This window comes from Campylobacter concisus, from assembly GCF_002165775.1.
In the GTDB taxonomy this organism is placed as follows: domain Bacteria; phylum Campylobacterota; class Campylobacteria; order Campylobacterales; family Campylobacteraceae; genus Campylobacter_A; species Campylobacter_A concisus_E.
Map to the genome: position 1 here is coordinate 346,030 of NZ_NDYP01000002.1, position 109,419 is coordinate 455,448.

104 protein-coding genes, 5 tRNA genes and 2 pseudogenes (1 of these 111 only partly in view) are annotated in these 109,419 nt (G+C 37.6%); 77 read left to right on the plus strand and 34 right to left on the minus strand.

Going from position 1 to position 109,419, the window contains the following annotated elements:
* From B9N66_RS02745 to B9N66_RS02755, 3 genes are all read left to right on the plus strand, one after another.
* Positions 1-193, plus strand: partial view of a multiheme c-type cytochrome gene (locus tag B9N66_RS02745; protein ID WP_087579792.1) — the 3' portion only. It extends 1,175 nt beyond the left edge of the window; 193 of the gene's 1,368 nt are visible here — the last part of the coding sequence; its start codon lies beyond the left edge, outside the window; its stop codon occupies positions 191-193.
* A gap of 220 nt (positions 194-413) precedes the next feature.
* Positions 414-1,526: a metallophosphoesterase gene (locus tag B9N66_RS02750; protein ID WP_087579793.1), complete on the plus strand. Its 1,113-nt coding sequence runs from the start codon at positions 414-416 to the stop codon at positions 1,524-1,526.
* Position 1,527: 1 nt separating this feature from the next.
* Positions 1,528-2,322 carry a phosphatidylserine decarboxylase gene (locus tag B9N66_RS02755; RefSeq protein ID WP_087579794.1) on the plus strand — a complete coding sequence of 265 codons (795 nt, stop codon included), beginning with the start codon at positions 1,528-1,530 and terminating at the stop codon, positions 2,320-2,322.
* A 449-nt stretch (positions 2,323-2,771) separates the two neighbouring features.
* Here B9N66_RS02755 and ychF read toward each other — a convergent pair whose 3' ends face one another.
* From ychF to rpiB, 6 genes are read right to left on the minus strand one after another with little or no spacing between them, the layout of a single operon-like run.
* Positions 2,772-3,875 (minus strand): redox-regulated ATPase YchF, encoded by a 1,104-nt coding sequence (ychF, locus tag B9N66_RS02760; protein WP_087579795.1) that lies wholly within the window; start codon positions 3,873-3,875, stop codon positions 2,772-2,774.
* On the minus strand, positions 3,875-5,326 hold the full coding sequence (locus B9N66_RS02765; protein ID WP_087579796.1) for a leucyl aminopeptidase: 1,452 nt from the start codon (positions 5,324-5,326) through the stop codon (positions 3,875-3,877). The genes ychF and B9N66_RS02765 overlap by 1 nt, the downstream gene beginning before the upstream one ends.
* A complete protein-coding gene (locus B9N66_RS02770) occupies positions 5,307-5,912 on the minus strand; it encodes a DedA family protein (protein WP_021083652.1) in 606 nt (201 codons plus the stop codon). Before B9N66_RS02770 ends, B9N66_RS02765 begins: the two co-directional genes overlap by 20 nt.
* 1 nt (position 5,913) lies before the next feature.
* Complete coding sequence (apt, locus tag B9N66_RS02775; protein ID WP_002939787.1) at positions 5,914-6,462, minus strand: adenine phosphoribosyltransferase; 549 nt, start codon at positions 6,460-6,462, stop codon at positions 5,914-5,916.
* 20 nt (positions 6,463-6,482) lie between these two features.
* Positions 6,483-6,815 (minus strand): hypothetical protein, encoded by a 333-nt coding sequence (locus tag B9N66_RS02780; RefSeq protein WP_002939538.1) that lies wholly within the window; start codon positions 6,813-6,815, stop codon positions 6,483-6,485.
* Positions 6,812-7,255, minus strand: a complete 444-nt coding sequence (rpiB, locus tag B9N66_RS02785; protein ID WP_087579797.1) for a ribose 5-phosphate isomerase B — start codon at positions 7,253-7,255, stop codon at positions 6,812-6,814. Before rpiB ends, B9N66_RS02780 begins: the two co-directional genes overlap by 4 nt.
* Positions 7,256-7,365: 110 nt before the next feature.
* On the opposite strand from rpiB, the gene B9N66_RS02790 reads away from it, so the two are divergent.
* Together B9N66_RS02790 and B9N66_RS09645 are read left to right on the plus strand one after the other, a co-directional pair.
* Positions 7,366-8,520, plus strand: coding sequence for a hypothetical protein (locus B9N66_RS02790; RefSeq protein WP_180382052.1), 1,155 nt, complete (start codon positions 7,366-7,368; stop codon positions 8,518-8,520).
* Positions 8,521-8,537: 17 nt separating this feature from the next.
* Positions 8,538-8,750 (plus strand): DUF4139 domain-containing protein, encoded by a 213-nt coding sequence (locus tag B9N66_RS09645; protein WP_257639762.1) that lies wholly within the window; start codon positions 8,538-8,540, stop codon positions 8,748-8,750.
* Between the two features lie 18 nt (positions 8,751-8,768).
* Here B9N66_RS09645 and B9N66_RS02795 read toward each other — a convergent pair whose 3' ends face one another.
* The 3 genes from B9N66_RS02795 to folD are packed head-to-tail and all read right to left on the minus strand — an operon-like array spanning position 8,769 to position 11,180.
* Positions 8,769-9,425, minus strand: a complete 657-nt coding sequence (locus B9N66_RS02795; protein ID WP_087579798.1) for a site-2 protease family protein — start codon at positions 9,423-9,425, stop codon at positions 8,769-8,771.
* On the minus strand, positions 9,412-10,317 hold the full coding sequence (lepB, locus tag B9N66_RS02800) for a signal peptidase I (protein WP_087579799.1): 906 nt from the start codon (positions 10,315-10,317) through the stop codon (positions 9,412-9,414). Before lepB ends, B9N66_RS02795 begins: the two co-directional genes overlap by 14 nt.
* Positions 10,318-10,319: 2 nt before the next feature.
* Complete coding sequence (gene folD / locus B9N66_RS02805) at positions 10,320-11,180, minus strand: bifunctional methylenetetrahydrofolate dehydrogenase/methenyltetrahydrofolate cyclohydrolase FolD (RefSeq protein ID WP_087579800.1); 861 nt, start codon at positions 11,178-11,180, stop codon at positions 10,320-10,322.
* Positions 11,181-11,263: 83 nt separating this feature from the next.
* Between folD and B9N66_RS10055 the strand changes: the two genes are divergently transcribed.
* From B9N66_RS10055 to B9N66_RS02850, 9 genes are all read left to right on the plus strand, one after another.
* Positions 11,264-11,869, plus strand: coding sequence for a c-type cytochrome (locus tag B9N66_RS10055; RefSeq protein WP_087579801.1), 606 nt, complete (start codon positions 11,264-11,266; stop codon positions 11,867-11,869).
* Positions 11,866-13,149, plus strand: a complete 1,284-nt coding sequence (gene hemL / locus B9N66_RS02815) for a glutamate-1-semialdehyde 2,1-aminomutase (RefSeq protein WP_087579802.1) — start codon at positions 11,866-11,868, stop codon at positions 13,147-13,149. Before B9N66_RS10055 ends, hemL begins: the two co-directional genes overlap by 4 nt.
* Positions 13,149-13,427 (plus strand): AtpZ/AtpI family protein, encoded by a 279-nt coding sequence (locus tag B9N66_RS02820; RefSeq protein WP_084108504.1) that lies wholly within the window; start codon positions 13,149-13,151, stop codon positions 13,425-13,427. The genes hemL and B9N66_RS02820 overlap by 1 nt, the downstream gene beginning before the upstream one ends.
* A complete protein-coding gene (locus tag B9N66_RS02825) occupies positions 13,378-13,935 on the plus strand; it encodes a hypothetical protein (RefSeq protein WP_257639755.1) in 558 nt (185 codons plus the stop codon). Before B9N66_RS02820 ends, B9N66_RS02825 begins: the two co-directional genes overlap by 50 nt.
* The gene (locus B9N66_RS02830; protein ID WP_087579804.1) at positions 13,925-15,169 is read left to right on the plus strand and encodes an MFS transporter; all 1,245 of its coding nucleotides are present in this window, start codon (positions 13,925-13,927) and stop codon (positions 15,167-15,169) included. Before B9N66_RS02825 ends, B9N66_RS02830 begins: the two co-directional genes overlap by 11 nt.
* A 21-nt stretch (positions 15,170-15,190) precedes the next feature.
* Positions 15,191-16,822: a flagellar hook-length control protein FliK gene (gene fliK / locus B9N66_RS02835; RefSeq protein ID WP_180382053.1), complete on the plus strand. Its 1,632-nt coding sequence runs from the start codon at positions 15,191-15,193 to the stop codon at positions 16,820-16,822.
* Positions 16,822-17,082 carry a FlhB-like flagellar biosynthesis protein gene (locus tag B9N66_RS02840; RefSeq protein WP_087579806.1) on the plus strand — a complete coding sequence of 87 codons (261 nt, stop codon included), beginning with the start codon at positions 16,822-16,824 and terminating at the stop codon, positions 17,080-17,082. The genes fliK and B9N66_RS02840 overlap by 1 nt, the downstream gene beginning before the upstream one ends.
* A gap of 112 nt (positions 17,083-17,194) precedes the next feature.
* The gene (locus B9N66_RS02845) at positions 17,195-17,764 is read left to right on the plus strand and encodes a CheB methylesterase domain-containing protein (protein ID WP_021090732.1); all 570 of its coding nucleotides are present in this window, start codon (positions 17,195-17,197) and stop codon (positions 17,762-17,764) included.
* A complete protein-coding gene (locus B9N66_RS02850) occupies positions 17,751-18,575 on the plus strand; it encodes a CheR family methyltransferase (RefSeq protein ID WP_021090925.1) in 825 nt (274 codons plus the stop codon). The genes B9N66_RS02845 and B9N66_RS02850 overlap by 14 nt, the downstream gene beginning before the upstream one ends.
* Before the next feature lie 48 nt (positions 18,576-18,623).
* On the opposite strand, the gene B9N66_RS02855 is transcribed toward B9N66_RS02850, so the two are convergent.
* The 3 genes from B9N66_RS02855 to B9N66_RS02865 are packed head-to-tail and all read right to left on the minus strand — an operon-like array spanning position 18,624 to position 21,501.
* Complete coding sequence (locus B9N66_RS02855; RefSeq protein ID WP_087579807.1) at positions 18,624-19,820, minus strand: MFS transporter; 1,197 nt, start codon at positions 19,818-19,820, stop codon at positions 18,624-18,626.
* A gap of 1 nt (position 19,821) precedes the next feature.
* Positions 19,822-21,024, minus strand: coding sequence for a copper resistance protein NlpE (locus B9N66_RS02860; RefSeq protein ID WP_087579808.1), 1,203 nt, complete (start codon positions 21,022-21,024; stop codon positions 19,822-19,824).
* A gap of 48 nt (positions 21,025-21,072) precedes the next feature.
* Positions 21,073-21,501: a copper resistance protein NlpE gene (locus B9N66_RS02865; RefSeq protein ID WP_087579809.1), complete on the minus strand. Its 429-nt coding sequence runs from the start codon at positions 21,499-21,501 to the stop codon at positions 21,073-21,075.
* An 80-nt stretch (positions 21,502-21,581) separates the two neighbouring features.
* Between B9N66_RS02865 and B9N66_RS02870 the strand changes: the two genes are divergently transcribed.
* Together B9N66_RS02870 and B9N66_RS02875 are read left to right on the plus strand one after the other, a co-directional pair.
* The gene (locus tag B9N66_RS02870) at positions 21,582-22,496 is read left to right on the plus strand and encodes an SPFH domain-containing protein (protein ID WP_054196349.1); all 915 of its coding nucleotides are present in this window, start codon (positions 21,582-21,584) and stop codon (positions 22,494-22,496) included.
* Entirely contained in the window at positions 22,493-22,885 is a 393-nt protein-coding gene (locus B9N66_RS02875; RefSeq protein ID WP_087579810.1) for an NfeD family protein, read from the plus strand. The genes B9N66_RS02870 and B9N66_RS02875 overlap by 4 nt, the downstream gene beginning before the upstream one ends.
* A 22-nt stretch (positions 22,886-22,907) precedes the next feature.
* Here the strand turns inward: B9N66_RS02875 and B9N66_RS02880 are convergent, their stop codons facing one another.
* A complete protein-coding gene (locus B9N66_RS02880) occupies positions 22,908-23,120 on the minus strand; it encodes a hypothetical protein (RefSeq protein ID WP_087579811.1) in 213 nt (70 codons plus the stop codon).
* Between the two features lie 131 nt (positions 23,121-23,251).
* Between B9N66_RS02880 and B9N66_RS02885 the strand changes: the two genes are divergently transcribed.
* The 3 genes from B9N66_RS02885 to recG are packed head-to-tail and all read left to right on the plus strand — an operon-like array spanning position 23,252 to position 27,332.
* Positions 23,252-24,298, plus strand: coding sequence for a dehypoxanthine futalosine cyclase (locus tag B9N66_RS02885; protein ID WP_087579812.1), 1,047 nt, complete (start codon positions 23,252-23,254; stop codon positions 24,296-24,298).
* On the plus strand, positions 24,299-25,528 hold the full coding sequence (locus B9N66_RS02890) for a M16 family metallopeptidase (RefSeq protein ID WP_087579813.1): 1,230 nt from the start codon (positions 24,299-24,301) through the stop codon (positions 25,526-25,528).
* Positions 25,518-27,332, plus strand: a complete 1,815-nt coding sequence (gene recG / locus B9N66_RS02895; protein WP_087579814.1) for an ATP-dependent DNA helicase RecG — start codon at positions 25,518-25,520, stop codon at positions 27,330-27,332. The genes B9N66_RS02890 and recG overlap by 11 nt, the downstream gene beginning before the upstream one ends.
* A 120-nt stretch (positions 27,333-27,452) precedes the next feature.
* Here the strand turns inward: recG and B9N66_RS02900 are convergent, their stop codons facing one another.
* From B9N66_RS02900 to B9N66_RS02915, 4 genes are all read right to left on the minus strand, one after another.
* Positions 27,453-27,659, minus strand: a complete 207-nt coding sequence (locus B9N66_RS02900) for an excalibur calcium-binding domain-containing protein (RefSeq protein WP_072594813.1) — start codon at positions 27,657-27,659, stop codon at positions 27,453-27,455.
* 81 nt (positions 27,660-27,740) lie between these two features.
* Positions 27,741-28,514: an ABC transporter ATP-binding protein gene (locus B9N66_RS02905; protein ID WP_054196354.1), complete on the minus strand. Its 774-nt coding sequence runs from the start codon at positions 28,512-28,514 to the stop codon at positions 27,741-27,743.
* Positions 28,514-29,521, minus strand: coding sequence for a FecCD family ABC transporter permease (locus tag B9N66_RS02910; protein WP_087579815.1), 1,008 nt, complete (start codon positions 29,519-29,521; stop codon positions 28,514-28,516). Before B9N66_RS02910 ends, B9N66_RS02905 begins: the two co-directional genes overlap by 1 nt.
* A 3-nt stretch (positions 29,522-29,524) precedes the next feature.
* Positions 29,525-30,580, minus strand: a complete 1,056-nt coding sequence (locus B9N66_RS02915) for an ABC transporter substrate-binding protein (RefSeq protein WP_087579816.1) — start codon at positions 30,578-30,580, stop codon at positions 29,525-29,527.
* A 217-nt stretch (positions 30,581-30,797) separates the two neighbouring features.
* On the opposite strand from B9N66_RS02915, the gene B9N66_RS02920 reads away from it, so the two are divergent.
* Both B9N66_RS02920 and B9N66_RS02925 read left to right on the plus strand, forming a co-directional pair.
* Positions 30,798-33,029, plus strand: a complete 2,232-nt coding sequence (locus tag B9N66_RS02920; RefSeq protein WP_087579817.1) for a nitric-oxide reductase large subunit — start codon at positions 30,798-30,800, stop codon at positions 33,027-33,029.
* 71 nt (positions 33,030-33,100) lie between these two features.
* Positions 33,101-33,643, plus strand: a complete 543-nt coding sequence (locus B9N66_RS02925) for a DUF1523 family protein (protein ID WP_021090645.1) — start codon at positions 33,101-33,103, stop codon at positions 33,641-33,643.
* Positions 33,644-34,101: 458 nt separating this feature from the next.
* Here the strand turns inward: B9N66_RS02925 and hpf are convergent, their stop codons facing one another.
* The 6 genes from hpf to fliW form a co-directional block, all read right to left on the minus strand.
* Positions 34,102-34,629 carry a ribosome hibernation-promoting factor, HPF/YfiA family gene (hpf, locus tag B9N66_RS02930; protein WP_087579818.1) on the minus strand — a complete coding sequence of 176 codons (528 nt, stop codon included), beginning with the start codon at positions 34,627-34,629 and terminating at the stop codon, positions 34,102-34,104.
* An 80-nt stretch (positions 34,630-34,709) separates the two neighbouring features.
* Positions 34,710-35,132: a hypothetical protein gene (locus tag B9N66_RS02935; protein ID WP_087579819.1), complete on the minus strand. Its 423-nt coding sequence runs from the start codon at positions 35,130-35,132 to the stop codon at positions 34,710-34,712.
* A complete protein-coding gene (locus B9N66_RS02940) occupies positions 35,132-36,148 on the minus strand; it encodes a type II secretion system protein (RefSeq protein WP_257639756.1) in 1,017 nt (338 codons plus the stop codon). The genes B9N66_RS02935 and B9N66_RS02940 overlap by 1 nt, the downstream gene beginning before the upstream one ends.
* Complete coding sequence (locus tag B9N66_RS02945; RefSeq protein WP_180382054.1) at positions 36,145-36,837, minus strand: type II secretion system protein; 693 nt, start codon at positions 36,835-36,837, stop codon at positions 36,145-36,147. Before B9N66_RS02945 ends, B9N66_RS02940 begins: the two co-directional genes overlap by 4 nt.
* The gene (locus B9N66_RS02950; RefSeq protein ID WP_087579822.1) at positions 36,834-41,051 is read right to left on the minus strand and encodes a hypothetical protein; all 4,218 of its coding nucleotides are present in this window, start codon (positions 41,049-41,051) and stop codon (positions 36,834-36,836) included. The genes B9N66_RS02945 and B9N66_RS02950 overlap by 4 nt, the downstream gene beginning before the upstream one ends.
* A 60-nt stretch (positions 41,052-41,111) precedes the next feature.
* Positions 41,112-41,495: a flagellar assembly protein FliW gene (fliW, locus tag B9N66_RS02955; RefSeq protein WP_054196362.1), complete on the minus strand. Its 384-nt coding sequence runs from the start codon at positions 41,493-41,495 to the stop codon at positions 41,112-41,114.
* 112 nt (positions 41,496-41,607) lie between these two features.
* Here fliW and B9N66_RS02960 point away from each other — a divergent pair, with 112 nt between their 5' ends.
* On the plus strand, positions 41,608-42,255 hold the full coding sequence (locus B9N66_RS02960; protein WP_087579823.1) for an outer membrane protein assembly factor BamD: 648 nt from the start codon (positions 41,608-41,610) through the stop codon (positions 42,253-42,255).
* Positions 42,256-42,263: 8 nt separating this feature from the next.
* Positions 42,264-44,681: an endopeptidase La gene (gene lon, locus B9N66_RS02965; RefSeq protein WP_087579824.1), complete on the plus strand. Its 2,418-nt coding sequence runs from the start codon at positions 42,264-42,266 to the stop codon at positions 44,679-44,681.
* A gap of 242 nt (positions 44,682-44,923) precedes the next feature.
* Here lon and B9N66_RS02970 read toward each other — a convergent pair whose 3' ends face one another.
* Entirely contained in the window at positions 44,924-45,382 is a 459-nt protein-coding gene (locus B9N66_RS02970) for a methylated-DNA--[protein]-cysteine S-methyltransferase (protein WP_087579878.1), read from the minus strand.
* 128 nt (positions 45,383-45,510) lie between these two features.
* Here B9N66_RS02970 and B9N66_RS02975 point away from each other — a divergent pair, with 128 nt between their 5' ends.
* Genes B9N66_RS02975 through ilvA form a run of 6 tightly spaced genes read left to right on the plus strand, consistent with a single transcriptional unit; the run spans position 45,511 to position 54,143 of the window.
* The gene (locus B9N66_RS02975; RefSeq protein ID WP_087579825.1) at positions 45,511-48,096 is read left to right on the plus strand and encodes a bifunctional aconitate hydratase 2/2-methylisocitrate dehydratase; all 2,586 of its coding nucleotides are present in this window, start codon (positions 45,511-45,513) and stop codon (positions 48,094-48,096) included.
* 36 nt (positions 48,097-48,132) lie between these two features.
* The gene (locus B9N66_RS02980; RefSeq protein ID WP_087579826.1) at positions 48,133-49,344 is read left to right on the plus strand and encodes an ankyrin repeat domain-containing protein; all 1,212 of its coding nucleotides are present in this window, start codon (positions 48,133-48,135) and stop codon (positions 49,342-49,344) included.
* Positions 49,345-49,352: 8 nt separating this feature from the next.
* On the plus strand, positions 49,353-50,099 hold the full coding sequence (locus B9N66_RS02985; protein ID WP_021086957.1) for an SDR family NAD(P)-dependent oxidoreductase: 747 nt from the start codon (positions 49,353-49,355) through the stop codon (positions 50,097-50,099).
* A gap of 9 nt (positions 50,100-50,108) precedes the next feature.
* Positions 50,109-51,803 (plus strand): Na+/H+ antiporter NhaC family protein, encoded by a 1,695-nt coding sequence (locus tag B9N66_RS02990; RefSeq protein ID WP_087579827.1) that lies wholly within the window; start codon positions 50,109-50,111, stop codon positions 51,801-51,803.
* A 2-nt stretch (positions 51,804-51,805) separates the two neighbouring features.
* Positions 51,806-52,909, plus strand: coding sequence for a tRNA (uridine(54)-C5)-methyltransferase TrmA (gene trmA, locus B9N66_RS02995; protein WP_087579828.1), 1,104 nt, complete (start codon positions 51,806-51,808; stop codon positions 52,907-52,909).
* Positions 52,910-52,931: 22 nt separating this feature from the next.
* Positions 52,932-54,143 carry a threonine ammonia-lyase gene (ilvA, locus tag B9N66_RS03000; RefSeq protein ID WP_087579829.1) on the plus strand — a complete coding sequence of 404 codons (1,212 nt, stop codon included), beginning with the start codon at positions 52,932-52,934 and terminating at the stop codon, positions 54,141-54,143.
* A gap of 45 nt (positions 54,144-54,188) precedes the next feature.
* Here the strand turns inward: ilvA and B9N66_RS03005 are convergent, their stop codons facing one another.
* Complete coding sequence (locus B9N66_RS03005) at positions 54,189-57,380, minus strand: S8 family serine peptidase (RefSeq protein ID WP_087579830.1); 3,192 nt, start codon at positions 57,378-57,380, stop codon at positions 54,189-54,191.
* A 280-nt stretch (positions 57,381-57,660) separates the two neighbouring features.
* Between B9N66_RS03005 and B9N66_RS03010 the strand changes: the two genes are divergently transcribed.
* From B9N66_RS03010 to B9N66_RS03080, 17 genes and pseudogenes are all read left to right on the plus strand, one after another.
* Positions 57,661-58,356: a DUF4230 domain-containing protein gene (locus B9N66_RS03010; protein ID WP_087579831.1), complete on the plus strand. Its 696-nt coding sequence runs from the start codon at positions 57,661-57,663 to the stop codon at positions 58,354-58,356.
* A gap of 20 nt (positions 58,357-58,376) precedes the next feature.
* Positions 58,377-59,300 carry a Dyp-type peroxidase gene (locus B9N66_RS03015; RefSeq protein WP_087579832.1) on the plus strand — a complete coding sequence of 308 codons (924 nt, stop codon included), beginning with the start codon at positions 58,377-58,379 and terminating at the stop codon, positions 59,298-59,300.
* Positions 59,301-59,345: 45 nt separating this feature from the next.
* Positions 59,346-59,768 carry an EamA family transporter gene (locus B9N66_RS03020; RefSeq protein ID WP_087579833.1) on the plus strand — a complete coding sequence of 141 codons (423 nt, stop codon included), beginning with the start codon at positions 59,346-59,348 and terminating at the stop codon, positions 59,766-59,768.
* Positions 59,769-59,866: 98 nt separating this feature from the next.
* Positions 59,867-60,442, plus strand: coding sequence for a cytochrome C (locus tag B9N66_RS03025; RefSeq protein ID WP_087579834.1), 576 nt, complete (start codon positions 59,867-59,869; stop codon positions 60,440-60,442).
* 83 nt (positions 60,443-60,525) lie between these two features.
* The gene (locus tag B9N66_RS03030; RefSeq protein ID WP_087579835.1) at positions 60,526-63,093 is read left to right on the plus strand and encodes a molybdopterin-dependent oxidoreductase; all 2,568 of its coding nucleotides are present in this window, start codon (positions 60,526-60,528) and stop codon (positions 63,091-63,093) included.
* Positions 63,094-63,276: 183 nt separating this feature from the next.
* Positions 63,277-63,438 carry an EamA family transporter gene (locus B9N66_RS03035; RefSeq protein ID WP_087579879.1) on the plus strand — a complete coding sequence of 54 codons (162 nt, stop codon included), beginning with the start codon at positions 63,277-63,279 and terminating at the stop codon, positions 63,436-63,438.
* A 235-nt stretch (positions 63,439-63,673) separates the two neighbouring features.
* A pseudogene (locus B9N66_RS10060) lies at positions 63,674-64,378 on the plus strand (cache domain-containing protein); the annotation flags it as partial.
* 795 nt (positions 64,379-65,173) lie between these two features.
* Positions 65,174-65,614: a methyl-accepting chemotaxis protein gene (locus B9N66_RS10065; protein ID WP_374057417.1), complete on the plus strand. Its 441-nt coding sequence runs from the start codon at positions 65,174-65,176 to the stop codon at positions 65,612-65,614.
* Between the two features lie 225 nt (positions 65,615-65,839).
* Positions 65,840-66,580: pseudogene (locus B9N66_RS10070) on the plus strand (cache domain-containing protein); the annotation flags it as partial.
* A 657-nt stretch (positions 66,581-67,237) separates the two neighbouring features.
* Positions 67,238-67,762 (plus strand): methyl-accepting chemotaxis protein, encoded by a 525-nt coding sequence (locus B9N66_RS10075; RefSeq protein ID WP_159070040.1) that lies wholly within the window; start codon positions 67,238-67,240, stop codon positions 67,760-67,762.
* 539 nt (positions 67,763-68,301) lie between these two features.
* Positions 68,302-71,082 carry a nitrate reductase catalytic subunit NapA gene (gene napA, locus B9N66_RS03050; protein ID WP_087579838.1) on the plus strand — a complete coding sequence of 927 codons (2,781 nt, stop codon included), beginning with the start codon at positions 68,302-68,304 and terminating at the stop codon, positions 71,080-71,082.
* 9 nt (positions 71,083-71,091) lie between these two features.
* Positions 71,092-71,850, plus strand: coding sequence for a ferredoxin-type protein NapG (gene napG / locus B9N66_RS03055; RefSeq protein WP_021090635.1), 759 nt, complete (start codon positions 71,092-71,094; stop codon positions 71,848-71,850).
* Positions 71,847-72,638, plus strand: coding sequence for a quinol dehydrogenase ferredoxin subunit NapH (gene napH / locus B9N66_RS03060; RefSeq protein ID WP_087579839.1), 792 nt, complete (start codon positions 71,847-71,849; stop codon positions 72,636-72,638). Before napG ends, napH begins: the two co-directional genes overlap by 4 nt.
* A complete protein-coding gene (locus B9N66_RS03065) occupies positions 72,635-73,162 on the plus strand; it encodes a nitrate reductase cytochrome c-type subunit (protein WP_072594841.1) in 528 nt (175 codons plus the stop codon). The genes napH and B9N66_RS03065 overlap by 4 nt, the downstream gene beginning before the upstream one ends.
* Positions 73,162-73,629: a 4Fe-4S ferredoxin gene (locus B9N66_RS03070; RefSeq protein ID WP_085657577.1), complete on the plus strand. Its 468-nt coding sequence runs from the start codon at positions 73,162-73,164 to the stop codon at positions 73,627-73,629. Before B9N66_RS03065 ends, B9N66_RS03070 begins: the two co-directional genes overlap by 1 nt.
* Positions 73,626-74,561: a WD40 repeat domain-containing protein gene (locus B9N66_RS03075; protein WP_087579840.1), complete on the plus strand. Its 936-nt coding sequence runs from the start codon at positions 73,626-73,628 to the stop codon at positions 74,559-74,561. Before B9N66_RS03070 ends, B9N66_RS03075 begins: the two co-directional genes overlap by 4 nt.
* On the plus strand, positions 74,558-74,899 hold the full coding sequence (locus B9N66_RS03080; protein ID WP_072594844.1) for a chaperone NapD: 342 nt from the start codon (positions 74,558-74,560) through the stop codon (positions 74,897-74,899). Before B9N66_RS03075 ends, B9N66_RS03080 begins: the two co-directional genes overlap by 4 nt.
* 300 nt (positions 74,900-75,199) lie before the next feature.
* Here B9N66_RS03080 and B9N66_RS03085 read toward each other — a convergent pair whose 3' ends face one another.
* From B9N66_RS03085 to B9N66_RS03095, 3 genes are read right to left on the minus strand one after another with little or no spacing between them, the layout of a single operon-like run.
* Positions 75,200-75,742, minus strand: a complete 543-nt coding sequence (locus B9N66_RS03085; protein WP_054196383.1) for an SCO family protein — start codon at positions 75,740-75,742, stop codon at positions 75,200-75,202.
* Between the two features lie 9 nt (positions 75,743-75,751).
* Positions 75,752-76,219, minus strand: a complete 468-nt coding sequence (locus B9N66_RS03090) for a hypothetical protein (RefSeq protein ID WP_087579841.1) — start codon at positions 76,217-76,219, stop codon at positions 75,752-75,754.
* Complete coding sequence (locus tag B9N66_RS03095; RefSeq protein ID WP_087579842.1) at positions 76,219-76,641, minus strand: copper chaperone PCu(A)C; 423 nt, start codon at positions 76,639-76,641, stop codon at positions 76,219-76,221. Before B9N66_RS03095 ends, B9N66_RS03090 begins: the two co-directional genes overlap by 1 nt.
* A 137-nt stretch (positions 76,642-76,778) precedes the next feature.
* Here B9N66_RS03095 and B9N66_RS03100 point away from each other — a divergent pair, with 137 nt between their 5' ends.
* The 5 genes from B9N66_RS03100 to B9N66_RS03120 are packed head-to-tail and all read left to right on the plus strand — an operon-like array spanning position 76,779 to position 79,825.
* Positions 76,779-77,744, plus strand: a complete 966-nt coding sequence (locus B9N66_RS03100; RefSeq protein WP_021090919.1) for a L,D-transpeptidase family protein — start codon at positions 76,779-76,781, stop codon at positions 77,742-77,744.
* A 2-nt stretch (positions 77,745-77,746) separates the two neighbouring features.
* Complete coding sequence (cmeU, locus tag B9N66_RS03105) at positions 77,747-77,986, plus strand: CmeU family protein (RefSeq protein WP_021091016.1); 240 nt, start codon at positions 77,747-77,749, stop codon at positions 77,984-77,986.
* Positions 77,979-78,992 (plus strand): alanine racemase, encoded by a 1,014-nt coding sequence (locus B9N66_RS03110; protein ID WP_087579843.1) that lies wholly within the window; start codon positions 77,979-77,981, stop codon positions 78,990-78,992. Before cmeU ends, B9N66_RS03110 begins: the two co-directional genes overlap by 8 nt.
* A gap of 9 nt (positions 78,993-79,001) precedes the next feature.
* Positions 79,002-79,433 (plus strand): hypothetical protein, encoded by a 432-nt coding sequence (locus B9N66_RS03115; RefSeq protein ID WP_054196386.1) that lies wholly within the window; start codon positions 79,002-79,004, stop codon positions 79,431-79,433.
* 50 nt (positions 79,434-79,483) lie between these two features.
* Positions 79,484-79,825 (plus strand): hypothetical protein, encoded by a 342-nt coding sequence (locus B9N66_RS03120; protein ID WP_180382055.1) that lies wholly within the window; start codon positions 79,484-79,486, stop codon positions 79,823-79,825.
* Between the two features lie 240 nt (positions 79,826-80,065).
* On the opposite strand, the gene htpX is transcribed toward B9N66_RS03120, so the two are convergent.
* Genes htpX through ribA form a run of 5 tightly spaced genes read right to left on the minus strand, consistent with a single transcriptional unit; the run spans position 80,066 to position 82,626 of the window.
* Positions 80,066-80,935 (minus strand): zinc metalloprotease HtpX, encoded by an 870-nt coding sequence (gene htpX / locus B9N66_RS03125; RefSeq protein WP_087579845.1) that lies wholly within the window; start codon positions 80,933-80,935, stop codon positions 80,066-80,068.
* A gap of 8 nt (positions 80,936-80,943) precedes the next feature.
* Positions 80,944-81,309 carry a hypothetical protein gene (locus tag B9N66_RS03130; RefSeq protein ID WP_087579846.1) on the minus strand — a complete coding sequence of 122 codons (366 nt, stop codon included), beginning with the start codon at positions 81,307-81,309 and terminating at the stop codon, positions 80,944-80,946.
* Positions 81,306-81,500: a hypothetical protein gene (locus B9N66_RS03135; RefSeq protein WP_084108385.1), complete on the minus strand. Its 195-nt coding sequence runs from the start codon at positions 81,498-81,500 to the stop codon at positions 81,306-81,308. The genes B9N66_RS03130 and B9N66_RS03135 overlap by 4 nt, the downstream gene beginning before the upstream one ends.
* Positions 81,497-82,063, minus strand: coding sequence for a 16S rRNA (guanine(527)-N(7))-methyltransferase RsmG (rsmG, locus tag B9N66_RS03140; RefSeq protein WP_087579847.1), 567 nt, complete (start codon positions 82,061-82,063; stop codon positions 81,497-81,499). Before rsmG ends, B9N66_RS03135 begins: the two co-directional genes overlap by 4 nt.
* Entirely contained in the window at positions 82,063-82,626 is a 564-nt protein-coding gene (ribA, locus tag B9N66_RS03145; RefSeq protein WP_087579848.1) for a GTP cyclohydrolase II, read from the minus strand. Before ribA ends, rsmG begins: the two co-directional genes overlap by 1 nt.
* 68 nt (positions 82,627-82,694) lie before the next feature.
* Between ribA and hemB the strand changes: the two genes are divergently transcribed.
* The 11 genes from hemB (at position 82,695) to B9N66_RS03200 (ending at position 95,590) form a co-directional block, all read left to right on the plus strand.
* The gene (gene hemB, locus B9N66_RS03150; protein WP_087579849.1) at positions 82,695-83,666 is read left to right on the plus strand and encodes a porphobilinogen synthase; all 972 of its coding nucleotides are present in this window, start codon (positions 82,695-82,697) and stop codon (positions 83,664-83,666) included.
* 1 nt (position 83,667) lies between these two features.
* Positions 83,668-84,585 (plus strand): ornithine carbamoyltransferase, encoded by a 918-nt coding sequence (gene argF / locus B9N66_RS03155; protein WP_087579850.1) that lies wholly within the window; start codon positions 83,668-83,670, stop codon positions 84,583-84,585.
* Positions 84,582-85,067 (plus strand): DUF2603 domain-containing protein, encoded by a 486-nt coding sequence (locus B9N66_RS03160; RefSeq protein WP_087579851.1) that lies wholly within the window; start codon positions 84,582-84,584, stop codon positions 85,065-85,067. Before argF ends, B9N66_RS03160 begins: the two co-directional genes overlap by 4 nt.
* Positions 85,060-86,421: an oxygen-independent coproporphyrinogen III oxidase gene (hemN, locus tag B9N66_RS03165; protein WP_087579852.1), complete on the plus strand. Its 1,362-nt coding sequence runs from the start codon at positions 85,060-85,062 to the stop codon at positions 86,419-86,421. The genes B9N66_RS03160 and hemN overlap by 8 nt, the downstream gene beginning before the upstream one ends.
* Before the next feature lie 116 nt (positions 86,422-86,537).
* The gene (locus B9N66_RS03170; protein WP_087579853.1) at positions 86,538-88,208 is read left to right on the plus strand and encodes a TolC family protein; all 1,671 of its coding nucleotides are present in this window, start codon (positions 86,538-86,540) and stop codon (positions 88,206-88,208) included.
* A 20-nt stretch (positions 88,209-88,228) separates the two neighbouring features.
* Positions 88,229-88,885 (plus strand): transglutaminase-like cysteine peptidase, encoded by a 657-nt coding sequence (locus B9N66_RS03175; protein ID WP_141083430.1) that lies wholly within the window; start codon positions 88,229-88,231, stop codon positions 88,883-88,885.
* A complete protein-coding gene (locus tag B9N66_RS03180; RefSeq protein ID WP_087579854.1) occupies positions 88,882-90,831 on the plus strand; it encodes a bifunctional diguanylate cyclase/phosphodiesterase in 1,950 nt (649 codons plus the stop codon). Before B9N66_RS03175 ends, B9N66_RS03180 begins: the two co-directional genes overlap by 4 nt.
* Positions 90,832-90,834: 3 nt before the next feature.
* Positions 90,835-92,973, plus strand: a complete 2,139-nt coding sequence (locus tag B9N66_RS03185) for a type I secretion system permease/ATPase (protein WP_087579855.1) — start codon at positions 90,835-90,837, stop codon at positions 92,971-92,973.
* Positions 92,974-92,975: 2 nt separating this feature from the next.
* Positions 92,976-94,442, plus strand: coding sequence for an HlyD family type I secretion periplasmic adaptor subunit (locus B9N66_RS03190; RefSeq protein WP_087579856.1), 1,467 nt, complete (start codon positions 92,976-92,978; stop codon positions 94,440-94,442).
* Positions 94,442-94,933 carry a DUF5416 family protein gene (locus tag B9N66_RS03195; RefSeq protein ID WP_087579857.1) on the plus strand — a complete coding sequence of 164 codons (492 nt, stop codon included), beginning with the start codon at positions 94,442-94,444 and terminating at the stop codon, positions 94,931-94,933. Before B9N66_RS03190 ends, B9N66_RS03195 begins: the two co-directional genes overlap by 1 nt.
* A gap of 18 nt (positions 94,934-94,951) precedes the next feature.
* The gene (locus B9N66_RS03200; RefSeq protein WP_087579858.1) at positions 94,952-95,590 is read left to right on the plus strand and encodes a response regulator transcription factor; all 639 of its coding nucleotides are present in this window, start codon (positions 94,952-94,954) and stop codon (positions 95,588-95,590) included.
* A gap of 166 nt (positions 95,591-95,756) precedes the next feature.
* Here B9N66_RS03200 and B9N66_RS03205 read toward each other — a convergent pair whose 3' ends face one another.
* Entirely contained in the window at positions 95,757-96,005 is a 249-nt protein-coding gene (locus B9N66_RS03205; protein ID WP_021090800.1) for a hypothetical protein, read from the minus strand.
* 236 nt (positions 96,006-96,241) lie between these two features.
* On the opposite strand from B9N66_RS03205, the gene B9N66_RS03210 reads away from it, so the two are divergent.
* From B9N66_RS03210 to rpoC, 15 genes are all read left to right on the plus strand, one after another.
* Positions 96,242-96,317: transfer RNA gene (locus B9N66_RS03210), tRNA-Thr, on the plus strand.
* A gap of 53 nt (positions 96,318-96,370) precedes the next feature.
* Positions 96,371-96,455 (plus strand) — tRNA-Tyr (locus B9N66_RS03215).
* A gap of 7 nt (positions 96,456-96,462) precedes the next feature.
* Positions 96,463-96,539: transfer RNA gene (locus B9N66_RS03220), tRNA-Gly, on the plus strand.
* Between the two features lie 126 nt (positions 96,540-96,665).
* A tRNA-Thr gene (locus B9N66_RS03225) sits at positions 96,666-96,740 on the plus strand.
* Between the two features lie 74 nt (positions 96,741-96,814).
* The gene (gene tuf, locus B9N66_RS03230; RefSeq protein WP_087579859.1) at positions 96,815-98,014 is read left to right on the plus strand and encodes an elongation factor Tu; all 1,200 of its coding nucleotides are present in this window, start codon (positions 96,815-96,817) and stop codon (positions 98,012-98,014) included.
* Between the two features lie 57 nt (positions 98,015-98,071).
* Positions 98,072-98,230, plus strand: coding sequence for a 50S ribosomal protein L33 (rpmG, locus tag B9N66_RS03235; protein WP_035167196.1), 159 nt, complete (start codon positions 98,072-98,074; stop codon positions 98,228-98,230).
* Between the two features lie 13 nt (positions 98,231-98,243).
* Positions 98,244-98,319: transfer RNA gene (locus B9N66_RS03240), tRNA-Trp, on the plus strand.
* A gap of 17 nt (positions 98,320-98,336) precedes the next feature.
* Complete coding sequence (gene secE, locus B9N66_RS03245; protein WP_072594862.1) at positions 98,337-98,516, plus strand: preprotein translocase subunit SecE; 180 nt, start codon at positions 98,337-98,339, stop codon at positions 98,514-98,516.
* A 14-nt stretch (positions 98,517-98,530) separates the two neighbouring features.
* Positions 98,531-99,061: a transcription termination/antitermination protein NusG gene (nusG, locus tag B9N66_RS03250; RefSeq protein ID WP_054196403.1), complete on the plus strand. Its 531-nt coding sequence runs from the start codon at positions 98,531-98,533 to the stop codon at positions 99,059-99,061.
* Between the two features lie 10 nt (positions 99,062-99,071).
* Positions 99,072-99,497: a 50S ribosomal protein L11 gene (gene rplK / locus B9N66_RS03255; RefSeq protein ID WP_084040690.1), complete on the plus strand. Its 426-nt coding sequence runs from the start codon at positions 99,072-99,074 to the stop codon at positions 99,495-99,497.
* Between the two features lie 59 nt (positions 99,498-99,556).
* The gene (gene rplA / locus B9N66_RS03260) at positions 99,557-100,258 is read left to right on the plus strand and encodes a 50S ribosomal protein L1 (protein ID WP_087576838.1); all 702 of its coding nucleotides are present in this window, start codon (positions 99,557-99,559) and stop codon (positions 100,256-100,258) included.
* 105 nt (positions 100,259-100,363) lie between these two features.
* A complete protein-coding gene (gene rplJ / locus B9N66_RS03265) occupies positions 100,364-100,849 on the plus strand; it encodes a 50S ribosomal protein L10 (protein WP_072594865.1) in 486 nt (161 codons plus the stop codon).
* Positions 100,850-100,880: 31 nt separating this feature from the next.
* Positions 100,881-101,261 carry a 50S ribosomal protein L7/L12 gene (gene rplL / locus B9N66_RS03270; RefSeq protein ID WP_021090592.1) on the plus strand — a complete coding sequence of 127 codons (381 nt, stop codon included), beginning with the start codon at positions 100,881-100,883 and terminating at the stop codon, positions 101,259-101,261.
* A 118-nt stretch (positions 101,262-101,379) separates the two neighbouring features.
* On the plus strand, positions 101,380-105,525 hold the full coding sequence (rpoB, locus tag B9N66_RS03275; RefSeq protein ID WP_087579860.1) for a DNA-directed RNA polymerase subunit beta: 4,146 nt from the start codon (positions 101,380-101,382) through the stop codon (positions 105,523-105,525).
* The coding region (rpoC, locus tag B9N66_RS03280) for a DNA-directed RNA polymerase subunit beta' (protein WP_087579861.1) at positions 105,512-109,419 on the plus strand (3,908 nt) is incomplete at its 3' end. The genes rpoB and rpoC, both read left to right, overlap by 14 nt.

Below are 109,419 nucleotides of genomic sequence, written 5' to 3' on the forward strand. Positions count from 1 at the left end.
AGATGCTTGGGAAGATGAATTCCAAGATATCTACTATCATATGTGGCACCATGAAGGCCGTCGTATGAGACAAGGCGCTCTAATGGGTGGCCCTGACTATTCACACTGGCATGGTGTATTCGAAGTTAAGAACGACATTAGAAAACTTCGCAAAATCTATAAAGAAAGAATTGAGTCTGGCAAAGTCCAGTAATTCTTTTTAAGGTGGGAGTTTTCCCACCTTTTTATTTTTAAATTCTAAAATTTTATCTTTTAGTTATTATCCTAAAGCAAATACCTTTTAACAATTATTTTTGTAAATTTAAATTATAAAATCATACGGCTTAGCACTACAAATTGTTCTAAATAATTAATAAAATCTATAATGTAAATTTAAAAATATAAAATATAATCTTTGTTTTCAAGGAGATATTTTGGGACTTTTTCGGATCATTATTGGGGCATTTATCTTTAGTGCTCTTACAAATTTATACTCATATAAACGTTTTATAAAAAAGGTATCTTTTTTTACTCCACATCTTAAAAAAATTCGCATATTCTTCTACATTATTAGTGTGCTTGAGTTTGTATTTGTTCTTCAACTAAGATTTTCTTTTTTAAATATAGAGCTATATTTGATAGCAGGAACTCTCATTGGTTTTTCACTATTTTTGTTTGGTGTTAGTTTATTTTATGATGTTGTTAGATGCATTTGTTCAAAAGCTCATTTTAATCCCACAAGACGAAAATTTATTAAATTTTGCTTTGATATAACATTTGTTGTTTTTATAGTTGCTTGCTTTTTAAAAGGAATTTTTAACGCACTTACTCCGCCAAAAATTAGACAAATTAGTATAAAAATAAAAAATTTACAAAGTGATCTAAAAATAGCCATGATAACCGACGTGCATATTGGCGAGTTTTTGCAAAAGGATTTTGTGGCTGAGCTTGTAAAAGAGATAAATTTAGCTAGACCAGACCTAGTGGTGATAGTTGGCGACTTGGTTGATATGAGAGCTGAGCTTATAGGCGATTTTTTGGATCCATTAAAAAACCTGAAAAGTACCTATGGCACCTTTTATGTCCCTGGCAATCACGAATACTACCACGGAGTTGATGGGATATTAGAAAAAATTCGCGCTCTAGGCATTAGGGTGCTTGGCAATAAAAATGAAAAAATAGCTGGCATAAATTTAGCAGGGGTCTATGATCTAGCTGGCATAAGGTTTAAAAATTTAGAGCCAAATTTAGACGAAGCACTAGCTGGACGCGACCCAAATTTGCCGACCATCCTACTCTCTCATCAGCCAAAATTTATAAAAACTATGCAAAAAGATGTCGATCTAGTCCTTTGCGGTCACACGCATGCTGGGCAAATTTTTCCTTTTAGTATTCTAGTTTTGCTGGATCAGGGTTTTTTACATGGGCTTTATAAGATTAATGATAAAATGCAAGCTTATGTTAGTAGTGGCGCAGGATTTTGGGGGCCTCCAGTTAGGATCTTTGCCCCAAGTGAGATCGCTATTTTAAATTTAAGCAAGGACTAAAATGAACAAGGACAATCTCTTTTCTCAAATTTTTGGCAAGGTTGCTAAATTAAACTTTTTCAAGCCGCTTCAAGAGCTTATCAACTCCTTTTATGTAAAGCTATTTAAGATCGATATGAGCGAGTTTAAGCCAGCAAGTGATTATAAAAATTTAAACGAACTTTTCACTAGAAAGCTCATAAAGCCAAGAGAATTTGACGCAGCAGATGAGATATTTATAAGTCCTGTTGATGGTACCTGCCTTAGTTTTGGCACCACGAAAGAGCTAGAAGCTTTTAGTATAAAAGGCATGAGCTATGGGCTAAAGGAGCTTTTGGGGCAGGGCGAGCTTGAGGGCGAATATGACTTTGCAAATATCTATCTTAGCCCAAAAGATTATCATCATTATCATGCGCCTTGCGATATTGCCATTAAAAAAGCCATATATATTCCGGGTAAACTTTACAGCGTGGCTGCAAAATGGCTTGCAAAAGTAGACAGCCTTTATACAAAGAACGAACGCGTAGCACTATCTTGTGAGATGAAAAATGGTAAAAAACTTTGGCTTGTTTTTGTAGGTGCGCTAAATGTCGGAAAGATGAAATTTTGTTTTGATGAGCGCATACAGACAAATGCGATGGCAAATTTTACACAAATTTACGAGTATGAAAATTTACATATCAAAAAGGGCGAGTGCCTCGGAAATTTCGAGCTTGGCTCAACTATTGTGATACTTAGCGAAAAAGATGTAATCGAATACAATCTCTTTGAAAATAAAGAGCTTAAATTTGCTGAGACCATTGGACTGATAAAATAAATACGCTAGGCATATAAGTAAAATTTTCATATCTTACTTGGCCGGTATCCTATTTGCTCAGATTTTGGTGGTTTTTTCATATATCCATATATAATATGAGCTTAAAATAGTATTAGGTATGAAAGCTTGTAAAATATAATGAGTGCATTATTTTATCTATCGAAATCTTTCTTGCTTTAATTGTGTTCTTCATTGAGCCATCAACCTCTGCAACTAAGCTATTATCTTTACTTATAAAACCCATATTGATATCACAGAGCTGATAGCATTTACATCATTGCTTGTATAGAGAAGCTTATGTATCAATAAAAATTATTAATAAGACATAAGATAACTTAGTATATTTTTCAAAAGAATTTTTATCAACTATAATAAGGAAGTTTTAATTCACCTTATACAGCCAAAGGATTAAATATTTTTTGACTATTTAGCCCAAAAGAGGGCTAAATTTAAACATTAAACCTAAAGTGCATTACATCGCCATCTTGTACGATGTATTCTTTGCCCTCAAGTCTCATTTTACCAGCCTCTTTGGCTCCGTTTTCACCGCCATGTGCGATGTAGTCCTCGTAGCCTATCACTTCAGCCCTGATGAAGCCCCTCTCAAAGTCATTGTGGATGACGCTTGCTGCTTTTGGTGCTTTCCAGCCTTTTGTGATCGTCCAAGCCCTTACTTCAACGACGCCAGCGGTGAAATAACTTATCAAATTTAGCTTTGCAAAAGACGTTCTTATGATCTTTTCAAGACCGCTTTCGCTCGTGCCAAGAGAGGCTAAAAATTCGTGTGCCTCTTCGTCGCTTAGGCCTATTAGCTCCTCTTCTACTTTGGCGCAAAGCTTGATAACCTCGTGATCTGAGGCTTTTGCGTACTCTTTTAGCGCTTTTACAAATTTATTATCTTCACTAAGCCCTTCTTCATCGACATTCGCACCATAAACTACCTCTTTTGCACTTAAAAGTCTTAGCTCTTTGTTAAGTGCCAAAAATGCCTCGCTATCTCTTTGCTCAAAGCTACTTGCACTTTTGCCTTCATTTAGGTGAGCAAGGAGTAAATTTGCTATCTCAAGCGCTTCTTTTGCGCCTTTTGCGTTTGCTTTAGCCTCTCTTGTGAGCTTTTCTATCTTTTTGTTTAGCTGCTCGATGTCAGCTAGTATCAGCTCAGTTTGGATGATCTCGATGTCTCTTACTGGATCGACGCTGCCCTCGACATGGGTGATGTTTTCATCCTCAAAGCAGCGAACTATGTGTAAAATAAGCTCGGTCTCCCTAATGTTTGATAAAAATTTATTGCCAAGTCCCTCACCAGAGCTCGCCCCTTTTACAAGGCCAGCGATATCTACGAATTCGATGGTTGAATATTGAATTTTATTAGGATTAACTATCTTTGCAAGCTCATTTAGGCGTTTATCAGGTACTGGTACGATGGCTTTATTTGGCTCGATAGTGCAAAACGGATAGTTTGCACTCTCGGCATTTTGCGCCTTTGTAAGTGCATTAAATGTCGTTGATTTGCCCACATTTGGTAGGCCTACGATTCCAACTGAAAGTCCCATCAATTCTCCTTGCTAAGTGCTTGTAAAAAGTATAAATTCATCCTAACGCCAGCTCCACTCGCACCTGCTTGGTTATATCCCCAAGCCTTTTCGCGGTACGCTGGACCTGCGATATCAAGGTGTAGCCACTTATCTTTATACTCATCTTTGATAAATTTGGCCAAAAACATGCCAGCTGTGATCGCGCCGCCATATCTGCTTGAGGCGCAGTTGCTAACGTCTGCGATCTGGCTTTTAATAAGTTCGCTAAGATAAGGGTTAAAATCAAGCGTAGTCGCTAGTTCGCCGCTATCTTCTATATTGTTTTTAAACTCGCTTTTTAGGCTCTCGCTGTTGCCCATGATGCCTGTTGTGTACTCGCCAAGCCCCACGACGCAAGCGCCAGTTAGGGTTGCCATGTCGATTAGGATGTCTGGCTTAAAGTCTTGTGCGTAGCTTAGGCAATCAGCCAAGACCAAACGTCCCTCTGCATCGGTGTTTCTTACCTCTATGCTAACGCCACTTCTTGAAATAAGCACGTCATCAGGCTTGTAGGCGTTGCCTCCGATCATATTTTCAGTGGCGCCCAAAATGGCGTGAATTTCAAATGGTAAATTTAGCTCTGCTGCGCCTTTTATGATGCCAAGTGCTGCTGCTGCGCCGCTTTTGTCTGATTTCATAGTAAGCATATAATCAGCCGGTTTCAAGCTAAGGCCACCGCTATCGTATGTTAGGCCTTTGCCGACAAAGATGATGCGTTTTTTAGATTTTTTAGGCTTGTATGTTAGATGGATGAGCCTTGGTTTATGCACACTTGCGCGATTTACCGCCAAAAATGCGTTCATATTCTCTTTTGCTAGAAATTTCTCGTCATAGACCTCGCACTTTATGCTTGTGATGCTTTTGGCTAAATTTTGCGCATCCTCGGCCATCTTTTGTGGTGTATAAATTTCTGGGATTTCATTTACGATATCTTTTGCAAAATTTGTAGCATTTGCTACTATCTCTGCCTCTTTAAAGCCCTCATTTGCAGCTTTTAGATCGACCTTTTTGCCAGCAAATTCTTCAGTAGAAAAGATGACCTCTTTAAGGGTGTATTTCTCTTTTTTCTCTTTATATTTGTTAAATTCATAGCTTCCAAGCAAAAAACCCTCAGCTAGCGCTTCAAAGCTTAGTTTTTGGCACTCCGCTACGTAAGAAGCTAGCTTTATACTCTTGATGTTTAGCGATTTTAGCGCGTTATAAGCTTTAGCGGCTGCAACTCTAAGCTCGTCAAGATCAAGCTTAGAAAGTGGCACGTAAGCTCTTTTTGCCTCGCTTAGGATGAGGACGCTATCGCCTTTGTAATTGTTAAATTTAATAGCCTCTTTATCGCCTATAAATTTATGTTTTAAGTCCTTATCTACTACGAAAATTAGTTCAATATCAGCTTTTATATCTTTTAATTTTTTATCAACTATTTGAAACTGCATGTCTTCTGTCTCTCCTTTCGTTTAAAATTTTATTTTCGATGCGCTTAAATGTGTAGATCAAAAGCCCCATAAATATGGCAACCACTGGGATAGCGACATACCAGTGCTCTTTTGCTTTTTGAAGTAGCACTAATATATGCTCGCCAAGTATCCAAGCAGGTATGGTGGTGATCGCCGCCCAGCACCAAGCGCTGATCAAATTTATAAAGGCATATTTTTTGGCGTCATAGCCGGTAAGTCCTATGCAAAGCGGTATGATGACACGAAAGCCATACATATAGCGTTGCAAAAAGATGATCGGCCAGCCGTATTTTTTCAGCATTATGTGCGCCACTGCAAATTTTCTCCGCTGCGTGTGAAGCCTTTTTGCGATGTATTTTTTATTGTAACGGCCAAGGTAGAAGTAAATTTGATCTCCCACAAAGCCTCCAAGTCCAGCAACAAAGATAGCAAGAGCGATATGCATGTGCGTGGTGTGAGCGAGAATTCCAGCCATTATTAAGGCCATCTCGCCCTCCATGATACACCAGACAAAAAGTATGATGTAGCCGTACTCTTTAAGCAGTTCTATAAAAAACTCTTCCATTCTAAACCTCTAAAACGCTGTAAATTTTAGTAAGCGACTTTAGCTTTTCGCTACCTTTTAGATCGACTAGATCTATGAGAAAGCACGCCTCTACGCAGGTTGCGTTAGTTTGATTGATAAGCTCAACTGAAGCCTTTGCAGTGCCTCCAGTGGCTATGAGATCGTCCATCAAAAGCACTCTAGCGCCCGCTTTTTCTCCAAAGGCGTCGATATGAATTTGCACTTCATCTACGCCGTATTCTAGGCTATATTTTTGAGAAAGCGTGATAAAAGGCAGTTTTTTTGGCTTGCGAATAGGCACAAAAGGTAGCCTTAGTCTTGCCGCAAGCGCCGCGCCAAAGATAAAGCCTCGTGACTCGATACCAGCGATATAGTCGATATTTGCATCCTCATATCTAGCCACCAAATGATCTATCAAAAAGTTAAATGCCTCTTTGTTATTTAGTAGCGTCGTGATGTCGCGAAAGACTATGCCAGGCTTTGGAAAATCGTTTATGCAGCGAATAGAGTTTAGTAAAAATTCTTTGCCTTTTTGATCTAAAATTTTCATAAATTTCCTTAAATTTGAGGTTATAGTAGCGCTTCGATCTTGCCTTCAAGCTCACGAATGCGCTGTCTTAGCTTGTCGTTTTCTAGGCGGTACTGGGAATTTCTTGTGCGAAGTGAGGTCACGTCGTTTTTAGTTTTGTTTAGCTCGTCTGTTAAGATGTCGATGTTGCCGAGGCTTCGTTGAAGTTGGATCTGAAATTTTCTTATGACGACCTCGGTGTCTTGGAGGTTATTTTTCATAAAATCTTTTGTCGCACGCTCTTTTTTAAGAAGCGTTTTAAAGTAAAAAACCATGACGGTTAGGTAGATCGCAGCACAAACAAGAGCAGTAAAAACGATCCACTCGCCTATCATTTGGCTTCCTTAAGCTCTATTTTTTTGATTCTTCTTTCATGTCTGCCGCCTGCAAACTCTGTCTTTAAAAATGTTTCAAGTGCTGCTGTAGCCACGCCAGCTCCAATAACCCTTGCTCCAAAAGCGATAACGTTTGCATCGTTATGTTCTCTTGCAAGTCTAGCGGTAAATTCGTCGTGACAAAGGGCACACCTTACGTTTTCATGCCTGTTTGCAGCGATTGATATGCCAATACCTGTGCCACAAATGAGCACGCCGTAGCAGTTAGGCTCAAGCTTGCTTGCTAGCAAATGCGCATAATCAGGGTAATCAACGCTATTTTTGTCATTCGTACCAAGGTTAATGACTTCGTGCCCAAGCCTTTTTATGACCTCTTTTAGCTCTGCTTTTAACTCTATACCGGCGTGATCGCAAGCGATAAAAATTTTATCTATTTTCATGAAAAATCCAATAAATTTTTTGCAGATTATAGTCAAAGTTGCATTAAAATAAAATTTTGCTTGCATGTGAGAAAAGGCTATAATTTGTGAAATTTTTAAAAGGGAAAAATATGAAAAAGACGCTCTTTTTAATGGCTTCAGTGCTAGCCTTAGCAAATGAAAATTTGATAGAGATCTACACAGATCAAACCATCGTCACTCAAAAATTTAGTGACGCAAATAGCTCTTTTAGCGCCTTTGTGCCAGAGGGTGTGGAGAGTGAGAGCATCACTATAAATGGGGATTGTGATGCGAATGCTAATCTAAAAAAGATAAGCGAAGAAAATAGCCCAAGTTACATAAAATGGAAGCAAGAAGTTATAAGCTTAAACAACAAACTTGAGGCGCTAAATGCAAGAGGCAGGTTTATAGAACAAGCTTTGGTAGGAGAAGATAAAAGTAACGACGTGACAAAAAGAGCTGATGAGTTTTATAAATTTAGCCTAGAAAATATCGAGAAAATTTCAGCTGCTAAAAGCGAGCTTGAAGCGCTTAAAGAAAATGAGCCAAAAAGCGAGATGGCTGGATTTTTGCAGCTTGATATGAAATTTGCTTGCAGTCCAAAAGAGGCGACGCTTTCATATATGGATGATGAGGCCCCAAAGACGCTAAATGAAATTTATGCAGATATGAAAAACAAAAATATCTTGATAAAACAAGAAATTTTGCTCACCAACCCTTTTGCAAGCGATGTTAAAAATTTAAAGCTCGCTATCTATCCAACCAGATATCAAAAGGCGCTTGCTCCAAGCAAGTTTTACCCTTGGTATGAGGAGAGCGAGGCAGAGGCTGATGGTTACGGCGCTTCAAAAAATATGCTAAGAGCCGCAAAAGTCACCGCTGAGGTCGCTGATATGCATGTGCAAAGAGACGAGAATGAGTTTGCCAAAATTTGGAAGATAGATGGGATAAATTTAGCAAAAGGCGAGAGCAAATATATAACTTATGACACGCAAAAAATGGACGCAAATTTTAGCGTTTTTGCTGATTTTTACGGCTCACTAAAGGCATATAACGTAGCTAGCTTTAAGCTAAATGACGATCTAACGCCAGCTAAAACGCAGTTTTATGTTAATGGCATGAGTGTCGGTAGTCCAAGCGAATTTGAGATGAAAGCTAAAGATGAGCCCTCTGAGCTATTTTTAGGACAAAACGAGCTAATCGAGCTTAAAAAAGAGCGATTAAATAAATTTAAAAAAGCTCGCTTCTTGGCAAAGACCGCATAAGCGAAGAGAACTATGAGATAAGTGTCAAAAATAACTCAAGCAAAAGTGTCGATGTCACCTTGGTCGATCGCGTGCCAGTATCTGCTGACGAGGCGGTAAAGGTCGAGATAAAGGGCTTTAATAAAAAAGATATCAGCAAAGATGGCAAGGTGGAGCTTAAATTTAGCCTTGCGCCAAAAGAGGAATTTAAAAAAGAGTACTCTTATAAGATCAAAAAGCCAAAAATTTAGAGCAAATTTGCTCTAAATTTAGCTATTTATAAAGGCGCTTGCGATATCTAAAACGTATCTTGTCGGATAAAAGATAGTGTCTTTTAAAGGCGAGACGAGGATGATGATAAGGATGACAAAGCCGTATCGCGAGATGCCCTCAAGCTTCTCTGCCAGTGCGTGAAAGCCAAAATTTCTAAGCGCATACTCGAGTGCGTGAAAGCCGTCAAGTGGCGGGATCGGATAGAGGTTGAAGATGGCTAACATCAAATTTAAAAGCGCAAGTGTAAATAAAAACTGAAGTAAAATTTCAAAGGTTTCTATGTTTAATAAAGCCTTTAGCACAAAAAGCGACAAGACGCCTAGGATGATGTTGTAGCAAATGCCAACTAGACTTACGTAAATAGCTGCCTTGTAGCCGCCATTTCGCACGACTGTGTAGGTATTTACAGGCACTGGTTTTGCCCAGCCAAACATCATGCCAGTGCTTAGATAAAGCACCAGTGGCACGATGATGGTGCCAACTGGGTCAATATGTTTTATAGGATTTATGCTAAGTCTGCCAAGGTTTTTTGCGGTGTTATCGCCAAATTTATATGCTACATAGCCGTGAGCTATTTCGTGGCCGACGATAGCGATTATTAAAGAGATGACGATAGTGGCGACTTTTATGGGGTCAAAATTAGTGAAGTCCATCAACTTCTCCCTCTTTTAGAGCTTGTTTTGTAAAAAACTCATCGTTTTCTATCGTATCTACAAAGCGTCCGATACGCTCCCAACGCACATTGTAGTTGCTGTCCCAGCTAAAATATATAAACCAAGGCTCTCCGACTATGTCCTTGTAAGCCACGCTTCCCCAAAAACGGCTATCATTTGAGTGATCGCGGTTGTCGCCTATCATGAAGTATTCATCTTTTGGTACTTTGACGTAAAATGCATTAAAGTTAAAATTTGGATTTTGCGGTAGTGAGCTAATGAGCGCTGGCTTCATAAAGATGTTTGATTTGTTTGTATTTAGCATGAAAACCATCTGCTCAAATAAATTTACATTTTCGTCGTAGTGGATGCCGCTAAATCTATATGGCTCTTTTATGAAAAGCTTACCATCAAGCTCGGTTATATCGCTACATGGGTAGCCAAATTTACTCTCTTTACCATTTAAATTTTCACGGCAGTTTGCCTTTATAAAATCATCTCCCTCTTTTGGACGCAAATACAAGGCTTTTTCGGTAAATACTATCTCATCTTCGCTTGTGGCAAAGCAGCGTTTTACAAAGTGGGTCTTTTCATCTTTTGGATAACGAAAGACGACTATATCGCCTCTTGCTGGACCATCACCTGTGATAAGATGCCCATTGTCATTTAGCTCGGGTAAAATTTTTATCTCAAGCCACGGAATTCTTGGCGTTGGTATACCATAAACAAATTTTTTTGCAAATAAAAAATCACCAACCAAAAGTGTATTTTTCATCGAACCAGACGGGATCACAAAGGCTTGAGCCACAAAGAAAATGACAAGCAAAACAATGATAACCGTGCCAGTCCAGCTCGAGCAAAAGTCATAAAATTTAGTAAAAAATTTTTTCATTATTACGCTCTTTTTTGGCTAGCTATCTTTGCTTGTGCTGCAAGGATTGTGTTATTTAAAAGCATAGCTATTGTCATCGGACCCACGCCACCAGGAACCGGCGTGATGTATGAGCATTTTGGTGCAACCTCGTCAAAATCCACATCACCTACAAGCCTACCATCATTAAGTCTATTTATGCCTACATCAACGACTACTGCGCCATCTTTTACCATGTCAGCCTTTAAGAAAAATGGCTTGCCAATGGCTGCGACAATGAGGTCAGCATTTTTGCAAATTTCTTTTAAATTTTTAGTCTTGCTGTGAGTGATCGTAACGGTTGCTGAAGCGTTTAAAAGCAAGTTTGCCATAGGCTTTCCAACAATATTGCTTCTACCTATAACAACCGCGTTTAGCCCAGCCACGTCAATACCATACGCTTTTAAAATTTCCATAACTCCAAGCGGTGTGCAAGGCACAAAGCCATCAAGGCCGCTAACAAGTTTGCCAACATTTACAGCGTGAAAACCATCTACGTCTTTTGCTGGATCAATCGTTGCTAAAACGGTGTTTGTATCTATATGTTTTGGAAGTGGCAACTGCACCAAGATGCCGTGGATACTATCGTCTAAATTTAGCACATTTATAAGTGCTAGAAGCTCTGCTTGGGTTGTATTTTCACTTAGGCGGTGAGCTACGCTTTTTATGCCGTATTCGTTGCAGGCTTTCTCTTTGGCTCTAACGTATGTTTGAGATGCTTTATCTTCGCCCACTAGGATAACAGCTAATGTAGGCGCTACGCCAAATTTTTTTAGTTCTTCAGCTCTTACTTTTACGCTTTCTTTGACCTTTAAAGATACGGCTTTGCCGTCTAAAATTTTCATACTTGATCCTTATTTAAAAGCTTTTTTAATCACAAGGGTGGTATCATACCTAAAATTAAATTAAATTTTTAAAAGAGAGGTTTATGCGGTCTGTTTTTTTGATTTTGCTTTTTTGTGTAGCGATTTTTGGTACTGATTTTATCACAAAGACCGAGTACGCCAAGATGCTATACCTAAATCCACGTGGCATAGGATGTGACAAATGTCACGGTGCAAAGGGCGAGGGTAGTCTCATATCTAAATACAAACACTTTGACAAAAAAGTAAACAAAACGGTTGACGATGAGCTTAGAGCACCAAAGATAAATGATATAGATTTTGAAAGCTTTAAAGCCGCTTTAACTAAGCCAAAAGGTGTCATGCCAAGCTATTTTTTGACAGACGAGGAGACTACGATTCTTTATGAATACATTACGAATAAGATAAATACTCCTTCAAAAGCAGCAAAAGCGCAAAATTTAAGTAAGCCAGTTTCCACTGATACGACACAAAAACAGCCAGAGCAATCTGCCAAAGCCGCCCCTGCTACAAAACCAGCAGAGCCAGCTAAAACTGCACCAACTAAGCCAGCTGAGTCAGCAAAAACTGCCACTACGCAAGCACCAAAGTCGACAGTGAAACCAGTAACAAATCAAAAAGATAATCAAAAGACAAATTTAAAAACACAAAATCAAAAGGATAAAAAATGACAAATAAAGAAGCATTTAGCGAAGCCAAAAAATACATCCCAGGTGGTGTAAATTCACCAGTGCGTGCATTTGGCAGTGTTGGTGGTGAGCCTGTAATGATCGATCACGCTAGGGGTGCTTATATCTATGATGTCGAGGGCAAAAAGTATCTTGACTTTATCCAAAGCTGGGGACCGCTCATATTTGGCCACTGCGACAAAGATATCGAAGAAGCGATCATCTCTGCTGTAAAACAAGGCGTATCTTACGGTGCGCCATCTCCAAAAGAGACAGCTCTAGCAAAGCTTATCTGCGATGAATTTAAGCAAATAGATAAAATTCGCTTCGTTAGCTCTGGCACAGAGGCCACTATGAGCGCTATTAGAGTGGCTAGAGGATATGCTAAAAAAGATGGACTAATAAAATTTGAAGGCTGCTATCACGGACACAGCGATGCACTTCTTATAAAAGCAGGAAGTGGCGCTACGACATACGGCAACGCTTCAAGCAGCGGTGTGCCACAAGATGTTGTGAAAAACACTTATCTAGCAGTTTATAACGATATCGAGAGCGTAAAAGCCATCTTTGAAAATAATAAAGACAAAATCGGTGTCGTCATAATCGAGCCTATCGCAGGAAATATGGGGCTTGTACCAGCTGATAAGAAATTTTTAGAGGAGCTTAGAGCGCTTTGCGATAAATTTGGCGCTGTGCTTATCCTTGATGAGGTTATGAGCGGTTTTAGAGCTTCTCGCCTTGGCTCATATCCATTTCACGAGGTGGACGCTGATCTCATCACATTTGGCAAGGTTATAGGCGGAGGCATGAACGTCGCTGCATTTGGTGGCAAGGCTGAGATAATGGACTGCTTAAGCCCAGATGGCGCTGTCTATCAAGCAGGCACGCTAAGTGGCAATCCAGTGGCGATGAGTGCCGGCATAGCAGCTATTTCAAAGATAAATAGTGATCTAAATTTATACGCTAGGCTTGAAAAGCTTGCTATAAAACTAATGGACGGCTTTAAAGAAGCTGCAAAAAGCGCTGGCATCACTATCCAAACTGATGTTCGTGGCTCGATGTTTGGCTACTTTTTTACAGATCACGTGGTAAAAAACTACGATGATGCGCTAAAGAGCGACACAAAGCTCTTTGCTAAATTTCACCAAGCGATGCTTAAGCGTGGAATTTATCTAGCACCAAGCCAGTTTGAGACTGGATTTATCTGCGATGCGATGAGTGAAGCCGACATTGATCTAGCGGTAAGCGCAGCTAAAGAGGCGTTTTTGGAGATAAAAGCCTAATGGCAAAATTTAAGATAAAAGATATCGTAGCGGGTGCTGAGCAGCTAAGCCTTGGCGTTTCAATCGTAGTCGCGATCTTGCTTGGCACCGGACTTGGGTATTTTGTAAAAAAGGCTACAAATTTCACGCCAGCTCTTTGGATAGGCTTTGCTATTGGCATCGCAGCTGCTATTTTAAACGTCTATAAAGCTTACAAAGCACAGATAAAAAGCTTAGATGAGCTAAAAGATGAAAGCAGATACAAAGGCTACACAAAAGACGATGATGAGGATGATTAGTAGGCTTTTGATTTGCTATTTTGCGCTTTGGCTAGCTCTTAGTGTGATTGGCAAATTTATATCAAATCAATTTTTCATAAGCTCGCAAATTTCATTTTTTGCCTCGCTTATCATCTTAACGGCTAGCTTTTTTGCCTATAAAAACCGCATAAATTCTCGGCTAGAAAATGCAAGAGATGAAATTTTAGCCAAGATAGAAGAAGAGGACGATGAAGATGATGAAAATTTGGTGCAAAATAAGACAAAAGAATTTAGCCTAAAAGAAGAAAAAGCAAGGCTAAAAAAGCAGAAATTTTCATTTAAAGATAAAAGTTTCGCAGCAGCCTTTATGCCTTACCGCTTGGTGGCTTATGCGATACTTTTTTTTGGATTTATTTTTTTAAAAAATGAAAATTTACTAAATGTGTCTGGCTTTTTAGTTGGGCTTGCTCCGATGCCTATTGGCGCATTTATTTTTGGGCTTATAGAGAATAAGTTTAATACCACAAAGGATACTGATGGCAAGTAGCTTTAGGATCATCCGCTCGATGGGACCGCTATTTTTGGGCATGAGTTTGCTTTTTATCGGAAATGGCCTAGTCATCGCATCTTGTAGCGCACTTCTTAAGCAAAACGGAGTGGGTGAGCTAGAGATCGGATTAATTAACACGGGCTTTTTTGTGGGTGCGTTAATTAGCACCATTACAGCTCACAGAGTCATCTCAACTACTGGCCACATCAGAGCATTTGCCATCTTTTCAGCCATTTTTGCAGTCTCAGCTATGCTTCATGCGGTAAATCAAAATTTAGTATTCTGGGCGATATTGCGTGCATTTTTGGGATATTGCTATTACGCACTTTTGATGGTTATAGAAAGCTGGCTAAATGCAAAAATTCCAAATAAAATAAGATCTCGTGTGATAGCCTTTTATGAAGGCGTTTTTTACACAAGTTTTGGACTTGGCATTTTGATCTTGGCGCTTGATCTTAATACCTTTGAAATTTTTATTATAAGTGCAGCTTTTATCATGCTCTCAAGCATTCCATTAAATTTGATCCGTATAAATCAGCCTCAAATCCCAGAGCGTCAGCCCATAAACATCCCAAAAATTTTTGGTATCGTCCCGCTCGCTCTTGTTGGTGCGCTCATTGCAGGCTTAGCAATAAACGGCTTTTTTTCGATGGCAAGCCTTTTTGTCTTGCTTCAAGGATACGGCACAAAAGAGGCGTCATTTTTTATGACGGTTGCGATGATCGGAGGCTTTTTAGCTCAAGTTTTTATCGGTAGTTTCTCTGATAGATATGGCAGAAGGCCAGCTATTTTGCTTTGTAGTAGTGTGGCTTTAATAAGTGCGGTTTTGTTTTTACTAAATGGCAAAAATTTAACGATTGAATATCTGCTTTCATTCTTTTTCGGGGCTGGAATTTTTTGCACATATGGACTTTCGCTCGCTAGGGCAAATGACGAGATCACAGACAAGACAAAGAGCGTGCAAGTCGCACGTGCCTTGCTATTTAGCTACTCTTTGGCTTCGCTTTTCTCACCGCTTCTTATGAGCTATGCGATGAAAATTTTTGGAGCATTTGGTTTTATCTATGTTTATTTGGTGCTTTTTGCTGGACTTATTTTATTTGCACTAACGCAAAAGACAATACCACAGCACATGAGAAAAGAGTATAACGATAGGCTCGTTGCAAGGACGGCTGGCATAGCTACTATTGAGCAAAATGGAAAATTTGCCGATAGAAAAAATAAAAAGTAAAAAATGGACGTAGGAAATTCTTTGAATATATCAAATACCTCGGTTCAAACCGGACAAAATACTACTCAAAATGTGCCAGTTCGTAAAAATGAAGGCTCGCTTTTTAAAAAACAGCCAAGCGTACAAACGCCTAATGAGCAGAGCATTTCAGAGACACTTGATAATGTTGGAAAACTCGTTGCAAGAGTGCTTGATGATCTAAAAAGTGCTTCAAGTCTTAGCAAGGCTGAACAAATTTTATCTCAGGCAAAAGATACGAAAATCGCTCCAAATTTAGCCAGCGAGCTATCAGACCTTGCAAAAAGTTTAGAAGCAGAAGCAACGCAAAATGAAAGCCCTGAGATAAAGAACCTTGCACTAAAGCTAAAAGAATTTCTAAAACCAATAGCTGATTTAAAAGCCGGCTCACTAAATGATCAGATCAAAAACTCAGGCGTAATGCTTGAAGCAAATTTAAAAGACGCACTTAGCCCAGAAAAGCTTCCAAGCTCGGTTCAGAAGCTGCTAAGCGATATAAAAAATCTCTCAAGCGGGAATTTGCTAAATCAAATTTTAACCCTAAATGATGAAAAATTAGACAATCAAAACTCTTTTTCAAAACTTGCTTCTATACTTGAAAAAGCGAGCAATGACGCAAAAAATATCCTTGATAACTCAAGCATAAAAACCCTTTTAAAAGATGTTGATAAACTTGATAGTGTGGTTAAATTTTTAGATAAAAATTTTTCAAAAGATCAAAATGGCGAGCTAGTAAAAAATCAAATAGGCAAAATGCAAAATTTCATCTCAAATTTAAGCGAGAAAGTCGCAAGCCTAGCAAATGAAAAGCTAAATCAAAATTTTGGTTTTAGCCAAAATCACAAAGAACTAAAAACTATCCTTGATAGCATAAAAAACGATCTAAAAACGCTAAATAATATAGGCGATGAAGCAGGGCTTGTAAAAGCGTTTAATGAGATGAGCGATGTTTCAAAGGATGGTAGCTTGCAAGATAAGCTCCAAAGTGCGGCGAGGCGTCTTGCTCATAGCCTAAGTCTTGCTGATGCTAAGGCAAGTTTGGCTAAAAATGAGCTAAGTGAGAGCAAGGCGCTTTTAAAGCAGTTAAATCTCGCCACAAACGATATAAATAACATTACGACTAAAAATAGCAGCGAAATTTCAAAAGTGCTAAGCCAAGATATAAAAAGCACGCTTTTAAATATCAGTGAAAAGAGTCAAAACCCGCAAAGCGTAAATGCCGCAAATAAGATGATTTCACAGATTGAGATGCATCAAATGATATCAAGCCTTCAAGGCGGGATTCAAACTTATATGCCTTATATTTGGGACGGCGTTGAGGGTGGAAATATCGCATTTAAGCAAGGCAAAAAGGATAAATTTTACGCTCAGATCGATCTAAATTTTAAGAAATTTGGACAGATAAATGTGATGGTTGGACTTATTGATAAAAGATACATCGATCTCTCGGTAGCTACGCAAACAAATGAGTTTAAGGAGCTAATCCTTTCAAACTCTAGTGAATTAAAACAAGCAATATCAAAGCTTGGGCTTATAGTTTCAAACTTTAATATCAAAACTTTGTCAAAAGTAAAGCTAAATGATAGATTTAAAAAATTTGGTGGCCTTGATGTGGGCTTTGATAAGAAAATTTAATGCAAGTAAATAAGAAAAAAGCAGTAGCTCTTGGCTACAACAGGTCTAAAGACAATGCTCCAAGAGTGCTGGCTAGTGGCGCTGGCGAGATAGCAAATAGAATAATTGATCTAGCAAAAAAACATGATATACCGATCAAAGAGGATCCTGATCTTATTGAAATTTTAAGCAAGGTTGAAGTTGATCAAGAAATTCCACCAAATTTATATAAAGCTGTCGCTGAAATTTTTAGCTTTTTATATAAGATCACAAAGAAATGATCTATAAATTTGCTTAAAAGTTAGCAAGGCATATAAAGAGTGGCAAGGATATTGACGATATACAAAAAAGTGGCGTAAGCTAAATATTAAATTAAAATTTTAAAGGCTATTTGTGGCACAAAAATTAATATTAATAGGGGCGTCTACTGGCGGGCCTGGGCATTTAAAAAAGTTATTAAAAAACGTAAAACTAAATGGAGCTATCATCGTGATAGCCCAGCACATGAATAAAATGTTTATAAACTCTTTTGCTATGCAAATCGGAAAAGAGTGTGGCTTGGATGTTGAAATTTTAAATGAGAGGAAAATTTTAAAAGAAAATACCGTATATGTCTGCGAACAAAATGTAGTGGTATCACCAAATTTACCAATCAGTGCAAAGCCAAATACAGAAGAAAAGACTATATATACGCCAAATGTTGATGTGTTGTTTAAATCTGGAGTCGGGATTTGCAAAAGCGCAAATGTCTTAGCTATCTTACTAACTGGTATCGGAGATGATGGTGCATCTGGGCTTGATAAGCTTTATAAGGCTGGAGCAAAATGTATAGCTGAAAATGAAGAGAGCGCGATAGTTTATGGTATGCCAAAACGTGCAAAAGAGCTAAATCAAAGCTTAAAATCATTAAATCTAACTATGATAAAAAAAGAGCTGGAGGATTTTTTAAATGCTATTAACTAATGACGCGAAAGATACAAAAACAATGCAAACAAATACTTCACAAGATATGGATAGTTTTAATGAATTTATGAATGTTATCAAAACTCTTTGCGGAGTTGATCTGGAGCCAAAAAGAGATATTACGTTGCAGCGAATTACCATTTTTATTAGGGATCGCCAGATAAAAAGCTTTAAAGATCTTGTTTCAATGATAAGATATAACTCAAGCTTACGACAAGACATTTTAAATCTAGTAACTGTAAATGAGACTTATTTTTATAGAGAGTTACCTCAACTTAAAGATGTGATCTATTACGCAAAGGAGCTTGGAGGAGCTAGAATTTTATGTGCTCCTTGCTCTACTGGAGATGAGTCATATTCGCTCGCGATGCTTGCTTATGAGATGGGATTTAAACAGCATGAAATTTCAATCGTAGGTATAGATATAAACTCAGAAGCCATAGCAAGCTGTCAAAATGGTATTTTTAGTGAGAGGAGCTTGCATAGGTTAAGCGATTTTCAAAAAGAGAGATTTTTTACAAAAGTCGATGATAAATTTAAGATAAAAAAAGAAATTTTACCAAGGTGTGAGTTTAAAATTTTAAATGTTTTTGATGATGCTATTTTTAATCTAGGAAAATTTGATATCGTGCTTTCAAGAAATATGATGATCTATTTTGATGATGATTTTAGATTAAAATGTGTTGAGAGGCTTCATAAATTGCTTAAGCCAGATGGTAGGCTTTATGCTGGGCACGCCGATCTTGTGCCTTACACTCCAGCTTATGAAAAGCGCTTTTCAAATGGAACTACCTACTATTTGAAAAAATAAAAATTTGCCAAGTCGCCTTTTAACTTGGGCGACTTAATTTAAAATCAATCACCTTATTTTGTAGCTTTTTAATACGATGTGATAGTAAAAAGCCCCTACAAAAAAGAGGCTTCCCATAAAACTTGCAATCATCTCAACGCTAAGTCCAATATCATAAAGCAGTCCAATGACAAATGAAATGAGAGCGCTAAAGCCAAGAAAAACCATATCGTTATATGCAATCACTCGGCCATAAAATTCTTTTTTACAGTTTTGCTGAAGCATTGTATAGGTGTAGCTCCAAAGACTTGATGTGAAAAACCCAGCAAATATAATGCCAATAAGCGATAGATAAAAATTCCAAAGCGATAAAGCCCAAATGATGATACCAAGGCCTTGACCGATATATACGAAAATAAGCGTATTTTTATTTATAAATTTACTAAGTATGGCTGGAGCAAACATAAGCGAAATGGATCTTGAGGTATTTAATAGTCCTATAATTAATGATGTCGAGAGTAAATTTGCATATTTGTAATCAGCCAAAAGTGCGATCAATGCGTCATAAGCGGTAATGCCAACAAAGGCGTGCAAAAATATAAGACGCACGATGAGTCTATTTTCTTTTAAATACACAAGGCCATTTTTTAGCATTTTTAGAGGCTTTTCTATAAATTCTGGCTTTAGACCTTGCAAATTTAAAAAATATAAAAATCCAAAGCTAAGAATGTATAGTATGCCATCAAGCAAAAAGGCGCTTTTTATCCCAAAAAAGTGTATATAAACTCCAGCAAGCCCCATGCCAGCGGTGTATGAGACTGCCCAGATGATAGAGTGGATCTCGTTTGCGAGTTTGAGATTTTCTTTGCTTAAAATTTTTGGCAGTACGCTCATTTCCACTTGAAAATACATTCCGCCAGTGCCATTTCTAACAAAAATGATGAGTAAAAGTAGCCATAAAAAATCAAGTGAGTCTATAAAAAGAAGCATAAAAACGCTTATCGTCTCAACTGCCATCATGATGACAAGCATTGGTTTTGGGCTAAATTTATCAACTAAAATTCCACTAAACGGAGCTATGACAACACCTGGGATAAATGCCATCGCTGCACTTAGCGTGATCGCCCAAACAGGAGCGTCAAGCTTGATAAGAAGGGTAAAAATACCTGTGTGCGAAAACCATACGCCAAAATAGCATATAAGCTGAATGATGCTTAAGAGGCGAAAATTTCTCTCTTCTTTTAAAAGTTTAAGATATTCTTTCAACTTATTGATTCCACATTAGCGTTATTTGCTCTATCTTTGTTTCATCTGGGATATCGTTTAGACTTGTTACCTCTTTGACAAGTGGATTTTTTAGTGTGATTAGCATATCGTGGCTATCTATTTTTAGATAGATATTGTTTTTGTCACTACTAAATTTAGAAATAACAAGAGAATTTTTTATATCTTTGAAATTTGATTTAAGGCTGATATTTCCTGGAGTTTTAAACTCGTTTGAGTAAATTTCAATGCTTGTGATAATGCCATTTAGCAAGGTGTATTCAAAAATTCTTTCACTTTTACTTGTTACGATGTAGCTGTTTTCTTTTTTTGTGTTATCTCGTTTTATGTTTTTTGAGCCATAAATTTTTATCACATCTCTATTTGCTGATTCGTTTGTCAGCTCTGCAAAAAAGCCTTTGCCAAAGAGATTTTTTTGATCTTTATCTTTTTTATATCGTCCGCTTATGTGAGCATTTTTACAAATTTTATCGTTTGCTACTAGAAAAATTGCATTATTTATCCTGTGTATGCTTAGAGCAATTCCTTTTTCATCTAAAAGGTAAAAAATTCCTTTGTCGTAAAGTAGCTCAGAGCTAAACTCGCAAAGTGGCGAGCCATTTTTTAACGATGAATAAAAACTTATTTTTGCGCCATTTTTACTTGGCACGATTACAATGTCTAAAAAGTTATCTTTGTTTTTAAATTTATAAAATTTAGCAAAAAAACTATCTTTGTAAGCTTTATTTACCGGTTCAAAATTATAAATTTGAGCTAGCACGCCAACTCGCTTATTTTTCTTGTCATCAAGTTGAAGAAGTGAGTTTTTATTTGGTGCGAAGTAGCTAAGATTGCCATTTTCATCTTTTAAAATGATAGCACTATCATCAACATCAAATGTGCCATTTTTTTCAACTAAGCTTACTTCTTTATCCATAGTAAGCATTGTTTTTGTGTAGGTTTTATCTTTATTTAGCGTAATGATAGTTTTTATGCCTTCGCAGTTTGGGCAAGGCAAAATAGTGTGAAAACTACTATAAATTGAGTTTGGAAGTATTAGCTTTTCTGGCTTTTTGGGTGTATTTGCCTGAACTAGCGGTTTATCTTCTTTTACTGTATTTTGTATGTTTTGTTGTGGCTCTAAATTTTCATTTTTTGCGCAGCCAAGGATGAAAAATGAGATAAGTATGGCAAAAAGATATTTCATTTGCAACTCCTTAAAAATTGCAAAATTATATCATTTTGCCTTTAAAATTTATTTTACGCGTTTAAAGATGTATTTATCTTTTAGCTCGCCAGTGACCTCTTTTTGATCCATATCTAGCATTTTTAGGTTCTCGCCTTCTATTTTATAAAAGCTTTTTTCTTTATACTCATCAATCGTTGTTATCACACCATTTTTGACTGAGTATTTGCCCTTGCTAACGGCTTTGTAGTTGTCTTTTGACTTGTAGTTCATCACACTTTCAAATGTGCCGTCTTTTTTTAGTGTAAGGGTTGAGTCTATGCCCATGCAGCTAGCGCAAGGTAAAAATGCCTTGTAAGTGCCCTCGATGCTGTTTACTGGAGCCATGCAGCTACCTTTTACTTCACATTTGCCTTGTGGGACATTTGCGTTTTGGCTAGATGAGGCACAACCTGCCAAAAGTAGGGCCGCACTTAGTGCAAATATAAAATTTTTCATGCTAATCCTTTTTGAAAATAAAATTTAAAATGTATTATAATACTTAAGAAAATAACAAATTATAAATTAAAGGAGTAAAAATGCAAATCGAAGCATTTGGCGTTTTAGTCGTAGTTCTGGTTATCTTTGCGTTCTTGTTTTTAAAGGCTGGCATCAAGATCGTCTCACAAGCTGATAATCTACTCATCGAGCGACTTGGTAAATTCCACAAAGTGCTTGATGGCGGATTTCACATAATCATCCCATTTGTCGATCAAATAAGAGCGATCATTACCGTAAAAGAGCAGCTTGTAGACATCACAAAACAGCAAGTCATCACAAAAGATAACGTAAATATAAGCGTCGATGGTATCGTCTTTTTAAAGGTGTTTGACGCAAAAATGGCGGTTTATAACGTAGATAACTATAAGCGTGCCATTGCAAATTTAGCCATGACTACGCTTCGTGGCGAGATAGGTGCTATGAATCTTGATGACACGCTAAGCTCACGTGACCGCCTAAATGCCGCACTTCAAGTAGCTCTTGGCGATGCAGCTGGCAACTGGGGTGTAAAGATCATGCGTGTAGAAATTTCTGAAATTTCTGTTCCACTTGGCATCGAAGAGGCGATGAATATGCAGATGAAAGCTGAGCGTGAAAAACGTGCGATCGAGCTAAAAGCCTTGGCTGAAAAAGAGGCACTAATACGCAACGCAGAGGCGCTAAAACAAGAAAAAGTACTTCAAGCAGAGGCTATAGAGCGTATGGCTGATGCGAAAAAATACGAGCAAATCGCCATAGCAACGGCTCAAAAAGAGGCTATGGATATGATAAATGATAGTATGAGCAAAAACGCAAATGCAGCAGAATTTTTGCTCGCGCGCGATAGAGTCGGGGCATTTAGCGAGCTAGCTAAAAATAGCTCAAAAGATAAAATTTTAGTCCCTTATGAAGCGACTGAACTAATTGGCTCTCTTAGCGTTTTGAAAAATTTTCTAGCTAAGGATAAGGCGTGATCAGCCCTTTTATAATGATAGCAATCGGTGTAGTTTTATGCATCACCGAGTTTATCTTTTTCTCATTTTATTTGCTATTTTTTGGCATAGCTTTTATCGTAGTTGGAGCTATAAATTTTGGTTTTAGTTTTGCTTGGAGCTATCAAATTTTAATTACAGCAGCGATTGCGATCGTGCTCCTTGTGCTTTTAAAAGCGCCGTTAAAGAGTAAATTTATGTCCAGAAAAGAGAGTTTTAACGAGGAATTTTTAGACGAAGCCGGAGTTGGTGAGATCAGAGAAAATATGGTCTATTTTAAAGGCACTCTTTGGAAATATGACGGAAATTTAGCTAACGGAGAGAAGGTGACGGTTCTTGGCGCCAAAGGTGACAAGGTGATATTAAAATAAAAGTGCCATTTGGCACTTTATACTATTTTGCGTGGGCTGGGCAGCCTGCTGGCATTTGCTCATGCATCGCCCCTTGCATGCCATGATGTGGGCAGCTTGGCATATTTTCTTGCATCATTTTTTGATGATGAGCACATCCGCAACTTGCACCTTGAGGCCCTGCTGGCTTTGGCTCATTTTTGGCACAACCAACTAAAAATAGGCCTATAACTGCGGCTAAAACTATCTTTTTCATATTTGCTCCTTAAAAAAGTTTGCATATTCTATCTGCTAAAGTTAAAAATTTGGTAACGACATGATTTATCATATTTAAAAGCATTTTTGGCTAAACTTTCGCCCAAAAATAAGCAAAATAAAAGGTTAAATTTGAAAAGACTTAGTGTAAATGAAGCCATCGATCTTATAGAAAATGCACCGCTTCACGAGCTTGGCAAGATGGCGCTAGCTAGAAAAAAAGAGCTTCATCCAGAAGGCATTACGACCTTCATCGTAGATCGCAACATCAACTATACAAACGTCTGCTGGGTGGATTGTAAATTTTGCGCATTTTACCGCCACGCAAAAGAAGAGGACGCTTATGTGCTAAGTTTTGAGGAGATCGGCAAGAAGATCGAGGAGCTTATCGCCATTGGCGGCACGCAAATTTTATTTCAAGGTGGCGTTCATCCAAAGCTAAAGATCGAGTGGTACGAGGAGCTTGTCGGCTACATCAGCAAGCACTATCCAAGCATCACGATACATGGCTTCTCAGCCGTTGAGATCGACTACATCGCAAGAGTTTCAAAAATTTCTACAAAAGAGGTCTTAAGACGCCTAAACGAAAAGGGCCTATACTCGATGCCAGGGGCTGGAGCGGAAATTTTAAGCGACCGCGTGCGTGACATCATCGCCCCTAAAAAATGCGACACCGCAGACTGGCTTCGCATACACAAAGAGGCGCACGAGCTTGGCATGAAGACGACTGCGACGATGATGTTTGGCACGGTTGAGAGCACTCGTGAGATCGTAGAGCACTGGGAGCACATCAGAAATTTACAAGATGAAACGGCTGGGTTTAGGGCATTTATACTTTGGAGTTTTCAAGGGCTAAATACAAAGCTTATGCAAGAATTTCCAGAGATCAAAAAGCAAAGCTCAAATGTCTATCTAAGACTTCTTGCGGTTTCAAGGCTCTTTTTGGATAACTTTAAAAATATCCAAAGCAGCTGGGTCACGCAGGGCAGCTACGTTGGTCAGCTAGCGCTTCTTTTTGGCGCAAACGACCTTGGCTCGACCATGATGGAAGAAAATGTCGTAAAGGCCGCAGGGGCTAGCTTTAGGATGAATCAAGACCAGATGATCGAGCTTATAAAAGATGTCGGAGAAATTCCAGCCAAGCGTAACACAAACTACGATATTTTGGAGAAATTTTAGATGAAAATTTTAGATATCAATGTAAAAAATGTAAAAATTCCAGTCGTTTTTGAAAGCTCAAAAGCGATGCCAGTAGTGAGCCTAAAACTAGTTTTTAAAGCAGCTGGTAGCTCGCAAAATGGCAAGCTAGCAGGCCTTGCAAGGCTAAGTGCAAATTTACTAAACGAGGGCGATATGAAGCTAGGCTCGGCCAAATTTGCTAAAGAGCTTGAAGTGCGGGCGATCAGCCTAAATGCAAGCTGCGGCTTTGAGATATTTTGCATCGAACTAAACTGCCTAAAAGAGCACTTTGCCTTTGCGTGCGGCAAACTAAAAGAGCTTATAAGCGCTCCAAATTTAACTGATGAAATTTTAAATAGGTGCAAAACCGTCACACTTGGCGAGATCGCAGCAAACGAAAACGACTTTGACTACTTAGCAAGGCAAGGACTCTTTGAGCTTTTATACCCAAAAAGCGTGCTCTCTCTGCCAAGTATCGGCACGAAAAAGAGCATTAAAGCTATAACGCTTGAAGATGTGAGGAAATTTTTAAACGAGCATTTAGACCTTTCAAATTTACTTTGCGTGCTAGGCGGTGACATCGATGAGAAGCAGACAAAAGAGCTAGCTGGAGTTTTAGAAATACTAAAACCTGGCAAGGTGCGAAATCTAGAGCGCTTTAGTCCAAGCGACAAGTGCGAAAGTAGCGAGATCATCAGGCAAAGCGAGCAGGCATACATCTACTTTGGCGCGCCATTTAACGTAAGACCTGAGGAGAAATACAAAGCCGCAGTGGCGACATTTATCCTAGGCGAGGGTGGCTTTGGCTCAAGGCTCATGGAGGAGATCCGCGTGAAAAGAGGGCTTGCATATAGCGCCTACGCTAGAAATTTGCTAAATCTCTCTTACAGTCAGCTATACGGCTACATGCAGACAAAAAATGAGAAAAAAGATGAAGCTATCGCCGTTATAAAAGAGGAAATTTTAAAATTTAGTAAAAAAGGCGTTAGCAAGGCCGAGCTTGAGCAGGCGAAGAAATTTTTACTTGGCTCGTTGCCGCTTAGACTTGAAACGCTATTTAAGCGCCTTGACATCGCGCAGGGCGAGTTTTATGAGCATGGTGAGCTTGGGGCATTTTTAAAGGACCTTGATAAAATTTCAGCCCTTTCGCTAAGCGAGCTAAATAGCTTCATAAAAGCCCACGCAGAGATCAATCAGCTAAGTTTTTGCGTCTTAAAAAATGAAATTTGAAGCAAGCGATAGAGCAAAACTTCTAAAAATAGGCGTGCTTAGCCTGCTTGACCTTGCTCTCGTGCTACCAAAGGGCTTTGAGGATACGACGATCGCTAAGAGCCCAAGAGAAGGGCAGGTCTGCATAAATGTAAAGATCACTTCGCTCGCCTCGCGCCCTGGAATGCTAACGGCGCTTGCCTTTTGCGAGCAGTGGCAAAGCAGCGTAAAGATCGTCATTTTTAACGCAAAGTCCTGGCACTACGGCGCTTTTAAAATGGGCAAAGAGATGGCGATATATGGGCTTTGCTCCTACGCCTTTGGCTCGTGGCAGATCGTAAATCCAAAAATCACCACAAAAATAGGCCAGATCGTGCCTAAATTTAAGACCGAGCTAAAAGATGATGAAGTCAAAAAGCTTATTTTAAAATATATAAATTTACAAAATTTATTAGCCGAGGGCTTAAGTGAGCGAGAGGCTAAATTTCTAGCTAACCTGCAAAGGCTAGATGAGCAAAGCGTGCAAATTTTATACCACCTAAAAAATGATGGCGAGGGCGTGCAAATATTAAAATTTGTAGAAATTTTTAACTACATAAAAAAGCTAAGTGCTAAAAAAACCTACTTTAAAAGCCCAAAAATAAAGCTTTTTGATATAAACTCTTGGCTTAAGAGTTTGCCATTTACGCCGACAAATGACCAGCTAAACGCGATAAATGATATCAGAGACGACCTTAGCGCTGTGCAGGCAAAAAGGCGCGTCATAATGGGCGACGTGGGAAGTGGCAAGACATTAGTGATCCTAGCAGCTGCTCTTAGCGTATATCCTCAAAGTGCTATTTTGATGGCGCCAACAAGTATCTTAAGCGAGCAAATTTTTAACGAAGCAAAGAGGCTATTGCCGCCATTTATGAATGTGATGTTGGTTCAAAGTGGAGAGAAAAAGATAGACTTTGGTGGGGCAAATTTGATTATTGGTACGCATGCGCTACTCTTTCACGAGCTGCCAAACTCACCGCTAGTCATGGTAGATGAGCAGCACCGCTTTGGCTCAAACCAGCGCAAAAAGATAGAGGAGCTGGCCTCAAACGAGGACGAGCGAGCAAATTTCGTTCAGTTTTCAGCTACTCCCATACCAAGGACGCTAAGTTTGATCCGGTCTGAGATCGTTAATTTTAGCTTTTTAAAGCAGATGCCGTTTAAGAAAAATATAACGAGCCAAATTTTAGGTGCTAGCGAGTTTGGCTACCTGCTCACTCACATCAAAAAACAGCTTGCGGGCGGCTTTCAAGTAGCCATCATCTATCCGCTAGTTGAGAGCAGCGAGAGCTCAAACTACCAAAGCCTAAATGAGGCGCAGGGCTTTTGGCTAAAGAATTTCAAAAATGTCTTTGTCACGCACGGCAAGGATAAAGAAAAAGAGGAAATTTTAAGGCGCTTTAGGGAAGAGGGTGAAATTTTGCTTTCAACCACTGTTATTGAGGTCGGGATTTCGCTGCCAAGGCTAAATACGATAGTGATCGTAGGGGCTGAGCGGCTGGGGCTTGCCACGCTTCATCAGCTGCGCGGTAGAGTAGGGCGAAACGGCGGCGATGGATACTGCTTTTTATTTACCAAGCTAAAAGAGGCGCCAGCTAGACTAAAAGAATTTTGCGCGACAAATGACGGCTTTAAGGTGGCTGAGCTTGATCTGAAAAACCGACAAAGCGGCGATATACTAAACGGCTTTTTTCAGCACGGGGCGACCTTTAACTTCTACGACTACGAGGATGATATCACACAGGCTGCAAAGATGAGAGTGGCGGAATTTAAAAATAACGTTTAGTGGCTATTTTAGTCTAAAATTTTGATTTTCTTTTACTGGCTCTTTTGACTTGTTTAAATTTTTTATAATTTATCGAATTTGAAATGAGTGGCAAGGCTAAGCTTTGTAAAATTTATAAAATTATTTTTCTACTCTACGCTCTTTGCATACATTTTCGCATGGTATGCCGTCACGATCACGATCAAACCCACTGCGTCCGCATTTTCTTAGATAGTGATATGCCTCTTCGCAACTTTTCATCTCTTTGCAGTAGCGTTTAGAACAATCAAATTTATCCGCCGCGTTTGCCATCAATGCAAAAAATAAAATCAAAACTACTTTTTTCATTTTTACTCCAAAGGCAGTATTAAATAAGAAAAATAATACAAAAAGCGCTCTCAAAAGAATTTCTCTTTTGAGAGTATAAATTTAAAGAGGATATGTTAAACAGCACTCTCTTTTTACTTCGTCGATGTAGCTCACGTTTAAATTTAGTCCGTAAAGCTTGCTTAAATTTTCGCTTCTGATGATCTCATCAACCGTGCCAAATCCAACCTCGCCATCACCCTTTACAAGTGCTACATATCCGCCAAGAAGTACGGCAAAGTCAGGGTTGTGAGTGGTTAGCACGACTGAGTAGCCAATCTCTTTTAGCCACTTGAGTGTGCGTAAAAATTTATACTGGTTGCCGTAGTCAAGCGCGCTCGTTGGCTCGTCAAATATGATCATTTTTGGTTGCGCAGCCATCGCACGAGCGATCATACACATCTGCTTTTGACCGCCACTCATTTGAGTGATAAATTTCTCTTCAAGGTGCTCGATCTCAAGCTTTTTGGTGTAAATTCTAGCGATCTCCTCATCCTCTTTGCTAGGTCTTGCAAAGATGCCAAGGTGCGCCGCGCGTCCCATTGTTATAAATTCGAGTCCAGTGTAGTCATACTCGGTAACCTCGCTTTGAGCGACATACGCCATGATCTTAGCGCGCTCTTTGTTGCTTAGGCTATCAACGTTTTTGCCATCAAGGAAAATTTCTCCAGAAACTGGCTTTAGCGAGCCACTTATCAAGCCTAGGGTTGTTGATTTGCCAGCTCCATTTCGACCAAGAATGGTTAAAATCTCACCTGCACCTATCTTTAAATTTACATTTTCTAGTTTGCCAGCCCCATTTGGGTAGCTAAAGTTTAAATTTCTAACTTCAAGCATCACGCAACCTTTTTATTTCGCCATAAAACCCAGACGAAAAATACTGTGCCGATAAAGCCGGTAAGTACGCCAAGAGGCACTTCGCTCACGCTTATGCTACGAGCTAATGTATCTACAAATAGTAAAAACATCGCACCCATAAATATGCTTGCTGGCATGCTTTTTATGTTGTTTGCACCAACTAGCATACGCGCTAAGTGAGGCATGAGAAGTCCCACCCAAGCGACTATACCGCTTATGCAGACGCTGCAGGCTGTAAGAAGCGTAGCGCAGATGATGATGACAGCGCGCTCAAAAGCCACATTTACGCCTAGTCTTGCCGCACTCTCGTCGCCAAGAGAGAGCAAATTTATACGCCAGCTCATGGCTATTAGCAAAACGGCGCAGATGATCATCACTGGGGCGATGTATATTAAGTTATCGCTATCAAGCTTAGCAAGGCTACCAAGCTGCCAGTAGACTATGTCAGGTAGCTTTGTTTCAGGATCAGCGACATATTTTAAAAAGCCGATTATTGAACCCATGAGGCCACTTACGATGATACCAGAAAGAACCAGCATAAGCGTGCTCGTGCGCCCCATCATCTTAGGTATGGCTAGAGTGATAGCAACGGCTGCTAGGCCAAAGCCAAATGCAAAAGCCTGCACCCAAAATAGCGATAGATCAAAGATGATCGCAGTGGCAGCTCCCACGCAAGCACCAGCCGAGACGCCTAGAAGATCAGGGCTAACTAACTGGTTTTTAAAGACGCCTTGATAGGCCGCACCACTCACGCTAAGAGCGGCACCGACTAAGATAGCTGCGATGATGCGAGGTATGCGCAAATTTTCTATCACATTTGTGATGTTGCTAGCTGCGCCATCGCCAAAGCCAAAGCCGTGAGCAAGCACGCTAAAGACATCGCTAAATGGTATGTAAAATCTACCAATACCAAGGGCTACAAAGGCGCAAACAATGGTGAGCAGGGCTAAAAATATAGCAACTAGCGAAAAATTTGCGTTTTTCATATTTTACTTGCTGCTACCGTCTGGATTTAGAGCTTTTAAGATGTAGTCATACTCTTTGTCACTAAGATCGTGATTTAAAAACTCTTTATAAAACTCTTTTGTTTTTACTTTTATATCGACATCTTTAAATAGATCTGGTTGGATAGTTTTTGCTGCCCATAAAATTTGAAGTACGTTTTCAGCACCATATCTATCCCAGCTAAATACACCTTTTGGGTTGCCGTAAATTTTGCCGTTTTTAACAGCGTTTGAGCCAGAGAATGCAGGGTGCTCTTTTATCTTTTTGATCTGTGCGTCTGTGTCATTGCCGCCAACGATGATGATATCAGGGTTTGCATTAATGATCTCTTCAGCGCTAACTTCGATCATTGAACCCTCAGTATTGATAGCATTTACACCGCCACCTAGCTTGATCCAAGTGTTTTGGATGGTGTTTGTACCATCAACTTTTAGCAAATTTGCACCACCAAGAAGGTGAAGTACTTTTGGACGTTTAGCATCAGGGATGCTTTTTGTTCTTGCTGTTACAAACTCAGAGTTATCGTGGATTTTATTAGCAAGTTTTTCAGCTTTTTTTCTAGCATCATCAGTGCCTATGACTTCAGCTGTTGCATAGATGCTTTTCTCCATATCTGGATAGTCTCTAAAGATCAAATTTACCGCGCTAAAGCCATTCTTGATAAGTTCATCTTGAAAATTTTTGTTATACACTATGATAACGTCAGGTGCAAGTTTAACAAGCTCTTCGATCTGAAGGTCTTTGCCATTTAGTGCGGCTGGTAAATTTTTAAGTTTTGGATAGACGTGCTCAAACCACTTGTTGTTTTTGATCAGATCGGTTGTGGCTACAACCTTATCCATACCGCCAAGTGCTAGGATGATCTCGTTGTTTGCATTCCACAGTGCAGCGATCTTCTCAACTTTTTCTGGGACGCTTACTTTTACGCCTTGCATATCGGTTATGCTTCTTGCAGACTCAGCTGCGTTTAGGCTAAGAGTCATAAATAGTGAAGCAACAAGGCTAAATTTGGTTACTTTATGCATAAAATTTGTTTGCATATTTTTTCCTTTATTTTTGAAGTATAAACATGTATGTTAATAATATTTATATTAATTCTATGTAAATTTTGCATATACATTATGAAGAATTTGCATATATTGTAAATTCTTATAAAACTAATGGGATAAATTCTCTCCTTTTATTGACATATGTCATTATTTGATTTTTTAAAATGAGCTAAACTTCACCTCAAAATTTTTAAAAAAAGGAGAATCAATGCGTGAATACAAAAAGTATTGGCTAGCACTTGTTGCAGTACTAGTAATTTGCTTTAGTATTTTAGGCTACTATGGCGTTGAGGTTTATAGAAGCTCGCCACCAGTTGTAAATTTTACAGATGAAAATGGCAATGTCGTTATCGACAAAGAGAGTATCTATAAAGGTCAAGAGGCCTGGCAAAGCATAGGAGGTATGCAAGTTGGCTCTGTTTGGGGACACGGCGCATATCAAGCACCTGATTGGAGTGCGGACTGGCTTCATAAAGAGTTAGTTATATTTTTAGAGTTAAAAGCAGATGAAATTTATCACTCAAAATATGCTGACTTAAATGATGAGCAAAAGGCAAATCTAAAAGTTCTACTTAAAAAAGAGTACCGAGAAAATGGCGTAAAAGACGATAAAATCGTACTTAGCAGCGATAGATTAAAGGCTATGAAACAAGTAAGCCAAGAGTATTCATCACTTTTTGGAAATGACCCTAAGTTTAAATCTTTAAGAGAAGCTTATGCGATGAAAGAAAATACTCTTCCAAGTGCTTCTGATAGAGATGATCTTAATAACTTTTTCTTCTGGTCAGCCTGGGCAACCGCAGCAAACAGACCTAATAGCGATGCTACATACACAAACAACTGGCCACATGAGCCACTAATCGATAATGTACCAACAAGCGAAAATATCTTTTGGTCAATCGCAAGCGTTGTAATACTTATTGCTGGTATTGGATTTCTTGTTTGGTTTAGCTCTTTTTATGGTAAAAAAGATGATGAAAAGTTGGAAGCTATTAGCGAAGATCCACTTAGTAAATTAAGCCTAACTCCATCTCAAAAAGCTCTTAAAAAATATCTTTTTGTAACTTTGGCTCTTTTTGCATTCCAAATTTTAATAGGTGGCTTTACGGCTCACTATACAGTCGAAGGACAAGAATTTTACGGTATAAATTTATCAGCTTATATCCCTTATTCACTTGCTAGAACATGGCACATTCAGGCTAGTATCTTCTGGATTGCGACAGGATTTTTAGCAGGCGGTCTTTTCCTAGCACCTATTATAAATGGCGGTAAAGATCCAAAATTCCAAAAGCTTGGCGTAGATTTATTATTTTACGCATTACTAATCCTTGTGGTTGGCAGTTTTGCTGGTGAGTATTTAGCGATCGCAAATATTATGCCTATAAATTTAAGCTTCTGGTTTGGACACCAAGGATACGAATATATCGAGCTTGGACGTGTTTGGCAAATTATTTTATTTGTTGGTCTTGTCATTTGGATGCTACTTTTACTTCGCGGATTTATCGGCGGATTTAAGAACAAAGGTGATAAAAATTTACTTGCTATCTTTGCAGCTTCAGCTGTTGCAGTTGGATTATTTTACGGAGCAGGATTATTTTACGGCCAAAGAAGCCCACTTCCAGTAATGGAATACTGGCGCTGGTGGGTTGTACACCTTTGGGTTGAAGGCTTTTTTGAGGTCTTTGCTACCGCTTCACTTGCTTTTGTGTTTGTTAGTCTTGGTCTTGTTTCAAAGAGATTTGCTACGTTTTCAACGCTTGCAAGTGCATCACTTTTCCTAGTAGGCGGAATTCCAGGAACTTTCCACCACTTATATTTTGCGGGTACTACAACACCTATAATGGCAGTTGGCGCTAGCTTCTCAGCACTTGAGGTAGTTCCTCTTGTATTGCTTGGTGCTGAAGCTTATGAGCATTACAGACTTCAGTTTGCTCAAAATTGGGCTAAGACATTAAAATGGCCACTTTACTGCTTTATCGCAGTTGCTTTCTGGAATATGCTAGGTGCTGGCGTGTTTGGATTTTTGATAAATCCTCCGATTTCACTATTTTATATCCAAGGCCTAAATACGACTCCAGTTCACGGACATGCTGCGCTATTTGGTGTTTATGGATTTTTGGCACTTGGATTTGTTTGGCTAGTAGCTACTTATCTATTCAAAGGTCAAGAATTTGACGAGAAGCTTATGAAAGTAGGCTTTTGGGGCTTAAATATAGGCCTTATGCTAATGATCGTGCTTTCACTACTTCCAATAGGAATTTATCAAGCATTTGCAAGCCTAGAGCATGGTATGTGGTATGCAAGAAGCGCTGAGCTTTTACAACAATCACACTTGCAAAATTTAAGATGGGTAAGAATGATTGGCGATACGATTTTAATAATCGGTGGAATCAGCTTCCTTGCACAACTTCTAAAATTTATGCTTAATAAAAAATCTTAAAACTAAAGGGGTACTTTGCCCCTTTATTAAGCTATCTTTTCATAAAATAACGCAAATTTAAAAGGAAAGAAATGATTACATTTTTTAAAAGAATTTGCGTTATTTTTATCGTACTCTTACACTCTTTTTTAGCTCTTGTAGTTGATTATTCATTTCCACACTATGCAAATGTACAAATCACAGGTGGCGATGTCAAACGTATGGACAAAGATGGTATCATCGACGCTAAAAATCCGGCAGATGGCCCTACCAGAGATGTTTATTTTATCTACACTAAAGATTCTAATAATTCAAATAAAGTCATGGCTTATAGAAATGAAGATACTGCATGGGGATTTCCGTTTTATTTTAAATTTAACTCAGCTGATGTACAAGCCAAAGCTCAAGGCTTTGCAAATAGCGATAAAAACGTAACTGTGAAATATTATGGATATAGAATTTCTATGCTTCAAGAGTTTAGAAATGTCATCTCACTAAAAGAAAGCGGCACTGATACTAGTTGGCCGGTAGCTAGCTATGTATTTTACTTTATCTTGTTTATCTCGCTAATCATTTGGATAAGAAAGATAAATAAGGCCTTTAGACCAAAAACTAGTGAAAATTTAGAGAAATAGATAGCATTTGTTTTAGCTATTTGATATTTTAAAAATCAAAAAGGGAGCTTTGTCTCTCTTTTATCTTTAAAAATTTCTAATGCTATCAAGTATATTTTTAGCTTGTTTGCTCTGCTATGCCATTTGTTATATTTATCTACACTTTCTCAGTCTATAAAATAAAATTCTACATCTAGATTATTTTTAAGAAAATCTCCCGCTTTTTTATGGCATGTAATTCTTTGCCTTGCCATTTATCAGTTGTGACCTAGTTTAGTTTGCCAAGATATTCTTAAAATAGCTTACAGGGAAGCTTTCTTGTATCTACGTCTATCTTAGGCAAGGATATCTCTATTCTATTTTTGAAAATTTAAAGCTATTTCCTGGTGTAGTAGTTTTTTGTAACGGAATTTCTTAGATTTCAGAAAGAAGATTTATAGTGAATCAGCATAAATTTTAGGGGCAAGCTGCCCCTATTTTTAGTAAAGACCGAAAGTTCCGTCTGTTCTTTTGTAGATTACACGCATTTTTGCGTCAACATCGTTAAATACGTAAAATTGTTTATCGCTTGATTTTAGTTTATCAAGTGCTTCTTCAACTTCAAGTGGTTTATAAATTTCAAGCTCCATAGGCACAATTTCTTCAACACCTTCGATCTTTTCTTCGCCTATTCTTGAGCGGAATTCTTTGTCGTCAGCCTTGCCTTTTACGGTAAATTTCTTATCATGCTCTCTTCTTAAAACTTTTGATGCTTTTTCGATAGCAAGATCGATCGCAGCGTAAAGATCTTTATCTTTTTGGCGAACGACTATGGTGTCTTTATGAGCCATATTTAGAGAAAATTCTGCATTAAAGCCTTTTTTTCCTTGTTTTTCATCGGCTGCTACAACACATCTTGCTGAGATAATGTCGAGATTGTATTTGCCAAGTGTATCAAAAGCGTCTTGGATATAGTTTTTGATTGGCTCTGTTAGCTCAAATTGTTTTCCTACAATGCTTATGTTCATCGTAATCTCCTTTATAGAAAGTAAGATGATTATAACACGCTAAAACTAAAAACAAATTAAACTAAAATCTTTATAAAATTTTAAAGTTTCTGAAGGGTTCGTTTGTGAAAATTTATAGGATTTGGCGTTTTTTTATCTTTTGATGTTACAAAAACATCAAAGATCATATTGCCAGTACTTGCGACTCCGTTTGTTCCTGGCATGATGGTCGGTGGAGTGCATATACCGATGTCGCCAAAGTAAGTTATTATTACTTTAAAGTCGAACATATCGTTAAATTCTCCATTTACTTTATCTAGGCATTTATTTGAGAAATCAGTTCTAAAAATTTCAAACATCGCATACTCTGCTGCTGCTTGAGCAACGAGTTGTGCTTGCTCTCTTAGATAAATTTCACTGCTTTGTCTAGCTGATGTGCTAGCTATCGAAAGAGCAAGAGTGCTGATAGAAGCTGCTACAACTAGAAAAAATATCGCTGCTATTAACGTAAATCCTTTTCTCATTAATAAACCGCCTTTGACTTGCAAATGGTTATTTCTGATTTTTCTGCTTTAAGGCAGAGCTTTAGCGCGATGACTCCATTTTTTTCTGTAAAGACAAATCTTGTTACATGTTTAGCTAGTGTCGCACTTTCGGCTTTGATAGCCTTTGTAGATGTTGAGCTAAATTTTTTAAAGCTTTCATTTAGCCATGGCCTATAATTGTAGTAAATTTTAAGGTCAAAAGAGCCATTTTGTATATCCTCGGCACTTTGCTCAGCTGGCGCTATGGCAATAGCTGTGTAAGCTAGCTTATACTGCTCTGAAATTTTTTTATTTTTAAAATCACTTGAAATCTTAAGCGTGTCGATTGATTGTATGCCAACTTTTGCGATATCTAAGTGTCTTTGGTCTAAATTTTCTTGATAGCCAAAGCTACTACCAACTCTATAAAGTATGCTAGAAAATATCGCCACTAAACCACCATTTTCATTATCGGCGTTTATACACCTAGAGCCACTATTTACATCTTCTTCATTGCTATCATTTTCGCAGGTCAAGTCCATTACGCCGTTTCTAAAAGCGTCATTAAATTTGCTTCCAGGGCTTTTTAATCCATTTGCAACAGAGCTATTTGCAAGATCTACATATCCGCTATATATGCCTTCTTCGATGATAGGATCTCCGTTAGTATCATCTCCTTTATATTCGTTTATGCCATCAAATAGCTCATAAGCGGCTGGGATAAATTCTAAAATTTCAAAGTCACTACTTAAATTTACGCCACTATCATTTAGAGCTAGATAATCTCCATTTTTTTTCCTAGCGATAACGCTTTGTTTGATTCTGTGGCTAAGCAGCATTGAAATTTGCTCTAGAGCGATTTCGCTTTGTGTTTCTAGTTCGTTTATTACTTTGCTTTGAAAATAGTTTTGATATAAATTCATAAGCGTATTAAAGCTCATAAGTGAGATAACGCCAAGTACGGTGATGACTATTATTAACTCAATTAATGTAAAAGCTTTTTTTGTTTTTTTCATTTCCATTCTTTTACACTTAGAGTGCTGCTTTCACCTATATTAAAGGCATATCCATAAAGTACGCTTTTGCTCTCTTTTGTAGTTTTCATAGTCGTATCTAGCTTTATCTGTAAAACATCGTTATCGTTTAAAGGAGTGCTAACTACAAATTTATCAGCTCCATTTGTTATGGTTGGAGTCGTCTCTGTATCTATGATAAAGTCGCGTTTAGTGGTACTGGCAGTTGGTGAGATGGATTTTTGAGTATTGAAATTTTTGATAGATTTTACTTTAAAATTTACGCTTTTGATTGATTCTGGAAGCTTTGAATCATTGGGCCTTGTGGCACATGCAGATGAATTTTGTACCGGATACGCAAGTATCCTATGTCCTTCTCCTTTTACACCGCTTTTTTCATAAAAATCCGGATTTGCCCCTTGTTCACAGATAATAAGAGGAAAAATTATAGCCTCTTGAGTGGTTATAGATGATGGCATGGTATTTTTACCGGCTATTAAGACTTGATCACTAAATGGTGCTTTTAATATTAATGACATATAAGTTTTAGCATTCATTAGTCCTTCTTGCATTAAGGATTGCTCGCTTAAATTTGAAGTAGTTCTTACTGCTAGTGGCAAGCTTGCACTTACTATAGCTACTACAAGCACTGATAAGATAAGCTCTATCAATGAAAAGCCACCCCTTTTCACCACTCTATTCTCCTGTTTGTCTTGTCGCTTATATCTAGGTTACTATCACTATTAGATTTTACTCCTATAAAACCTCCAACTGCACCGCTTGTCTTATCCTCTATATTATTGCTCTTTAGGACTTTACCAGCCCATTCGCCATTTGGTACTAGAAAATTTAGATTGAAATTATTTGTTTCGGTTTTCTCATCAAATTCACTATAAAGAAGCCAGCTAGGTGCTCTCATTTTAGCCACATCAGTAACCGCTGAAGGGTTTCTTATAAAAATTATTTGCTCGCCATTGCTTATGCTACTTACATCATTTCTTAAAACAGTACCGCTGTAAGTGTTTGTAAAGCTAAAGTCATGATAGTTAAGTACTCCTGCGCTATGTTTTGGATTGGTAGCCCAAAATGGTGCAGCTGGAAAGTCTTGCCATAGTTTGCCATTATCTTTCATATAGATATTTTTATTGCATCCATCGCAGTAGGCACCATAATAAATTTTGGCATAAAAGCCACTATAAAGCCCTTCATAAAATGGTGCATAAACCCTACCAAAGTAAAATTTTGCTGTCGTTTCTGTTGCTGGTTTTTCATATTTTTTTACTGTATCGGTGCTATCTGACATGCCGCTAAAGCTAAAATCATTACTTGAAATAGTAAAAGGATTTTTAGCGTGATTTACTTTTCTTTCAAAATTAAAATATACTTCACCTTTGCCTACGCCATTTACAAAAGTATTTTTCTCTACATAAAATGTTGATTTTGTAGCACTTGGATCTATTGCTTTTCTAGTGTTTGAGCCAGGAATTTCAAAAAATAAAATTTCTTCATTTGCTTTTGCTAATGTGCCGGCATTGCCATCGTTATCTGTAAAATTTAAAGGAACTCTATCTAGCTTTATATCAAAGTTCATATTCTTTGCATAGCAATCTTCATTATAAAGTTTTGCAGGATCATCGTTAAACAACCTAGCAGTTACTTCAAAGTCAAGCTTTGCTTTTTGTATGCCCTCATTATCAAGGTATGTTATATCGCTATCTTTTGTTATCTTTAACTTACTTATTTGTATATCTTTTGGCCTAAATAGATAATCTCTATTACCTTCTAGCTTTATACTACATCCGATCCTTCCTTCTTGAGCAGTATCTTGTGATGGATCGTTGCTAATTGAGTTTTTTACACAATCATCAGCTTTTGATGGCGCATGTTGATCAGTTGCTGTATAGTCTTTGTCTAATACATAAAAATATGTATCGCCTATATCTGAGTAAGAAAAGCCAACAGGTCCACTTGATGTGTGACGGAAAATTTTACCCAACGCTTTATTTGGATCGTTAAAATCTACGCTTAGTTTGTTCTCGCTCTCTATAATGCTAGGATCACAAGTCGCACTATATGCTGGTACAAGTTTTATCTCTCCATTTGAGCCACTTATGTTGTTTATATAGCCATTTGCTAAGCCACTATCAAGAGGTTTCATAGCTGCAAGAGCAATGTTATTATAAACTTTGCCGCCTATTAAAACATTGTTATTATTGATCGTATTCTTGTCAGTATCCCATAGCCTAAAGTGACTTGGCCTTATGGCAAAATCATCTAATTTTTCGCATTCAACCTTTGTAGTATTTGTTACTGGATCAAGATGAGAAATTCTAAATTTTACGCTTTTATAGGCTCTGTCAATACTAATGCCTGACAATAAAATATCAGTTACGCCATTAAATGTTATATCTTGTTCATATAAATTTGTTGGAGCGCTGCAAGACTCGACCAACTCTACTTTTACATCTACTGGGGCATCTGGTACTTTTTTATTGCCATCTGTATCATAGTTTGTGATATAGACATTAAATGGCGTAGAAACGATTTTAGTTAGAAGTCTATTTTTAAATTTAGTTTTAAAAGCTGCCGAGCCATCGTCTTGTCTATTACTTGCGACGAAATTATTTGGACTGGCACTAACACCTAAAGTAATGTTGTAGTTTTGATTGCTACATCTTCTTATGTATGTGTCATAGGGCTGTAAATTTATATCAGCATTTGCGACCGTGGCTTTGTAACTATTTGGCTCAAATTTAGACTTAAGGGTAGTTTCATATATAGCATAAGCGTAGTTGCCTTGATGAATTAGCATTTCTCCACCCTTATTTGCAGCCGCACCTTGTCCTAAATAAAAAGTTAAGTCATTTCCGCTTAATTGCTGCAAGCCTGTGTTGTCGCTATAGTGTACCTGTCCTGACATAGTAAGCAGATCACTAGGTCCTTGCGATGCTTTATCTGCGTAAATGTAAGTTGAGTTTGAATTATAAATTTGGCTTGGATCTATTGTAGCTTTTAGCGCAAAGTCTTGGGCAGCTTCATTAGTATTGTTTGTAACTTCAACGAAAGTTTTTAAAATAGTATTTGCTGGCACTACTGTTGGGGTATTTTCTTGCACCTTTGTAAAAGTACTATCGCTAGGTTTTTTTGCATAAATATATTCCATATAGCAAACATCTGGTTTATATATACGGGTAGAAAAGCCTACCATGGCCAAATTTATACGGTCAGCGCTTACAACATTAGCACTGCCTGAATTTTTAATCGTTGTAACTGTAAATTTTATATCTGCTTCTTTTTGGGAATGTGACATTTTGTCTGATATATCAAATATATCCAAATCTGCTTGAGAGTGAAATTTTTTGCCTGGATTTATAGGTTGTCCAAATTTTGTCATGGTTGAGTTAAATTGATCACCTTTTGCATTGTATTTGCTGGTTATACTCAGATAGCTACCTTCGTTTTCTATTTCAATATTCTCACCTTTTGTTTCTGGCTTTCCGCCAAAAGAAAACATTGTAAGCGTAGCATTTATATCGCCTGCTTTTGGTGTATAGATATTTTCAAATTTTACATCTACGGTTGAGCTTTTTACAGTACCAAATGGATCGCTTGACTTCATCCAGTCTGCTGCAAGTCTTTCTAATCCATCAAATATACTAACAAGCTTTGGCTCTATATTGTTTGCTGCAGCGGTTTTATCATCAAAGTCATAAATGATGACTAAACTCCAAGCCGCAAATTGTGGTGCAATGGATTGTATCCAGTAGCCATTTTGTCCTTGAACTGGTGAGAATAGTAGCGTGCCGTATGTTTTTTTTAGTTTTCTATTAGTGGAATTGTTTACCTTATATATGCCATCATTTGGGTCTATAAATTCATCACTAAAGGGAATCGTAGTGGATCTGATATTACCAGCATAAAATGTCCTATCTGACTCACTAGTACCAAGAGAGTCTCTAACTATATCCGTTACATCAGCACTTGCTACATATTGGTAGTTTATTCCAGCTTTTACATAGTAGCTATTGGACTCGTTTTGATTATATGATTCAAGAGTCATTGATTTTGGTTTATACTCACTAAATGAGCCAAACCAAAAAACATCTTTTGGATCAGCATCTATTGTGATTACATTTTTTCCAGGAGCTTTAAAATCAATCCTGCTATATCCTTTTATGTAATTTAAGGCACTTACATATAAATTTGACCCAAGATTTTTTATGGCCCAGTTTTGATAAAGAGAGCCACCCCAATAAAGCCTGCCATAGACTACGTTTTTACCTTTTAAATTATTTTGTATAAAGGTATTTTTCTCACTAAAATCAAATGTGGAAGAGGATGAATTTTTACAATAAGGATGCTTGCTAGGATTATAAATATATGTTGTTTGACAAAGTGTGTAATTACTAGGCGAAAAATTACCAGTATCTAAAAATATTCTATCGGCTGTAGATGATGTTCTTGTTACGTTAGATGGATCTGGAACAAAATTATATCCAGCGTATTGTGGAATCATAATAGTAGCACCAATGGTAGCTATATCTCCATTTACTCTGGTATTTAGATTTCCATTTATTGATCTTTGTCTTAAGCCTTTAGAGTGATCATCCCACATACCTATTAATGATCGTTGATTCCATGGAGAAAATTGCTCAACGTAAATATGATAGTGATCTTGTGCTAAGCCTGAAGAAAAGCTATTGGTATCTATCGTCCAGGTTCTATCAGATTTTCTTATGCAATGTGGGATATTTTTAGAAGAGTTGTCTTGGTACTCTTCAGCGTCTATAAAGCAAGAATAGTTTGCTCCACTACAACCAATAGATGCTGCTTCTGCTGTCGTACAAGCTCTGGGTGCACAAAAACCAAACGTGACAATAAAACAGAGTAAGTATGCTATCTTCACAACAAATCCTCTAAATAACAATAAAAAATCTCTCCTTAGATTTTTAAAAGCTTTTAGCTACTATTTTTGTATAAAATTTTCTATCATTTCAGCTTGCCCGTACTGAGGATATTTGGCAATGTCTAAAACGACTTGGGATAAGGTCATATTGTCCATATTGCAAACGATAGGAGCTATAAAATTTACAGTTGATTTTTCAAGCGGGAGTGCAACAACGATAATGTTATAAATTCTAAGTTGAGAGCTTTCTTTAATCTCCATAAGATCTTCATAATAGCTTGGAATGTCGAATTCGTAGCTTCTTAATGCAAAAGGATTTATCATTGTAAAAGATGTCTCATCATCTTTGCTTGCTAGCTTAACAAAAAATTTATCAAGTTCAATTAACTCCATCGTTTTGATATGCTCAAAGCCTAAAATAGGGCTTTTAACACTAAAAATCATACTAACTCCTATTTTGTAAAGTTGCCGTATTTTATCATAGTTTTAAAAAATTTATACAAAAATAATAGCAAAAAATGTAGAATACGAGGATTTAAACTTTTTAAGGAAAAGCATGAAAAGATTTTCTAAATTTCTAGCAGTTGTAGCTCTTTTGGGGCTTTTTAGTGGTTGTGCTGAAAAATATACCGAGCTTTACAATCTAACTCCAGATGAGTGGTATGCTCAGGTTATAGCTGATATAAAAGATGGCGATCTTGAAGCGGCCGATAAACACTATGTTTCAATGGCAAGCGAACACGTAGCAAGCCCACTTTTGGAGCAAATTTTACTTATCCTTGCCCAAGCTCACGCAAATGATGAAGAGTATCTAATGGCAAATCACTATCTTGACGAGTACATCAAAAGATATGGTGACAACGGCTCAAAAACAGAATTTGCTCAGTATCTAAAGATAAAAGCAAATTTTGACTCATTTACCCAACCAAACCGCAACCAAAAGCTTATGGAAGATAGCGTAACAGAGATCGAGAAATTTCTTTATATGTATCCAAATACTGAATATAAGCCACTTATTGAGACTATGCTTATTAAATTCAAACTCGCGCTTTACTTCCTAGATATGCAAATAGCTGATCTTTACAATAGGACTGGTCGTGACGTTTCGGCTAAAATTTACGAGCAAAAACTTGAAGAGTCGCCGTTTAAAAACTCAGATCTTATCAAACCTGATGTAGCATGGTATAGAAAACTGTTTGAATAGGAGAAATTTTGCAAATAAACGAAAATAAAGGCCTTCCAACCGAAATTCCCATTATTGTTGAGGATGAGCTATTTTTATACCCATTTATGATAACTCCGCTTTTTTTAAGCGACGATGAAAATTTAAAGGCACTCGAACTTGCCATACAAGAAGAGACTCCGATCCTTGTAGTGCCTACAAAGCCTCAGCAAGACGGCGCTAGAGACTTCGATGGTATCTATGATGCTGGTGTGATCGGCACGATAATGCGCCGTGTGCCACTACCCGATGGACGCGTGAAGGTGCTATTTCAGGGCATCGACAAAGGTAAAATTTTAAAGCAATCAGGCATAAATCCACTCCGTGGTATCGTCGATATGCTTCATGTCAAACGTCCATCACAGGTCAAAACTGACGCACTAATCGTTGTTTTAAGAGAAAAAGTAAGAGAGCTTTCGCAGTTTAGCCACTTTTTCCCACCTGATCTTTTAAAAACGATCGAAGAGAGCGCTGAAGCGATCAGAGTTTGCGACTTAGTCTCAAGCGCGCTTCGTCTAAAAAAACAGATCGCTTATAGCTTTTTTGTTGAGGAAAATTTAGAGCAGCGCCTACTAAAGCTCATCGATTATGTCATCGAAGAGATCGAGGCAAACAAGCTTCAAAAAGAGATCAAAAATAAAGTCCATTCAAAGATCGACAAGACGAATAAAGAGTACTTTTTAAAAGAGCAGCTAAAGCAAATTCAAGCTGAGCTTGGAGCGGACACGAGCCGAGAAGAAGAGCTTGAAGAGTATAATAAAAAGCTTGATGCGAAGAAGAAATTTATGGCTGAGGACGCCTACAAAGAGATCAAAAAACAAATAGACAAGCTCTCTCGCATGCACCCAGACTCAGCCGATGCAAACACCTTGCAAAGCTACCTTGACTGGGTACTTGAAATTCCATTTGAAAATGTAGCTAAGAAAAAGTCATCTATCACCGAGGTGAGCAAGTACCTAAATGCTGACCACTACAGCTTAGAGAAGCCAAAAGAGCGCATAGAGGAGTATTTTGCATTGCGTGAGCTTTTGGAGCTTAGAGGAGTTGGTGAGAAGGTAAATAATGGCGCCATTTTATGCTTTGCAGGCCCTCCAGGTGTGGGTAAAACCAGCCTTGCAAACTCGATCGCAAAGGCGCTAAAGCGCGAGCTAGTCAGGATCGCGCTTGGCGGACTTGAGGACGTAAACGAACTAAGAGGCCACCGCCGAACCTACATAGGCGCTATGCCAGGCCGCATCGTGCAAGGGCTCATAGAAGCTAAGCAGATGAATCCAGTAGTTGTATTAGATGAGATCGACAAGGTTGGCAGAAGCTACAGAGGCGATCCGACCGCGGTTTTACTTGAAATTTTAGACCCAGAGCAAAATAATAAATTTAGAGATTACTACTTAAATTTCAACATCGATCTTAGCAAGATCATCTTCATCGCTACAGCAAATGACGTGAGTATGATCCCAGCCGCACTTCGAGATAGGATGGAGTTTATCGAGCTTAGCTCATACACTCCACAAGAGAAATTTGAGATCGCTAAAAAATATCTCTTGCCTCAGGAGCTTAAAAAGCACGGACTAAAACCAAGTGATGTGAGCGTCAGCAAAGAGGCACTTGAGCTAATTATCAGCGACTATACAAGAGAGAGTGGCGTGCGAAATTTACGCCGCAGGATCGCTGATATATTAAGAAAAGTCGCCAAAAATATCCTCACTAAAAAAAATGAGGGCAAGATCAGCGTCACGGCTAAAAATTTGAAAGAATTTTTAGAGAAAAAGGTCTATGAGATCGAGCCAGCGGATAAAAAAGATCAGATCGGCTTGGTAAATGGCCTAGCGTGGACGAGTGTCGGTGGCGACGTATTAAGGATAGAGGCTATAAGGATCCAGGGTAAGGGCAGTATGCAGATCACCGGCCAGCTAGGCGATGTGATGAAAGAGAGCGCTCATATCGCATTTAGCGTGGTAAAAGTGCTGATCGATAACAAAAAACTAAAAGTACCAATGACTATCGTACCAAAATTAGATGACGATAAGCGTAAGCTTGAAGCTAGCGATGTTTATAGACGCTACGATCTTCACTTACACGTACCAGAGGGTGCAGTGCCAAAAGATGGACCAAGTGCTGGTATCACGATGGCAACTGCGATCGCATCGATACTAACCGATACAAAGGTAAGACACGACATAGCAATGACTGGTGAGATTACGCTAACTGGCAGAGTGTTGCCGATCGGTGGTCTAAAAGAGAAGCTTATCGCCGCTCACAAAGCTGGCATCAAAACAGCGCTCATACCTCGCAAAAACTATGACCGCGACCTTGTAGATATCCCAGCTGAAGTAAAGGGCGATATGAAGATCATTGCCGTAGATACGATAGAGGATGTCTTAAAAAACGCTCTTGTAACTAAAAAATAATCCAAATCCTAGCCCCATTTGGCCTCACTTGGAGCTAGGAAATTTTAATAAGTATGCTACGAAGTAAAAATTTAGGCTAGCTTGTTTACTCTTGAATAAAAAATAAATTTTAAAACTTTATTTATTCGCTTTGGCGGACTACTAAAATTTATAAGATATTTTTATAAAATCTAGGTCTTACAAAGCTCGCTGCTAAATTTAGAGCCGCGATGTGCTCTTAAAATTTGCTGTAAAATTTTTAGCTATTTATGCTTTGCTTCATGCTCTAAAAGCCAGATTTTAGTTGGCAAGCCATCTCCGCCAGAGTAGCCACCAAGACCGCTACTAGCTAGCACTCTGTGGCAAGGAACGATGATAGGCACTGGATTTTTAGCATTGGCTGATCCAGCTGCTCGGTAGGCATTTTTGTGGCCTACGGCAAGTGCAAGAGCTGCGTATGTAGTCGTTTCTCCGTATGGTACTTTTTGTAAGGCCTCGTAAATTTTTGCTCTAAAATTAGTTGTTTTTATATCAAGTCTAACGCTAAATTTTTTAAGCCTACCTTCAAAATATACTTTTAACTCATCAAGACAAAGCTTTAAATTTTCATCTTTTACTGCAATTTTTTCAAATTTATCTACAAAATTTATCTCACAAATTCCATTTTCGCTAGCGATGATCTCCAAAATTCCGATAGGCGATTTTAGGTAAGCTTTTGACACATTTGCTCCTTGAAATTTGAAATTTTGGGCAAATTTTACTTTAGTTTGTTTTGCTTTTTGATAAAATGCAAGCAAAACTAGCAATTTTTAGACTAAAAATAACGAGCAAAAAACCACAAAGGAATTTTATGAGCTTTTTTACCGACTACGAAAAACACTTGAGCGAGCGAGAAAAAGAGGGCGTGCCACCGCTTGCATTAAATGTCAAGCAAACAAATGAAGTTTGCGAGCTAATAAAGCTTGCCAGCAATTCTAGTGGTAACAAAAATACGCAAAGCGAGCTAAAATTTATTATAAGTTTGCTTGAAACTCGTATCAATCCCGGCGTTGATGACGCAGCGAAGATAAAGGCAAACTTTCTTGGCGAAGTGATAGATGGGCTTGCTGTTGGCGGTCTTGACGCTATGCGTGCTATTAAAATTTTAGGCAAGATGCTTGGCGGATACAATGTAGAAATTTTGGTGCGAGCTCTAAAAAATAGCGATGAAAATATCGCGCGTGCTGCAGCAAATGAGCTAAAAAATATCATCCTGGTGCATGAATATTTTGACGAGATAGTGAAGCTAAGCAGCAACAATAAATTTGCAAAAGAGGTGCTTGTTTCTTGGGCAAATGCAGAGTGGTTTACGCATAAAAAGCCAATTGAAACCTGTATAAACGCAGTGGTTTTTAAGGTACCAGGTGAGACAAATACTGATGACCTAAGTCCAGCGAGCGAGGCCTATACAAGGGCTGACATACCACTTCACGCAAAAGCAATGCTTGTTAAAAAGATGCCTGAGGGTTTAGAAATCCTAAAAGAGCTAAAAAGTCGTGGCAAAAGCGTGGCGTATGTTGGCGACGTGGTTGGCACTGGCAGCAGCAGAAAGAGCGGTATAAACTCGATCCAGTGGCATTTGGGCGATGAGATAGAGGGTGTGCCAAACAAAAAAACGGGTGGCATCGTGATCGGCACGACCATAGCTCCGATATTTTTTAACACAGCAGAAGACAGCGGTGCACTGCCAATAGTCGCAAACGTAAATGAGCTTGAGATGGGCGATGAGATAGAAATTTATCCATTTAAAGGCGAAATTTATAAACTTACAGACACTGAGAAAAAACTCGTAGCAAATTTCAAACTAAACCCAAATACTCTAAGCGATGAGATAAGAGCAGGTGGCAGGATACCGCTTATGATAGGACGCCAAGTGACCAAAAAGGCCAGAGAGGCCCTAGGGCTTGGCGAAGAGCAAATTTTTATAAAGCCAGATCAGCCAAAAGAGCAGAGCGGTGGCTACACGCTGGCTCAAAAGATGGTTGGCAAGGCTTGTGGCGTAGCTGGCGTGAGAGCTGGTGCCTACGTGGAGCCAGAAATTTTAACTGTTGGCTCGCAAGACACCACTGGGCCGATGACTAGAGATGAGATAAAAGAGCTTGCTAGCCTTAGTTTTGGCGCGGATTTTGTCTTGCAAAGCTTTTGTCACACGGCTGCTTATCCAAAGCCAAGCGACCTTGTGATGCACGAGAGCCTGCCAAAATTTATAAATTTACGTGGCGGGGTAAGCCTAAAGCCAGGCGATGGCGTCATCCACTCGTGGCTAAACCGCATGGTACTGCCTGATATGGTGGGTACTGGCGGCGATAGTCACACGAGATTTCCTATCGGTATCAGCTTTCCAGCGGGAAGTGGTCTAGTGGCGTTTGCAGCGGTACTTGGGATGATGCCACTAAATATGCCAGAGTCAGTTTTGATCAAATTTAAAGGAGAGTTAAAAGAGGGCGTGACACTTAGGGACCTTGTAAATGCGATACCGTATTTTGCGATCAAAAAAGGGCTTTTAAGTGTTGAAAAGAAAAATAAAAAGAATGTTTTTGCAGGTAAAATTTTAGAGATAGAAGGTCTTGAGAGTCTAAAAGTAGAGCAGGCATTTGAGCTAAGTGATGCTTCGGCTGAACGCTCGGCTGCTGCTTGTGTGGTAAATTTGAGCGTTGATAGTGTTGTGGAGTACGTTCGCTCAAACATTGCGCTGATAGAGGCGATGATAAAAGCTGGTTACGAGAGCCGCGAGACTCTGCTTAGACGAAAAGAAAAAATGCAAAAATGGCTTGAAAATCCAACTCTTTTAAGAGCCGATAAAGATGCAAAATACGCTGAAATTTTGGAGATCGATTTATCGCAGATAGATGAGCCGATTTTGGCGTGTCCAAATGACCCAGACGATGTGGCAACGCTAAGTGAAATTTTAGCCGATAACAAAAGAGTGCACAATATCGATGAAGTTTTTGTGGGAAGCTGTATGACAAATATAGGCCATTACAGGGCTCTAGCCAGAATTTTGGAGCATGAGAGCAAGCTTACAACTAGGCTTTGGATCGCACCGCCGACAAAGATGGATAAAAGCACACTTGAAGATGAAGGCGTTTATGAAATTTTTAAAAGATTAAACGCGAGGACAGAGGTGCCAGGCTGCTCGCTTTGTATGGGTAATCAAGCAAGAGTAAACGACAATGCAGTGGTCTTTTCTACATCAACTAGAAATTTTGATAACAGAATGGGCATGGGCGCGAAGGTCTATCTAGGAAGTGCCGAGCTAGCTGCCGTTTGTGCACTACTTGGGCGTTTACCAAGTGTAGATGAATATAAAAAGATAGTAAAAGATAGTCTTGGCTTAAATAAAGATGAAATTTATAAATATCTAAATTTTAATGAAATAAGCGAGTTTAGCATATAAATTTGTTACAATATCGCGAAATTTTAAGGAGCTTTGATGAAAAAAGTAGTTTTTTTTCTCTTTTTTAGCGTTTGTTCTTTGATAAATTTACACGCTTTAGAGTGCAGTGATCTTGCCAAAAAAGAGAGCTTTAAAACTACTCCAAATGATCTTGCTTACGCGAATGAAGGGCTTTTTTACTGTGATGGTTCGCTTTTAAATTTAAAAGAGGTAAAAGAGCTTTTTGATGCGAGTGTGGCTGTGAGAAGTGAGTCTCAAAGTTGCGTTGGTGATAGAGTTTATAAAGAAAATTTAAACAAGCTTAGATGGCTTTTGCTAAAAGCGTCATTTGAACCCGAGTTTTATCAAAAAGAGCTTGCAAAGCCAGAGGTTGCTGAGGGTGAAAAAGATGCTAGGATGGAGTATTTTAGATACTGGGCAAACGAGAGCTTATTTAATTTTTTAAAATATAAAAAATTTATCGAAGCTTACAAAAACGCTCAAACTCCGCTTGTAAAATTTTATGAAAGCCTTGGACTTGATACGCCGAGTGCTGCGTATTACGCAACTAGTGTGGTAAATGAGTTTTTGACATTTAGTGTTGGCAAAAATGTAAATAAGGCTAAAATTTTAACTCCTGAACAAAAGATGATCGCCCAAAAGATAAGCTTTGATGAGCTGGCAAATTTGCTTTATTCGAAAAATTTTACCACCGCTGAGCTTACAAATTTGCTTAATATTGCTCTTTTAAACGAAAAGAGTAGCGATATGATAAAAGAGATCATAAGGCGTGGAGCGGATGTAAATTTAGGTGATGAGACGCCGCTATTTTTTGCGCTAAAAAATATAGAAAATGTAAAAATTTTACTTGCAAATAAAGCTGATGTAAATCATAAAAATTTCTTTGGAAAAAGTGTGCTTTTTTATGCTGTGCAGTTTAGCGATAAGCCACTTTGTGAGCTTTTGCTAAAAAATGGTGCCAATGTAAACGAGAGTTACATAGACGAAAATGCCAAGATGAATATGATAAATTTGGGTATGACGCAAGTTGAAGATACATGCGGTCTAGAACACACAAATAGAAGTGTTTTTATGCATGCAGCAGCTCACGCAACACCAGAAATTTTAAAACTTTTGATGGATAACGGTGCTGATATAAACGCGACTGATGACGCTGGATTTAACGCGCTTGACTATGCCATGAAAGAACAAAACGAAAAGACGATCAAATTTTTAGAAAATTTTGGCTTAAAACCAAATTTCAATTAGGAAAAATCATGAAAAAGACAGCTTTTGTAACCGGTGCAACATCTGGATTTGGTGAGGCGATCGCCAGAAGACTCTCAAAAGAGGGCTACAAGATAGTCGCTCTTGCAAGGCGAGAAGATAGGCTAAAGAAGCTTGCAAGCGAGCTTGGCGATACGCATATCATCGTAGCTGATATACGCGACAAAGAAGCTGTTTTTAAGGCGGTTGAGAGCCTGCCTGATAAATTTAAGGATATCGAAGTGCTTGTAAACAATGCTGGCATGGCACTTGGACTTGAAAAGACGATAGATGCGAAGGTAGAGGACTTTGAGGCGATGATAGACACCAACGTCAAGGGTCTTATCTACTCGACAAAAGCGGTTTTGCCACTACTTTATAAACAAGAAAAGGGCTATATATTTAACCTAGGCTCGACAGCTGGCTCATGGCCATATCCTGGAAGCAACGTTTATGGTGCCACAAAGGCCTTTGTGAAGCAGTTTAGTTTAAATTTAAGAAACGATCTAGTTGGCACAAATATCAGGGTGACAAACATTGAGCCAGGGCTTTGCAAGACTGAATTTAGCGAGGTTAGGTTTAGGGGAGATAAGGCAAAGGCGGATAGTCTTTATGAAAATACAAATTTTATCACATCTGAGGATATCGCGACGATTTTGGTAAATTGTCTAAATATGCCCGGAAGTGTCAATATAAACAGGGTCGAAGTCATGGCAAATACGCAGACTTGGGCTGGGCTTGCGATAGAAAAATTTTAAGGAGTTCTTGTGAGACAAATTTTATTATTACTTTTTTTTAGCGTTGCGCTTTTTGGTGTCGATCCAGAAGTGGCAAAGAGAAACGCTGAAATTTATGGCGTATTTACGCTTATACCACCTGTTGTGGCAATAGCACTTGCTTTTATCACAAAAGACGTTATATTGTCGCTATTTATCGGTGTTTTTAGCGGAACGTTTCTCATAAACATCATTAATGAAAACATCTTTATGGGTATCGTAAAAGGCTTTACAGGTATCGTCTCAAGGGTCGTTGAATCAATGGCTGATAAGACTGATTCGGGTATTTTGCTTCAAGTGCTTTGTATCGGTGGTGTGGTCGCACTCATCACAAAGATGGGCGGTACAAAGGCTGTTGCTCTTTGGCTTAGCAAAAAGGCAAAAACAGGTATCTCAGCTCAAATTTCAACATGGCTCATGGGAATTTTTGTATTTTTTGATGACTACGCAAATGCCTTAATAGTAGGCCCTATTATGAGACCAATAAGCGATAAATTTAAAATAAGCCGCGAAAAACTAGCCTTCATCATAGATGCTACTGCGGCACCGATCGCTGGTATTGCTATCATCTCGACATGGGTTGGCCTTGAGGTTTCACTCATTGAAAAGGGCTATGAGCTAGTTGGAGAGACTGGAATTAACGCTTATTCTATATTTATTGAGACAATTCCATATAGATTTTACAACCTTTTTATACTATTTTTTATAGTTTGTACTGCTTTGATGGAGCGTGAATACGGCCCAATGCTATTAGCTGAAAGACGTGCCAGAAAGGGCGAACTTCACTCTGGCAAAACTCAGATCCAAGACTTAGAAGATAAAACACTTGAGCCAAAAGAAGGCGTAAAACTAAGCGCCTCAAACGCTGTCGTGCCACTTCTTGTGCTAGTTATAGGCGCATTTACTAGCTTTTACTTTAGTGGTCTTGCTGCACTTGAGGGCGATGCTCTTAAAAATGCACTTGCCAATCCGCTTGCATTTTCAACATTTAAAGATACTTTTGGCGCGGCAGACTCAGCTACATCACTATTTCAAGCAGCGTTACTTGCTAGTATTGTAGCTATCACAATGGGTGTTTGGCGTAAAATTTTTGACGTAAAAGAGGCTATCAGCACATGGGTAAAAGGCTGGAAAACTATGATAATTACAGTTGTGATCTTACTTCTTGCGTGGAGTCTTAGCGCTGTTATAAAAGAGCTTGGTACATCAAGATATCTGGTTGATCTACTAAGCTCATCAACACCTAAATTTATCCTACCAGTGGCTGTTTTTATCCTTGGTTCATTTATAAGCTTCTCAACAGGAACAAGCTACGGCACGATGGGTATTTTGATGCCTTTAGCTATTCCACTAGCTTACGCTGTTGGTAAAAATTACGGCTTAGACGGAGATGCTATGCATGCATATATGATTGTAAATATATCAGGCGTACTTACAGGTGCGATCTTTGGTGATCACTGCTCTCCGATCTCGGATACTACGATACTTTCATCAATGGGTGCAGGATGTAACCACATCGACCACGTCTCTACACAAATGGTCTATGCTTTAAGCGTTTGTGCGGTGAGTGTGTTAGTCGGCTATCTACCTGTTGCATTTGGCGTTAGCGTTTGGATAGCACTTCCATGCGGATTTTTAGCGATTTGGGCATTAGTTAGATTTGTCGGTAAAAAGGTGGAAGCGTAAATTTGGACTGCAATTATTTAAAAGAGTGCGGCTCTTGCACTCTTTTTACTCCTTATGATGAGCAAATTTTATTTAAAACTGATCTTGTAAAACAAAATTTTTCAGAGTTTTATGATGGCAAATTTGATGTGTTTAGCTCCAGTCCAAAACACTACCGTACAAGGGCTGAGTTTGGTATCTGGCATGAAGGCAGCGAGCTTAGTTATACCATGCATGCAAGCGAAAAAGGTAAAAGAATTTTTATAGATGAGTGCTCTAAGGTTTGCGAGCAAATTTCTACTCTTATGCCAAGTTTACTTAAAAGTTTGCAAGAGAGTGAGATGCTGCGTACAAAGCTTTTTGGAGTGGAATTTATCTCTTGTAAAAGCGGCATTTTGGTTACGCTGCTTTATCACAAAAAGCTTGATGGTGATTTTGAATCGGCTATGAAAATTCTAGCTAGCAAGCTTGACGTCACCATACTTGCTAGATCTCGCGGGCAAAAGCTGCTAAGTGGCGAGCTAAATCTGATCGATGAGCTAGATGTTGGAGGTCAAATTTATAAATTTAGCCTCTCTGAGAATGCCTTTATCCAGCCAAATAGAGCCGTAAATGAAAAGATGATTGCTTGGGCAAAAGAGTGTATGCAAGGCGGTGCTGACCTCCTTGAGCTCTACTGCGGACATGGAAATTTTACTATTCCGCTTTCGTTTAAATTTAATAATGTACTTGCCACTGAAATTTCAAAGAGCTCGATCGCAAATGCCCTTAAAAACTGCGAGCTAAATAAGGCTAAAAACATCAAATTTTTGCGTATGGACGCTGATGAGCTTATGAGCGCATTTGCTGGCGTTAGGGAATTTAATAGACTAAAGGATATAAATTTAAGCGATTTTAACTTCTCTCACGTCCTTGTTGATCCGCCCCGTGCAGGACTAAGCGAAAGTGTCGTAAATTTTATCAAAAATTTCAAAAATATCATCTATATCTCGTGCAATCCAGAGACTCTAAAAGAAAATTTAAAAGAGCTTTGTAAAAGCCATAAAGTGATAAAATTTGCCATTTTTGATCAGTTTGCAAATACTCATCATATCGAGTGTGGCGTGCTACTAAGGGCAAAAGAATAATTTAAAAAAGGAAAAATAAAAAATGGTTTCACTAAATAAAATCATCCAAGCAAAGATTACGATCGGTCATTTCGTAAATAAAACTCCATTTGCTCTGAGTGCGAAACTTAGTAAAAATTTGGGAGCAAGCATCTATCTAAAAGAAGAAAATTTACAACGAACCGGCGCATATAAGATAAGAGGCGCATACAATAAAATAGCTAGCCTAAGCGATGAGGAGAGAAAGCGTGGCGTCGTGGCTGCAAGTGCTGGCAATCACGCTCAAGGCGTTGCGATAAGTGCGAAAGAATTTGGCGTACACGCTTGTATCATCATGCCAGAATCAACCCCGCTTCTAAAGGTTGCTGGTACGAAAGACCTTGGTGCAGAGGTTATTTTAAAGGGCGATAATTTCGATGAGGCGTACGCTTTTGCGGTTAATTACGCCAAAGATAAGGGCATGACCTTTGTTCATCCATTTAACGATGAGTATGTCATGGCGGGACAAGGCACTGTTGGACTTGAGATGCTTGATGAGATAAGCGACCTTGATATAGTCATTGTCCCAGTTGGCGGCGGTGGGCTAGCTAGTGGTGTGGCTAGTTGTATAAAGCAGGTCAATCCAAAGACAAAAGTAATCTGCGTTGGTGCAAAAGGCGCTCCAGCAATGTTTAATAGCTATGGTGCTAAAAAGAGCATAAACTCAAAGTCGGTTCGCACCATAGCTGATGGCATCGCTGTGCGTGATGCGAGCGAGATCACACTGGCAAATATTGTAGAGTGCGTAGATGAGTTTGTACAAGTCGATGACGAGGAGATCGCAACTGCGATTTTGTTTTTGCTAGAGACTCAAAAGATCGTAGTTGAGGGAGCTGGCGCAGCTGGCGTGGCAGCACTTATGCATGATAAAATCAAATTTAAAAAAGGCGCAAAGATAGGCGTGGTACTAAGTGGTGGAAATATCGACGTACAGGTACTTTCTATTATCATCGAAAAGGGTCTTATCAAGTCTCACCGCAAGATGACTTTGCAAATAACGCTTGTGGATAAGCCAGGAGCGCTCATGAGTCTAACAGATAGTCTCAAATCAGCAAATGCAAACATCGTGAAAATCGACTACGACCGCTTCTCAACAAGGCTTGACTATGGCGATGCAAGCATTACGATCACGCTTGAGACAAAGGGTCTTGAGCATCAAGAAAAGATCAAAGAAGTGCTTACTAAAAACGGTTTTTCTTTCACTCAACTATTTTAATTTAATGGCTCGCTACTATTTAAAGTAGCGAGCACGATTTACCTATTAAAACAAAATTTCAAATTTTGCATTTATGCTGTTTGACTTCACGTCTTTAGCAAAAGCACCTGTGTAAGATAAACCTAAATTTATATTTTTATAAACATTAGCTTTTACACCAAGGCTAGCTGTGCCAAGATTGCGCACCTCTTTTCCTTCAAGCTCCAAGTATCCAGCATTTGCGATATTTACGCCGATATTTGGTCTTGTATCGCCAACTAGTCTATTGTAGGCTAGATCAGCTTCGAATTTCATCTTTGTGCTACCAAGACTAAATGGTACGCTAGGGTTTAGACCTATGCTAAATACACCTAAATTTCTAGCTTTTTCATCAACATCCATTCTGAAAATCCCTACATTTTGGCTGGTAATATCAGTTTTCATACGTAGATAGCTTGCGCCCACATAAGGATTTAGTGAGAAAGTTGAACTTTTAAAGCTAGTTAGTGCCAAATTTGCGTAAGTAGTAAGTGCTTTTTCTTTGCTCTTTACGTGTTCATTTGAGTAAAAGCTTGCGATTGTAGCACCATTTTGTGTTTTTCGTTTTGCATTTGTGTATATGAGACCAAGGTCTAGTTTTGTACTGGCGATCTGGCTTTTTCCGTAGATGCCAATGCTTGTGCCTTTTGTTTTATAGGCATCATCGCCATCTTCTTTTACTTTTTCGTTGCTAGCACCAAGCACACCACCAAGTGTGAAAGCATCATTTACGCTACCGTCAAATCCAAAAAGCTGGGTGAATGAGTTTGCTTTTACATCATCAGATTTCATAGCGTTAGCCATGGTATTTGACCAAAATTTCATGCCATTTACATCACTTGCTTTTGCTCCAAATGGATCAAATTCGTGGTTGATGATGGCATTTTTTAGTAGGATGCTTTCTAGTAAAAACGCATTATGTTGAGCTAAATTTGCATTATTTGCAAATGTTTTTAGCGTATCACTTGCTTGTTTTGGTGTAGCGTAGATGAAGTGTCTATACAGGTCGCTCGTTATGACTGCTGGTCTACTTCTAAACGGAGAAGCGAGGAGTGCTGGCCTGCTAGCAGTGCTCTCTATGAGCTGTGCTACTCTCTTTTGGTTATCGTTAGCTGCGATACTTGTCATCGTGTTTTCTGATTTTTTGAGTGTGAGCTCTAGCTTGCTGTCACTATAATTTCTAGTAAGGTCAAAAAATGCGTATTTTTTTGAGATGGTGTCGTTGTAGCCACTAAAATTTCCAGTTACGGCGTAAGTTTTTTCCTTTGAGCTATCATCATAGAGTCTTTTCATGATATCTACATCTGGCTCGCTTATATCTATAATAGAGTTCTTCTCAAAATTTAGATTTAAATTTGCTGCATTATTTGAGATGATATAACTACCACCTGTTTTTATAGTAGCTTTTACTGTGTCACTTGTACTTTTTCTAGTTACATCTTTAAAAGATAGCTTTTGAGAAAATTTATTTTTATCAATCTCTCTAACGCTCATCTCTTTAACAATCTCAAGTGCACCACCATTTTCAACTACTACTTCGCTTGATTTTAGTGATTGATTTAGTGCTGTGATTTTGCCACTTTTTATTATAGTCTTGCCAGTGTATGAGTTGTTACCTGCTAGTTTTAGAGTGCCTAGACCTCTTTTGATAAGAGTCCCTTCATAGCCTTCGTTAGCTCTTTGTTCTCTCGCTTTTTCTCTAGCATTGCCTATATCAAGTTCAGCCCTTTGCTCGGCTGTTAAATTTGACATTTGTTTAAGTTCGGCCTTGCGATTAGCCCAAATTTGTGCCTCTGCTTCATCTTCAGTCTTTCTATATTTTATAGCTACATCGCTGATATTATTTGAGTAAAGATCATCTACGTCTAGACTTACATCAAATACGCCTAGTAGCTGTCCTGGTCCAAACATAGCCTTTGACATATCAAGTACTCCCCAGCCCCAGCGCTCATCAGGTACGCCAAGTGGTGCAGTAAAACCAGAAATTCTTCTTGTATCAGCTGGCTTTTTAAACTCATCTCTAACTTGTCTTGCGGTAGTTAGTAGAACATCTCTTGCTTGAGTATTACTCATATATGAATATCTTTGCATGACAAGACCAAGTGCGCCAGTGACGTGTGGAGCTGCCATTGATGTACCATCCCAGCTGTCATATCCTGCCTCTCCATTTTTAGGATCAACTGTGCTTGATTTTATACTTTTACCAGGTGCTGCGATACTCCACCATTTTGAGTGACCTGCTGTGTTAAAGTATTGTGCATCGCCATCTGTCACTCCAGTGACGTTTATCCAGTATTTTTCAGCATCTGGACGAAAATATGGAAGCATTGCTCTTGTGTATGACTCTTTCATGCCATTTCTATTTCCGGCAGTGAAGACTTGAATAATGCCGTATTTTTTGGCGACTTCATAAGCAGCATCTAAGAAATTTTTACCATTTGTGACAAATGGATAGTAGCTTTTATAGGCTGCGTCAAGATCTTTTATATCTAAGCTATTGCCACCATCAAATCCAATTGCTCCCTCATAAGCTTTATAAAATTTTCGGTTTGAACCCCAACTATTATTTATAGCTCTTGCACCAGCTTTAGCTAGTCCCTCATAAGATGCTAAAAAGAAGTTGTAGTCTTGGTTTGGTCCATATGTCATACCATCGGTTCCGCCAGTATTTCCTACTATAAGTTTTGAGTCAAATGCTACACCATGCATCCCTTTACCATCTCTTGAGCCAGCAATTGTGCCAGCTACGTGCGTGCCGTGCGAGTCGTTTACACCAGCGATCCAGTTGCCATCAGCTTCAAATTTATCACCTTTTTTAAAGTCGCCAAAGTCAGCTCTATTTTTATCAGTGCTTCCCTTTTTTAAAAAAGGAGAGTTGCCGTGCTCAGTATCTGGATATTTTTGTCCGTCTTTGTAGTAGCTACCAGAAATTTTTAGTGCGCTTATCCTACCGTCACTAAGTTCAGGGTGGCTAAGTAATGCGCCAGAGTCCATAACGCCAAGCGTCACACCTTTGCCTGTCACTCCAAGAGCATACGCAATAGCTGCATTGATACGCTTTAGTCCCCAGTATGCTTCATATTCAGCGCTCTGCCAGCTACTTATGTCGCCAAATTTACCACTTTCTTGATCGTTGGCTTTTAGCGAATTTGTAAACAAAAGAGCACAACAAGCTGCACTTATAAAAATACATTTTTTATTTAAAATGGATCTTTTCACATCTCATCCTTTTGCATAAAATTTAAATGGATTGTAATATCCTTAAAATAAATTATTAATTAAAATATTAAAATTTATGATAAAAATTTACTTTAATAATCCCTTTTTTACGCTATTTTTACTATAAGATATGAAAAAATAATTAAAATGGTATCACATAAATATTATTAATTACGATTTTATTTTAAAACAATTATTTAAATATAATTTTTAATAAAAGTAGAATTTCATCTCTGCTTTACAAATTTAAGCTAAAATAGCAAGCTTTAAAGGAGAAAAAATGAGCGAATATGCAAATTTGATATTAGCTATCTTATTAGCTGTTTTGGCATTTGCATTTTATAGGTCAAATAAGGCGTTAAAAAAGGCAAAAGATGATAGTGAAAATCTCTCAGTTAGCACCGAAATTTCGCAGCTAAAAAGCATCGGCGAGCTATCTGTTTTTCAAGTTTATAGCAAAGAGATCGTCACAAAAACTGATCATGCGTTTGGAAATTTTGGCAAAGAGTATCTAAGATGGCTTATAAGCGAGAAGAAGCTTTCGATGATATTTGAGTTTGAGATAAATTTCATCTACGATCTAACCAGTCCAAAGCTCGAGATCACACAGATCGCAAACTCTAGCTACAAGATCAAGATGCCTCCTTGCAAGTATAAATTCTCAATCGCCGATATAAAATTTTACGATGAGAAAAACGGCAAATTTATACCATTTTTGCTGCCTGACTCGCTAAATGGCTTTTTTGGTAGCACTTTTACAGAAGAAGATAAAAATAGGCTAATAGAAGAGGCAAGAAATGAAGTCAAAAAGATGAGCGTTCGCCTTATCTCGCAGCTTCAAAGCAAAATTCATAAATCAGCTCGCGATACGCTTGAAGCGATAGCTAAGAGCTTTGGCGCAAATAAAGTTGAGTTTTTCTTTGACGATAATGATGAGCAGATAAGCTCGCAACTAAATTTAGAAAATATTGCATAAAACTTTAAAAAGGAGAAAAAATGAGCGTAAATTCACAGGAAGTCACGCAGACACCAGGCAACAACACAGTCTTTCAAACATGGGTTTTAACAGCTGATAAAAAGGCTTGTAAAGAGGGTTTTGCCGAGCTTTGCGCCCTGGTTGTAAATTTAAATAAAACTGCCAAGATTAGGTTTGGTGCAAACGAAAATGTAAACTGCGTCCTTGGCGTGGGCCATGATGCTTGGAAAAAGCTTGAAATTTCAAAAAATCTGCCAAAAGAGCTTGTAAATTTTAAAGCGATAAAAGGCGATAAACACGAGGCTGTTAGCACAAAGGGCGATATTCATATCCATATCCGCGCTTTAAATGCACCTGATTGCTTCGATATGGCTCAAGCGATAAAGGCTGTGCTTTTTAAATTTGCAGAGCTTACAGATGAGACGCAAGGCTTTAAGTATCATGACGGTAGGGCGATAATAGGCTTTGTTGATGGCACTGAAAATCCTGAGGGCGAGGAGAGAGATTTCTTTGCTAAAGTTGGCGATGAGGACGCTAAATTTAAAGGCGGCAGCTATGTTTTTGTACAAAAATATTTCCACAACATGAAAGATTGGAACGCTACAAGCGTAAGTGAGCAAGAAAAGGTAATAGGCCGCTCAAAAGAGCTTGACATCGAGATGAGCGAGGATGTAAAACCTACAAATTCACATTCAGCCGCTGCAAACGTAGGAGACGATAAAAAAGTCGTGCGTGGCAATATGCCATTTACTGAAGGTAGCAAAACAGGCACTTACTTCATCGCTTATGCGAGCACATTTTCAACGGTTGAGCTTATGCTTAAAAAGATGTTCATCGGCGAGCCAAAGGGTAACTCAGATAGGCTGCTTGACTTTAGTACGCCTGTAACTGGTGCCCTATACTTTGTTCCAACAGTTGATATGCTAAGTGATTATGAGGGATAAATTTAAATGGGTGAGGCAACTTGCTCTTTTAAATTTTAAATAAAAATGCCAGAGTGGTTTATCTACGCAGCTCTTTCAGCCGTTTTTGCTGCACTTACAGCGATCTTTGCAAAGCTTGGCGTAAAGGACATTGACAGCGATTTTGCAACATTTATAAGAACGATCGTTGTCATTTTGATGCTTGTTTTGCTTTTAAGCGTGGCTAAAAAATGGCAACCACTAAGCTCACTAAGCCCCAAAAACTGGCTCTTTCTCATACTAAGTGGCATGGCAACTGGACTATCTTGGCTCATGTATTTTAAAGCGATGCAAGTTGGCAAGGTCTATCAAGTAGCCTTGGTTGATAAATTTAGCGTTGTGCTAGCCATTATTTTGGCTGTCATCTTTCTTGGCGAGAGGTTAAATTTAAAAGAAATTTTAGCCGTCTGCCTTATCGTGTCTGGTGTATTTTTACTCATTTTTAAATAAAATTTTCTGCATTATTCTTAAAATATATTTTTAATTTTAATTTGTAATTAATTAAAAAGCTCCTAAAATTTGAACAATTTCATTTTGAAGGGAGAAATATGAAAAAAATCATTTTTTCAGCCATCGTGGCTTGTGCGGCATTTGGTGCTAGTGTAAACTACACAGATGTTGTAAAAGATGTTTACGGTGATGCTAGCTCAACAAAAAGTATAGGTAGACTGCTACCAACCAATGCAGTTGAAATTTTACAAACGAGCGGTGACAGAGCACAGATCAAAGTAAAAGGCTATCAAAATCCAGCCGTTAGCAATGTAGTTTATTTTGCTGATGGCGCTAGGATCATCTCAGTGGCATTTGCGAAAACTGCACCTTTTGACATCAAAGTCATAAAAGAGGGCAAAAACGGCAAATGGAGTGAGGTAGAAACAACAGTTTTTGTTCAAAAAGATGGCTTTAGCGCTGACATAAACGCGATGTTTGCAAAAGCTGACAAGATGTATAAAGAGAGTTGTGGCGTTTGCCATGCGTTGCCTCAAACCACACATTTTAACGCAAACCAATGGTCGTCACTTCTAAAATCAATGATCGGCAGAACCGCAATAGAGAAAAAAGACGAGTGGTTGGTTGTTGAATACCTACAAAAACACTCATCTGACGTAAACCTAGGTAAATAAGCAAAACTTTTGTAGCGGCGAGTAAAAACAAATATTAAAGTTTAGCTTATTCGAAAGAAAACTTATAATGAAAGGGAGATAAGATGAACGAGAACAGACGAGAATTTCTAAAAAAAGGCGCAACAGCAATCGCAGCGACACCTTTGCTTTCAAGCGTAACAGCATCAAATTTATTTGCTGATGGCGTAAAAAAGAGTGTTTTAAGAGATGGTGAGGTCATCACAGCTGCTCACTGGGGTATGCTAAAAGTGACAACCAAAAACGGCGTTGCAGTAAAGTCAGAGCCTATCCAAAAAACAAGTGAAATTTACAACCCACTTCAGTACTACACACCAGATATGATCTACAAAAGTCGTATCAAACGCCCAGCAGTAAGAAAGAGCTACCTTGAAAATCCAGATAGTCCAAAGCCAGAGCTTCGCGGCAAGGATGAGTGGGTTGAGGTGCCTTACGAAGAGGCGATCAAGCTAGTTGCAAGAGAGCTGAAAAAGACTAGAGCGCAAAAAGGCTTACAAAGTGTATTTGCAGGCAGCTATGGCTGGAAATCAAGCGGTAACGTGCATAATTCAAGAATTTTACTTCATAGATTTATGAACCTTAGTGGTGGCTTTGTTGGCTCGCTAGGCGACTACTCAACAGGTGCTAGTCAGATCATCATGCCTCACGTTGTAGGTAGTATCGAGGTCTATGAGCAACAAACTAGCTGGCCAGTAGTGCTTGAAAACTCAAAAGTCGTAGTCATCTGGGGCGCAAACCCACTTGCGACACTTCGCATAGCTTGGACAGCGACTGATGAGCAAGGCTTTAAATACTTTGAAGAGCTAAAAAACAAAAAAGATATCAAAGTGATCGTGATCGATCCTATCAGATCTGAAACAGCGCAATACTTTGACAAAGCTCAGTGGATCGCTCCAGTGCCAAACACCGACACAGCGATGATGCTTGGCATGATGCACTACCTATATGAGAGCGGCAAGTATGATAAAAATTTCATTGAAACCTACACAACAGGCTTTGATAAATTTCTCCCATATCTACTTGGCAAGACAGACAACACACCTAAAAATTTAAAGTGGGCGAGCAAAATTTGTGGCATTGATAAAGATACTTTAAAAGAGCTAGCTGATACATTTGTCACAAACCGCACGATGATAATGAGTGGTTGGGGTATGCAGCGCGCTCACCACGGTGAGCAGCCGCACTGGGCGATGGTGACACTAGCAGCTATGATTGGTCAGATCGGACTTCCTGGCGGGGGATTTGGGCTTAGCTATCACTATTCAAATGGCGGTGCACCAACTTGCAAAGGCGCAGTCATCGGCGGCGTAAACAGCGCAAGTGTGGGTAAATTTAACGATAAAGGCGAGTTTATAGGCACAGATACAGGTGAGTTCGATAAACGAGGTCGCTTCGTCGCAAAGGCAGCTGCAGCAGCAGGTACAGGCCAAAGTTGGCTACAAAAGGCAACCAACTATGCCTTCCCGGTAGCTCGTATCGCTGATGCGTTGCTAAATCCTGGTAAAGTGATCGATCATGACGGCAAAAAGATCACCTATCCAAATATCGACTTTATCTACTGGGTCGGCGGTAACCCACTTGTTCACCACCAAGATACAAATACAAATTTAAAAGCGTGGAGAAAGCCAAGAACGGTTGTCGTACATGAATCATACTGGACACCGACAGCAAAAATGGCTGATATAGTATTTCCTGTCACCACAGAGTATGAGAGAAACGACATTACCATGACTGGCGACTATTCAAATATGAACATCGTGCCGATGAAACAAGTCGTTGAGAAATACCACGAGGCAAGAGACGACTACCAAATTTTCATCGATCTTTGCAAGGCTTATGCTAAAAATTTGGTCATTGCCTACACAGATAACGGCAAGGATGAGTTTGACTGGATCAAAGAGTACTATGACGCAGCCTACGCTCAGGTCAAGGCTGTGCCAGAGCTCACAACTGACATGAAGCCATTTGAAGAGTTTTGGAACGAGAACAAGCCAGTTACATTTGCCTCATCTCAAGATAGCGATAACTGGGTGAGATTTGGCGAATTTAGAGAAGATCCTGTGCTAAATGCTCTTGGAACTCCAAGCGGTCTTATAGAAATTTACTCAGAGACTATCGAGAAAATGGGCTATGACGACTGCAAGGCACACCCAATGTGGTTTGAGCCAATCGAGTGGCTAGGCATGAAAGATAAACCAGCTAAATTCCACATGATAAGCGCTCACCCAACTGACCGCTTGCACTCACAGTTAAGCCAAACTTCACTTCGTGATAACTACGCTATCGCAAATCGTGAGCCTATCTGGATCAACGAAAAAGACGCAAAAGAGCTTGGCGTAAAAACAGGCGACTTGGTGCGTGTATTTAACGCACGTGGCGAGGTTTTAGCAGGTGCTCACGTGACTAAAAACATCAAAGAGGGCGTTGTAAAACTAGCTGAGGGGGCTTGGTATGACGGCTTTGATAGTGGAATTTGCAAAAATGGCGGTGCAAACGTGCTAACCATAGATATCCCAACAAGCAAGCTAGCAAACGGCAACATCAGCCATACAGCTCTTGTAAATATCGAGAAATATAAAGGCGACGAGGCGTTAAAGCTTACAGCTTTTGCTGAGCCAAAAATTTCTAAATAATATTAAAAGCAGGGGAGTCTTCTCCTGCTTTTGAACTTAAAATTTAAAGCAAATCTTCTATTTACAAAAAGCTTAAATTTATATTTAAAGTCCATAGCTCTATAAATTTTTATTTTTATATTTGCAAAGCTTGACGTAAAGGATATCGCCACCGTGCTATCTTGACCTGTGTGCTTTAAAGCGATGCAAGTTGGCAAAGTTTATCAAGTGGCGCTGGTTGATAAATTTAGCGTTGTGCTTGCTATCATTTTGGCTGTCATTTTTCTTGGTGAGAGGCTAAATTACAAAGAAATTTTAGCCATTTGCCTTATTGTTTCAGGCGTTATTTTATTGATTTTCAAGTAAAAATTTATACTCTATATCTGGCTAAAAACCAAAAAACAAAACTATCTTATTTAATGGTATTTTTTGATCTAAAATTTATTCAAAAATTTTTAATTGTCAAGATGTCTTTATTAATTTTTAAAAAGCATTAAATATAGGGTAAATTTAATACTAGTTTTAATTCTTTTTCGATAAATTAAAGTGATTTTAACTTTTTAAAGGAGGAAAGATGAAGTCCATAACTTCAAAGATAGCGATGATTATCATCTCATTGCTAGTTATTTCGTTTGCTGCTATTTCAGCAGTCAGCTACTATACAGCGGAAAGTAAGGTAGTAGAGTTGGTCAGCCAGACCCAGGATCAGATTCTAAGTGATATCAAAGCAACCACGGATTCTTTTTTTGAAGATTATTTAGAAGTTGCCAAAAAGTCTGCTTCAGATATAGCACAAATACCAAATAATGATGACTCGTACATGGAAAAAACAAAAATGCAAAAAGAAAGCGTTAGTCATCTAGTTACTGATATTTTTTATGGTCGCGAGAGTGATGGACATTTTTTCCAGTCTGACGGCACTAGAACAACTCCAGCCGATAACTACGATCCTAGAACTAGAGGCTGGTATAAAGCAGCAAAGAGTGCAAATGGTGCTATATATACCGAACCTTACAAAGCTGCCTTGTCTAATGCTTTAGTAATTAGCTTTGCCGCTCCAGTAAATAAAAATGGAAATTTTGATGGTGTTTTGGGACTTGATTTAAAGATAGATACTTTAAGTAAGAAAATTCTCGAAATGGGTAAAACAAAATACGGCTATGTCTATTTAATGAATAAAGACGGCGTTATTCTTATGCACTCAAATCCTGAAAATGTCGGTAAAGCGATTCCTGCAAGCAAATATTTGGCCGATGAATTTGCAGCTAAGAGATTTGATGAAAATGGACTTATTCCTTACACAAACTATAAAGGCGAAAACGTAACCGCCAAAGTCCTTCCTATAAATGATCAAGGCTGGCTAGCCGTAGCCGCTATCGGAGCAGATACTTTTTCGTCTAATACCTTGCCTTTATTAAAAGCTCAAATAATCCTAGCCGTAGCTTTTATAGTCATACTTTCGGCTATCGTATTTACTCTTCTTAAAAAATCCCTTAGCCCTATTAGAACTATTCAAACTAAGCTTGAAGACGCGTTTAAATTTATCACTTATGAAACTCCTAACGCTCCGGAAAAGCTAGTAGTAACTACGCAAGACGAATTCGGCAGAATGAGCGAATCTATTAACGAAAATATAGAAAAAGTCCTTAACGGCGTTAAAAAAGACAGCGCCTTAATAGACGAGATGAACGGTATAGCAAATCTTATGATAAGAGGCCATATGGGAGCTAAGATTAACTCTACTCCGAATAACCCGGCTTTGGTTCAGTTAAAAGATCTGCTAAATAAATTCTTTACTTCTATTTCCGAAAATTTAAAAGGCATAGCCGTAGTTTTAGCTTCTTATAATAAAAACGACTATACTCCTAGATTAGAGCTAAAACCGGAGCTTGAAAGCGACCTAAAAGATATGATAGTAGGCCTTCAAAGCGCGGGCGACGCAGTAAGCAATATGCTAAGAGAAAATTTAAAAGAAGCTCAGGTTCTAGAAGAAAAAGCTAAAATCCTAGCAGAATCTATGAGAACCCTAACCGACGGAGCCCATAAGCAAGCAGATTCCATACAAGAAAGCGCAGCAGCTATAGAAGAGATGAGCAGTTCTATGAACGCTATTAGCCAAAAAGCTAGCGACGTAACAAGACAAAGCGAAGAGATTAAAAATATCATCGTTATTATTAGAGATATAGCCGACCAAACTAACCTACTTGCTCTAAACGCGGCTATAGAGGCGGCTAGAGCGGGCGAGCACGGCAGAGGCTTTGCCGTAGTTGCGGATGAGGTGAGAAAACTAGCCGAGCGAACTCAAAAATCACTTGGCGAGATCGAAGCTAACGCAAATGTTCTAGCTCAAAGCATCAATGAGATGAGTGAAAGCATCAGAGAGCAAAGCGAAGGTATAAATATGATAAATCAAAGTGTAAGCCAGATTGACAGTATTACAAAACAAAATATTGATATTGTTGGTACAACAAACGAAATTACTGATCAAATAGACGACATGGCTAAGACTATAGTAGCTGACGTTAGAAAGAACAAATTTTAATCTTAGACCGAATTTAGGGGTTTGCTTCCCCTAAATTCTAATTTTATCTCGCTGATCTTAACTACCTAAAATGAAAAAATAATTCAAAATTATTATTTAATGTATACATCACTATTTTGTAATTAATATTATTAAATACTATTTAATATAAAAAAATACAATCGCACCTTAAAAATTTTTGTAAAAGGAAAGTAAATGCGATCAATTGCAAACAAAATATCTTTAATGCTTATACTGGCATTATTCATATCATTCTCGCTAATATCTTTAGCTAGCTATAACACAGCTCATGATAAAGCCATTGAGTTAGTAATACAAACTCAAAAGCAAATTTTAAAAGATGTAAAAATCACATTAAATAGCTTTTTTGATAACAATCAGTATGCTATAGAGAAAATGGCTGAGACTCTTAGTAAAATAAGCGAGAAAAGTGATGGCTCGATGAATGCTGATGGCATAAATTTAGCTTTATCTCAAGCAAAAGCTATATCTGGAAAAGAGATCACTCTCGTTTACGCTGGATATGAGGATGGGGCTATGTTTAGATCAAATGGACAAAATAAAGCCGGATACGATCCAAGAGTTAGAGGATGGTATAAACAAGCTAAGGCCGAGAATAAACCAATATATACTGATCCATACATGGCAGCTTCATTAAATGCGATGGTTTTAACTTTTGCTGCACCTATTAAAAATATTGGAGTTACGGGTATAGATGCATCTATTGAGGAGTTGAGCAATAATATATCGCAAATCAGTAAGACTGAATACAGCTATGCTTTTGTTACAGATCAAAATGGCAACGTTATAATGCACCCAAATAAAGAATTAGTCGGCAAACCTCATGAGATCGCAAAGAGTCTAATAAAACAATATAATGAAAAGAAATTTGATGAAAATGGATTAATAGCATATAAAAATACAAAAGGCGAAGATGTCTATGCTTATATGTTAGAAATAAATGACAAAGGTTGGTTGGCAATAACAGCAATGGATCAAAATATCTTTAGCTCGCATACTTTGCCTATTTTAAAAGTTCAGATTATTTTAGCCTTTATATTTATAGTTGTCTTGTCTGCATTTGTATATTTCTTGCTAAAAAGATCGCTTAATCCTATTAAAACTATTACAGATGCTTTGGTTAGTTTCTTTAGATTTTTAAATTTTGAGATAAAAGAGCCAGTTGTTTCAAAGGTGGCAACAAAAGATGAATTTGGCGTAATGAGCAAACTAATAAATGATAATATTGCTAAAATTTTTGACAATGCCGATCAAGACTCTAGAGTGGTATCTCAATCTGTTGAGACTGCAAAGGCGATAGAAAATGGAAATTTAAAAGCAAGAATAGTAGATGTTCCAGCTAATCCGAAACTAATTGAATTAAAAGATGTCTTAAATAAAATGCTAGATGTTTTGGAGAAAAGAGTTGGTAGCGATTTAAATATGATCCAAAAAACTTTTAATGATTTTAGAAATTCTGATTTTACTTCAAGAATTTTGGATGCCAAAGGCAATGTCGAACTAGTAACAAACGAGCTTGGCGAAGAGATAGCTAATATGCTTGCGTTTAACTTAAAACAAGCACAATTCTTAGAAGAAAAAGCTAAAAATTTAGATGCATCAATGAAACAAGTAACTCAAGGTGCTAGCACACAAGCAAATTCTCTCCAGGAAAGTGCTGCTGCGATCGAGCAAATGAGTAGCTCAATGAGCGCAATTAGTCAAAAGACTGTAGATGTTATAAAACAATCTGAAGAGATTAAAAACATCATCGTTATTATTAGAGATATTGCAGATCAAACCAACCTACTTGCTCTAAATGCCGCTATCGAGGCAGCGCGTGCCGGCGAGCACGGCAGAGGATTTGCCGTAGTTGCCGACGAAGTGCGCAAACTAGCTGAAAGAACTCAAAAATCACTTGGTGAAATCGAAACTAATGCAAATATACTTACTCAAAGCATTAATGAGATGAGTGAGAGCATCAGAGAGCAAAGCGAAGGCATAAATATGATAAATCAAAGTGTAAGCCAGATAGATAGTATTACAAAGCAAAATGTTGATATCGTGAGCTCAACGAATGAAATCACCGCCCAAATCGATGAAATGGCTAAGACAATAGTAGCTGATGTTAAAAAGAATAAATTTTAACCTTGCGGCTTGATATTTAAAATTTCATTAATATTTCATCCTCAAAATTTGAGGATGAAAATAACTCCTTTTTATCTCTAATCTTAAAATTATTTTTTGTTTTATAAATATAATAAAATTTTTAAAAATTATCTAATATTTATAGCTTTATAGTGATATTACTAGTTAAATTTTTATAGATTATGTTTGCTGTAATGTAATGAAAATTATTAGAATTTATCCCTGCAATTATTGCTATTTCAGTAAGGAGATAAAATTTTTAATAATACTTTATGTTACTTTTTTACTCAAATATTTAAAAACAATTTTACTTTGTTTTATTTAGCTTTTTTGATAACTACTCTAAAATTTTTAAATTTTATTAAATAGTATTTTATTTTAAAATCGTGCTTTGTGAGAAAATTAATATTTTTATGTAGAAAAATATTTACATTTTTGGCTTAAGTTTTTTGAAATTTTTGTAAATGTAAATCAGTTGTAAATAAGTTTTACAAGGTTAATATCAATTAAATTTGTTTTAAATCTTTAAAGGAGAAAGAATGAATCGACGAGAATTCATAAAAAGTGCTGCAGCTAGTGCTGCTTGTGCTAGTGCTGGTATAGCCGTACCAAGCTCGCTAAGTGCAGCAAGCGAAGCTGAAAAAGGCTGGCGCTGGGATAAAGCCGCTTGTAGGTTTTGTGGGACAGGCTGTGGTATCATGGTCGCTACAAAAGAAGGCAAGATAGTAGCTGTAAAAGGAGATCCAGAAGCACCAGTAAATCGCGGTCTAAACTGCATCAAAGGCTATTTTAACGCCAAAATCATGTACGGCGAGGACAGGATCACTCATCCGCTTTTACGTGTAAATGAAAAAGGCGAATTTGATAAAAAAGGTAAATTTAAGCAAGTAAGCTGGAAGCAAGCATTTGATGTTATGGAGGCTCAGTTTAGAAAAGCATATGATGAGCTAGGACCTCATGGTATCGGAGTTCTAGGCTCTGGTCAATATACTATTCCAGAAGGTTACGCTGCTATTAAACTTATAAAAGGTGGCTTTAGAAGCAATAGCATCGATCCAAACGCAAGACACTGCATGGCAAGCGCGGTTGTTGGCTTTATGCAAGTTTTTGGTATAGACGAGCCATCAGGCTGTTTTGATGATATCGAGCTAACTGATACTATCGTAGCTTGGGGCGCAAATATGGCCGAGATGCACCCGATACTTTGGGCACGCGTAAGCGATAGAAAGCTTAGTGATCCTGATAGAGTAAAGGTTGTAAATTTAAGCACTTACTCAACTAGAACATCAAATTTAGCTGATATCGAGATCATCTTTGCTCCGTCATCTGACCTTGCTATCTGGAACTACATCGCTCGTGAAATAGTTTATAACCACCCAGAGATGATCGATGAAGAATTTGTTAAAAAGCACTGTGTATTTACAACTGGTCCAGCCGATATCGGATATGGTCTTCGTCCAGATATTAATCACAAAAAATATGCTCCAAGCGAGCTAGACACTGCTGCGACTGAGAAGTCAAAGGTACTAAGTGAAGCTGAGGGTGTTACACTTGCATATCTTGGACTAAAAGCTGGCGATACGCTAGAAAATAAAAATGCTGCAAAATCTGGCGCACATTGGCAAATAACATTTGAAGAGTTTAAAAAAGCTCTTGCACCTTACACGCTTGACTTTACAGCAAAGGTGGCAAAGGGCGATCCAAATGAAGATATAGAAGAATTTAAGAAAAAGCTAAAGGCACTTGCTGATCTTTACATCGAGAAAAACCGCAAAGTCGTAAGTTTTTGGACGATGGGCTTTAACCAACACCAACGTGGTACATGGGTAAATGAGCAAGCTTATATGGTGCATTTCTTACTTGGTAAGCAAGCACTTCCAGGCTCAGGAGCGTTTTCTCTAACTGGCCAACCAAGTGCGTGTGGTACTGCAAGAGAGGTTGGAACATTTGTTCACCGCTTACCAGCTGACATGGTTATCGAAAATCCAAAACATAGAGAGATAACTGAAAAAATTTGGAAACTTCCTGCTGGAACACTAAGTGGTGTACTCGCTTCTCACTACGTAAAAATGATGCGTGATCTTGAAGATGGTAAGGTTAAATTTATATGGGTTCAAGTAAACAACCCATGGCAAAATACTGCAAATGCAAACCACTGGATAAAAGCAGCTCGTGAGATGGATAACTTCATCGTTGTAAGCGATCCTTATCCAGGAATTTCTGCAAAAGTGGCTGACCTTATTCTTCCAACTGCGATGATCTATGAAAAATGGGGTGCATATGGTAATGCCGAGAGAAGAACACAACACTGGAGACAGCAAGTACTTCCGGTTGGCGAAGCGATGCCTGATATTTGGCAAATGATGGAGTTTAGTAAGCGCTTTAAGCTAAAAGATGTTTGGGGTGAGAAAAAAGTAAATGACAAAGTTACACTCCCAAATGTACTTGATGCTGCAAAAGCTATGGGGTATAGCGAAGAAGATACGCTATTTGATGTACTTTTTGCAAACGAAGAGGCTAAGAAATTTAGCGCAAACGATCCAATCATGGAAAACTACGACAATACAGAAGTATTTGGCGATAGCAGAAAAGTGATCGGCTCAGATGGCAAAGAATTTAAAGGATATGGATTTTTCGTCCATAAATATCTTTGGGAAGAGTATAGAAAATTTGGCGTTGGACACGGTCATGACCTAGCTGACTTTGACACTTACCACAGAGTAAGAGGTCTTAGATGGCCAGTTGTTGATGGTAAAGAGACTCAGTGGAGATTTAATACTAAATTTGACCCATACGCTAAAAAAGCTGCCCCAAATGAGAAATTTGCATTCTATGGCAACAAAAATGCAGCACTTCCAACAGGCGATCTAAAAGGCGTTACAAATAAAGATAAAACATCTCTTGCAAACAAAGCAAAAATTTTCTTCCGCCCTTATATGGATCCATGCGAGATGCCAAGTAAAGATTATCCATTCTGGCTATGTACTGGCCGTGTTCTAGAGCACTGGCACTCAGGCACTATGACCATGCGTGTTCCTGAGCTTTATAGGGCTGTTCCAGAGGCACTTTGCTATATGCATGAAGATGATGCTAAAAATCTTGGCGTAATGCAAAATGAGATCGTTTGGGTCGAATCACGCCGTGGCAAGGTAAAAGCAAGAGTTGATCTAAAAGGTAGAAATAAGCCGCCAGTAGGGCTTGTTTATGTGCCTTGGTTTGATGAAAACGTATTTATCAATAAAGTCACACTAGACGCTACTTGCCCAATCTCAAAAGAGACTGATTATAAAAAGTGTGCGGTTAAAATTTATAAAGCATAGGTGAGCGATATGGGATTTTCAAGTAGGCGAGAGGCTTTAAAATTTGGAGCAAAAGTAGCACTTTTGGCTCTTGGCGGAGGCTTTGTTTGGTCGCTTAGTGCCAAAGCTTCGCCACTTATGCTTCTTAGGCCTCCTGGTGCAAAAGAAGAGAAGCAATTTTTACAAAGTTGCATTAGATGCGGGCTTTGCGTAGAAGCTTGTCCATTTGATACGCTAAAGCTCTCATCGCTAGAAGATGGCATAAGCATTGGAACGCCTTATTTTGAGCCTAGAAAAATTCCTTGCTATATGTGTGAAAATATCCCTTGTGTGCCAGCCTGTCCGACTGGAGCTTTGGACGTAAATTTAGTAAGCACAAAAGGCAAGCTTGACATAAATAAGGCCAAAATGGGTGTTGCGGTGGTTGATATGAAAAACTGCGTGGCATACTGGGGCATACAGTGCGATGCTTGCTATAGATCCTGTCCGCTCATAGATAAGGCCTTGTATCTTGAGTATCGCCGTAACGAAAGGACGCAAAAGCATGCCTTTTTACTTCCAGTGGTCGATAGCGACATCTGCACCGGATGTGGCCTATGCGAGCGAGCCTGTATCACTAAAAAAGCAGCCATTACCGTGCTAAACCGTGACGCGGTGCTTGGCAAAGTAGGCGATAACTACGTCAAAGGCTGGGTCAAAGAAGATGAAAGACGCATAGACGATGCAGACAGCAAAATAAAGCTTGACATTAAAAAAGCGACTGATTATCTAAATGGTGGTGAGCTATGAAATTTTTAATCTTAAGACGAATAACTCAAATTTCTATCCTAGCGCTATTTATCCTAGGAAATTTTTATGGAGTTAAGATACTTAGCGGAAATTTAAGCTCATCTTTGCTTTTTGGAAAAATTCCACTAAGTGACCCATTTGCTTTAGTTCAAATTTTACTTGCAAGCTTTAGTGCTGGCATAAATGCAATTATTGGAGCTGGCATTATCTTTGCATTTTACGCGCTAGTTGCTCCAAGAGCGTTTTGTTCGTGGATATGCCCAATAAATTTACTAACCGATATCGCTTTTAAACTAAGAGAGAAATTTGGCTTTAAGGGCGAAAAAGTCTTAAATGTGAGTAAAAATTTACGTTATTACTTGCTGGCTCTTGCTCTTATATTAAGCCTTGCTTTATCTTACCCGGTATTTGAGAGCGTTAGCTATATTGGCATTATTCAGCGTGGCTTTATTTACGGCTCGGCTAGTGCTTTAGGTATAGCGGTTGCGATCATTGCTTTTGATATGTTTGTGTTAAAGCGTGGTATTTGTTCGCACGTTTGTCCTCTTGGTGCCTTTTACGCCATCATCTCAAAATTTGCCCTAATTAGAGTAAAGCATGATGCCCAGGCTTGTACAAAATGTATGAAATGCAAGCTTATTTGCCCAGAGATGCAAGTGCTTGACATGATCGGTAAAGATAGCCGCTCGGTTAGCTCAAGCGAGTGCATAAGCTGTGGCAGGTGCATTGATGTTTGTGGAGATGGGGCTTTGAAATTTAGTATTAGAAATTTAAGGAGAGAAAAATGAAAATAAAAATAATGATGCTTGGAGGATTGTGTGCTGCGTTTTTTGCGGCATGTACTTTTAATAATCCAAGTATTAGTGATTCGCAAATCGGCTTTAGAAATATCGATTTGCTAGACGATAAAGACGTTGTATTAAAAGATGTGAACTACACAAAAGAGCCAGCCGGTATGTCAAAGAAATTTGATAGGTCTTTTGAAAATGCACCACCATTTATCCCACACGATACTGAGGGTTTAGTGCCTATCACAAAAGATATGAATATGTGCGTAACCTGCCATATGCCAGAGTTTGCAAAAGATAGTGGAGCAACACCGATACCATCATCTCACCTTTATGACATCAGAAATAAAAAAGATCTTGCAGGCAAGCTTGATGATGAAAGATATAACTGCACAACATGCCACGTTGAGCAACAAAATGGCGTAACGCAGCTTGTTGGCAATAAATTTAAGCCTGATTTTAGAGATAAAAACGGTACTCATAAATCAAACTTGCTAGATGTTTTAAACGATGGTGTTAAATAATGCAAAGCAGGCGAGAGCTTTTTAGTAAAATTTTGGGGGCAAAATCTGCTCCCAAATTTATAACTCCACCATTTTTTAGCGGTGAGTTTGACTGCGATGGATGCGATGCTAGCTGCGTAAATGCTTGTGAAAAAGAGCTTCTTAGCTTTGAAAATGAAAGGGTAGTTTTTAAAGTTAAAAAGCTGGGCTGTGACTTTTGCGAAGAGTGCGCAAAGGCTTGTGAGAGTCTTGGTAAGAAGACATTAAGCTTAAACTCACCAAAGAGTATAAATGCAAAAGTTAGCATCGATGTTTCTAGCTGTCTAGCATGGAACGATACAATCTGCTACAACTGCCTTGATGCTTGCAAATTTAAAGCAGTCGAATTTCTTGGCGTTTTTAGACCTATTGTTAATCAAAACTGCGTAAGTTGCGGCGAGTGCTTTGATGTTTGCTTTAAAAATTCACTTCAAATGGAGGCCTTATGAGAGCTTTGTTTTTTATTTTTTGTCTATTAAATTTTATCTTTGCAAGCGAGATCACCACTCCATACAAGCAAATAGAGGCTAGTGCAAATGTGCTAAGCACAACGCTAATAAATGGCAAACTCTTTATCGCGACTGATGGAGGGACGGTTGAAATTTATGATCCTAAAGAGTCTAAATTTGAAGAGATCATTAAGATGGATGATATAAAAACCTACGTTAGTGATCATGAAAGACCAAAAATTCTAAACGTTGATGAGTTAAACGGCAAGATACTCATCCTAAGCGAGGGTGACTATGCTACAAAGGTGCTTTATATAAGAGAAAATGGACAGATGAAAAGCATAAAAATACCAAATCAAGCAACAAAAAAGGCATTGTTTTTAGATAATGAGCATGTTGCGCTTGCTTCAATTAGCAATGAAATTTACTTTTTAAACCTAAAAAATGGCGAAATTTATGATAGCTTTAAAATTTCAATCGCGATGCTTTCAGATATGGAGATAAATGAAGATAGAAGCACGCTAGCTATCGCTTGCGAGAGTGGGAAGGTCTACTTTTATAACATAAAAGCTAAAAAAATGGATCAAATTTTAGACATTCATACAGACAATATCTACGACATCTCATATAAAAATGGCGTCATGATCAGCGGAGGTACCGACAGGATCGTGGGGATATTTTCAGCTGGAAGCCTAAAAAAGATAAATACCGGCTTTTTGGTCTATGGCGTCGGCCTTAGCGATGATGGCAGAGTGGCAGCCTATATGAGCGATGAGATGAGCGATGTAAATTTAGTTGATAGCAAAAGCTTAGAAAATATCGCAATGCTAAAAACTGGGCAAAGTACGATAAATAGCATAGTTTTTATAAGCGACAATGAAGTTGTAACTTCAGCCTATGAGAATAAAATTTTGTTTTGGAGAATTAAATGAATATTTCAAGTTTAATAGTTTATACGGACAATAAAAATGAAAGTGTAAAAAATGAGATAAAAAAGCTAAAAGAATGTGAAATAATAACCGACGCAGACGATAGAATCGTAGTGGTAGTTAGCTCAGATAGTATTGAAGATGAGATAAAAAATTTTAAAAAGATAGAAGCTATCAGTGGAGTAGTGAGTGTTGCGATGGTTTACAGCTATCAAGAAGATGCCGAAGAAAATAGGAAAAAGCTAGAAGAAAATGGCAAGATAAGTGAAATTTTAACAAGTGATGAGGTAAAGGCAGAGGATATTACTTATGGCGGCAGCGTGCATCATAGAGTGAAATAGTAAAACTTAAATTTTTAGCTTTTGCATTATCATTAAAATTTATAGCGCAAAAGCCCACCTTTTATATAGAGATTCTTAATAAATTCATTGCTAGTACTGCTTATATTTAATCAATTTTGTTTGACTTGTAGATTAAATTTATGTTCAATGGCTTAATTTAGATTTTTGGTGAAAAATCACTCAACAAGCATTAAAATCAAAAGTATAGCAAGTGAATTAAATTTTAGTTTAGAAGACCTTGAGATGATGCTTGCATAAAGAATTTTGGTAGGCCAGTTTTGGCTTACTAAATTTATAGCCTTAAGGTCTATCTTTGATCAAATTTAATAAATTTTCTCCAATGTTTTCATTTGTTAGATTTGAAATTTCTTTATAAAAATTTCCTTTTTTGTCTATTAAATATATTGAAGAGCTGTGGGCAACAGAGTAGCCCATGGCCGAGTTTTCAAGACGGACTTTTTGAAATTTTACACCGTAGGTTTTTGCCACTTCTTTTAAGGCGTTTAGTTTTAATCCATCGGCATCTTTGTAGAAATTTTTTGCCATTAGAGTTAAATTTTCAGGAGTATCGCGTTCAGGATCAAGCGTAATAAAAAGTAACTCAAAGTCATCTCTTTTTAGTTTATTTAGCTCATCGCCAATCAAAGAGAGCGCAGTAGGGCAGACATCGGGGCAAAAAAGATAACCAAAATATATAACTTTGTACTTTCCATCGTAATTTTTAAGACTTACTTCACCATTTTGCGAAAGTGCCTTAAAATCATACTTGTTTGGCTTTATTAGCAAAAGTGCAACACCTATACAAATTAAGATTATTATTAAGCCCCAAAATGCCTTTTTCATCATTACCCTCTATAATTTTAGATCAAGATCTACAAAAAAACCAGTTTCTTTTTCGTCATCAAGCACTTTAAATCTATATCTCATAAGCTCGACAACGCAAGCACTTAGCACTACTTGAGCAGTTAAGTTATCGCCTCTTGGCTCAAGTCTTGCTTTGATCGATCCCATATTCATATTTATGCCGTCTATCTCAAGACTAGGATTTTTTAGCCCTAAATTTTTACCGTTAATGATTTTAAAGCTAAAAGGTCTCATAGCATAAATAGGTCTTGGTGAGATGTCTATTTTTAGCTTTACGCCTTTAAATTCCATCTCACAAGGTTTATTGTTTAGATCACATTTTAAAGGATCTAGCGATGTGTTTACATCGGAAAATTCAGGTGGATCTTCCTTGCTTGTTGTCATAAGCTTATAGCCTATCGAAAAAGCGCCTAGAACAACAAAGATAAATGAAAAAATAATTATGATTTTTTTCATTATTTAAAGTTTTTAGTTACTCCGATATTATCAAGCTTTATACTTTCGCCATTGCTAAATTTTAGCTCTAAATCAACTTTATCACCATCTTTTAATGGTTTATTTAGATCCATAAGCATAATGTGTAAACCGCCAGGAGCTAGTTTTGTTTCACCATTTTTTGGAATCACTGCATCTTCGATTTGAACCATAGCCATCATACCATCATTCATTTTGTGAGTATGAATTTCTGTACTTTTGCAAACGCTTGAATGAGCGCCAATAAGCTTTACATCAGAATTTGAAGTATTTTTTATATCCATAAAAATTGCACTATTGTTTGTGCCAGGTTTTGTATCTCTAGCTCTAACATTTTCTAGGCTGATATCAGCCGCCATAAGAGCAGAAGCTGCAAGCATCGCACCAAAAACGATTTTTTTCATATTTTTCCTTTGTGATAAAATTAATAATGGTTTTCACATTATACATTTAGAACTACTTAATTTACCTTTAAAATCTAAAAATATAAATTTTTTAGGATATAATTACGGACTAAATTTTACTTTTTGGGATATTTCACTTGAAAAAAATTATATTTTTCTTCATCGCGTTGTCGCCTTGTCTTTTTGCCCAAAATTACGAAGAAATTTACTTAAAAAATGGCTCTGCTGCTGTTATTGATGCCATCGAAAAAAATATTTTAAGTAAGGATTACTGGCTAAAAAAGCTTGAAGGCAAGGATGTAAGATATGGGTATTATGACAATGAGATACTTCTAAGTGTAGTTGATAAAACTAAAAAGAAGCTTGAAGTGATCTCTTATAATGGCGGTATTACAAAAAAGCTTTTTAGCTCAAGTGTTATAGTTGGTAAAAATGGTGATAAGCTTCTTGAAGGCGATCTAAAAACACCGGTTGGAGTGTATCAGCTTACACGTAGATTTACGCCAAATGATAGATATCTTGGCCCACTTGCATTTTCGCTTTCATATCCAAATTTGCTTGATAAGCTTGCAAAGCGAAATGGCGGTGGCATTTGGATACATGGCTATCCACTTGATGGTCAAAGGACAGATGAGCTAAAAACAAAAGGCTGCGTGGCTATGCAAAATGATACTTTGATGAAATTCGATGATGTTGTGGATCACAAAAAAACACTTGCATTTATTTATGAAGATAAGCGTCCAGAAGCTAGTGCAAAAGATATTGCAGTGATCATTTCTGGACTTTTGGGCTGGAAAAAGACATGGAGCGAGAGCGACATTGAAAACTATCTTAAATTTTACGATAAAAACTTTGAACGATACGATGGTATGAGCTTGGAAAAATTTAAAAGTATGAAGCGGGCTATTTTTTCTAAAAAAGAGAAAAAACGCATTAGTTTTTCAAATTTTCTCATCACGCCTTATCCAAATCTTAAAAACGATAGGCTTTTTCGTGTGAGTTTTTATGAGGATTATGTTTCAGATACACATAAATTTGCTGGTCAAAAGACGCTTTATGTGAAGCTTTATAACGATGATATGAAAATTTTTATAGAGGAGTAAAAGTGGAAAAATCTCAAGAAGTAAAAGAAAAAATCGAAAAAATTTTAGAGGCAAGAGCTGCTTTTTTTGCTGAGCTTGACCGCCAAGTTCCAAAGAAAGATGGTACTGATGTTTTTGATTTTAGTAAAGTAAAAGAGGCTGATCTGAAAGAAATTTACGCTAAATTTTATGCATTTGACTACAACGTAAGAAAACTTTTACCGGATGTTTATACTGCTTTTAATGTGAATTTTAATGTCTGAAATACGCCTAAATAAAGCTTCATATATCCATAACCTCACTCAAATTTGTGCTAAAGCTGGTGGCAAAGAGAAAGTAATAGTTGTATTAAAAGACAATGCTTATGGCCATGGCGCAAGGCTTATTGCAAATGAAGCTAAAAAATTTGGCATAGAAATTTGTGCTGTAAAAAGTGAGTTTGAGGCAAATGAAATTTCTGACATATTTGAAAATATTCTCATTCTCTCGCATGTTCCAACCGGAAATGAAAGCAGCAAATTTATCTATGCGATAAACGACATAGACGCACTTTTAAAGATAAAAGAAAATACAAAAATCAACCTTGCAATTGACACTGGTATGCATAGAAATGGGCTTGATATAAGTGAGCTTGATTATGCGTTTGAAATTTTAACAAGAAGGAATTTGGAGTTTCTTGGAGCTTATACTCATTTTCGTGCAAGTGATGAGCTAAATACTGATTATTTCGTGCAAAGGGAAAATTTTAGGGCTGCAAAAGAGAAAATTTTAGCTCTTTGCGATGAGTTTGGTATAAAAAAACCGATCTTTCACTCTCACAACTCAGCTGCTCTTGAGAGAGCAAGTGAAATCGATGATGATATGGTGCGTATTGGTATTGCCCAGTATGGATACTCTCAGTTCAATGATAGTTTGGGGTTAAAGCCGGTACTTTCACTATGGGCAAAAAGAGTTAGCAGGCGCATTTTAAAAAGTGGTCAAGGTGTTGGATATGGCGCTAAATTTAGCGCAAAAGAAGATATAAATGTAGCCACCTATGATCTTGGATATGGCGATGGGTTACTAAGATACAATGGCTGTGGTGAGTTAAGACTTGCCAATAACGAGCCAATACTAGGCAAAATTTCTATGGATAGCTTTAGTTGTAAAGATAGCGGCGAGTGGGTCTGTGTCTTTGAGGATGCAAATATTTGGGCGAAATTTTTTGATACTATAAGTTATGATATTTTAGTAAAGCTCTCGCCAAACATCACTAGAAAATTTATATAAAGGAAATATGTGAAAAAGATCGTTTTATTAGCCCTTGCTAGCCTTGCTTTTGGTGTGCAAGAGAGTGAGTTTAAGATTTATGAGCAGATACTAAATCAGCTTGACACTAAGCAGATCCCAACCTTTGTCGTCCAAACTGCAAAGCCAAATTTACCAAGTAGGGTCGATGAGATGATTACGCTAAAAGATGTAAGTAGCAGCGGGCTAAACATACATGGCGAGTTTGTTTTAAACGAGACCAAGACAAAGAGGATAAAAGGCTACAACAAAGCTCAAATCTTAGCTTTAAAAGATGAGTTTTATAAAAATGGAAAAGATGCGCTTTGCAACTCAGGTATGGCTAGAGCTGTGCTAAATCGTGGCATCACTCTAAGTGGTAGTTACGGCTTTGAGGGTAGGCATTTTTTTGATATAAATTTGGATAAAAGTAGTTGCGAGTAGCCCTTTTTTTACTGTTTTTTTACTCACTTGCCCTGGCTCTTACGCCAGATATGGCAGCGAAAAATCATGCAACTTACTATAAAAAAAAGCTCCCATTTATCTGTACGCCAACACTTACGCTTAACGATATCTTGAATGTCGGTGATACGCTCATCTATAGATACGCCGTCAAACACGCAAGAAAGCAAGAGATCAAAAGGTTTGAGGAGAAAGAGCGTTTGGAATTTATCGAAGCTATCAAAAAAGAGAATTTGCGAACTGCTTGCAAAGATAAAGAGATCTTAAATATGCTAAGCATCGGTGTCGCCTTGGATGAGCTTTTTTATTCAGAAAATGGTGAGCTGATCTTTGAGTACACTATAGAAGATCGTGACTGCAAGAAATTGCAGTGAAATTTGGGGCTAAATTTCGGTTTTTTGGTTGTAAATTTGATATTTTTATAAATTTTAAAATTTTATTTACTTGCAAGAATCGACTACTAAAATTTGATTTTGCCCACCGCTTGGCTCAAATTTTAGATCCGAAATTACTCGCTCATAAAATTTAAAATTTCTTGTAAATGTCTAAATTTAAAGCCAAAAAAGATGGTAAAAAGAAGAAATTTAGCCCAAATTTCACTAAGGACTAAATTTTTACATGCCTCTTTTTATCTCTTGTTCAAGTCTTTCAAGCTCAGCAATCCTATCGCTAGTGCTTGGATGCGTTCTAAAAAGTACGCCAAGCTTGTTAGTTAGCGAGCCAAATGGATTTACGATAAACATATGAGCACTTTGCTCGCTTGCGTTTTGCATAACGTAAGAATTTGAGTAGCTCTCAAGCTTTCTTAGAGCGCTTGCAAGCCACTCTGGGTGTCCTGTTAGATAGGCTGCGCCTTTGTCCGCCTTGTACTCGCGCTCCCTTGAGATCGCCATTTGGATGATTGTGGCAGCTATTGGCATGAGTATAGCAAGTGCTAGCATAACGATGGCATTACCGCCACCTCTTCTTGAACCGCTGCTTTGCCCAGCAATACCACCAATCTTAGCAAAATTTGCAAGCATTGCGATAGCGCCAGCTAGTATGGCAGCGATTGAACCAGTTAGGATGTCGTAATGCCTTACGTGGCTTAGCTCGTGAGCTAGCACACCCTCGATCTCGTTTTCATTTAAAATTTTTAAAAGCCCCTCGGTTACTGCAACGGCTGCATGGCTTGGGTTTCTGCCCGTAGCAAAGGCATTTGGTACCTCTTCTGGTATGATGTAAATTTTTGGCATAGGCAAATTTGCCTTTTGTGTGAGACGAGATACGATCTCATAAAGCCCGTGAGCGTTACTCTCATCGACTGGGATAGCGTTATATCTTTTAAGCACCAGAGTATCACTAAAAAAATATGAAAAGATATTTGTGCCAGTTGCTATCAAAAAGGCGATCATCATGCCATACTCACCGCCAATATATCCGCCAACAGCGATAAAAATCAGCATTAAAGTAACCATTAAAAAAGCAGTTTTAAAAATTTCCATTTTTGTCCTTATTCTTTTATAGCATTTGGCAAGATCGCAGCGTCTATGTTAAATTTTGCAAGCTGTGCTAGCTCGCTCTCATCTTTTATCAAAACAGCTATAAGTACGTCAAATAAATAACTCTCAGCAATCTTTGCTAGATCTTTTGCAATGTCAATATCTGCAATAATAAATTTTGCTCCAGCCGCGTTTGCGATAATGGCTTCATTTGTATTCGTCACAAAAATGCTAAAGTTTGCTTCAGCTTCTAGCGCTCTTTTTATCAAATTTCTATCAAATTTAAAGAGATTTTGCCTACCGTTTGAAATTTCATCTTCGCTTTTGCAAAGAAATAGTGGCTCAAATTTGATCAGCTCATCACCCAAAATTTTCATCTCTCACCCTTTATACACTCTTTGCAGATATATTTTCCGTCTCTTAATACCATTTGATCGATGTCACTAAAGACACCGCATTTGCTGCACTCTTCGAAGTTACTGGTGCTTATCTTGTCGCTATTTTTTCTATTTTTAAAAAATATGATGTAAATCGCAACCAAAATCGCTACAAAAAGCAAGTATTTCAATGTTTTTCTCCATGTTTTTTGAAATTAAAATATATGTAGTTTCTATTTTTTTCATTATAAATTTGCGCGTCTATGCCTGAAATTTCATCCATAACGCTTGAGCCCTTGTAGATGAGAAATTTAGTATTTTCATCGTAAAATCCCTCGCAAATTTTTATAAGCTCTTTTGTCTTGCTAAGTGCCCTTGAGGTGATGAGATTAGCTGTAAATTTATCTGCAAGCTCGATCTTTTGGCTATGAACTTCTAAATTTTGCAAACCAAGCTCGATCTTAGCATAGCTTAGAAATGATGATTTTTTGGCTATTGGCTCAAAAAGGTGCCACTTTGTTTGCGGCATTGCGAGTGCTAAAAATATCGCTGGAAGGCCAGCTCCGCTACCAACATCGATCGCAGTTTTGGCACTTAGGTCAAAAATTTCAAGCGGCTTTATGCTATCAAGTACTTGCTCGCTTATGCTTTTATAATTGCTTAAGCTATGAATGGCATTAAATTTAGCAAAAATTTGAGCATAAGCCTTTACTTTTTCGTCAAAATCAGCTGGCAGACAAAGCTCATTTTTCATTACAAAATATGCCCCATTTGCTCTTTTTTTACACGAAGATAGTCTTCGTTAAACTTATTTGGTTTTATGATAATAGGTACGCGTTTTACGATCTTTGCCGACTTTAAACCATGAAGTTTTAGCGGATTGTTTGTGAGTAAATTTATCTCTTTTATGCCGTAGTGATTTAGGATAAAATCAACCACTTCGTATGTTCTCTCGTCAGCTTTAAAACCTAGCTGGTGATTGGCTTCTATCGTGTCAAGGCCCTTATCTTGAAGGCTATAGGCGTTTATTTTGTTTAAAAGCCCGATATTTCTGCCCTCTTGACGCAGATAGATGACCATGCCGCTATTTTCTTCGATATATTTTAGGCTCGCTTCAAGCTGGTCGCGGCAGTCGCACTTTAGGCTCCCGATCGCATCGCCAGTTAGGCATTCGGAGTGAATTCTAAGATTTACAACTTCGCTCAAAGGCTCTTTGTAGATCACGAGGTGCTCTTTTGCCCCTTCTTTGAAGGCTTGAACCTTATAAGTGCCAAATCTTGATGGTAGATTTGCCGCGTTTGAAATTTCTATTTTCATTTTAAATTTACTCCAACTGTGCTAAACTAGCTAAAAATCAAGCATTTTAACAAAGAAAAGGCAAAAATATGTTTAAACGTTTTAGAAGATTAAGAATAAATCCAGCTTTAAGAGACATGGTGCGAGAGACTAGCCTTAGCGTAAATGACTTCATCTATCCGCTCTTTGTAGTTGATGGCAAGGGCGTTAAAAACGAGATCGCTTCGATGCCAGGCGTTTATCAAATGAGTATCGATGAAATTTTAAAAGAGTGTGAAGAGATAGTAAATTTAGGCATAAAATCGATCATTTTATTTGGCATACCAAGCCTAAAAGATAGCGTTGGCAGCGACGCACTAAGCAACGACGGCATCATTGCAACTGCGCTTCGTGCCATAAAGGATAAATTTCCAAATTTATTTGTCATAACAGATCTTTGCTTTTGTGAATACACAGATCATGGCCACTGCGGCATAATCGACCACGTGCATAATACCATCGACAATGACGCAACGCTTGAAATCTCAGCTAAACAAGCCTTGATACACGCTCAAAATGGCGCCGACATGATCGCACCAAGCGGTATGATGGATGGTATCATCGCAACACTAAGAGAGGCGCTTGATAGTAATGGCTATGAAAATTTACCAGTGATGGCGTACTCGACTAAATTTGCTTCAGCCTACTATGGACCATTTCGCGATGTGGCACAAAGCGCTCCAAGCTTTGGTGATAGAAAGAGCTACCAAATGGACAGCGCAAACCGCCTTGAAGCTATAAATGAGAGCTTGCAGGACGAGGCACAAGGCGCTGATATCTTGATGGTAAAGCCAGCACTCGCCTATCTTGACATCGTTAGAGAGCTAAGAAATTTAACACTTCTACCACTTTGCGTCTATAACGTAAGCGGCGAGTACGCACTGCTAAAAGCTGGCGCAAAAGCTGGCATCATCGACTATGAGCGCGTTATGATGGAGACCTTGATCGGCTTTAAAAGAGCAGGGGCAAATTTGATCATCACCTATCACGCAAAAGAAGCGGCTAAAATTTTAAGGGGCTAAGATGAGGCACTTTTTGACGCTAAATGACTTTAGCAAAGATGAAATCGAGCAGATGATAAATTTAGCCCGCAAAATCAAAAAAGAGGCGAAGGCTAGAGAATTTAAGCCATACCTTAAGGACCAAAAGCTTGCGATGATATTTGAAAAAAGCTCGACTAGAACGAGAGTAAGCTTTGATGTGGGCATGCATGAGCTTGGCGGGTATGCGCTATTTTTAAGTAAAAATGATATACAAATAGGCCGCGGCGAGCCAATCCGTGACACTGCCAGGGTGATAAGCAGGATGTGTGACATGGCCATGCTAAGGGTCGATAAGCACGAGACACTAGAAGAATTTGCTAAATTTTCAAGCGTGCCAGTTATAAACGGCTTAAGCGATAAATTTCACCCAGTGCAGCTCATGGCGGATTATCTCACGATGCTAGAATTTAGCGCAGGAGAGAAGGTCGCGTACGTAGGAGATGGCAACAACATGACTCACTCGTGGCTCATGCTAGCCAGCAAGCTTGGCCTTGAGCTAAGAGTCGCCACGCCAAAAGGCTACGAAGTGGATGCAGAAATTTTAAAGATGGCTAATGAAAACGCAAAAATTTCAGGTGCGAAAATTTTTATCACAAATGATATAAAAGAAACAGTAGATGGTGCCGATGTAGTGACTACGGACACTTGGGTATCGATGGGGCAAGAGGCCGAGAAAGAAAAGAGGCTAAAAGATTTTGCTGGATACTGCGTGGATGAAAATTTGATGAGTTTAGCTAAAAAAGATGCGATATTTTTGCACTGCTTGCCAGCTTATAGGGGCTACGAGGTGAGCGAGGCAGTCTTTGAGAGACACGCGGATGAAATTTTTATCGAGGCTGAAAACAGACTTCATGCCCAAAAAGGTGTAATGGTCTGGCTAGATGAGAGAAGAAGATGAGCAAAGAGAAAAGTATATATGATGAGATAGACGAGATCGGCAATAGCCTTGGGCTAAGTAGCCCTGAAAAGACGATCTTTGAGATAGTTTCAACCAAAAATCCAAATGAGCATATTTTAAATTTAAAAAGTGGCTCTTGGGACTCAAAAGAACCGTGGTTTGGCATTGATGAAAATCAAAATTTACACACGGTAATCTCTGTAAAATCGCTTTCTGCTTTGATCGAGGCCTTAAAAGAGTCTCAAAAAGAAAATTTTGATCTAAGGCTTGAAAAGACGATCTGGCAAAATATACCAGTTGATTTTAGTGATGTTTGGGTGGTTGCTATGGATGAGATAAAAAAGATCGCAAGCGATAAAAAAAGTAGACAATTTAATATTGATCTTGACAAACTAGTAAAAAATATCAAAAAAGAGCACCCAAATTTATTTGTAGACATAAAAGAGGTGATTCAAATGGCAAGGAGTAGAGCAGATGATTGATTTTAGTGCTTATGTAAAGTATTCAAGGCCAGGGCCAAGATATACTAGCTATCCGACAGCACCAGAGTTTAGTGATCAATTTAGCTATGAGGCATATATAAAAGAGCTTGAAGGCCGTGATCTGAAGCGACCGCTTTCGCTTTATTTACACTTGCCATTTTGCAGAAGTGCTTGTTATTTTTGTGGCTGTAATGTCATCTATACTAGTAAAGAGGATCGCAAAGAGAAATATATAAGATATATAGAAAAAGAGCTTGAAATTTTAGCTCGCCACCTGGACACCAGCTCCGAGGTCTTACAGATGCATTTTGGTGGCGGTACACCGACATTTTATAACGCCGCTCAGCTTGATGAGATCATCAAACTTATCAAAGCTAAATTTAAAAATTTATCAAAAGAGGCTGAGATAAGTTGTGAGATAGATCCGAGATTTTTGACAAATGAGCAGCTTGACGTGCTCATATCTCATGGCTTTAACCGCATAAGCTACGGCGTGCAAGACTTTGATGAGAAGGTGCAAAAAGAAATTCATAGAATTCAGCCTTATGAGATCACCCAAAATGCTGTAAAAATGGCTAGAGAAAAGGGCATAAAATCAATCAATATGGACCTGATTTACGGCCTGCCTTATCAAAGTCTAGAGAGCTTTAAAAAGACGCTTGAACTAGCCCTTACACTTGATCCTGATAGGCTTGCGGTATTTAACTACGCTCATGTGCCATGGATAAAAAAATCAATGCGCAAATTTGATGAGACAACCTTACCAAATCCAGAAGTGAAGCTTGAAATTTTAAAATTTACAGCTGAGTTTTTAACTAAAAATGGCTACAAAATGATAGGTATGGATCACTTTGCAAAGCCAAATGATGAGCTTTTTAGCGCTCTTGCAAATGGTACTTTGCATAGAAATTTCCAAGGTTATACGACAAAGGGTGGCGCTGATCTTATTGGTATAGGCGTGACAAGTATCGGTGAGTGCAAAAGGCACTACGCACAAAATTATAAAGATATGGACGAGTATGAAAAGGCGATCGATAGTGGAAAATTGCCATATGCAAAGGGAATTTATCTAAGCGATGAAGATTTGCTTAGAAAGAGTGTGATTATGAACTTAATGAGTAATTTTGGGCTTGATATCAAAGCCATCGAGAATGAATTCCATATAAATTTCTTTGAACACTTTAAGGAAGAGCTTGAGGAGCTTAAAAATTTAAGCGAATTTGTCAATGTTGCAGCAGATAAAATCAGCGTAAATGAAACTGGAACACTGATAATACGAAATATTGCAATGTGTTTTGATGAATATCTAAAGAAAATTCCCGAGAATTTAAGGCGTTTTTCTAAAACTATATAAAAATTATTTTTTTGTCATAAGATATTTAAAATGCATTTAATATTTCTTGGTGTATAATTCGTGTCAAAATTTAAGTATAGACTTAATAATAAAAATAAGGTAAAAGGATCTTAGTTATGAAAAAGATGTTAGCAATTAGTGCTTTGGCAGCAACTGTACTGTCAGCTCAAGATGTTCCTTATAGGATTTTTCTAGCTTCATTTGCACAAGATGATAATCAGGCTAGAATTGATAGTGCTGTTAATAAAGTTAATAGTAAAATTTCTGATAGTAGGCTGACCACAGGTATCTATGAGGTTGGTGGACGAAAATTTTTATATGTTGACACAACTCCAGTCTCTGAGGATGAAGCTAATAGTCTATTAGTTAAAGTTCAAAACGAATCAGGCTATAAAGATGCTTTAATGAGAGCAAAAGCACCTGTGGCTGATACTCAAATAACAAAAAAATCTAATATAGAACAAGCTATATCAACTGAAGTAAAACCAGTAGCACAAGTTGATGATGGAGTTTTGACTTTAGATCAAGTTATAAAGACTATTTTAAATGAAAATCCAAGTTTAAAAGCTACAGAATTTAACTATCTACAAGTTGGTAAAGATTTAAAAATAGCAAAAAATGCCTATTATCCAACACTTGATGCTGCTGCTAGAGTGGGATATGAGAAAAAACGCCTTGATGATGGAGTTTCTACAAGAAGAGGAGATGGAAGAATTTCTGGTACATCTCTAACTTTGGTTGAAAATCTATACAATGGTGGTGCTGATAAAAATAGAATAAATTCTCAAAGTGCAAGGCTTGATTCAGCTGCTTATTCAGTAGCACAAGCTGCAGATAGACTTACATTAAATGCTACAAATGCTTACTTGCAAGTTCTTCAAACTAAGAGAATTTTAGACATTGAAGAAGAAAATGTAAAGAGTCATGAGGAAATTTATAGCCAAATTAAAGATAGAGCAAGGTCAGGTTATGGCGTAGCTTCTGAAGAGAGACAAGCTGGATCACGCTATACTTTAGCTCAATCAAACTATACAGCTGCTAAAAATAACTATGAAGATGCACTTTCTACATTTGAGAAATTATATGGAAAAAAAGTTGCAGCTAAAAATTTAGTAATGCCTGAGTTTAGCCTTCCTTTGCCTAGCACAAAAGAGGCTGTTTATAACAAAGCAATTCTTTGCAACCCATCACTTTTAGTTCAAAAATCAAATATTGCTATGGCAGAGTCAGTTGTAAAAGAGAAAAATGCGCCATTCTTACCAAAACTAGATCTTGTTGTATCTGGTGCGTATGATCATTCAAATGTTTTATATGACAATTATGAAGAACAAACATTTGACGCACTTTTAAGACTAAACTATAACCTTTACAATAAAGGTAATGATAAACTAGATAAAGAAAAAAGCCAGCTTGCTGTTCAACAAGAGCAACAAACTTTGGATAATCTTATAAGAGAGCTTAAAGAGTCTTTGGAATTTTCATGGCAAAATTATGTTCTTAACCAAGAAAAAATGGGATATCTAAATCAACACGTTGAATATGCTAAAGCTACACTTGATGCTTATCAGGATGAATTTAGAATCGGTCGTCGCGATCTTATAAACTTGCTTGATGCTGAAAATGAATATAACTCTGCATTAAAAGAGATTGCTACAACTGAGACAGCACTATCTTATGCGAAATACAGACTATTAGATAATATGGGAATGATCTCAGATAGCTTTGAACCAGGTTTTGCGAAGAGATACATTCAAGGTGCTTGCAGCATTCAAAACGATTTAAGATAAAAATGTAAAAAGTAATGACCATGAGGGTCAAGACAAATTTTTGGACGCTTATTGCAAGCGTCCTTTTTTTATTATTAGCAAGTGCTATTGGAGATTTTATAAAATCAACAACTATAGCAAAGGTAGCTAAAATTTATGGAGAAGATGCAAGAAGAAGGGCTTCTGCTCTAAATTCTTTAATGACTTCATTGCAAGATGCAACTGAACAAGAGAAATTAATAAAAGTAAATGACTTTTTTAACTCTTTTAGATGGGTTGATGATATGCAGCTTTGGCACAAAAAGGATTATTGGGCTACTAGAATGGAATTTATAGGAAAAGGTGCTGGTGACTGCGAAGACTACGTTATTGCAAAATATTTTACACTAAAGCAGCTAGGAATTCCAACTCAAAAATTATACTTCACATATGTTAAAGCCCTAAGATACAATCAAGCTCATATGGTTTTGGCATACTACGATACACCAAAATCTATTCCATTAATTTTAGACAACATAAATGGTAAAATAAAAATCGCAACTCAAAGAACAGACCTTGTTCCAGTTTATAGTTTTAATGGTGATTCGCTATACTTGGCAAAACAAGAAGGTCTTGGTCAAGCAATACCAGGTGGAAATAAAAAACAAAATCCTAAGTGGATGGAACTAATAGATAGGATAGGAAAAGAGGATTTATGACGCTATTTAAACAAATTATGATCGCCGTGATAACTTTTGGTATCATGATTTTTATGGCTGTTGGCTACTTAAATTTTAAGAGCCTAAATGGATATATTAATGACCAGCTTGGTGAAAATGCAAGACATACAGCAAATTCGCTTGGACTTGCTTTAAAGCCTATTATCGATCCAGATGACATGTCCTTGGCTCAAACAATGATAAATTCTATGTTTGACAGCGGTAGATACAAGCTTATTAAACTTGAAGATGTTGATGGCAAGGTTCTTATTGAAAATTCTCAACAAACTGTTGTTAAAGATATTCCCGAGTGGTTTTACAAAATAGCTAAGTTTGAAGCGCCAATAGCAGATAGCGAGATTATGACTGGCTGGGCAAAATTTGGCACGCTTTATGTTCAAGGTAGCACCGCACTTGCCTACAATGAGCTTTATACTAACTCAAAAAATATTTTTAATTTTCTTCTTCTAATGATAATTGTCACTCTCGTGGTGGCATATTTCGCTCTAAAAGCTATTTTTAGACCGCTTATGAAGGTTCAAGATCAGGCTGAGGCCATACTTGATAATAAATTTATTATTCAGAAAAGAATTCCATTTACAGCTGATCTTAAAAAAATGGTTCTAGCTATGAACTCTATGGTTAGTAAAGTAAAAGACATTTTTGAGAGAGAGGCAGCCACACTTAGTAAGTATCAAGAACTTTTATATAAAGATACAATGAGCGGTGCTAATAACAGAAGATTTTTTCAAACTAAATTTAGTGAGTATCTAGCAAGTGAAGAATATTCAAGTGGTGTTGCTTTACTTGTTAGTTTTAAAGATCTAATAAATTTAAAAAGTACGCTTGGCTTTGAAAAATGGCAAAGCGTTATAATGAAAATAGCTCAAATTTTACAAGAAAAATCAATCCATAATGATAAAAATGCGATTGTTGCAAGGCTTAACGATAATGATTTCATTGTACTTTCGTATGGTAGAAATTCATCAAATTTCTTGGCTCTATGTGATGAAATTATGAACGAGTTTAAAAAGCTTTATGCAAATTTTGCACTAAATGATAGCGAGTATCCAGTAAATGCTGCGATAGTTGAGTATTCACCAAATACTGATATCAAGACACTTCTTACTTCAGCTGACGTTACATTGGCTAGCTCAAGACTTGCTGGAAGCTTTACATATAAGGTATTTAATGAAAATCAAAATACTTTAGTGATTGGTAAAGAGAAGTATAAAGAGCTTATTTTTGACTCAATAAAAGAAGATGAATTTAAATTCGCAGCTCAAAAAGTGATTGATCTTAATTCAAATTTTGAGCAGTATGAGCTTTATTTGAGGCTTGTTGATAAAGATGGTGTATGGCGTATGGCCTCATATTTCATGCCGATGGTAAATGAGCTAAATTTAGGTGCAATGCTTGATCTTCATATCTTAAATAGAGTAGCCAGAATTTTACCAGAGAATATCTTACCAAGTGGCAACTTGGCCATAAATTTGGGAAAAGAGATATTAAATTCAGATGAAAATTTTTCAAAACTTGAAGCTACACTTAAAAAGATAAGTCAAATTTCAAAATATAAAAACTATATAGAAATTCCAAATAAAGACGATATTAGCATGGAAAGTATAGTTAAGCTTACTAAAAAATTAAAAGAACTTGGCTTTGGATTTGGTTTTGACCACTTCGAGCTTAATGCAAAAGGTATCGAGAAGCTAAAAGAATTTAACCCTGATTATGTAAAAATTCAGTCAAATGTCTTAATCGACTTCTTAAGTGATAAGTCAGGAGTAAATACAAAACAATCGCTTGACGTTGTTTTAAGCTCAAAAGACATTATTTTGATCGCAATTGGTGTTGAAGGCGAAGAGCAGAAGAAAAAGCTAATTGATCTTGGCATTAAAAATATGCAAGGAATTTATATAGATGAAATTAAGAACATTGGATGATAGATGCATAGTGATAAGATAAAAGATGAACTGCTTCAATGTTTGGTTATTTTTACCAAGCTTCATAATAATCCATATAGTGCTGATGCTTTAACTATTGGCTTGCCAGTAAAAGATGGCGATGAAATTGAGCTTTTTTCACTTAAAAGCTCAAGGTCTTTATTTTCTCGTGCTGCTTCTCGTGCTGGCTTTGCTTCTACTCTTGTAAGAAAAGATCTTGAACAAATCTCTCCTTTAGTTTTACCTTGCATTTTAATGCTTAGAGGCAAAAAAGCTTGCATCTTGCAATCTTTTAGTAAAGATAAAAAGACAGCAAATATCATAACACCAGAACTTTCAACTGGTACTAGCACGATAGAAATAAGTAAATTAAAAGAAGAATATTTAGGCTATGCATACTATCTAAAGCGCGAGTTTGTTCCAGAGGATACTAGCTCAACAAAGCTAATTGATGCGGGCAATGACCACTGGTTTTGGGGAACTCTAAAACGTTCAAAAAAGATTTATTTTGATGTTGTTCTTGCAAGTTTTATTATAAATTTATTTGTTCTTGCTAGTCCGCTTTTTACGATGAATGTATATGACCGTGTCGTGCCAAATAATGCGGTTGAGACACTTTGGGTCTTAGCACTTGGCGTAAGTGTAGTTTATGGCATAGATCTTTTTTTAAAATTTGTAAGATCATATTTTCTTGAGATCGCTGGTAAAAAGAGCGATATCATAATGAGCTCTATTTTATTTGAGCGCGTTATGGATATGAAGTTTAGCAATAAACCAAAATCTGTTGGCTCATTTGCTAGTAATCTAAAAGAGTTTGATACGGTTAGAAATTTCTTCTCATCAGCCTCATTGGCAGCCATTGTCGATCTTCCATTCGCGATCATTTTCTTGATAGTTACTTATTTTATAGGAAGCTATATCGTACTAGTGCCAATTATTATCATGATAGCTATTTTATGTTATACATTCTTTATAAAAGATCCACTTCAAAATGCTATTAAGAGTACATTTGAGGCTTCGGCTATAAAAAATGGAATTTTAATAGAGAGCCTTAGCAGTCTTGAAACCATCAAAACTCTTGGTGCTAGTGGCCATATACAATGGAACTGGGAAGAGGCAACTGGTGAGATAGCAAATAGAAGCATTAAATCAAAAATTATCACAACTTCGATAACGACTGTTACATCTTTTTTAGTGCAATTAAATACTATTGCTATCATCGTTCTTGGTGTCTATATGATACAAGATACGCATCTTACAATGGGTGGTCTTATCGCTGCGGTTATGCTTAGCTCTCGCGCTATCGCTCCTATGGGACAAGTAGCTTCACTAGCTGCAAATTTTGAGCAGACAAAAACAGCCTATCAAAGTCTTAGTAAGATTATGCAAATGCCTGTTGAAAGGCCAGAGGGTAAAAAATTTGTTAGAAGAAATTCTTTTGATGGAAAGATTGAGTTTAAAAATGTAAGCTTTACATATCCAGATACCACAAAAGGTTCGCTTGATAGGATAAATTTTGTTATTCAGCCAGGTGAAAAAGTTGGCATTATAGGCAAAAATGGCTCCGGAAAAACTACTTTGCAAAAGCTCATTTTGGGACTTTACTCACCAACCGAAGGCTCAGTGCTAATCGATGGTATTGATATTAATCAAATCGATCCAGCCGATCTTAGGCGAAACATCGGCTACGTTCCGCAAGATGTTGTGCTTTTTAAAGGAACGGTTAGAGAAAATATTGTTCAAAAAGCACCATATGTTGATGATATTCAGATTATAAAAGCAGCCAAAGTAAGTGGAGTTGATGAATATGTAAATGCTCATCCGCTTGGATTTGACATGCCAGTTTTTGAAAGAGGCGATGGCATAAGTGGTGGACAGCGTCAAAGCATAGCTGTGGCTAGGGCATTTTTGCTAGATAGTCCTATTATTTTGCTTGATGAGCCAACAAATTCTCTTGATAATACGGTTGAAAATAAGTTAAAAATAAATTTAAAGACAAATACAGCAAATAAAACGATGCTGCTTGTCACGCATAGGACGTCGATGCTAGATCTTGTTGATAGACTTATAGTTATGGACAATGGCAAAATTTTATTGGACGGACCAAGAGATGAAGTTTTAGCAAGACTTAGTGGGAAGTGATCATGCAAGAAGATATCAAGAATAAACAAAATGAAAATCCAAAAACTGAAAAAAGATTAATTTCTGAAAATAACATAAAAGAACAAGAGGAAGCTAGTAATAAAATTTTAAATAGTGTAGATGATATAAAGTCGAATCTTCAAACAAAAAATTATGATGCTTATGATTTGAAATTTATGTCAAGTCTTTCTGAGGCTGTTTTGGCTAAAGCCCCATCAACATCTAAAAAGATACTCTATACGGTTGCTATAACTATGTTTTGGCTTCTTGTTTGGGCCTCTTGGGCACAAATAGATGAGATCACAAGAGGTAGTGGTAAGATCATCCCGTCTGGAAAAAACCAAGCGATACAAAATCTCGAAGGCGGTATAGTCGATCAAATTTTTGTAAAAGAGGGTGACGAAGTTAAGAAAGATCAAATTCTAATAAGGCTAGATAATAAAAATTTTACGAGTAGTTATGGTGAGTCAAAACTAAGACTTGATGAACTTCAAGCAAAATTTATGAGACTTGATGCTGAGGCAAATGATAAGGAATTTGACTACGATGAAGCTAGAGATGCGAACAATAGCAAAGCCATAAGATATGAGCTAAGTTTGCATAGTTCAAATATCGATCACTTAAATGAACAGATAGGAATTTTAACAGAGCAAATTCATCAACGCCAGAGTGAATTGGTCGAACTAAAAAATAAAATTTCTCAAACTCAAAATAGCTATAATCTTGTTCTAAAAGAAAAGGCTATTATGGAGCCAATCTTTAAAAAAGGTCTTGTTAGTGAGGTTGAATACATCCAGCTTCAAAGACGAGTAAATGATCTAAGAGGTGAGCTTGATGCTGCCGTTCTTGCCGTACCAAGAGTTGAATCAACTATAAAAGAAGCGAAAAATAAGATCGAAGAAGCAAAACTTGCTTTTAAAAACAATGCAAAAAAAGAGCTAAATGAGGTTTCGGCAGAGATTGCAAGGATAAATGAATCACAAATCAGTCTAAGCGATAGAGTAGAAAGAACATATGTAAGATCTCCAGTAAATGGTATTGTCAGCAAAATGATGGTTCATACCGTATCAGGAGTTATCAAGCCTGGTGAAAATATTGCCGAGATCGTTCCTCTTGAGGATAAATTGGTTGCTGAAGTAAAAGTAAAACCAGCTGATGTTGCATTTTTGAGACCTGGGCTTGATACGATGGTTAAATTTACGGCCTATGATTTTAGTATTTACGGTGGTTTAAAAGGCAAAGTAACGCAGATTAGTGCCGATACGGAGACTAATGAAAAAACTGGCGAGAGCTATTATTTGGTCAGGATAGAAACTGAGAAAAATTATCTTGGTAGCGAAGAAAAACCGCTTAGAATAAAAGTTGGTATGATAGTCTCAGCTGATATCATTACCGGCAAAAAGACAATACTTGATTATTTATTAAAGCCTATTTTGAAGGCAAAACAAAATGCCTTAACGGAGAGGTAATGGGCAAGATCGCTTTTTATGATAAGAAATTTGGTGAATACGACATTGAAAAATTTCAAAATTTACAAAATTTCTATCTCATAAAAGATGATTATTGCTGCGATATAGTTAATGATGAAATTGAACGATTTAAATTTAGTGATTGTGAAATAGAATTTTTACAATTAGTAGATGTTGCTAGTAGACATAAAAAACTATTTGAAAATATAAAAATTCAAGATGATATAGTAAGAAGCATTAAAATTTTAATAAAAGGCTATGACCAGAGTTTGGATAAATTTGACTTTGATCCTGGAATTTTAAATTTAAATACTCCTTATAAATATGCTATATCACAAGATTTTTTCGAAATGACCATTCTTTTAGAAGAAAAACCTTCTGTGGTTACTAAATTTTTCTCATCAATAGATTACAAGATATACAAAAATGGCGAAAGTCGTCACGTAGAATTTTTTATAAATAATAAAAAAATTTATGAAAGAATCATATAAATAATCCAAGGAAAGGTAATGCAAGTTATTTTATTTACACAAAATAGTGCATTAAACAATATTTGGAGAAGCTATTTTACTGGCAATAGCGATGTGAAATTTATACATAATAGAAAAGAGTTTTTTTCTTATATAAATGATGATGTTGATATTATAGGCATTGATATTGATATTTTTAAAGATAATATTGATGATGTTATAAAAAATATAATTGAAAAATCACCAAATATAAAAATACTCATACTCTCAAATAGGCCAACGATAAACGAAGGCAAGCATCTGCTTACGCTTGGAATCAAGGGCTATGCAAATTCTCACATGAGAAAGACACACTTTGAAGATGCTTTTGAAACCATTTTTAATGGAAATATATGGCTTTACCAAGAATTTGTTCAGGCAATGATTAGTGAGCTAACCGGCTCATATATTAATAGCGAAAGTGAAAAGGTAGACAAAAAGACTGATCTCTCTGAGCTTAGTTCAAGGGAAAGAGAAATTGCAGATTTAATCTATCAGGGTCTAACAAATAATGAAATTTCAGAAAAAACAGGCATTACACTAAGGACGGTCAAGGCACATACAAGCTCAATTTATAGTAAGCTAAATGTAAAGGATAGAATAGGACTTGTGCTTTTAATGAAACAGCTTGACGCATAAAATCTTGATTTATTTTTGTGAGAAATTTAAAATCCTTCTTCAAAAACTATAAATTTTTATATATGCGCCTATAAGAAATACATACACAACTTTTACTGGCTAAAGAATAAAATAAATAAAAAATTCTAGCAAATTTATTAATAGCCGAGATAAGAAATCAGAAGCTTTAGTCTTCCAAATCGATATCTACTTTTTCAACATTTGTTATGATGTCTTTTGTATTTTTTTCGATATCGTGTTTATTTTTTTCAATAAGTGATCTATTTTGTCCAATCAAATCCCTATTTTCTTTAATGCCATCGCTATTTTGTTCAATTAATTTGCTAAGAGTTGATATTCTTTTCTCATAACGTATCATTAAAAAATAAATTACGTAAATTAGTAATAAAATTATCGCCCAAGGTAAAAATTGCATATTAAATCCTTATATATTTTTTGTAATTATAGAAATTTTAGCTTTTAAAAAAAATAAAACCATAAAAATTATACATATTTTATAAATACTTAATAATGCATTACGGATTTAAATGTAATAAAAATTTGTATTCTTAAATGGTTATATTTTATGATTTTAATTTTTATGAAAATTTTTTAAATTTCCCTTGACTTTTACCTTGTTTTGATATATAATTGCCACTTCACAAAACAGGTGCTGGTGTAGCTCAGTTGGTAGAGCTACTGCCTTGTAAGCAGTGGGTCGGCGGTTCAAGTCCGTTCACCAGCTCCATTTTTGTAACAGTGTTTGACCAGAAAATACCAAAATAGTTTATTAATGTTTAAGGTGAGATACTCAAGCGGCCAACGAGGGCAGACTGTAAATCTGCTGACTATGTCTTCCGTGGTTCGAATCCACGTCTCACCACCATTGTTATGCGGGAGTAGCTCAGTTGGCTAGAGCATCAGCCTTCCAAGCTGAGGGTCGCGGGTTCGAGCCCCGTTTCCCGCTCCAAAATTTGGGAAAATAAACTGGGAGCTGTATCTAGATTTTACTAAACACAGTTATTCCTTACTTTATTTTCAAAATTTTTAGTTGTTTGTATTATTTAATTGGAATCATCTCTGCCAAGCGTTTTTCGCTCATATGGCTCAGAGGTAGAGCACTTCCTTGGTAAGGAAGAGGTCGCGGGTTCAAGTCCCGCTATGAGCTCCACTGGTTAATATGATTTTATTATGATTATACAAATTTGGTAAGAAAAAAGACATATATCACATACGGAGGAAAAGATGGCTAAAGAAAAATTTTCACGTAACAAGCCGCACGTAAACATAGGTACTATTGGTCACGTAGATCATGGTAAAACTACATTAACAGCTGCAATATCTGCTGTTCTTTCACGCAAAGGACTTGCTGAGCTAAAAGATTATGATAATATTGATAATGCTCCAGAAGAAAAAGAGCGTGGTATTACAATTGCTACTTCACATATTGAGTACGAGACAGAGAAACGCCACTATGCTCACGTTGACTGCCCAGGTCACGCCGACTATGTTAAAAACATGATTACAGGTGCTGCTCAAATGGATGGCGCCATTCTAGTTGTTTCTGCAGCAGACGGTCCAATGCCACAAACTAGAGAGCACATCTTGCTATCTCGCCAAGTTGGTGTTCCTTATATTGTTGTTTTCATGAACAAAGCTGATATGGTTGACGACGCTGAGCTACTTGAGCTAGTTGAGATGGAAATCCGCGAACTACTTAATGAGTATAACTTCCCAGGCGATGACACTCCAATTGTTGCTGGTTCAGCTCTTCAAGCTTTAAATGAAGCAAAAGCTGGACAAGATGGCGAATGGTCAGCAAAAATTATGGAACTAATGGATGCAGTTGATAGCTATATTCCAACTCCAGTTCGTGCTACAGATAAAGATCTTCTTATGCCAATCGAAGACGTTTTCTCAATCTCAGGTCGTGGTACAGTTGTAACAGGTAGAATCGAGAAAGGTGTTGTTAAAGTTGGTGACACAATAGAAATCGTTGGTATCAAACCTACACAAACAACAACAGTTACTGGTGTTGAGATGTTTAGAAAAGAGATGGATCAAGGCGAGGCTGGCGACAACGTCGGCGTTCTTCTCCGTGGTACCAAAAAAGAGGACGTTGAGCGTGGTATGGTTCTTTGCAAGCCTAAATCAATTACCCCTCATACAAAATTTGAAGGCGAAGTCTATATCTTGACAAAAGAAGAAGGTGGTCGCCATACTCCTTTCTTTAATAACTATAGACCACAATTCTACGTAAGAACAACTGATGTTACTGGTTCAATTACGCTTCCAGAAGGAACAGAGATGGTTATGCCAGGTGATAATGTAAGAATTTCAGTCGAGTTGATTGCTCCAGTAGCACTTGAGGAAGGTACTCGTTTTGCTATCCGTGAAGGTGGTAGAACTGTTGGTTCAGGTGTTGTTTCAAAAATACTTGGTTAATTTATAAAAATTTGTCAAAGGGAGAATATTCCCTTTGATATTTTGAAAAGGACTTATATGAGAATTAAAATTGGTTTAAAATGTTCTGAAAGTGGTGATATAAATTATACAACAACTAAAAATAGTAAAACTACTACAGATAAAGTTGAGCTTAAAAAGTATTGCCCAAGATTAAAAAAACATACTATACATAAAGAAGTTAAATTAAAAAGTTAATTAAGAAGCTATTAGGGCAATAGCTCCAACGGTAGAGCGCTGGATTCCAAATCCAATGGTTGGGGGTTCGAATCCCTCTTGCCCTGCCACGACTAAGGTTAAGATTATGGAGAAAATTATAAATTATATTAAGCTTTCTAAATTGGAAATAATGAAGGTTATCTATCCTACAAAAGAACAAATTAGAAATGCTTTTTTTGCAGTTTTTATCGTAGTTGCTGTTGTATCACTTTTTTTAGCTCTTGTCGATGTTATTATGTCCTTTGTTCTATCTAAAGTTATATGATATAAGGAAAAGTAATGTCACATAAATGGTATGCTATACAGACTTACGCTGGAAGCGAAATGGCAGTAAAAAGAGGAATTGAAAATTTAGTAAAAGATCATGGAATAGAAGATCAGCTAAAAGAAGTTATAGTTCCTACAGAAGACGTAATTGAAATAAAAAATGGCAAGCAAAAAATCAACGAAAGAACTCTTTACCCAGGTTATGCTTTTGCATGCTTAGACCTTGATACAGCTCTTTGGCACAGGATTCAATCTTTACCAAAAGTTGGACGTTTTATTGGTGAAGCTAAAAAACCTACACCATTATCTGAAAAAGATATTAATACTATTTTGGAAAAAGTTCAAAAAAGAGCTGCGCCAAAACCTAAGATATTTTTTGAGGATGGTGAGAGTGTTCGTATAACAGAAGGTCCTTTTGCTAACTTTACAGGTATTGTTGAAGAATATGACATGATACATGGAAAACTTAGGCTTAATGTTTCTATTTTTGGTAGAAGCACCCCTGTTGATATTTTGTATTCACAAGTTGAGAAGATAATTTAAGGAGCAAGAAATGGCTAAAAAAGTTATAGGTGAAATAAAATTACAAATTGCTGCAACAAAAGCAAACCCTAGTCCGCCGGTTGGTCCAGCTCTTGGACAAAAAGGTGTTAATATTATGGAATTTTGTAAAGCCTTTAATGAGAGAACAAAAGATATGGTTGGGTTTAATATTCCAGTTGTTATAACTGTTTATGCTGATAAAAGTTTTACATTTATCACAAAACAGCCTCCTGCTACAGATCTTATTAAAAAGGCTGCAGGTATAACAAAAGGAACTGATAATCCTTTAAAAAATAAAGTAGGCAAACTAACAAAAGCTCAAGTTTTAGAAATAGTTGAGAAAAAACTTGTTGATTTAAATACAAATGATAAAGAGCAAGCAGCTAAAATTATTGCTGGTTCAGCTCGATCAATGGGTGTCGAAGTAATAGACTAAAACCTTTACCGTCAGGTTGATTAGCAAAAGACGGAAGCAATATATATGCGGAGAAATTTATGGGAAAAACTAGTAAGAGATTTCAAGAATTGCTCAAAAAAGTAGAGCAAGATAAAATTTATAACCTTAGTGAGGCTATTGATACAGTTAAAACTCTAGCTTCTGCTAAATTTAATGAAACAGTTGAGATTGCATTAAAATTAAATGTTGATCCAAGACATGCTGATCAAATGGTTCGTGGTTCAGTAGTTTTACCAGCTGGTACAGGTAAAACCGTAAGAGTTGCAGTTATTGCAAAAGATACTAAAGCTGATGAGGCAAAAGCAGCTGGTGCTGATATTGTTGGTGCAGATGATTTGGTCGAAGATATTCAAAAAGGTATAATGAATTTTGATGTTCTTATAGCTACTCCAAATTTAATGGGTCTTGTAGGTAAGGTCGGTAGAATTTTAGGACCAAAAGGATTAATGCCAAACCCAAAAACTGGCACAGTTACAATGGATGTTGCACAAGCTGTTAACAATGCAAAAAGCGGCCAAGTAAATTTCCGTGTTGATAAGCAAGGAAATATACATGCAGGTCTTGGTAAAGTTAATTTTACTAAAGAACAATTAAATGAAAATATTTCAACATTTATTAAAGCGATCAATAAACATAAGCCTGCAACAGCAAAGGGCAGATATGTTAAAAATGCTTCGTTGTCTTTGACAATGAGCCCATCTATAGCTCTTGATACTCAAGAAGTTATGGACTTAAAATAAAACTAAAAATTAAAATTTATATCTTAGATTGGAGATAGCCGAGGCCATTGGGCTTAATTGATTCGACCCGCTCTGCTTGAAATCACCGGTCGGAAAGGAGAAAAAGTGACACGTAACGAAAAAACTGAAGTTGTTGCAAAATTAGAGAGTGAATTTAAAACTGCTGAAGCTATTATAGTTTGTGACTATCGTGGCCTTTCAGTAAAGAAACTTGAAGTTTTAAGAAATTCTGCTAAAGAACAAAATGTAAAAGTTCAGGTTATTAAAAATACTCTTGCAAATATTGCTCTTAAAAATTCTGATAAAGTCGGAATGGAACTCAAAGATACAAATATCTATCTTTGGAGTGAAGATCAATTAGCAGTAACTAAAGTAGCCGCAAAATTTGAAGAGTCTAATGCTGATCTTTTTAAAATAAAAACAGCTTATATTGATGGCGAAGTTGCTAGCGTTGATAAAGTTAAAGCTCTATCTAAAATGCCTAGCCGTGATGAGCTTATTGCGATGCTTTTGCAAGTTTGGAATGCGCCAATTCAAAATTTCACAATTGGTTTGAATGCGCTTAAAGAGAAAAAAGAACAATCAGCTTAATTTAAATTAAAAAAAATAATAAGGATTAAAAATGGCAATTACTAAAGAAGATGTATTAGAGTTTATATCTAATCTTTCTGTACTTGAACTTAGTGAACTTGTAAAAGAGTTCGAAGAGAAATTTGGTGTTAGCGCAGCTCCTGTAATGGTAGCTGGTGGTGCTGTTGCAGCAGGCGGTGCAGCAGCTGCAGCAGAGGAAAAAACAGAATTTAACATTGTCTTGGTTGATTCTGGTGATAAGAAAATCAACGTTATTAAAGTTGTTAGAGCGCTTACTGGTCTTGGTCTTAAAGAAGCCAAAGACGCAGTTGAGGGAACACCATCTGTTCTTAAAGAAGGCGTTAGCAAAGATGAGGCTGAGGCAGCTAAAAAAGAGCTTGAAGAAGCTGGTGCTAAGGTTGAACTTAAATAATTTTTTATTATTTGAGCTTAATATTTCAAGAGAGGGCACAGGCTCTCTCTTTTTTAAATTTTAGATGCCTTGTTAAAAGGCTATACTTTTCTTTCAAAATTACCACGAGGTAGATGCAATGTTAAATAGCTTATACTCAGGAAATCGTCTTAGGGTTGACTTCTCTAATGTCGTTAAGGAGATAGACGTTCCGAACCTACTACAACTACAAAAAAAGAGCTTTGATAATTTTTTAAATCTAAATAACAATCAAACAGAAAGCGGTATAGAAAAAGTTTTCAAATCAATCTTTCCAATACATGATCCGCAAAATCGTTTGACTTTAGAATACGTTGGCTCAGAAATTGGAAAACCAAAATATACAATTAGAGAGTGTATAGAAAGAGGTCTTACATACTCTGTAAATTTAAAGATGAAAATACGTCTTATCGTTCATGAGAAAGATGATAAGACAGGTGATAAAGTTGGTGTTAAAGATATAAAAGAACAAGAAATTTTTATACGTGAAATTCCACTAATGACTGATAGAATTTCATTTATTATAAATGGTGTTGAGCGTGTTGTTGTAAATCAACTCCATAGAAGTCCAGGTGTTATTTTTAAACAAGAAGAGAGCGCGACTGTTGCAAATAAATTAATTTATACAGCTCAAATAATACCTGATCGTGGCTCTTGGCTACATTTCGAATATGACACAAAAGATATTTTATATGTTAGGATAAATAAACGTAGAAAAGTGCCAGTAACTATATTATTTAGGGCGCTTGGATATAAAAAACAAGATATTATTAAGTTGTTTTATCCGATACAAAATTTAATTATTAAAAATAACAAATTCTTAACTCTTTTTAATCCTGAAGATTATTTGGGAAGAGTTGAATATGATATAAAAAACGAAGATGGAGAAATCCTTCACCAAGCAGGCAAACGTCTAACTAAGAAAAAAGCTGACAAGTTGATCGAGGATGGAGTAAAATTTGTTGAATACCCAGTTGAAGCACTTATTGGTAGATATTTGGCAAATCCTGTAATAAATACAGAGAGTGGAGAAATTTTATATGATACACTATCTGCTCTTGACGAGAATAAACTTGCAAAAATTTTAGCTGAACATGAAAGTATTGAGATTATAAATAACTCTGCTGCTGGTGTTGATGATGCGATTATAAATTCTTTTATAGCTGACAACGATATGCTTAAGGTTTTAAAACAAACTGAGGGTGTGGATGATGAAAATGATCTTGCGGCTATTAGAATTTATAAGGTTATGAGACCAGGAGAACCAGTTGTAAAAGAGGCTGCAAAGAGTTTTGTAAATGATATGCTATTTAACCCTGAGAGATACGATTTAACAAAAGTTGGTCGTATGAAAATGAACCACAAGCTCTCGCTTGATGTGCCAGAGTATGTTACTTTGCTAACAAGTGAAGATATCATAAAAACTGCAAAATATCTTATAAAAGTTAAAAATGGACAAGGTCACATTGATGACAGAGATCACCTTGGTAATCGCCGTATAAGGTCAATTGGTGAGCTACTCGCTAGCGAACTTCACCTCGGTTTTGTAAAGATGCAAAAGGCAATCCGCGACAAATTTACAAGCTTAAGCAATAATACTGAAGAGATTATGCCATACGACCTTATTAACCCAAAAATGATCACAGCCACAATTATGGAATTTTTTACAGGTGGTCAGCTAAGCCAGTTTATGGATCAGACAAATCCACTTAGCGAAGTTACTCACAAGCGCCGTCTATCTGCACTTGGTGAGGGTGGCTTAGTAAAAGAGCGTGCTGGATTTGAGGTGCGTGACGTTCACCCAACTCATTACGGTAGAATTTGTCCAGTTGAGACTCCAGAAGGTCAAAATATTGGTCTTATCAATACACTTTCAACCTATGCAAAAGTGAATGATCTTGGCTTTGTTGAAGCACCTTACAAAAAAGTTATAGATGGCAAAGTGACTGATGAGATAGTTTATTTAACCGCAACTCAAGAAGAGGGCAATGTTATAGCTCCAGCATCAACCAAGCTTGATGAAAATGGACACATCGTTGAGGACTTGATTGAGGTTAGAAAAGATGGTGAGATGATGCTTGCCCGTAGAGAAGATGTTACTTTGATCGACCTTTGTTCTGGTATGATAGCTGGTGTTGCAGCTTCACTTATTCCATTCCTAGAGCATGATGATGCTAACCGTGCTCTCATGGGCTCAAACATGCAACGTCAGGCAGTCCCACTACTTCGCTCAACTGCTCCTATTGTTGGAACAGGTATGGAGAGCGTTATCGCAAGAGATGCATGGGAAAGTGTAAAAGCAAGACGTAGTGGTGTGGTTGAAAAGGTTGATAATAAAAATATATTTATTTTAGGCGAAGACGAAGCTGGTCCATATATCGATCACTACTCTTTGGAGAAAAATTTAAGAACAAACCAAAATACGACTTTTTCTCAACATCCGACAGTTAAAAAAGGTGATGAGATCGTTGCTGGTCAAATAATCGCTGACGGCCCAAGCATGGAAAAAGGCGAGCTAGCTATCGGTAAAAATGCACTAATTGCATTTATGCCTTGGAATGGCTACAACTACGAGGACGCGATCGTCATTAGCGAAAAAATGATACGTGAAGATGCTTTTACGAGCGTTCATATTTATGAAAAAGAGATCGAGGCTCGTGAGTTAAAAGACGGGGTTGAGGAGATAACAAAAGATATACCAAACGTCAAAGAAGAGGAGCTTATGCACCTTGACGAAAGCGGTATTGTCAAAATTGGTACAGAGATCAAGCCTGGCATGATCCTTGTTGGTAAAGTATCTCCAAAAGGCGAAGTTAAGCCAACTCCAGAAGAAAGATTACTACGTGCGATTTTTGGTGAAAAGGCTGGTCACGTTGTAAATAAATCGCTCTACGCTTCAGCTTCGATGGAAGGCGTGGTTGTTGATGTTAAAATTTTCACCAAAAAAGGATATGAAAAAGATAGCAGAACAAATAAAGCTTACGAAGAAGAGAAGACTCTTTTAGAAAAAGAACATCATGATAGACTACTTATGCTAGACCGCGAAGAGATGCTAAAAGTTACAGCACTTCTTTCTAAAAATCCACTAGCAAGTGATCAAGAGGTAAATAAAAAAGAGTATAAGAAAGGCTCAAAGATCAATAAGGCCGATCTTGAAAATATAAATAGGTTTACTCTAAATGCTATCGTTAAAAGCTTTTCAAAAGATATCCAAAAGAAATATGATGAGCTAAAAAATTACTTCCAAAATGAAAAGAAAAAGCTCAAAGAAGAGCATGACGCTAAGATAGAAATTTTAGAAAAAGATGACATTTTACCAAGCGGTGTTGTAAAACTTGTAAAAGTTTATATAGCTACAAAACGCAAACTAAAAGTCGGCGATAAGATGGCTGGACGTCACGGTAACAAAGGTATCGTTTCAAATATAGTAAGAGAAGTTGATATGCCTTATCTTCCAAGTGGTCAGATCGTAGACATCGTGCTAAATCCACTTGGTGTTCCAAGTCGTATGAACATCGGTCAAATTTTAGAGAGCCACCTTGGTCTTGTTGGCTACCGCTTAGGCGAGCAGATCAATGAAATTTTTGAAACCAAAAAAGGCGAGTGGATAAAAGAGCTAAGAGCTAAGATGATAGAGATAGCAGGTGTTGCTAAGCTAATGGACGCTAAAAAAGCTCTTGGTAAGATGAGCGATGAGAAGCTTCTTGAATACGCAAAAGATTGGAGTAATGGCGTAAGATTTGCAACTCCGATTTTTGAAGGCGTTAAGGCTGACGAATTTGCAAAATTATTTGAGATGGCAAAGATAGATAGCGACGGCAAAACCGAGCTATACGATGGACGCACAGGCTCAAAGATAAGAGAGCGCGTTAATGTTGGTTGTATGTATATGCTAAAACTTCACCACTTGGTTGATGAAAAAGTTCACGCAAGAAGTACTGGACCATATAGCCTTGTTACACAGCAACCTGTCGGCGGTAAGGCGCTATTTGGTGGTCAAAGGTTTGGTGAGATGGAGGTTTGGGCACTTGAGGCTTACGGTGCCGCTCATACACTAAGAGAGATGCTAACTGTAAAATCAGATGATGTTGAGGGAAGACTTTCTGCTTACAAAGCTTTAACAAGAGGTGAAAACGTTCCTGAGACTGGTATCCCTGAGACGTTCTTTGTTCTAACAAACGAGCTAAAATCACTAGCTCTTGATGTAGAAGTATATGATGAGGATGAGACAAATGAAACTAACTAATTTAAAACCAGTTGAGATAAAAGAAGAGCATAGGCCTCGTGATTTTGAAGCTTTTCAACTTCGTTTAGCAAGTCCTGAGAAGATAAAATCTTGGAGTTATGGCGAAGTTAAAAAACCAGAAACTATCAACTACCGCACACTAAAACCTGAACGTGATGGCTTGTTTTGTGCGAAAATTTTTGGACCGATCCGTGACTACGAGTGCCTTTGCGGCAAATATAAAAAGATGCGTTATAAGGGCATTAAGTGTGAAAAATGCGGTGTTGAAGTAACGACATCTAAAGTTCGCCGCTCTCGTATGGGTCACATCGAGCTTGTAACTCCAGTGGCGCACATCTGGTATGTAAATTTCTTACCAAGCCGTATTGGTGCACTTCTTGGTATTAAGATGAAGGATCTTGAGCGCGTACTTTACTATGAGGCATACATTGTTGATAATGCTGGTGAGGCTTATTACGACAATGAAAATTCTAAAAAAGTTGAAAAATACGACGTTTTAAATGAAGAGCAATATCAAAGCCTAGCTTCTAGATATGAAGAGACTGGCTTTACGGCTAGAATGGGTGGCGAGGTCATCTATGACATGCTAGCTGAGCTTGATTTGATGGAAATTTTAAATCAACTAAAAGAAGAGATGGAGTCTACAAATTCAGAAGCCAAGAAAAAAACTATCGTAAAACGCCTAAAAGTTATTGAGAGCTTTTTAAATTCAGGCAATCGCCCAGAGTGGATGATGATAACAAATTTGCCGGTTCTTCCACCTGATCTTAGACCGCTAGTTAGCCTTGATGGTGGTAAGTTTGCTGTTTCTGACGTAAATGATTTATATCGCCGTGTAATAAACAGAAACAGCCGTCTAAAACGCCTACTTGAGCTTGATGCACCTGAGATTATTATTAGAAACGAAAAGAGAATGCTTCAAGAAGCAGTCGATGCGCTATTTGACAATGGCCGCAGAGCAAATGCAGTAAAAGGCGCAAACAAGCGTCCACTAAAATCACTAAGCGAGATCATCAAAGGTAAGCAAGGTCGATTCCGCCAGAATTTGCTAGGTAAGCGTGTTGACTTCTCTGGACGTTCTGTTATTGTCGTTGGTCCAAAGCTAAAGATGGATCAGTGTGGTCTTCCAAAGAAAATGGCTTTAGAGCTATTTAAGCCACATTTGCTTGCTCGCCTTGAAGAAAAGGGCTATGCGACGACTGTTAAGCAAGCTAAAAAGATGATAGAAGATAAAACAAATGAGGTTTGGGAGTGTCTAGAAGAGGTTGTTAAAGACTATCCGGTTATGCTAAACCGTGCTCCGACACTTCACAAACTTTCTATCCAGGCGTTTCACCCAGTGCTTGTTGAAGGCAAGGCGATCCAACTTCACCCACTAGTTTGTGCGGCGTTCAACGCGGACTTCGACGGTGACCAAATGGCTGTTCACGTGCCGCTTTCACAAGAGGCTATCGCTGAGTGCAAAATTTTAATGCTTAGCTCAATGAACATCTTGCTTCCTGCAAGTGGTAAGGCTATCACAGTTCCTTCACAAGATATGGTTTTAGGAATTTATTATTTAAGCCTAGAGAGAAATGACGAAAAAGGTGCAAATAAAATTTTCTCAAGCGTTGATGAAGTAATGATCGCTGAAGAGGCTAATACCCTTGGTCTTCACGCTAAAATCAAAACAATGGTTGATAACAAGATCATCTTTACAACAGCTGGTCGCTTGATCTTAAGAGCGATACTTCCTGATTTTGTCCCTGAAAATATGTGGAATAAGATCATGAAGAAAAAAGACATTGCAAATTTGGTTGATTATGTTTATAGAAATGGCGGCCTTGAAGTAACGGCCGACTTCCTTGATAAGCTTAAAAATTTAGGCTTTAGATATGCGACAAAAGCGGGAATTTCTATCTCTATTGCTGATATAATCGTGCCAGATAGCAAGCAAAAATATATTGACGAAGCTAAGAAAAAAGTTCGCGAAATTCAAAAGCAATACAGTGCTGGTCTTTTAACAGATAGTGAGAGATACAACAAGATCATCGATATCTGGACAGATACAAACAACAGCGTTGCAAGCGAGATGATGAAACTTATCCAAAATGATAAAGGCGGATTTAACTCAATTTACATGATGGCAGACTCAGGTGCGAGAGGTAGTGCAGCACAAATTCGCCAGCTAGCTGGTATGCGTGGTCTTATGGCAAAACCTGATGGTTCGATCATTGAAACGCCGATCATTTCAAACTTCCGTGAAGGTCTAAACATAATGGAGTACTTTAACTCTACCCACGGAGCTAGAAAAGGACTTGCAGATACCGCTCTAAAAACAGCCAACGCCGGTTATTTAACAAGAAAACTAATCGACGTTGCTCAAAATGTTAAAGTCACAATGCATGACTGCGGTACGCACGAGGGTGTTGAAATCACAGATATTACAGAGAGTGGCGAGCTAATAGAAAGCCTTGAAGAAAGAGTATTAGGCCGTGTTTTAGCAGATGATGTGATCGATCCTATAACAAATGAAATTTTATTTAGCGAAGGCACATTACTTGATGAAGAAAAAGCTAGAGCTATAACAGAAGCTGGCATAAAATCAGTGAGCATTAGAACGCCTATCACATGCAAGGCACCTAAAGGTGTTTGTGCAAAATGCTACGGCTTAAACTTGGGCGAGGGCAAGCTTGTAAAACCAGGCGAGGCAGTTGGTATTATTTCAGCTCAATCTATCGGTGAGCCAGGTACACAGCTAACGCTAAGAACATTCCACATCGGTGGTACAGCTTCTACTGAGCAACAAGATCGTCAAGTAACCGCCCAAAAAGAAGGTTTTATCAGATATTACAACCTTAATACTTATGATAACGGTGATAAGAAGATCGTTGCAAATAGAAGAAGTGCGGCTGTGCTACTTGTTGAACCAAAGATTAAATCAACGATTGATGGCAAAATAGAGATCGAATATGCCCACGAAGATGTAAATATCGTGATAAAAGGTAAAAAAGAAGAGGTTAAATATACAATTAGAAGAAACGATCTTGCTAAGCCAAATGAATTAGCTGGTGTTAGCGGAAAGATCGAAGGAAAGATGTATATACCTTATGTAAGTGGCGATAAAGTAAAAGAGAATGAAAGTATCGTTGAGATTATAAAAGAGGGTTGGAATATCCCAAATCGTATCCCATACGCTAGTGAACTTAAAATTTCAGACGGAGATCCGGTAACTCGTAAAATTTTAGCTGACGCAAATGGTGTAGTTAAATTTTTCATATTAAAAGGTGATTATCTTGATAGGGTTAAAGATATCAAAAAAGGTCACAAAGTAACTGAAAAAGGTTTCTTTGTAGTTGTTTCTGATAAAGATGGACGTGAGGCGGTTCGCCATTATATCCCAAGAAATTCTATCATCCAAGTTTCTGATAATGATGCAGTTGAGAGAGCGACAGTAGTTTCGTTACCTGAAAAAGATGATAAGTTGATTATTGCTGAGTGGGACCCATACTCAACTCCAACTATTGCTGAAGAAGCTGGTGTGGTTAGCTTTGAGGATATTGAGCCAGGATATAGTGCGACTGAGCAAGCAGATGAGGCGACTGGACAAAGACGCCTTGTTATCAATGAGTATTTGCCAAGCGGTGTAAAACCTGCGATTATTATCGCTACTAAAAAAGGAAATTTAATCAAGTATCCGCTTGATCCAAAAACTGCGATCTTTGTCTCAAGTGGTGATGAAGTAGCTCAGGCTGATATTTTGGCCAAGACCCCAAAAGCTGTTGCTAAGTCAAAAGATATTACCGGCGGTCTTCCAAGAGTTAGTGAGCTATTTGAAGCAAGACGCCCTAAAAATACAGCTATCGTTGCAGAGATTGATGGTGTGGTTAGATTTGACAAGCCACTTCGCTCAAA

What these genes read in the sequence shown, in the direction of transcription:
- B9N66_RS02755 (WP_087579794.1), top strand. Translation starts at nt 1,528, where the DNA reads ATGAACAAGGACAATCTCTTTTCTCAAATTTTTGGCAAGGTTGCTAAA.
- ychF (WP_087579795.1), bottom strand. Translation starts at nt 3,875, where the DNA reads ATGGGACTTTCAGTTGGAATCGTAGGCCTACCAAATGTGGGCAAATCA.
- B9N66_RS02765 (WP_087579796.1), bottom strand. Translation starts at nt 5,326, where the DNA reads ATGCAGTTTCAAATAGTTGATAAAAAATTAAAAGATATAAAAGCTGAT.
- B9N66_RS02770 (WP_021083652.1), bottom strand. Translation starts at nt 5,912, where the DNA reads ATGGAAGAGTTTTTTATAGAACTGCTTAAAGAGTACGGCTACATCATA.
- apt (WP_002939787.1), bottom strand. Translation starts at nt 6,462, where the DNA reads ATGAAAATTTTAGATCAAAAAGGCAAAGAATTTTTACTAAACTCTATT.
- B9N66_RS02780 (WP_002939538.1), bottom strand. Translation starts at nt 6,815, where the DNA reads ATGATAGGCGAGTGGATCGTTTTTACTGCTCTTGTTTGTGCTGCGATC.
- rpiB (WP_087579797.1), bottom strand. Translation starts at nt 7,255, where the DNA reads ATGAAAATAGATAAAATTTTTATCGCTTGCGATCACGCCGGTATAGAG.
- B9N66_RS02790 (WP_180382052.1), top strand. Translation starts at nt 7,366, where the DNA reads ATGAAAAAGACGCTCTTTTTAATGGCTTCAGTGCTAGCCTTAGCAAAT.
- B9N66_RS02795 (WP_087579798.1), bottom strand. Translation starts at nt 9,425, where the DNA reads ATGGACTTCACTAATTTTGACCCCATAAAAGTCGCCACTATCGTCATC.
- lepB (WP_087579799.1), bottom strand. Translation starts at nt 10,317, where the DNA reads ATGAAAAAATTTTTTACTAAATTTTATGACTTTTGCTCGAGCTGGACT.
- folD (WP_087579800.1), bottom strand. Translation starts at nt 11,180, where the DNA reads ATGAAAATTTTAGACGGCAAAGCCGTATCTTTAAAGGTCAAAGAAAGC.
- B9N66_RS10055 (WP_087579801.1), top strand. Translation starts at nt 11,264, where the DNA reads ATGCGGTCTGTTTTTTTGATTTTGCTTTTTTGTGTAGCGATTTTTGGT.
- hemL (WP_087579802.1), top strand. Translation starts at nt 11,866, where the DNA reads ATGACAAATAAAGAAGCATTTAGCGAAGCCAAAAAATACATCCCAGGT.
- B9N66_RS02820 (WP_084108504.1), top strand. Translation starts at nt 13,149, where the DNA reads ATGGCAAAATTTAAGATAAAAGATATCGTAGCGGGTGCTGAGCAGCTA.
- B9N66_RS02825 (WP_257639755.1), top strand. Translation starts at nt 13,378, where the DNA reads ATGAAAGCAGATACAAAGGCTACACAAAAGACGATGATGAGGATGATT.
- B9N66_RS02830 (WP_087579804.1), top strand. Translation starts at nt 13,925, where the DNA reads ATGGCAAGTAGCTTTAGGATCATCCGCTCGATGGGACCGCTATTTTTG.
- B9N66_RS02840 (WP_087579806.1), top strand. Translation starts at nt 16,822, where the DNA reads ATGCAAGTAAATAAGAAAAAAGCAGTAGCTCTTGGCTACAACAGGTCT.
- B9N66_RS02850 (WP_021090925.1), top strand. Translation starts at nt 17,751, where the DNA reads ATGCTATTAACTAATGACGCGAAAGATACAAAAACAATGCAAACAAAT.
- B9N66_RS02860 (WP_087579808.1), bottom strand. Translation starts at nt 21,024, where the DNA reads ATGAAATATCTTTTTGCCATACTTATCTCATTTTTCATCCTTGGCTGC.
- B9N66_RS02865 (WP_087579809.1), bottom strand. Translation starts at nt 21,501, where the DNA reads ATGAAAAATTTTATATTTGCACTAAGTGCGGCCCTACTTTTGGCAGGT.
- B9N66_RS02870 (WP_054196349.1), top strand. Translation starts at nt 21,582, where the DNA reads ATGCAAATCGAAGCATTTGGCGTTTTAGTCGTAGTTCTGGTTATCTTT.
- B9N66_RS02880 (WP_087579811.1), bottom strand. Translation starts at nt 23,120, where the DNA reads ATGAAAAAGATAGTTTTAGCCGCAGTTATAGGCCTATTTTTAGTTGGT.
- B9N66_RS02890 (WP_087579813.1), top strand. Translation starts at nt 24,299, where the DNA reads ATGAAAATTTTAGATATCAATGTAAAAAATGTAAAAATTCCAGTCGTT.
- recG (WP_087579814.1), top strand. Translation starts at nt 25,518, where the DNA reads ATGAAATTTGAAGCAAGCGATAGAGCAAAACTTCTAAAAATAGGCGTG.
- B9N66_RS02900 (WP_072594813.1), bottom strand. Translation starts at nt 27,659, where the DNA reads ATGAAAAAAGTAGTTTTGATTTTATTTTTTGCATTGATGGCAAACGCG.
- B9N66_RS02905 (WP_054196354.1), bottom strand. Translation starts at nt 28,514, where the DNA reads ATGCTTGAAGTTAGAAATTTAAACTTTAGCTACCCAAATGGGGCTGGC.
- B9N66_RS02910 (WP_087579815.1), bottom strand. Translation starts at nt 29,521, where the DNA reads ATGAAAAACGCAAATTTTTCGCTAGTTGCTATATTTTTAGCCCTGCTC.
- B9N66_RS02915 (WP_087579816.1), bottom strand. Translation starts at nt 30,580, where the DNA reads ATGCAAACAAATTTTATGCATAAAGTAACCAAATTTAGCCTTGTTGCT.
- B9N66_RS02920 (WP_087579817.1), top strand. Translation starts at nt 30,798, where the DNA reads ATGCGTGAATACAAAAAGTATTGGCTAGCACTTGTTGCAGTACTAGTA.
- B9N66_RS02925 (WP_021090645.1), top strand. Translation starts at nt 33,101, where the DNA reads ATGATTACATTTTTTAAAAGAATTTGCGTTATTTTTATCGTACTCTTA.
- hpf (WP_087579818.1), bottom strand. Translation starts at nt 34,629, where the DNA reads ATGAACATAAGCATTGTAGGAAAACAATTTGAGCTAACAGAGCCAATC.
- B9N66_RS02935 (WP_087579819.1), bottom strand. Translation starts at nt 35,132, where the DNA reads ATGAGAAAAGGATTTACGTTAATAGCAGCGATATTTTTTCTAGTTGTA.
- B9N66_RS02940 (WP_257639756.1), bottom strand. Translation starts at nt 36,148, where the DNA reads ATGAAAAAAACAAAAAAAGCTTTTACATTAATTGAGTTAATAATAGTC.
- fliW (WP_054196362.1), bottom strand. Translation starts at nt 41,495, where the DNA reads ATGATTTTTAGTGTTAAAAGCCCTATTTTAGGCTTTGAGCATATCAAA.
- B9N66_RS02960 (WP_087579823.1), top strand. Translation starts at nt 41,608, where the DNA reads ATGAAAAGATTTTCTAAATTTCTAGCAGTTGTAGCTCTTTTGGGGCTT.
- B9N66_RS02975 (WP_087579825.1), top strand. Translation starts at nt 45,511, where the DNA reads ATGAGCTTTTTTACCGACTACGAAAAACACTTGAGCGAGCGAGAAAAA.
- B9N66_RS02980 (WP_087579826.1), top strand. Translation starts at nt 48,133, where the DNA reads ATGAAAAAAGTAGTTTTTTTTCTCTTTTTTAGCGTTTGTTCTTTGATA.
- B9N66_RS02985 (WP_021086957.1), top strand. Translation starts at nt 49,353, where the DNA reads ATGAAAAAGACAGCTTTTGTAACCGGTGCAACATCTGGATTTGGTGAG.
- ilvA (WP_087579829.1), top strand. Translation starts at nt 52,932, where the DNA reads ATGGTTTCACTAAATAAAATCATCCAAGCAAAGATTACGATCGGTCAT.
- B9N66_RS03010 (WP_087579831.1), top strand. Translation starts at nt 57,661, where the DNA reads ATGAGCGAATATGCAAATTTGATATTAGCTATCTTATTAGCTGTTTTG.
- B9N66_RS03015 (WP_087579832.1), top strand. Translation starts at nt 58,377, where the DNA reads ATGAGCGTAAATTCACAGGAAGTCACGCAGACACCAGGCAACAACACA.
- B9N66_RS03020 (WP_087579833.1), top strand. Translation starts at nt 59,346, where the DNA reads ATGCCAGAGTGGTTTATCTACGCAGCTCTTTCAGCCGTTTTTGCTGCA.
- B9N66_RS03025 (WP_087579834.1), top strand. Translation starts at nt 59,867, where the DNA reads ATGAAAAAAATCATTTTTTCAGCCATCGTGGCTTGTGCGGCATTTGGT.
- B9N66_RS03030 (WP_087579835.1), top strand. Translation starts at nt 60,526, where the DNA reads ATGAACGAGAACAGACGAGAATTTCTAAAAAAAGGCGCAACAGCAATC.
- B9N66_RS03035 (WP_087579879.1), top strand. Translation starts at nt 63,277, where the DNA reads ATGCAAGTTGGCAAAGTTTATCAAGTGGCGCTGGTTGATAAATTTAGC.
- B9N66_RS10065 (WP_374057417.1), top strand. Translation starts at nt 65,174, where the DNA reads ATGAACGCTATTAGCCAAAAAGCTAGCGACGTAACAAGACAAAGCGAA.
- B9N66_RS10075 (WP_159070040.1), top strand. Translation starts at nt 67,238, where the DNA reads ATGAAACAAGTAACTCAAGGTGCTAGCACACAAGCAAATTCTCTCCAG.
- napA (WP_087579838.1), top strand. Translation starts at nt 68,302, where the DNA reads ATGAATCGACGAGAATTCATAAAAAGTGCTGCAGCTAGTGCTGCTTGT.
- napG (WP_021090635.1), top strand. Translation starts at nt 71,092, where the DNA reads ATGGGATTTTCAAGTAGGCGAGAGGCTTTAAAATTTGGAGCAAAAGTA.
- napH (WP_087579839.1), top strand. Translation starts at nt 71,847, where the DNA reads ATGAAATTTTTAATCTTAAGACGAATAACTCAAATTTCTATCCTAGCG.
- B9N66_RS03065 (WP_072594841.1), top strand. Translation starts at nt 72,635, where the DNA reads ATGAAAATAAAAATAATGATGCTTGGAGGATTGTGTGCTGCGTTTTTT.
- B9N66_RS03070 (WP_085657577.1), top strand. Translation starts at nt 73,162, where the DNA reads ATGCAAAGCAGGCGAGAGCTTTTTAGTAAAATTTTGGGGGCAAAATCT.
- B9N66_RS03075 (WP_087579840.1), top strand. Translation starts at nt 73,626, where the DNA reads ATGAGAGCTTTGTTTTTTATTTTTTGTCTATTAAATTTTATCTTTGCA.
- B9N66_RS03080 (WP_072594844.1), top strand. Translation starts at nt 74,558, where the DNA reads ATGAATATTTCAAGTTTAATAGTTTATACGGACAATAAAAATGAAAGT.
- B9N66_RS03085 (WP_054196383.1), bottom strand. Translation starts at nt 75,742, where the DNA reads ATGAAAAAGGCATTTTGGGGCTTAATAATAATCTTAATTTGTATAGGT.
- B9N66_RS03090 (WP_087579841.1), bottom strand. Translation starts at nt 76,219, where the DNA reads ATGAAAAAAATCATAATTATTTTTTCATTTATCTTTGTTGTTCTAGGC.
- B9N66_RS03095 (WP_087579842.1), bottom strand. Translation starts at nt 76,641, where the DNA reads ATGAAAAAAATCGTTTTTGGTGCGATGCTTGCAGCTTCTGCTCTTATG.
- B9N66_RS03110 (WP_087579843.1), top strand. Translation starts at nt 77,979, where the DNA reads ATGTCTGAAATACGCCTAAATAAAGCTTCATATATCCATAACCTCACT.
- B9N66_RS03120 (WP_180382055.1), top strand. Translation starts at nt 79,484, where the DNA reads ATGGCAGCGAAAAATCATGCAACTTACTATAAAAAAAAGCTCCCATTT.
- htpX (WP_087579845.1), bottom strand. Translation starts at nt 80,935, where the DNA reads ATGGAAATTTTTAAAACTGCTTTTTTAATGGTTACTTTAATGCTGATT.
- B9N66_RS03130 (WP_087579846.1), bottom strand. Translation starts at nt 81,309, where the DNA reads ATGAAAATTTTGGGTGATGAGCTGATCAAATTTGAGCCACTATTTCTT.
- rsmG (WP_087579847.1), bottom strand. Translation starts at nt 82,063, where the DNA reads ATGAAAAATGAGCTTTGTCTGCCAGCTGATTTTGACGAAAAAGTAAAG.
- ribA (WP_087579848.1), bottom strand. Translation starts at nt 82,626, where the DNA reads ATGAAAATAGAAATTTCAAACGCGGCAAATCTACCATCAAGATTTGGC.
- hemB (WP_087579849.1), top strand. Translation starts at nt 82,695, where the DNA reads ATGTTTAAACGTTTTAGAAGATTAAGAATAAATCCAGCTTTAAGAGAC.
- argF (WP_087579850.1), top strand. Translation starts at nt 83,668, where the DNA reads ATGAGGCACTTTTTGACGCTAAATGACTTTAGCAAAGATGAAATCGAG.
- B9N66_RS03160 (WP_087579851.1), top strand. Translation starts at nt 84,582, where the DNA reads ATGAGCAAAGAGAAAAGTATATATGATGAGATAGACGAGATCGGCAAT.
- hemN (WP_087579852.1), top strand. Translation starts at nt 85,060, where the DNA reads ATGATTGATTTTAGTGCTTATGTAAAGTATTCAAGGCCAGGGCCAAGA.
- B9N66_RS03170 (WP_087579853.1), top strand. Translation starts at nt 86,538, where the DNA reads ATGAAAAAGATGTTAGCAATTAGTGCTTTGGCAGCAACTGTACTGTCA.
- B9N66_RS03175 (WP_141083430.1), top strand. Translation starts at nt 88,229, where the DNA reads ATGAGGGTCAAGACAAATTTTTGGACGCTTATTGCAAGCGTCCTTTTT.
- B9N66_RS03180 (WP_087579854.1), top strand. Translation starts at nt 88,882, where the DNA reads ATGACGCTATTTAAACAAATTATGATCGCCGTGATAACTTTTGGTATC.
- B9N66_RS03185 (WP_087579855.1), top strand. Translation starts at nt 90,835, where the DNA reads ATGCATAGTGATAAGATAAAAGATGAACTGCTTCAATGTTTGGTTATT.
- B9N66_RS03190 (WP_087579856.1), top strand. Translation starts at nt 92,976, where the DNA reads ATGCAAGAAGATATCAAGAATAAACAAAATGAAAATCCAAAAACTGAA.
- B9N66_RS03195 (WP_087579857.1), top strand. Translation starts at nt 94,442, where the DNA reads ATGGGCAAGATCGCTTTTTATGATAAGAAATTTGGTGAATACGACATT.
- B9N66_RS03200 (WP_087579858.1), top strand. Translation starts at nt 94,952, where the DNA reads ATGCAAGTTATTTTATTTACACAAAATAGTGCATTAAACAATATTTGG.
- B9N66_RS03205 (WP_021090800.1), bottom strand. Translation starts at nt 96,005, where the DNA reads ATGCAATTTTTACCTTGGGCGATAATTTTATTACTAATTTACGTAATT.
- tuf (WP_087579859.1), top strand. Translation starts at nt 96,815, where the DNA reads ATGGCTAAAGAAAAATTTTCACGTAACAAGCCGCACGTAAACATAGGT.
- rpmG (WP_035167196.1), top strand. Translation starts at nt 98,072, where the DNA reads ATGAGAATTAAAATTGGTTTAAAATGTTCTGAAAGTGGTGATATAAAT.
- secE (WP_072594862.1), top strand. Translation starts at nt 98,337, where the DNA reads ATGGAGAAAATTATAAATTATATTAAGCTTTCTAAATTGGAAATAATG.
- nusG (WP_054196403.1), top strand. Translation starts at nt 98,531, where the DNA reads ATGTCACATAAATGGTATGCTATACAGACTTACGCTGGAAGCGAAATG.
- rplK (WP_084040690.1), top strand. Translation starts at nt 99,072, where the DNA reads ATGGCTAAAAAAGTTATAGGTGAAATAAAATTACAAATTGCTGCAACA.
- rplA (WP_087576838.1), top strand. Translation starts at nt 99,557, where the DNA reads ATGGGAAAAACTAGTAAGAGATTTCAAGAATTGCTCAAAAAAGTAGAG.
- rplL (WP_021090592.1), top strand. Translation starts at nt 100,881, where the DNA reads ATGGCAATTACTAAAGAAGATGTATTAGAGTTTATATCTAATCTTTCT.
- rpoB (WP_087579860.1), top strand. Translation starts at nt 101,380, where the DNA reads ATGTTAAATAGCTTATACTCAGGAAATCGTCTTAGGGTTGACTTCTCT.